Source organism: Undibacterium sp. TJN25, assembly GCF_049339885.1.
Taxonomy (GTDB): domain Bacteria; phylum Pseudomonadota; class Gammaproteobacteria; order Burkholderiales; family Burkholderiaceae_D; genus Undibacterium.
The window spans coordinates 336,101-447,534 of record NZ_JBMPPM010000006.1; the positions used below are offsets into that span (position 1 = coordinate 336,101).

At 58.8% G+C, this 111,434-nt stretch carries 108 protein-coding genes and 4 tRNA genes (2 of these 112 running past the window's edge); 45 read left to right on the top strand and 67 right to left on the bottom strand.

What is annotated here, in order from left to right; genetic code table 11:
- Positions 1-761, top strand: the end of a protein-coding gene (locus ACO0LO_RS17200) for an ATP-binding protein (protein WP_422965624.1). Its footprint begins 1,234 nt before the window's first position; only the last 761 of its 1,995 coding nucleotides appear in the window; its start codon lies beyond the left edge, outside the window; its stop codon occupies positions 759-761.
- A gap of 9 nt (positions 762-770) precedes the next feature.
- Here ACO0LO_RS17200 and ACO0LO_RS17205 read toward each other — a convergent pair whose 3' ends face one another.
- Complete coding sequence (locus ACO0LO_RS17205; protein WP_422965626.1) at positions 771-1,286, bottom strand: RNA polymerase sigma factor; 516 nt, start codon at positions 1,284-1,286, stop codon at positions 771-773.
- Positions 1,286-1,498, bottom strand: coding sequence for a YgaP family membrane protein (locus ACO0LO_RS17210; RefSeq protein WP_422965628.1), 213 nt, complete (start codon positions 1,496-1,498; stop codon positions 1,286-1,288). The genes ACO0LO_RS17205 and ACO0LO_RS17210 overlap by 1 nt, the downstream gene beginning before the upstream one ends.
- Positions 1,499-1,700: 202 nt before the next feature.
- Here ACO0LO_RS17210 and ACO0LO_RS17215 point away from each other — a divergent pair, with 202 nt between their 5' ends.
- The 3 genes from ACO0LO_RS17215 to ACO0LO_RS17225 all read left to right on the top strand — a co-directional run bounded on the left by ACO0LO_RS17215 (position 1,701) and on the right by ACO0LO_RS17225 (position 3,964).
- The gene (locus ACO0LO_RS17215) at positions 1,701-2,420 is read left to right on the top strand and encodes a pseudouridine synthase (RefSeq protein WP_422965629.1); all 720 of its coding nucleotides are present in this window, start codon (positions 1,701-1,703) and stop codon (positions 2,418-2,420) included.
- 209 nt (positions 2,421-2,629) lie between these two features.
- Entirely contained in the window at positions 2,630-3,241 is a 612-nt protein-coding gene (locus tag ACO0LO_RS17220) for a ParA family protein (protein ID WP_422965631.1), read from the top strand.
- A 117-nt stretch (positions 3,242-3,358) separates the two neighbouring features.
- Positions 3,359-3,964, top strand: a complete 606-nt coding sequence (locus ACO0LO_RS17225) for a lysophospholipid acyltransferase family protein (protein ID WP_422965633.1) — start codon at positions 3,359-3,361, stop codon at positions 3,962-3,964.
- Between the two features lie 64 nt (positions 3,965-4,028).
- Here the strand turns inward: ACO0LO_RS17225 and pstS (ACO0LO_RS17230) are convergent, their stop codons facing one another.
- On the bottom strand, positions 4,029-5,087 hold the full coding sequence (gene pstS / locus ACO0LO_RS17230) for a phosphate ABC transporter substrate-binding protein PstS (protein WP_422965635.1): 1,059 nt from the start codon (positions 5,085-5,087) through the stop codon (positions 4,029-4,031).
- A 527-nt stretch (positions 5,088-5,614) separates the two neighbouring features.
- On the opposite strand from pstS (ACO0LO_RS17230), the gene ACO0LO_RS17235 reads away from it, so the two are divergent.
- From ACO0LO_RS17235 to ACO0LO_RS17245, 3 genes are all read left to right on the top strand, one after another.
- Entirely contained in the window at positions 5,615-6,145 is a 531-nt protein-coding gene (locus ACO0LO_RS17235) for a hypothetical protein (protein WP_422965637.1), read from the top strand.
- A gap of 160 nt (positions 6,146-6,305) precedes the next feature.
- Positions 6,306-7,073: a GNAT family N-acetyltransferase gene (locus tag ACO0LO_RS17240; protein WP_422965639.1), complete on the top strand. Its 768-nt coding sequence runs from the start codon at positions 6,306-6,308 to the stop codon at positions 7,071-7,073.
- Complete coding sequence (locus tag ACO0LO_RS17245) at positions 7,070-7,924, top strand: UDP-2,3-diacylglucosamine diphosphatase (RefSeq protein WP_422965641.1); 855 nt, start codon at positions 7,070-7,072, stop codon at positions 7,922-7,924. The genes ACO0LO_RS17240 and ACO0LO_RS17245 overlap by 4 nt, the downstream gene beginning before the upstream one ends.
- Positions 7,925-8,000: 76 nt before the next feature.
- On the opposite strand, the gene ACO0LO_RS17250 is transcribed toward ACO0LO_RS17245, so the two are convergent.
- Entirely contained in the window at positions 8,001-8,459 is a 459-nt protein-coding gene (locus ACO0LO_RS17250; RefSeq protein WP_422965643.1) for a SixA phosphatase family protein, read from the bottom strand.
- The gene (gene ppk1 / locus ACO0LO_RS17255; protein WP_422965645.1) at positions 8,460-10,628 is read right to left on the bottom strand and encodes a polyphosphate kinase 1; all 2,169 of its coding nucleotides are present in this window, start codon (positions 10,626-10,628) and stop codon (positions 8,460-8,462) included.
- A gap of 233 nt (positions 10,629-10,861) precedes the next feature.
- Between ppk1 and pstS (ACO0LO_RS17260) the strand changes: the two genes are divergently transcribed.
- The 7 genes from pstS (ACO0LO_RS17260) (at position 10,862) to phoR (ending at position 17,729) form a co-directional block, all read left to right on the top strand.
- On the top strand, positions 10,862-11,905 hold the full coding sequence (gene pstS / locus ACO0LO_RS17260; RefSeq protein WP_422965647.1) for a phosphate ABC transporter substrate-binding protein PstS: 1,044 nt from the start codon (positions 10,862-10,864) through the stop codon (positions 11,903-11,905).
- 194 nt (positions 11,906-12,099) lie between these two features.
- Positions 12,100-13,044 carry a phosphate ABC transporter permease subunit PstC gene (gene pstC, locus ACO0LO_RS17265; RefSeq protein ID WP_422965901.1) on the top strand — a complete coding sequence of 315 codons (945 nt, stop codon included), beginning with the start codon at positions 12,100-12,102 and terminating at the stop codon, positions 13,042-13,044.
- Complete coding sequence (gene pstA / locus ACO0LO_RS17270) at positions 13,041-13,901, top strand: phosphate ABC transporter permease PstA (RefSeq protein WP_422965649.1); 861 nt, start codon at positions 13,041-13,043, stop codon at positions 13,899-13,901. The genes pstC and pstA overlap by 4 nt, the downstream gene beginning before the upstream one ends.
- A gap of 19 nt (positions 13,902-13,920) precedes the next feature.
- Positions 13,921-14,700, top strand: a complete 780-nt coding sequence (pstB, locus tag ACO0LO_RS17275; RefSeq protein ID WP_394781841.1) for a phosphate ABC transporter ATP-binding protein PstB — start codon at positions 13,921-13,923, stop codon at positions 14,698-14,700.
- Between the two features lie 56 nt (positions 14,701-14,756).
- Positions 14,757-15,467 (top strand): phosphate signaling complex protein PhoU, encoded by a 711-nt coding sequence (gene phoU / locus ACO0LO_RS17280; RefSeq protein ID WP_422965651.1) that lies wholly within the window; start codon positions 14,757-14,759, stop codon positions 15,465-15,467.
- Between the two features lie 63 nt (positions 15,468-15,530).
- Positions 15,531-16,220 carry a phosphate regulon transcriptional regulator PhoB gene (phoB, locus tag ACO0LO_RS17285; protein WP_422965653.1) on the top strand — a complete coding sequence of 230 codons (690 nt, stop codon included), beginning with the start codon at positions 15,531-15,533 and terminating at the stop codon, positions 16,218-16,220.
- A gap of 198 nt (positions 16,221-16,418) precedes the next feature.
- Complete coding sequence (phoR, locus tag ACO0LO_RS17290) at positions 16,419-17,729, top strand: phosphate regulon sensor histidine kinase PhoR (RefSeq protein WP_422965655.1); 1,311 nt, start codon at positions 16,419-16,421, stop codon at positions 17,727-17,729.
- 159 nt (positions 17,730-17,888) lie between these two features.
- Here phoR and ACO0LO_RS17295 read toward each other — a convergent pair whose 3' ends face one another.
- Both ACO0LO_RS17295 and metG read right to left on the bottom strand, forming a co-directional pair.
- The gene (locus ACO0LO_RS17295) at positions 17,889-19,724 is read right to left on the bottom strand and encodes an aminopeptidase P family protein (RefSeq protein WP_422965657.1); all 1,836 of its coding nucleotides are present in this window, start codon (positions 19,722-19,724) and stop codon (positions 17,889-17,891) included.
- Positions 19,725-20,045: 321 nt separating this feature from the next.
- Complete coding sequence (gene metG, locus ACO0LO_RS17300; protein WP_422965659.1) at positions 20,046-22,142, bottom strand: methionine--tRNA ligase; 2,097 nt, start codon at positions 22,140-22,142, stop codon at positions 20,046-20,048.
- Between the two features lie 241 nt (positions 22,143-22,383).
- Between metG and apbC the strand changes: the two genes are divergently transcribed.
- Positions 22,384-23,472 (top strand): iron-sulfur cluster carrier protein ApbC, encoded by a 1,089-nt coding sequence (apbC, locus tag ACO0LO_RS17305; RefSeq protein WP_422965661.1) that lies wholly within the window; start codon positions 22,384-22,386, stop codon positions 23,470-23,472.
- A gap of 109 nt (positions 23,473-23,581) precedes the next feature.
- On the opposite strand, the gene ACO0LO_RS17310 is transcribed toward apbC, so the two are convergent.
- From ACO0LO_RS17310 to ACO0LO_RS17320, 3 genes are all read right to left on the bottom strand, one after another.
- Positions 23,582-23,658: transfer RNA gene (locus ACO0LO_RS17310), tRNA-Pro, on the bottom strand.
- Positions 23,659-23,798: 140 nt separating this feature from the next.
- Positions 23,799-23,875: transfer RNA gene (locus ACO0LO_RS17315), tRNA-Pro, on the bottom strand.
- 62 nt (positions 23,876-23,937) lie between these two features.
- Positions 23,938-24,834 carry a pseudouridine synthase gene (locus tag ACO0LO_RS17320; protein WP_422965663.1) on the bottom strand — a complete coding sequence of 299 codons (897 nt, stop codon included), beginning with the start codon at positions 24,832-24,834 and terminating at the stop codon, positions 23,938-23,940.
- A gap of 153 nt (positions 24,835-24,987) precedes the next feature.
- On the opposite strand from ACO0LO_RS17320, the gene gltX reads away from it, so the two are divergent.
- The 4 genes from gltX (at position 24,988) to ACO0LO_RS17340 (ending at position 27,631) form a co-directional block, all read left to right on the top strand.
- Complete coding sequence (gene gltX, locus ACO0LO_RS17325; RefSeq protein WP_422965665.1) at positions 24,988-26,376, top strand: glutamate--tRNA ligase; 1,389 nt, start codon at positions 24,988-24,990, stop codon at positions 26,374-26,376.
- A gap of 63 nt (positions 26,377-26,439) precedes the next feature.
- Positions 26,440-26,515, top strand: a tRNA-Ala gene (locus ACO0LO_RS17330).
- A gap of 162 nt (positions 26,516-26,677) precedes the next feature.
- Positions 26,678-26,753, top strand: a tRNA-Glu gene (locus tag ACO0LO_RS17335).
- Between the two features lie 245 nt (positions 26,754-26,998).
- On the top strand, positions 26,999-27,631 hold the full coding sequence (locus tag ACO0LO_RS17340) for an ABC transporter ATP-binding protein (RefSeq protein WP_422965667.1): 633 nt from the start codon (positions 26,999-27,001) through the stop codon (positions 27,629-27,631).
- Between the two features lie 40 nt (positions 27,632-27,671).
- On the opposite strand, the gene ACO0LO_RS17345 is transcribed toward ACO0LO_RS17340, so the two are convergent.
- Positions 27,672-27,794 (bottom strand): hypothetical protein, encoded by a 123-nt coding sequence (locus ACO0LO_RS17345; RefSeq protein WP_422965669.1) that lies wholly within the window; start codon positions 27,792-27,794, stop codon positions 27,672-27,674.
- Positions 27,795-27,913: 119 nt separating this feature from the next.
- Between ACO0LO_RS17345 and ACO0LO_RS17350 the strand changes: the two genes are divergently transcribed.
- On the top strand, positions 27,914-30,082 hold the full coding sequence (locus ACO0LO_RS17350) for an ATP-binding protein (protein WP_422965671.1): 2,169 nt from the start codon (positions 27,914-27,916) through the stop codon (positions 30,080-30,082).
- A 50-nt stretch (positions 30,083-30,132) separates the two neighbouring features.
- Here ACO0LO_RS17350 and ACO0LO_RS17355 read toward each other — a convergent pair whose 3' ends face one another.
- The 6 genes from ACO0LO_RS17355 to ACO0LO_RS17380 form a co-directional block, all read right to left on the bottom strand.
- Positions 30,133-32,211: a 3-hydroxyacyl-CoA dehydrogenase NAD-binding domain-containing protein gene (locus ACO0LO_RS17355; RefSeq protein ID WP_422965673.1), complete on the bottom strand. Its 2,079-nt coding sequence runs from the start codon at positions 32,209-32,211 to the stop codon at positions 30,133-30,135.
- A gap of 100 nt (positions 32,212-32,311) precedes the next feature.
- The gene (locus tag ACO0LO_RS17360; protein ID WP_422965675.1) at positions 32,312-33,514 is read right to left on the bottom strand and encodes an acetyl-CoA C-acyltransferase; all 1,203 of its coding nucleotides are present in this window, start codon (positions 33,512-33,514) and stop codon (positions 32,312-32,314) included.
- An 89-nt stretch (positions 33,515-33,603) separates the two neighbouring features.
- Positions 33,604-35,355, bottom strand: a complete 1,752-nt coding sequence (locus ACO0LO_RS17365) for a long-chain-fatty-acid--CoA ligase (RefSeq protein ID WP_422965677.1) — start codon at positions 35,353-35,355, stop codon at positions 33,604-33,606.
- 53 nt (positions 35,356-35,408) lie between these two features.
- The gene (locus ACO0LO_RS17370) at positions 35,409-36,707 is read right to left on the bottom strand and encodes an MFS transporter (protein WP_422965678.1); all 1,299 of its coding nucleotides are present in this window, start codon (positions 36,705-36,707) and stop codon (positions 35,409-35,411) included.
- Positions 36,704-37,369 carry an alpha/beta fold hydrolase gene (locus tag ACO0LO_RS17375; RefSeq protein ID WP_422965680.1) on the bottom strand — a complete coding sequence of 222 codons (666 nt, stop codon included), beginning with the start codon at positions 37,367-37,369 and terminating at the stop codon, positions 36,704-36,706. The genes ACO0LO_RS17370 and ACO0LO_RS17375 overlap by 4 nt, the downstream gene beginning before the upstream one ends.
- Positions 37,366-38,370 (bottom strand): alpha/beta fold hydrolase, encoded by a 1,005-nt coding sequence (locus ACO0LO_RS17380; protein WP_422965682.1) that lies wholly within the window; start codon positions 38,368-38,370, stop codon positions 37,366-37,368. The genes ACO0LO_RS17375 and ACO0LO_RS17380 overlap by 4 nt, the downstream gene beginning before the upstream one ends.
- Positions 38,371-38,656: 286 nt before the next feature.
- Between ACO0LO_RS17380 and ACO0LO_RS17385 the strand changes: the two genes are divergently transcribed.
- Positions 38,657-39,901: a TetR/AcrR family transcriptional regulator gene (locus tag ACO0LO_RS17385; protein ID WP_422965684.1), complete on the top strand. Its 1,245-nt coding sequence runs from the start codon at positions 38,657-38,659 to the stop codon at positions 39,899-39,901.
- Positions 39,902-40,158: 257 nt separating this feature from the next.
- A complete protein-coding gene (locus ACO0LO_RS17390; protein WP_422965686.1) occupies positions 40,159-40,923 on the top strand; it encodes an SDR family oxidoreductase in 765 nt (254 codons plus the stop codon).
- A gap of 69 nt (positions 40,924-40,992) precedes the next feature.
- On the opposite strand, the gene ACO0LO_RS17395 is transcribed toward ACO0LO_RS17390, so the two are convergent.
- From ACO0LO_RS17395 to ACO0LO_RS17415, 5 genes are all read right to left on the bottom strand, one after another.
- A complete protein-coding gene (locus ACO0LO_RS17395) occupies positions 40,993-41,778 on the bottom strand; it encodes an SDR family NAD(P)-dependent oxidoreductase (RefSeq protein ID WP_422965687.1) in 786 nt (261 codons plus the stop codon).
- A gap of 103 nt (positions 41,779-41,881) precedes the next feature.
- Positions 41,882-43,543 carry a long-chain fatty acid--CoA ligase gene (locus ACO0LO_RS17400; protein WP_422965689.1) on the bottom strand — a complete coding sequence of 554 codons (1,662 nt, stop codon included), beginning with the start codon at positions 43,541-43,543 and terminating at the stop codon, positions 41,882-41,884.
- A gap of 99 nt (positions 43,544-43,642) precedes the next feature.
- Complete coding sequence (locus tag ACO0LO_RS17405) at positions 43,643-44,416, bottom strand: SDR family oxidoreductase (RefSeq protein ID WP_422965691.1); 774 nt, start codon at positions 44,414-44,416, stop codon at positions 43,643-43,645.
- Between the two features lie 377 nt (positions 44,417-44,793).
- On the bottom strand, positions 44,794-45,828 hold the full coding sequence (locus tag ACO0LO_RS17410) for an SDR family oxidoreductase (protein ID WP_422965693.1): 1,035 nt from the start codon (positions 45,826-45,828) through the stop codon (positions 44,794-44,796).
- Positions 45,829-45,910: 82 nt separating this feature from the next.
- A complete protein-coding gene (locus ACO0LO_RS17415) occupies positions 45,911-47,476 on the bottom strand; it encodes an MFS transporter (RefSeq protein ID WP_422965695.1) in 1,566 nt (521 codons plus the stop codon).
- Between the two features lie 112 nt (positions 47,477-47,588).
- On the opposite strand from ACO0LO_RS17415, the gene ACO0LO_RS17420 reads away from it, so the two are divergent.
- Positions 47,589-48,461: a LysR family transcriptional regulator gene (locus tag ACO0LO_RS17420; RefSeq protein WP_422965697.1), complete on the top strand. Its 873-nt coding sequence runs from the start codon at positions 47,589-47,591 to the stop codon at positions 48,459-48,461.
- Positions 48,462-48,472: 11 nt separating this feature from the next.
- Here ACO0LO_RS17420 and ACO0LO_RS17425 read toward each other — a convergent pair whose 3' ends face one another.
- The gene (locus ACO0LO_RS17425) at positions 48,473-49,402 is read right to left on the bottom strand and encodes a LysR family transcriptional regulator (protein WP_422965699.1); all 930 of its coding nucleotides are present in this window, start codon (positions 49,400-49,402) and stop codon (positions 48,473-48,475) included.
- 202 nt (positions 49,403-49,604) lie between these two features.
- Between ACO0LO_RS17425 and ACO0LO_RS17430 the strand changes: the two genes are divergently transcribed.
- The 5 genes from ACO0LO_RS17430 to maiA all read left to right on the top strand — a co-directional run bounded on the left by ACO0LO_RS17430 (position 49,605) and on the right by maiA (position 54,732).
- Positions 49,605-50,867, top strand: coding sequence for a flavin-dependent oxidoreductase (locus ACO0LO_RS17430; RefSeq protein ID WP_422965701.1), 1,263 nt, complete (start codon positions 49,605-49,607; stop codon positions 50,865-50,867).
- Positions 50,864-51,916, top strand: coding sequence for a gentisate 1,2-dioxygenase (gene gtdA, locus ACO0LO_RS17435; protein WP_422965703.1), 1,053 nt, complete (start codon positions 50,864-50,866; stop codon positions 51,914-51,916). The genes ACO0LO_RS17430 and gtdA overlap by 4 nt, the downstream gene beginning before the upstream one ends.
- Positions 51,917-51,961: 45 nt before the next feature.
- Positions 51,962-52,657 (top strand): fumarylacetoacetate hydrolase family protein, encoded by a 696-nt coding sequence (locus ACO0LO_RS17440; protein ID WP_422965705.1) that lies wholly within the window; start codon positions 51,962-51,964, stop codon positions 52,655-52,657.
- A gap of 84 nt (positions 52,658-52,741) precedes the next feature.
- Entirely contained in the window at positions 52,742-54,067 is a 1,326-nt protein-coding gene (locus ACO0LO_RS17445) for an MFS transporter (RefSeq protein ID WP_422965707.1), read from the top strand.
- Positions 54,068-54,078: 11 nt separating this feature from the next.
- Entirely contained in the window at positions 54,079-54,732 is a 654-nt protein-coding gene (gene maiA, locus ACO0LO_RS17450; protein ID WP_422965709.1) for a maleylacetoacetate isomerase, read from the top strand.
- A 103-nt stretch (positions 54,733-54,835) separates the two neighbouring features.
- Here the strand turns inward: maiA and ACO0LO_RS17455 are convergent, their stop codons facing one another.
- The 6 genes from ACO0LO_RS17455 to glk all read right to left on the bottom strand — a co-directional run bounded on the left by ACO0LO_RS17455 (position 54,836) and on the right by glk (position 61,402).
- Positions 54,836-55,297, bottom strand: a complete 462-nt coding sequence (locus tag ACO0LO_RS17455) for a MarR family winged helix-turn-helix transcriptional regulator (protein ID WP_422965711.1) — start codon at positions 55,295-55,297, stop codon at positions 54,836-54,838.
- 76 nt (positions 55,298-55,373) lie between these two features.
- Positions 55,374-56,933 carry a DHA2 family efflux MFS transporter permease subunit gene (locus tag ACO0LO_RS17460; RefSeq protein ID WP_422965713.1) on the bottom strand — a complete coding sequence of 520 codons (1,560 nt, stop codon included), beginning with the start codon at positions 56,931-56,933 and terminating at the stop codon, positions 55,374-55,376.
- A 76-nt stretch (positions 56,934-57,009) separates the two neighbouring features.
- Positions 57,010-58,227 carry an HlyD family efflux transporter periplasmic adaptor subunit gene (locus tag ACO0LO_RS17465; protein ID WP_422965715.1) on the bottom strand — a complete coding sequence of 406 codons (1,218 nt, stop codon included), beginning with the start codon at positions 58,225-58,227 and terminating at the stop codon, positions 57,010-57,012.
- Between the two features lie 33 nt (positions 58,228-58,260).
- Positions 58,261-59,772, bottom strand: a complete 1,512-nt coding sequence (locus tag ACO0LO_RS17470) for an efflux transporter outer membrane subunit (RefSeq protein ID WP_422965717.1) — start codon at positions 59,770-59,772, stop codon at positions 58,261-58,263.
- Between the two features lie 43 nt (positions 59,773-59,815).
- Positions 59,816-60,253, bottom strand: a complete 438-nt coding sequence (locus ACO0LO_RS17475) for a MarR family winged helix-turn-helix transcriptional regulator (RefSeq protein ID WP_422965719.1) — start codon at positions 60,251-60,253, stop codon at positions 59,816-59,818.
- A gap of 150 nt (positions 60,254-60,403) precedes the next feature.
- Positions 60,404-61,402 (bottom strand): glucokinase, encoded by a 999-nt coding sequence (gene glk, locus ACO0LO_RS17480; protein WP_422965721.1) that lies wholly within the window; start codon positions 61,400-61,402, stop codon positions 60,404-60,406.
- 392 nt (positions 61,403-61,794) lie between these two features.
- Here glk and ACO0LO_RS17485 point away from each other — a divergent pair, with 392 nt between their 5' ends.
- Positions 61,795-63,054, top strand: a complete 1,260-nt coding sequence (locus tag ACO0LO_RS17485; RefSeq protein ID WP_422965723.1) for an MFS transporter — start codon at positions 61,795-61,797, stop codon at positions 63,052-63,054.
- Positions 63,055-63,127: 73 nt separating this feature from the next.
- On the opposite strand, the gene ACO0LO_RS17490 is transcribed toward ACO0LO_RS17485, so the two are convergent.
- The 13 genes from ACO0LO_RS17490 to flgB form a co-directional block, all read right to left on the bottom strand.
- Positions 63,128-63,334 (bottom strand): heavy-metal-associated domain-containing protein, encoded by a 207-nt coding sequence (locus ACO0LO_RS17490; protein WP_422965724.1) that lies wholly within the window; start codon positions 63,332-63,334, stop codon positions 63,128-63,130.
- Between the two features lie 132 nt (positions 63,335-63,466).
- Positions 63,467-64,549 carry a hypothetical protein gene (locus ACO0LO_RS17495; RefSeq protein ID WP_422965726.1) on the bottom strand — a complete coding sequence of 361 codons (1,083 nt, stop codon included), beginning with the start codon at positions 64,547-64,549 and terminating at the stop codon, positions 63,467-63,469.
- A gap of 15 nt (positions 64,550-64,564) precedes the next feature.
- Positions 64,565-65,476, bottom strand: coding sequence for a flagellar hook-associated protein FlgL (gene flgL / locus ACO0LO_RS17500; protein ID WP_422965728.1), 912 nt, complete (start codon positions 65,474-65,476; stop codon positions 64,565-64,567).
- Positions 65,477-65,486: 10 nt separating this feature from the next.
- Positions 65,487-66,860, bottom strand: coding sequence for a flagellar hook-associated protein FlgK (flgK, locus tag ACO0LO_RS17505; protein ID WP_422965729.1), 1,374 nt, complete (start codon positions 66,858-66,860; stop codon positions 65,487-65,489).
- A gap of 141 nt (positions 66,861-67,001) precedes the next feature.
- The gene (locus ACO0LO_RS17510) at positions 67,002-67,463 is read right to left on the bottom strand and encodes a hypothetical protein (RefSeq protein WP_422965731.1); all 462 of its coding nucleotides are present in this window, start codon (positions 67,461-67,463) and stop codon (positions 67,002-67,004) included.
- Between the two features lie 17 nt (positions 67,464-67,480).
- Positions 67,481-68,566: a flagellar basal body P-ring protein FlgI gene (locus ACO0LO_RS17515; protein ID WP_422965903.1), complete on the bottom strand. Its 1,086-nt coding sequence runs from the start codon at positions 68,564-68,566 to the stop codon at positions 67,481-67,483.
- Between the two features lie 64 nt (positions 68,567-68,630).
- Positions 68,631-69,293: a flagellar basal body L-ring protein FlgH gene (gene flgH, locus ACO0LO_RS17520; protein ID WP_422965733.1), complete on the bottom strand. Its 663-nt coding sequence runs from the start codon at positions 69,291-69,293 to the stop codon at positions 68,631-68,633.
- A complete protein-coding gene (gene flgG, locus ACO0LO_RS17525; RefSeq protein WP_422965734.1) occupies positions 69,293-70,081 on the bottom strand; it encodes a flagellar basal-body rod protein FlgG in 789 nt (262 codons plus the stop codon). The genes flgH and flgG overlap by 1 nt, the downstream gene beginning before the upstream one ends.
- A 121-nt stretch (positions 70,082-70,202) precedes the next feature.
- Positions 70,203-70,931, bottom strand: a complete 729-nt coding sequence (locus ACO0LO_RS17530; RefSeq protein WP_422965736.1) for a flagellar basal body rod protein FlgF — start codon at positions 70,929-70,931, stop codon at positions 70,203-70,205.
- A gap of 18 nt (positions 70,932-70,949) precedes the next feature.
- Positions 70,950-72,140, bottom strand: a complete 1,191-nt coding sequence (locus ACO0LO_RS17535; RefSeq protein WP_422965738.1) for a flagellar hook protein FlgE — start codon at positions 72,138-72,140, stop codon at positions 70,950-70,952.
- 28 nt (positions 72,141-72,168) lie between these two features.
- The gene (locus ACO0LO_RS17540; RefSeq protein ID WP_422965740.1) at positions 72,169-72,843 is read right to left on the bottom strand and encodes a flagellar hook capping FlgD N-terminal domain-containing protein; all 675 of its coding nucleotides are present in this window, start codon (positions 72,841-72,843) and stop codon (positions 72,169-72,171) included.
- 2 nt (positions 72,844-72,845) lie between these two features.
- Positions 72,846-73,268, bottom strand: a complete 423-nt coding sequence (gene flgC, locus ACO0LO_RS17545) for a flagellar basal body rod protein FlgC (RefSeq protein ID WP_422965742.1) — start codon at positions 73,266-73,268, stop codon at positions 72,846-72,848.
- A gap of 2 nt (positions 73,269-73,270) precedes the next feature.
- Complete coding sequence (gene flgB / locus ACO0LO_RS17550; protein WP_422965743.1) at positions 73,271-73,654, bottom strand: flagellar basal body rod protein FlgB; 384 nt, start codon at positions 73,652-73,654, stop codon at positions 73,271-73,273.
- A 179-nt stretch (positions 73,655-73,833) separates the two neighbouring features.
- On the opposite strand from flgB, the gene flgA reads away from it, so the two are divergent.
- A complete protein-coding gene (flgA, locus tag ACO0LO_RS17555) occupies positions 73,834-74,553 on the top strand; it encodes a flagellar basal body P-ring formation chaperone FlgA (protein ID WP_422965745.1) in 720 nt (239 codons plus the stop codon).
- On the opposite strand, the gene flgJ is transcribed toward flgA, so the two are convergent.
- The 17 genes from flgJ to ACO0LO_RS17640 all read right to left on the bottom strand — a co-directional run bounded on the left by flgJ (position 74,538) and on the right by ACO0LO_RS17640 (position 88,479).
- On the bottom strand, positions 74,538-75,335 hold the full coding sequence (flgJ, locus tag ACO0LO_RS17560) for a flagellar assembly peptidoglycan hydrolase FlgJ (RefSeq protein WP_422965747.1): 798 nt from the start codon (positions 75,333-75,335) through the stop codon (positions 74,538-74,540). The two genes, flgA and flgJ, sit on opposite strands and share 16 nt — an antisense overlap.
- Complete coding sequence (gene flgN / locus ACO0LO_RS17565; protein WP_422965749.1) at positions 75,322-75,768, bottom strand: flagellar export chaperone FlgN; 447 nt, start codon at positions 75,766-75,768, stop codon at positions 75,322-75,324. Before flgN ends, flgJ begins: the two co-directional genes overlap by 14 nt.
- Entirely contained in the window at positions 75,765-76,067 is a 303-nt protein-coding gene (gene flgM / locus ACO0LO_RS17570) for a flagellar biosynthesis anti-sigma factor FlgM (RefSeq protein ID WP_422965750.1), read from the bottom strand. Before flgM ends, flgN begins: the two co-directional genes overlap by 4 nt.
- 88 nt (positions 76,068-76,155) lie before the next feature.
- A complete protein-coding gene (locus ACO0LO_RS17575) occupies positions 76,156-77,214 on the bottom strand; it encodes a flagellar motor protein MotB (RefSeq protein ID WP_422965752.1) in 1,059 nt (352 codons plus the stop codon).
- A complete protein-coding gene (motA, locus tag ACO0LO_RS17580) occupies positions 77,153-78,073 on the bottom strand; it encodes a flagellar motor stator protein MotA (RefSeq protein WP_422965754.1) in 921 nt (306 codons plus the stop codon). The genes ACO0LO_RS17575 and motA overlap by 62 nt, the downstream gene beginning before the upstream one ends.
- Positions 78,074-78,092: 19 nt before the next feature.
- Complete coding sequence (fliA, locus tag ACO0LO_RS17585) at positions 78,093-78,830, bottom strand: RNA polymerase sigma factor FliA (protein WP_422965756.1); 738 nt, start codon at positions 78,828-78,830, stop codon at positions 78,093-78,095.
- A gap of 51 nt (positions 78,831-78,881) precedes the next feature.
- The gene (locus ACO0LO_RS17590; protein WP_422965757.1) at positions 78,882-79,349 is read right to left on the bottom strand and encodes a flagellar basal body-associated FliL family protein; all 468 of its coding nucleotides are present in this window, start codon (positions 79,347-79,349) and stop codon (positions 78,882-78,884) included.
- Positions 79,350-79,355: 6 nt separating this feature from the next.
- Entirely contained in the window at positions 79,356-80,687 is a 1,332-nt protein-coding gene (locus ACO0LO_RS17595; RefSeq protein WP_422965759.1) for a flagellar hook-length control protein FliK, read from the bottom strand.
- Complete coding sequence (locus tag ACO0LO_RS17600) at positions 80,684-81,025, bottom strand: hypothetical protein (RefSeq protein ID WP_422965761.1); 342 nt, start codon at positions 81,023-81,025, stop codon at positions 80,684-80,686. Before ACO0LO_RS17600 ends, ACO0LO_RS17595 begins: the two co-directional genes overlap by 4 nt.
- The gene (gene fliS, locus ACO0LO_RS17605) at positions 81,018-81,407 is read right to left on the bottom strand and encodes a flagellar export chaperone FliS (protein ID WP_422965763.1); all 390 of its coding nucleotides are present in this window, start codon (positions 81,405-81,407) and stop codon (positions 81,018-81,020) included. Before fliS ends, ACO0LO_RS17600 begins: the two co-directional genes overlap by 8 nt.
- A 63-nt stretch (positions 81,408-81,470) precedes the next feature.
- Positions 81,471-82,865, bottom strand: coding sequence for a flagellar filament capping protein FliD (gene fliD / locus ACO0LO_RS17610; RefSeq protein WP_422965765.1), 1,395 nt, complete (start codon positions 82,863-82,865; stop codon positions 81,471-81,473).
- Between the two features lie 112 nt (positions 82,866-82,977).
- A complete protein-coding gene (locus ACO0LO_RS17615) occupies positions 82,978-83,415 on the bottom strand; it encodes a flagellar FliJ family protein (protein ID WP_422965767.1) in 438 nt (145 codons plus the stop codon).
- Complete coding sequence (fliI, locus tag ACO0LO_RS17620; protein WP_422965769.1) at positions 83,412-84,722, bottom strand: flagellar protein export ATPase FliI; 1,311 nt, start codon at positions 84,720-84,722, stop codon at positions 83,412-83,414. Before fliI ends, ACO0LO_RS17615 begins: the two co-directional genes overlap by 4 nt.
- Positions 84,719-85,402, bottom strand: coding sequence for a flagellar assembly protein FliH (gene fliH / locus ACO0LO_RS17625; protein WP_422965771.1), 684 nt, complete (start codon positions 85,400-85,402; stop codon positions 84,719-84,721). Before fliH ends, fliI begins: the two co-directional genes overlap by 4 nt.
- The gene (locus tag ACO0LO_RS17630) at positions 85,399-86,433 is read right to left on the bottom strand and encodes a flagellar motor switch protein FliG (RefSeq protein WP_422965772.1); all 1,035 of its coding nucleotides are present in this window, start codon (positions 86,431-86,433) and stop codon (positions 85,399-85,401) included. The genes fliH and ACO0LO_RS17630 overlap by 4 nt, the downstream gene beginning before the upstream one ends.
- Entirely contained in the window at positions 86,417-88,117 is a 1,701-nt protein-coding gene (gene fliF / locus ACO0LO_RS17635) for a flagellar basal-body MS-ring/collar protein FliF (protein ID WP_422965774.1), read from the bottom strand. The genes ACO0LO_RS17630 and fliF overlap by 17 nt, the downstream gene beginning before the upstream one ends.
- A 17-nt stretch (positions 88,118-88,134) precedes the next feature.
- A complete protein-coding gene (locus tag ACO0LO_RS17640; protein WP_422965776.1) occupies positions 88,135-88,479 on the bottom strand; it encodes a flagellar hook-basal body complex protein FliE in 345 nt (114 codons plus the stop codon).
- Between the two features lie 600 nt (positions 88,480-89,079).
- Between ACO0LO_RS17640 and ACO0LO_RS17645 the strand changes: the two genes are divergently transcribed.
- The 7 genes from ACO0LO_RS17645 to ACO0LO_RS17675 are packed head-to-tail and all read left to right on the top strand — an operon-like array spanning position 89,080 to position 95,472.
- Entirely contained in the window at positions 89,080-90,024 is a 945-nt protein-coding gene (locus ACO0LO_RS17645; protein WP_422965778.1) for a FliM/FliN family flagellar motor switch protein, read from the top strand.
- Between the two features lies 1 nt (position 90,025).
- Positions 90,026-90,388: a FliM/FliN family flagellar motor switch protein gene (locus tag ACO0LO_RS17650; protein ID WP_422965780.1), complete on the top strand. Its 363-nt coding sequence runs from the start codon at positions 90,026-90,028 to the stop codon at positions 90,386-90,388.
- The gene (gene fliP, locus ACO0LO_RS17655; protein ID WP_422965782.1) at positions 90,385-91,179 is read left to right on the top strand and encodes a flagellar type III secretion system pore protein FliP; all 795 of its coding nucleotides are present in this window, start codon (positions 90,385-90,387) and stop codon (positions 91,177-91,179) included. The genes ACO0LO_RS17650 and fliP overlap by 4 nt, the downstream gene beginning before the upstream one ends.
- The gene (locus tag ACO0LO_RS17660; protein ID WP_422965784.1) at positions 91,179-91,451 is read left to right on the top strand and encodes a flagellar biosynthetic protein FliQ; all 273 of its coding nucleotides are present in this window, start codon (positions 91,179-91,181) and stop codon (positions 91,449-91,451) included. The genes fliP and ACO0LO_RS17660 overlap by 1 nt, the downstream gene beginning before the upstream one ends.
- A gap of 22 nt (positions 91,452-91,473) precedes the next feature.
- Positions 91,474-92,256: a flagellar biosynthetic protein FliR gene (locus ACO0LO_RS17665; protein ID WP_422965786.1), complete on the top strand. Its 783-nt coding sequence runs from the start codon at positions 91,474-91,476 to the stop codon at positions 92,254-92,256.
- Positions 92,249-93,388, top strand: coding sequence for an EscU/YscU/HrcU family type III secretion system export apparatus switch protein (locus ACO0LO_RS17670; protein WP_422965788.1), 1,140 nt, complete (start codon positions 92,249-92,251; stop codon positions 93,386-93,388). Before ACO0LO_RS17665 ends, ACO0LO_RS17670 begins: the two co-directional genes overlap by 8 nt.
- Entirely contained in the window at positions 93,385-95,472 is a 2,088-nt protein-coding gene (locus ACO0LO_RS17675; protein ID WP_422965790.1) for a flagellar biosynthesis protein FlhA, read from the top strand. Before ACO0LO_RS17670 ends, ACO0LO_RS17675 begins: the two co-directional genes overlap by 4 nt.
- A 45-nt stretch (positions 95,473-95,517) precedes the next feature.
- On the opposite strand, the gene ACO0LO_RS17680 is transcribed toward ACO0LO_RS17675, so the two are convergent.
- From ACO0LO_RS17680 to ACO0LO_RS17690, 3 genes are all read right to left on the bottom strand, one after another.
- Entirely contained in the window at positions 95,518-96,522 is a 1,005-nt protein-coding gene (locus ACO0LO_RS17680) for a hypothetical protein (protein WP_422965791.1), read from the bottom strand.
- A 121-nt stretch (positions 96,523-96,643) separates the two neighbouring features.
- A complete protein-coding gene (locus ACO0LO_RS17685) occupies positions 96,644-97,522 on the bottom strand; it encodes a flagellin (protein ID WP_422965793.1) in 879 nt (292 codons plus the stop codon).
- 151 nt (positions 97,523-97,673) lie between these two features.
- Positions 97,674-98,606 carry a LysR family transcriptional regulator gene (locus ACO0LO_RS17690; RefSeq protein WP_422965795.1) on the bottom strand — a complete coding sequence of 311 codons (933 nt, stop codon included), beginning with the start codon at positions 98,604-98,606 and terminating at the stop codon, positions 97,674-97,676.
- A gap of 196 nt (positions 98,607-98,802) precedes the next feature.
- Here ACO0LO_RS17690 and ACO0LO_RS17695 point away from each other — a divergent pair, with 196 nt between their 5' ends.
- Together ACO0LO_RS17695 and ACO0LO_RS17700 are read left to right on the top strand one after the other, a co-directional pair.
- Complete coding sequence (locus ACO0LO_RS17695) at positions 98,803-99,657, top strand: oxidoreductase (RefSeq protein ID WP_422965797.1); 855 nt, start codon at positions 98,803-98,805, stop codon at positions 99,655-99,657.
- Between the two features lie 105 nt (positions 99,658-99,762).
- Positions 99,763-100,593 carry an oxidoreductase gene (locus ACO0LO_RS17700; RefSeq protein WP_422965799.1) on the top strand — a complete coding sequence of 277 codons (831 nt, stop codon included), beginning with the start codon at positions 99,763-99,765 and terminating at the stop codon, positions 100,591-100,593.
- A 15-nt stretch (positions 100,594-100,608) separates the two neighbouring features.
- On the opposite strand, the gene ACO0LO_RS17705 is transcribed toward ACO0LO_RS17700, so the two are convergent.
- Genes ACO0LO_RS17705 through ACO0LO_RS17720 form a run of 4 tightly spaced genes read right to left on the bottom strand, consistent with a single transcriptional unit; the run spans position 100,609 to position 105,468 of the window.
- Positions 100,609-101,496: a biotin/lipoyl-binding protein gene (locus tag ACO0LO_RS17705; protein WP_422965905.1), complete on the bottom strand. Its 888-nt coding sequence runs from the start codon at positions 101,494-101,496 to the stop codon at positions 100,609-100,611.
- Positions 101,497-101,526: 30 nt separating this feature from the next.
- Positions 101,527-101,730, bottom strand: a complete 204-nt coding sequence (locus ACO0LO_RS17710; protein WP_422965801.1) for a DUF1656 domain-containing protein — start codon at positions 101,728-101,730, stop codon at positions 101,527-101,529.
- Positions 101,723-103,957 (bottom strand): FUSC family protein, encoded by a 2,235-nt coding sequence (locus ACO0LO_RS17715; protein WP_422965803.1) that lies wholly within the window; start codon positions 103,955-103,957, stop codon positions 101,723-101,725. The genes ACO0LO_RS17710 and ACO0LO_RS17715 overlap by 8 nt, the downstream gene beginning before the upstream one ends.
- Positions 103,954-105,468: a TolC family protein gene (locus ACO0LO_RS17720; protein WP_422965805.1), complete on the bottom strand. Its 1,515-nt coding sequence runs from the start codon at positions 105,466-105,468 to the stop codon at positions 103,954-103,956. The genes ACO0LO_RS17715 and ACO0LO_RS17720 overlap by 4 nt, the downstream gene beginning before the upstream one ends.
- Before the next feature lie 299 nt (positions 105,469-105,767).
- On the opposite strand from ACO0LO_RS17720, the gene ACO0LO_RS17725 reads away from it, so the two are divergent.
- Complete coding sequence (locus tag ACO0LO_RS17725; protein WP_422965807.1) at positions 105,768-106,682, top strand: LysR family transcriptional regulator; 915 nt, start codon at positions 105,768-105,770, stop codon at positions 106,680-106,682.
- A 51-nt stretch (positions 106,683-106,733) separates the two neighbouring features.
- On the opposite strand, the gene ACO0LO_RS17730 is transcribed toward ACO0LO_RS17725, so the two are convergent.
- Positions 106,734-107,033 carry a hypothetical protein gene (locus ACO0LO_RS17730; protein ID WP_422965808.1) on the bottom strand — a complete coding sequence of 100 codons (300 nt, stop codon included), beginning with the start codon at positions 107,031-107,033 and terminating at the stop codon, positions 106,734-106,736.
- A gap of 99 nt (positions 107,034-107,132) precedes the next feature.
- On the opposite strand from ACO0LO_RS17730, the gene ACO0LO_RS17735 reads away from it, so the two are divergent.
- From ACO0LO_RS17735 to ACO0LO_RS17755, 5 genes are all read left to right on the top strand, one after another.
- Positions 107,133-107,480, top strand: coding sequence for a hypothetical protein (locus ACO0LO_RS17735; RefSeq protein ID WP_422965810.1), 348 nt, complete (start codon positions 107,133-107,135; stop codon positions 107,478-107,480).
- A gap of 522 nt (positions 107,481-108,002) precedes the next feature.
- Positions 108,003-108,923 (top strand): serine O-acetyltransferase EpsC, encoded by a 921-nt coding sequence (epsC, locus tag ACO0LO_RS17740; RefSeq protein WP_422965812.1) that lies wholly within the window; start codon positions 108,003-108,005, stop codon positions 108,921-108,923.
- A 425-nt stretch (positions 108,924-109,348) separates the two neighbouring features.
- Positions 109,349-109,663: a hypothetical protein gene (locus ACO0LO_RS17745; RefSeq protein ID WP_422965814.1), complete on the top strand. Its 315-nt coding sequence runs from the start codon at positions 109,349-109,351 to the stop codon at positions 109,661-109,663.
- A 178-nt stretch (positions 109,664-109,841) separates the two neighbouring features.
- A complete protein-coding gene (locus ACO0LO_RS17750; protein ID WP_422965816.1) occupies positions 109,842-110,648 on the top strand; it encodes a cystine ABC transporter substrate-binding protein in 807 nt (268 codons plus the stop codon).
- A gap of 144 nt (positions 110,649-110,792) precedes the next feature.
- Positions 110,793-111,434: the 5' portion of an amino acid ABC transporter permease gene (locus tag ACO0LO_RS17755; protein WP_422965818.1), read on the top strand. It continues 18 nt past the right edge of the window; the window shows 642 of its 660 coding nt (coding positions 1-642); it begins with the start codon at positions 110,793-110,795; the stop codon falls past the right edge of the window.

Below are 111,434 nucleotides of genomic sequence, written 5' to 3' on the forward strand. Positions count from 1 at the left end.
AGATGGCGGCGCTGGGTTCGCTGGTGGCCGGCATTGCCCATGAGCTGAATACGCCGATAGGCACCAGCGTGACCGTCACCAGCACGCTGCAGCAACATACCGACGATATTATCCTGGAAATGAGCCAGGGTCTGCGGCGCTCGCAGCTGGAAACCTATTTCCAGAACACCCGCACCGGCACCGACATCCTGATGCGCAACCTGAGCAAGGCTTCCGAACTGGTCACCAGTTTCAAGCAGGTGGCGGTGGACCAGACCAGCGCCAACCGCCGCGTCTTTGCGCTGGATGAGATGGTGGCCGAGATTGTGCTGACGATGAGCCCGACCATACGCAAAACCCGGCACGACGTGGAATCCAATGTGCCGCCAAAGCTGGTGCTGGACAGCTACCCTGGTCCTTTAGGGCAAGTGCTTACCAACCTGATCAACAATGCCTTCATCCACGGCTTTGACGGCGATTATCGCGGCAAGGTCACGATCAGCGGCCGCAACGCCGGCGAAGACCTGGTGGAAATTACCATCAGCGATGACGGCAAGGGCATACCTGAACAAAACCTGGGACGGATTTTCGATCCTTTCTTTACCACCAAGCTGGGACAGGGCGGCAGCGGCCTGGGTCTGAATATCGTCTACAACCTGGTGACCGGCGTCTTGGGTGGGAATATCGTGGTGGACAGCGAACCCGGCAAGGGCGCGCGCTTCACCATCACTTTGCCGCAGGTGGCGTCGCAAGGGCGGCGCCGTTCCAGCGACCTGCTCTGACAATAAAGTTCAGGCCAGGATATATTCGTGCGTCAGTTCACGGGCGCGGTGCAGGCGGCTCTTGGCCGCAGCCGGCGTCAGACCGAGGCTTGCCGCAATTTCCTTGATGGACAATTCTTCAAAATCCCGCAGCAGGATAATGTCCCGATAGTGCTCCGGCAGCGATTCCAGCGCGCTGACCAGATCCAGCCGTATTGCATCTGTCGGCCTGGCGCTTAGCCATTGTTCCACCTTTTCTTCATCGTAGGGGTCGTAGTTGATGGTGACTCGCCCCAGTTTGCGGCATTCGCGCTGCACCAGCTTGATCAGCCAGCCGGAAAATGCCGCCGCCACGCGCAGGCTGTGCACCTTGCGCGACAGGATCAGCAAGGTTTCCTGCACTGCGTCGTCCACGTCGCTGAGCAGGCAGCGCCTTTGCGCATAGCGCCGGATATCCGGCTGGCAGACGCGCAGCAGGCTGTCCAGCGCCTGGGTATCCCCCAGGCGTGCCGACTCCAATAGTGGCAGGTGCTGTTGCGAAAACATTATTTTCCCTTGGCCTTGTCAAGGCGACGGCCCACCATCACACACATCGGACAAAAGCCGAATATGCCGGATAGTGTAATGCCGGCAGCGGAGGCGGCAACGATCCAGGCAACGACACCGTTCAGGCTCAGCAGAGCCCAGGTAATCACGGCGAAGCTGACGATGAGCCGGACTACGCGTTCCCAGTTTGGCAGGTTTTTGATATAAAACATGATATTTCCTTTGTAATAGACAACGAGGTAGTGAGACAACTCGTGAGTAAATTTTCCATTCAGGACACCAGGCCCTCACTTAACAAGAGGGGCCGGAATGCCGTTTGGATTCGGGCCTATTCATATTTTTTTGAAATATTTTTTTAATGGCCAGAAAGGCAAGCGCTGGCAAACTCTGGCCTGCTTCTGGTACAGTCCCGCCATGAGCAAATTATCTTTAGACCGTATCCTGCAGTCGCAGGGATTCGGCACCCGCAAATACTGCCGTGAACTGATAGACGATGGCGAATTCAGCATCGCCGGCGAAGTGATGACTGACTACAAGGCAACCCTGGAAACGGAAGGCCTGAGCTTCAGCATTTTTGACGAGGAATGGCAATACCGCGAGCACGTCTATATCGCACTCAACAAGCCTGCCAATTTTGAATGTTCGCGCAAGCCCAGCCACCATCCCGGCGTGCTGACGCTGCTGCCTGAGCAGTTCAGCTGGCGCGATGTGCAGCCGGTGGGACGGCTGGACCATGACACTACCGGCATGCTGCTGATGTCGGATGACGGCCCCTTTATCCACGCCCAGTCCTCGCCCAAACGGCATATCCCCAAGGTATACGTCGCCACCACGGCAGAACCGGTGGATGAAGTGCTGATCCAAAAATTGTTGTCGGGCGTGCAATTGCATGACGAACCTGCGCCTTTGGCGGCGCAGCTATGCCGCCAGCTTGGCGATGACGAGTTGGAAATTGTGCTGGAGCAGGGCAAATACCATCAGGTGAAACGCATGCTGGCCGCCGCCGGCAACCACTGCGCCGCGCTGCGACGCACGGCCATAGGGCAGCTGGCGCTGGAAGCGCTGGGCCTGGAAGAAGGTGAATGGTGTTACCTGGACGCGCAACAGATGGCATTGCTCGTGCCAAGCGAGTAGTCAGCACTAATTTCCTTATTCACTGCGAGACGGAACAGAGAATCTGGCGCTAAAATGCGCCGGATTCTCAGTTCCGTCGTATTTCGCTCAAATTTGCATTAGAATCATTGCCATATTTGCCAATGGCAACATCCTTCCGCCATAATCGGCAATTAATTCCTTTAGAACTGCGCACCTTCCCGAATTTCCATTGAGAATAAGGAGCAAGCATGCAAGTTATCGTGATCGCCAATCCCAAGGGCGGTGTCGGCAAGAGCACCTTTGCCACCAATCTGGCGGGCTATTTTGCTTCCCGCGGCCATAACGTGATGTTGGGCGATATCGATGTGCAGCAATCGTCGCGCACCTGGCTGTCGCTGCGTCCGGCCAACCTGCCGGTGATTCAGCCCTGGGAAATAGAGGACGGCCACATCGCCAAACCGCCCAAGGGTACGACGCACATGGTGCTGGATACGCCGGCCGGCCTGAAGGGCGCCCGGCTGGATGCGGCGCTTAAAATCGCGACCAAGGTCGTCGTGCCGCTGCAGCCTTCGATCTTCGATATTCTCGCTACCGAGGAATTCCTGAATAAATTGCTGAAGCGCGAGGCTGGTTTCGAGGCTGGTGTCCTCGGCATGCGCGTCAACAGCCGCAGCCGCGCGGCAGACCAGTTGAGCCATTACGTGGAGCAGCGCGGCCTGCCGGTATTGGGATATCTGCGTGACACGCAGAATTACATACAGTTGGCCGCACATGGCGCCACGTTGTGGGACGTTGCGCCGTCCAAGGTGGAAAAAGACCTGGAACAGTGGCAGCAGATACTGCAATGGATAGAAAAATAGCGGGAAACGCAGACTGTTGACGCCGAACGCCGGAATTTATTTCCATCCGGTATCCAAATCACTATAATGCTGCCTGCCACGGGGGAATTTTCCTTCGTGTTATCAAAGGCTTAGCTTATGCACCATACGATTTTCGATACCCCTGTCGTCAATGCTGTCATGTACTGGTTTTCCATCAGCATGCTGCGGCTGCTGGGCTGGAAGGTTGACGGTACGGCGCCGGCGGAGCCTAAATATGTAATGATTGCCGCACCCCATACCAGCAACTGGGATTTCCCGGTAACGCTGATGGTGGCATTTGCAATGCGGCTGAAGCTGTATTGGATGGGCAAGCAAAGCCTTTTTCCACCAGTGCTGGGCGCCGTCATGCGCTGGCTGGGCGGCATCGCCGTCAATCGCATCAAGACCGGCAATATGGTGCAGGGTACCGTCGATGCTTTCAATGCCGCGCCGCAACTGGCAGTGCTGGTGCCGCCGGAAGGCACGCGCGGCAAGGTCACGCACTGGAGAACAGGGTTTTACTATATCGCGCTGGGTGCGAAGGTGCCGATTGCGCTGGGCTACCTGGACTTTAAGCGCAAGGTCGGCGGCATAGGCAAGATGTTTTATCCTACTGGCGACCTGGAGGCTGACATGGCCGAGATACAGAAATTTTACGCCGGCATTACCGGCAAGAACCCGCAGCATTTCAGCGCTGACAATATTCAGGCCCGGGGTGATTGAATTCCCGCAGTATTGACAGTGAAAGAAGAGCCGATACAGGCTCTTTTTTTATTTCGGCGATCGTTTATTGAGGCGTCCATTGCAAGGGCTTGCCGGCCGTATCAGTGACCGACATCATTTCCTTGAAGACGCGCGCCTGTATGCTGTCCGGCAGGCGCACCAGATCCACACTGTTGACCAAATGGTCGCCGTTCATGAAACACCAGGTGAAGAACTTCAGCGCCGCGATGGCTTTTTCGGGGTTGGCCGCTGCCTGCGGCATCATGACAAAGGTGCCCATCGAAATCGGCCATGTGGTCGCGCCCGGTTTGTCTGTCAGCATTTCCTCAAAGCTGCCGCGGGTTTTCCAGCCGCTGTTGTTCAGCGCTGCCTCAAAGGCTGCTGCTGACGGGGCCAGGAATTTACCTTCGCGGTTTTTCAGTGCCGCGTAATCCAGTTTATCTTGCAGTACGTAGTTATAGTCGATGTAGCTGATTGTGTACGGTGTTTTCCGCACGGCGGCGGAGATCGCGCTGCTGCCCTTGATCTGCGTCAGTTCTTCTTGCCACTTGATCGTGAAGTTTTTGCCGTAGGCGGCTTGCCAGCCGGCGTTGACCTTGCTCAGGTAGTCGGTGAAGTTGTAGGTCGTGCCGGAGCCGTCCTGGCGCACGATGACGGCAATCGGCTTGTGCGGCAGACGCAACGTGGGATTGAGGGCAGCGATGGCGGCGTCATCCCAGGAACTGATTTTGCGCGCAAAGATATCGGCCAGCAACTCACCGGTCAGCTTCAATTCTCCCGTCTTCACGCCGGGCAGGTTCAGTACCGGCACCACGCCGGAGATTGCTGAAGGAAACTGGATCAGTTTGTCCTGCTTCAGGTCTGCCGTTGTCATGGCCACGTCGCTGGCGCCGAAGTCCACGCTTTTTGCCTTGATCTGCTTGATGCCCGCGGAAGAACCAACCGGCTGGTATTCCAGCGACGCTCCAGCCTTTTTGCCATAGGTTTCAGCCCATTTGTTATACAGCGGCGCAGCGGCAGAAGAGCCGGCGCCGGTGATGGTTGCTGCTCCAGCAGACAGAGCGGAAGTGGAGACGGTAGCAGCAAGTGCAGCGGAAAGGGCGAGGGAAAGAAATCGGGGCATGGGGAATTTCAGGGGAAGGAGCGGGTTTTAATTGATTGCTTCATTGCAACGAATTTGAATTGGCCGAATTATAGCCTTGAATCGGGACGTCGGCACTACGCTGCTTGCAAAGGGTAGTGCCGCTGCCTTAGCCCTGCACGAAAATATGGGAAAGCTGCCTGGCGAGGGAGGCTGAATACCGCAAGGCACCTGCTTGAAGTTGGGTAAGAATAGGCAAGCACGAGCGGGGCAGGGGCAGGAAAAAATAGACACAGCAGATACAGGCTGATACAAGAAAGTTCATGCTGGTGCCAGTCCGCGAAAGCGGCGAGGCACGCGGCGAGAGTCTTCGCGGGATTTTTGTTTCAACGCTTGAACGTTCTCGTAATGGGCATGTCACATCAAGACTTTAATCTACGGACAAATTGCGGATTCGGTCAAATTTTTTATCCGATATGCATCGAATGGTTAAAGCAGGTGGAATGAAGCCTTGCTTAATTGGAATAAATTGTTTATATTATTTATGTATTTCATCATAGGAGAATCATATGGCAACTACGCCAGTGAAAAAAATCGCAGCAAAAACCAAGGCTCCGGTTGTTCCAGCGAAGAAGATCGTCGCTGCCGCCGCCAAGGCGCCTGCTGCCAAGGCAGCTACTAATACGAGCACCAGCGTTGCCAAGCCGGCCCCCGCCGCGGGCAAGGCCGTAAAAGCAGTGAAAAAACCTGTTGTTGCAGCCAAGCCTATCGCAGCCAAGCCTGTTATCGCCAAGCCGGTAGCCGCGAAGCCGGCAGCGGGCAAGTCTGCAGCGCCAGCGGTGTCCGCCGCTGCTGCCGCAGGCAAGGAAAAAGCCAAAAAAGCCAAGCTGGTCCGCGATAGCTTCACCATGCCGGAATCGGAATACGAAGTGCTGAGCCAGGTCAAGAAAGCCTGCATCAGTGCTGGCGTGGAAGTGAAAAAGAGCCAGTTGCTGCGCATAGGCCTGGTGTTGCTGAAAAAGACGGATGTCGCCGCTTTGAAAAACCTGATCGCCGGTCTGGAGCCGCTGAAAGCAGGCCGTCCGAAGAAGGAAAAGTGATCCCGTAACAGGGTTTGCCGCATCGATAACAGCCTGCTTTTTGCAGGCTGTTGTTTTTTGTGGATGTCATCAAACCGACATGGAATTGTCATATTGCCGAAGTAATCAATAGTTAATCTTCGTCCGTGAACATAAGGCACATAGACTTAGAGGACTACGAATGAGATTACTCACCATCCCCGCTGATGCTAACCCCAGTTTTTCCAAACTCAGTCTCAGCCTTGCCAGCACGGCCAAGGAAGTCAAGGAAGTGCAGCGCTTGCGCTACAAGGTGTTTATAGAATCCATGGGCCTGTCTGCTCTGACCAATCCGGATGGCCTGGACAAGGACGAGTTTGACGAGCACTGCGACCACCTGATCGTGCGCGACACCAAGAGTCTGAAAGTGGTCGGCACTTACCGTATCCTGAGCCCGAACGGCGCCCGCCAGGTAGGCCGTTATTATTCCGAAACAGAATTCGACCTGTCCCGCCTGGAAAATATCCGCGGCAGCATTGCGGAAGCGGGACGCGCCTGCATCCACCCGGATTATCGCAGCGGCGCCGTCATCATGCTGCTGTGGGCCGGCCTGGCCGCCTATATGCAGCGCGAGCGCTGCACCTACCTGATCGGCTGCGCCAGCATCAGCCTGGCCGACGGCGGACATAATGCGGCAGCGATCTACCGCAACTTCAAGGAAAACGATTTCTCGCCTTTGGAATACAGGGTCAAGCCGCATCTGCCTTTCCCTATCGACGACATGGAGACCGGCGTGGAAGCACGTGTTCCGCCGCTGCTCAGGGGTTACCTGCGCGCCGGCGCCTGGGTGTGCGGCGAACCGGCCTGGGATCCTGATTTCCATAGCGCGGATCTGTTTGTAATGCTGCCCTTGGCAAATCTGGACAACCGATACGCGAAACACTATGGTACCGAGGAGAAGCCTCAGTGAAACCAGCCGACCAGTTCCTTGACAAGAAATTCCTGAAGACCAGCAAGAAAGACATCGTACGTTTCCGCACCATCTGGATATCGGATGTGCATCTGGGAACGACAGGCTGTCAGGCAGCGCGCCTGCTGGAATTTCTGCAAGCAACTGAGTCGGATACGTTATACCTGGTCGGCGACATCGTCGACGGCTGGCAGCTGAAACGGCGCTGGTACTGGGACCAGGTGCATAACAACGTTGTGCAGACAGTATTGAAGAAGGCCAAGAAGGGCACTGAGGTCATTTTCGTGCCGGGCAATCATGACGAAGCGATACGCCAGTTCATCGACCTGGATTTCGGCGGCATCAAGATCCGCGACGAGCTGGTGCATACCACCGCACAGGGCAAGCGTATGCTGGTGCTGCATGGAGACCGCTTCGATGGCGTGATCGCCTGCGCCAAGTGGTTGGCCTATGTCGGCGACAGCCTGTACACGATGATCCTGAAGTTCAACCAGGTCTTCAATAACTGGCGCGCGCGCGCCGGACTGCCTTACTGGTCCCTGTCGCAATACCTGAAGCTCAAGGTCAAGAATGCAGTGAGCTATATCACTTCATTTGAAGATGCGCTGGCCGATGAGGCGCGCAAAAAGGGCCTGGACGGCGTGATTTGCGGCCATATCCACAAACCCGAAATCCGCGACATCGGCGGCGTCATGTATTGCAATGACGGTGACTGGGTGGAAAGCCTGTCTGCCTTGGTGGAGGAGGCCAGTGGCGAATTGCGCCTGGTGACCTGGCAGGACATCATGCAACGCAGCCATTCGGTGGCGGTTGCCGAAGAAAACGTGCTGGAGCCTGTGCTGCACGCTTGAGGCCACTTATTGCCTGGTAACATACAGCAGCCCGCACAGGGCGCATCACAGTAGCAAAAGCCTTACTTAAGCTGCTTTACTTCACCACCAAATCCGGTGACATGATTGCCTTCAGGTACGTCTGCAATTCATTCTCGCGCAGCTTTTGCGTAATCCACCACACATTGCCTTTGCGTACCGCGCATTCCTGCTGCGGCGTACCCAGCACCTGTGCGGCCACGAGGCCGAGGTAAGGCTGGTGGCCGACGATCAACACGGGCTCTCGGCTATTGGGCCAGTTGGCGGCGCTTAAGACATCTTCTATGCTGGCATCGATGCCGAGCTCTGTCACAGTCTTGAATTTTCTTTGCAGGTAGGCTGCCGTTTCCTGTGTCCGCACTGCCGGGCTGACCAGGATGCGGCAAGTCTCCGGCAGGTTGCTATCCAGCCAGCGCGCCATCTTGGCGGCTTGTTTCTGGCCCTTGCTGGTCAGCTTGCGGCCGGCGTCCGGTTCGCCTTCTTCCGCTTCCGCGTGGCGCCACAGTATCAGTTCCAATTACGAATCCTCCGACAGCGAGCCCAGCGTCTGCATCAGGTACTGCTGTGCGCAGAAGCTTTGCTGCTTGCTCCTGACTTTTTTGCGGTGGTATTCGCCGGCAGAATCCAGCACCCAGGCGTTGACGTTGTCCTTCAGGTAGGGCTCCAGCCCTTCGCTGATCACACGTTTTTTCTGCGCTTTTTCCAGCACGGGGAAGGCTACCTCGATGCGGCGGAACAGATTGCGGTTCATCCAGTCTGCGCTGGCAAGGTAGACGTCGTGCTGCAGGTCGTTGCGGAAATAGTAGATGCGGCTATGTTCCAGAAAGCGCCCGATGATGGAGCGCACGCGGATATTTTCAGACAGGCCGGGCACGCCGGGACGCAGCGCGCAGGCGCCGCGGATGATCAGGTCGATCTTTACGCCGTCGGCAGAGGCTGCATACAGGGCGCGGATCACCGATTCGTCCAGCAGCGCATTCATCTTGGCGATGATGCGGCCGGGCCGGCCCGATTTGGCGATTTTGGCTTCATTGCGTATTGCCTTGATGATCTGCGGCTGCAGCGCAAAAGGCGCCAGCCATAGGTAGTCAAGCTTTTTCGGCTTGGTCAGGCCGGTCAGGTGGATGAAGATTTCGTTCACTTCCGCCGCCAGTTCCGGATGCGCGGTCAGCAAGCCGAAGTCGGTGTAGAACTTGGTCGTGGACGGATGGTAGTTGCCTGTGCCCAGATGCGCATAGTGCCGCAGCACGCCGCCTTCTTCGCGGCGGATGACCAGCGCCAGCTTGGCATGGGTCTTCAGGCCGACTACGCCATAAACGACTTGAGCGCCGGCCCTTTGCAGCTTGTCGGCCCAGTTGATATTGGCTTCTTCGTCAAAACGCGCCATCAGTTCGACGATGACGGTCACTTCCTTGCCCTGCCGGGCGGCGACGATCAGCGCCTCCATCAGGTCGGAATTCATGCCGGTACGGTAGATGGTCTGCTTGATGGCGACGACGCAGGGATCGACCGAAGCCGAGCGGATGAAGTCGATGACGGTCTGGAAAGGCTGGAAAGGGTGGTGCAGCAGGATGTCCTGCTTACCCAATAGCGTAAAGATGTCGGAATGCGCGTACTTGCCATTGGCCTTGGCCGTGAACGGGGGGAAACGCAGGTTGGGCTGCTTGACGTGGTCCACCAGTTCCGACAGGCGGACCATATTGACGGGGCCATCGACCGGATACAGCCTGTCTTTATCCAGCGAAAACTGCTCCAGCAGGAAATCGGACAGGTTTTCCGGGCAGTTCTTCGCCACCTCCAGGCGCACCGCCACGCCGAATTGGCGGCTTTGCAATTCGCCCTGCAAGGCCTGGCGCAGATTCTTGACTTCCTCTTCATCTACCCACAGGTCGCTGTCGCGCGTGACGCGGAATTGCGAATAGGACAGCACATCACGGCCATTGAACAGGTCGGCGATATGGGCGTGGATGATGGAGGACAGCAGGCATAGTGCAATCCCGCCATCGGACAAATGGTCGGGCAGGCGTATCACGCGCGGCAACACCCGTGGCGCCTTGACGATGGCGATTGCGGTGCCGCGGCCGAAAGCATCCTTGCCGGCCAGCGAAACGATGAAATTCAAACTCTTGTTGACCACCTGCGGGAAGGGATGCGCCGGATCGAGGCCGATCGGCGTCAGCAATGGCCGCACTTCGCGCTCGAAATACGCTTTGACCCACGCCCTTTGGGCTTCGTTGCGGTCATTGTGGCGCAGCAGGTGGATGCCGTTTTCCGACAACTGCGGCAGGATTTCCTGGTTCAGGACGGCATACTGGCGCGCGACCAGTTCGTGGCAGTCCTTGCCAATGCGATCCAGCGTCGCCAGGAAGGCAGGGTGTTCGGCCAGTTCCCCGTCGATGGTGTTTTGCGCCAGCAGGCTGGCGACCCTGACTTCAAAAAATTCATCCAGATTGCTACCGACGATGCACAGGTAGCGCAGGCGCTCCAGCAAGGGCACATTCTTGTCTTCCGCCTGGGCCAGCACGCGCCAGTTGAAGGCGATCTGCGACATTTCGCGGTCCAGAAAAATGACGGAGCGCGATAATTCACTGGGTGCGGAAATTGTGACAAGGCCGGCTTTCGCAGGATTTTCCTGTTTTTCTGCTTCCGCTTCCAACGGCATTTTGTCTACATCTTCTTGTTGCATAGGTGCTCACATGTCATAAAGGCGCTTGATTCATATCATCCGGCAAATCCACGGACCTACTATATATAGCAGAAAGCATTGTAAGGATGATCTATGACAAGTATGTGACATTAAAAATTATCAATAAACCAATTATTTCACAGATCTGCGATATGCGTCATAATCCTGTCATATTAGTTTTGTACAGTTCGCTTCGTGTTACTGATGTCATATTATTTAACCCTGAGGTGAATATGCAATTCAATCAAGTTATGAAATCGCTGGTTATCGCCATCGGTGCAGCAGTCTCCTTCTCCGCCGCACACGCTGCCGACATTACTGGCGCGGGCGCTACTTTCCCGTATCCTATCTACGCCAAATGGGCTGAAGCTTACAAAAAAGCAACCGGCAATGGCTTGAACTACCAGTCTATCGGTTCTGGCGGCGGCATCAAGCAGATCAAAGCCAAAACAGTGGATTTCGGTGCTTCCGACATGCCATTGAAAGCAGAAGAACTGGACGCTGAAGGCCTGGCGCAGTTCCCAGCCATCATCGGCGGCGTGGTTCCTGTCGTGAATATCGACGGTGTTGAAGCCGGCAAAATGAAGCTGACCGGTGATCTGCTGGCTGGCATCTACATGGGCAAAATCACCAAATGGAATGCGCCTGAAATCGCAGCTGTCAACGCCGGCCTGAAACTGCCAGCGGAAGACATCACTGTCGTGCATCGTTCCGATGGTTCCGGCACAACATTCGTATGGACCGACTACCTGAGCAAAGTCAATGGCGAATTCAAAGCAGCCGTTGGTTCCAGCACAGCCGTTAAATGGCCAGTCGGCCTGGGCGGTAAAGGTAACGAAGGCGTTGCAGCCAACGTACAGCGTATCAAAAATTCCATCGGCTACGTTGAGTACGCTTATGTGAAGAAAAACAAAATGACTTACACCCTGGTAAAAAACCTGGATGGCAATTTCGCAGTACCTGACGACGAAAACTTCAAATCCGCAGCTGCCGGTGCTGAATGGGCAAAAACTCCAGGCATGGGCGTCATCCTGACAAACCAGCCAGGCAAGGCTACATGGCCTATCTCCAGCGCTTCCTTCATCCTGATGCACAAATCCCAGGCGGATGCCGCCAAGGGCAAGGAAGTATTGAAGTTCTTCGACTGGTCCTTCAAAAATGGCGGCGCAATGGCTGCTGAACTGGATTACGTTGCTCTGCCGCCAGCAGTAACAAAAATGATCGAAGACGGCTGGAAAGCACAGATCAAGGATTCGTCTGCCAAGGCAATCTGGTAATCGCGTTTTTCCCTTCGTAATATGATCGACAGCGACCCTGCACCGTTAGTTGCAGGGTCGCCTCTTTTGTTGGATATCTGTCCATGAATGCTCAACAACCGTCAACAACTATGTCAGCTTCCCAGCCAACTCAAACAAATCAAGATTCTTCGCTCGACAAGCAGTCGAATGCGGCGAGAGAGTCCCAGGTGGATATGGCTGCGGTCATGCGCAAGCAGCAATTCCAGGACTGGATCTTCCATAAGCTGACATTCTTTTTTGCCTTGAGTGTTTTGCTGGTGTTGGTCGGTATCATCATTTCCCTGTTTATCGGCGCCATTCCCGCGATGCGTGAATTCGGCCCCGCGTTTATCTGGACCATAGAATGGGATCCGGTCAACGACAAATTCGGCGGCCTGATCGCGATCTTCGGCACTCTGGCGACATCGCTGGTGGCGCTGGTCATTGCCTTCCCGGTCAGCTTCGGTATTGCACTGTTCTTGACTGAAATCTGCCCCCCATGGCTGAAACGTCCGCTGGGAACTGCCATTGAATTATTGGCCGGTGTGCCCAGCATCATCTACGGCATGTGGGGCCTGTTTGTTTTTGCACCGCTGTTTGCTACGTATGTACAGCCTGCATTGGCCGCCACGCTGGGCAACGTGCCTGTGCTGGGCGCGCTGTTTTCCGGTCCGAAGATCGGCATCGGCATCCTGGCGGCAGGCATCATCCTGGCCATCATGATCATCCCGTTCATCGCATCGGTAATGCGCGACGTGTTTGAGGTAGTGCCTGCGGTACTGAAAGAATCTGCCTACGGCCTGGGTTGTACCCGGTGGGAAGTGGTCCGCAAGATCGTATTGCCTTACACCAAGGTCGGCGTGGTCGGCGGCGTCATGCTCGGACTGGGACGCGCGCTCGGCGAGACGATGGCCGTCACCTTCATGATCGGTAATGCGCACGCCATCTCGTGGTCCCTGTTCGCGGCAGGCAATAGTATCGCATCGACACTGGCCAATGAGTTTGCGGAAGCAGAATCGACGCTGCATGTGTCTTCGCTGTTCCTGCTGGGCCTGATCCTGTTTGTTATCACATTTATCGTCTTGTCCGCCGCCAAGCTGCTGTTGCTGGGCCTGAGTAAAAAAGAAGGTGCAAAATGAACGAATCCGCGAATAATCCCGTCTATAAAAGGCGCCTGCTGCAGCATAAGCTGGGCATTGCGCTGTCGTCGATCGCCATGGCATTGGGCGTGTTTTTCCTGATGTGGATCCTGTTCACATTGCTGATCAAGGGTTTCGGCGCAGTCAACCTGGCGATGTTTACCGATACCACGCCGGCTCCCGGCAGCGACGGCGGCGGCCTGATGAATGCGATTGTCGGCAGCTTGCTGATCGTTGTCAGTGCCACCGTCATCAGCACGCCTATCGGCATCCTGGCCGGCATCTACCTGGCTGAATACGGCGAATCCAACCGCTTCAGCGATGTAACGCGTTTCGTTACCGACATCATGCTGTCGGCGCCATCCATCGTCATCGGCCTGTTCGTGTATGCGCTGTATGTGGCGCAGGTCAAGCATTTCTCCGGCTGGGCCGGCAGCCTGGCAATTTCGCTGATTGCCGTGCCTGTCGTGGTGCGCACGACCGACAATATGCTGGCGCTGGTGCCAACCAGCCTGCGCGAAGCTGCCTTTGCACTTGGGGCGCCGCGCTGGAAGGTCGCTTTGCTGATACGCATACGCGCCGTCAAGGCTGGTATCGTCACCGGCGTACTGCTGGCGGTTGCCCGTATCTCCGGCGAGACTGCACCTTTGCTGTACACCGCGCTGAACAACCAGTTCTTCAGTGCCGACATGAACAAACCCATGGCCAACCTGCCGAACGTGATCTTCCAGTTCGCGATGAGCCCTTACGACAACTGGCGCTCGCTGGCCTGGGGTGGCGCTCTGCTGATTACCTTCAGCGTGCTCGGCCTGAACATCCTGTCGCGCACCTTATTTAGCCAAAAAGTTCAAAATTAATTTCCTGGAAAAACACGATATGTCTACTCCAAATACTACGCAGAACAAGATGTCCATCGAAATTTCAGGATTGAATTTTTTCTATGGTGCCACACGCAGCCTGAAGGACATCAATCTCAATATCCACGACAAGAAGGTAACCGCTTTTATCGGCCCTTCCGGTTGCGGCAAATCGACGCTGTTGCGCACGCTGAACCGCATGTACGATCTGTACCCCGGCCAGCGCGCCGAAGGCAAGATCATGTACAACGGTCGCAATATCCTCGATCCAGGCCAGGACATCAACCTGCTGCGCGCCAAGGTCGGCATGGTGTTCCAGAAACCGACGCCGTTCCCGATGTCGGTGTACGACAACATCGCTTTCGGCGTGCGCCTGTATGAAAATCTGCCGAAAGGCGAGATGGATGAGCGCGTTGAATGGGCGCTGAAAAAAGCGGCGCTGTGGACGGAGGTCAAGGACAAGCTGAACAAGAGCGGCCTGTCGTTGTCCGGCGGCCAGCAACAGCGCCTGTGCATCGCCCGCGGCGTGTCTGTCAAGCCCGAAGTGCTGCTGCTGGATGAGCCGACTTCGGCGCTGGATCCTATCTCCACCGTCAAGATCGAAGAACTGATCACCGAGCTGAAAGAAGATTACACGATTGCCATCGTGACGCACAATATGCAACAGGCGGCTCGCTGCTCCGACTACACCGCCTACATGTATCTTGGCGAACTGGTCGAATTCGGCGAGACTGACCACATCTTCATGAATCCGATGAAGAAAGAAACCCAGGATTACATTACCGGTCGCTTTGGTTGATCCGGACTCAGCGGTAAACCGACGTACAACTGACTACACAAAATTAGGAGAACCCTGTGACTGGCGAACATTCTTCAAAGCAGTATGACATGGACCTGGAAACAATACGTTCCAAGGCCTTATTGATGGGCGGCCTGGTGGAAAGCCATTTTCATGATGCCATGTCCTGCTTCAGGACAGGCAACGTGGCCCAGGCGGAAACGGTGATCAAATCGGACGAGGAAGTCAATCGCCTGGAAGTATCGCTGGACGACATGTGCAGCCACCTGATCGTCAAGCGCCAGCCTGCCGCCAACGACCTGCGCACTGTGATGGCAACCGGCAAGGTGATCACCGACCTGGAACGCATAGGCGATGAATCGACGAAGATCGCGCGTATTGCCAGGGATGCCCAGGCCAACCGCAAAAGCGTGGCGCTGTTCAACGGCTATGATACTGTGCGCGCCTTGGCCGGCAGCGTAGGCGAGATGCTGCACCAGGCGCTGGATGCGTTTGCACGGCTCGATGAAAAACAGGCGATCAAGCTGATCGCGCATGACGCACAGATCGACAACGATTTCCGCTCCATCATGCGCAACCTGATCACTTTCATGATGGAAGATCCAAGCACGATTTCAACATCGCTGGATACCTTGTGGATTGCCAAGGCAATAGAACGCATCGGCGACCACTCCAAAAACATCGCGGAGCAAGTGATCTACATCGTCGAAGGCAAGGATATCCGCCACTCCGACTATGTCGCCACGAAGCAGGAACAGATCAATTAATTCTACGAAAGCCTTTTAGCATTGCGAACGGCTGAATGCACGCTTTGGTAAAGGTCGAAAATAATGGCAGCTGACAAAACTACTATCCTGATTGTTGAAGATGAGCCGGCGATTGTCGAGCTCGTCACTTTTAGTTTGCGGGCGGCAGGCTGGAATACGTTCGCTGTCAACAATACCGCGGAGGCCTGGGAGTTCATCCAGCGGCGCACGCCGCAGCTGATCCTGCTGGACTGGATGCTGCCTGACCAGAGCGGTTTGCGCCTGCTGTCCAAGATCCGCTCGGACCGTCAGTTCAATGAAATGCCGGTCATCATGCTGACGGCCAAGAGCATGGAAGAAGACAAGATCGCCGGCCTGGACCACGGTGCCGACGATTATGTCACCAAGCCGTTCTCACCCCGTGAGCTGACGGCGCGTATCAAGGCGCTGTTGCGCCGCAAGAGCCCGGAGCATGCACAGACTGCGCTGACGGCGGGTGCGGTGATCCTTGATCCGGTCAGCTGTACGGTCAAGATCGATGAACAGAAAGTGGATATCGGCCATGCCGAATACAAGCTGCTGAAGTTCTTCATGGCGCATCCCGAACGCGTGTTTTCCCGCAGCCAGCTGCTGGACAAGGTGTGGGGAGACCATGTGGTGATAGAAGAACGTACTGTCGACGTGCATGTCCTGCGCCTGCGCAAGGTATTGAAAAATGCCGAGTCGCTGATCAAGACCGTCCGCAGCGTAGGCTATATGCTGTCTGAGAAATAAACCGTTTTCCTGTATCTCCGGGCTGCCCGGAACAGCGGTGCGTGGCAATTCAGCATCGCTGCCATCGCCAGGAAGGCCCGGCAAGAGTAGGATGGCAGTGTAGTACTCCGGCCCTTTCCCTTAATCCGTTCCGTTCCCGACAGCGCGATAGCAATAGCCTGATTTCAGGCCAAGTTTGAAGTTTCAAGGTATTTATTCATGCATCCTCACCTCCTGTTTTGGGTTCCCGCCATTGTCCGCATGATCGTCGTGCTGATAGGCGGTGCCCTGGTCTGGTTTTTTGTCGGCCCCGTGTGGGGCCTGTCGGCAGCACTGGTAGGCATGATAGGCCTGATCGTGGTGCAGCTGTCTTATCTGCTGCGCCTGGCAGACTGGCTCGACAACCCCAGCAGCGTCCGGCTGCCGGATGGCTGGGGCGCCTGGACCGAGATATTCTCGCGTCTCTACCGCCTGCGCCGCGGCGACGAAAAGAACCAGGCTGAACTGGCCGAGTGGCTGGCCCGTTTTCGCCAGGCGATGACGCTGCTGCCGGATGGCGTGGTGATCATGGACGACGTCCTGTTCCTGGAGTGGTGCAACCCGGCGGCCGAAAAGCATCTGGGCCTGAGCCTGACCAAGGACAAGGGCATGCGTGTGACCAACCTGGTGCGCAGCCCGGAATTCATGGACTACATCATTCTGGGCCGCTATGAGACGCCGCTGACGCTGGCTTTCCGCGACCGCAAGCTGATCGTCCACATCATCCCGTTTGAAAATCGCAGGCAGATCCTGGTGACGCACGACATCACCGAATCCGAACGCATAGACATGATGCGGCGCGATTTCATCGCCAATGCATCGCATGAGCTGCGCACGCCGCTGACAGTGATCAACGGCTTCCTGGAGATCGCATCGATGGAGCCTAACCTGGATGCCCAGATCCGCCTGTCGCACCTGAAGCTGATGACGGAGCAGGGAGAACGCATGCAGCGGCTGGTGGAAGATATGCTGACGCTGACCCGGCTGGAGTCGATGGACCATCCGGTGCGGCCTGAAGCCGTCAACATGCAGGTGCTGCTGGAAAAAATCCTGCAGGAAGCACATGCCTTGTCTGCCGGCCGCCACGACATCACGCTGGAATGCGAAGGCCCGGACATACTTGGCAGCACCGATGAAATCCGCAGCGCACTGATCAACCTGGTGACCAACGCAATACGCTACACGCCGGAGAAGGGTGCGATCAAGCTGATCTGGAAGAATTCCGCACAGGGTCCCAAGTTCATTGTGCAGGATAACGGCATCGGTATCAGCGCCGAGCATATATCAAGGCTGACCGAACGCTTCTACCGCGTGGACAAGAGCCGCTCGCGCGAGACCCAGGGTACAGGTCTGGGCTTGGCCATCGTCAAGCATGTTCTGTTGCGGCACAAGGCCAACCTGTCGGTGGAATCCACGCCGGATGTCGGCAGCAAGTTCTGTGTGCAGTTTCCGGTGAGCGCGGTTGCTCCGGTGGAGATGCTGGCAGGGTAGCAGGACAAACAGGGGATGGCAGCCTGGATGCGACGTAGCGCAATCCGGGAACAGACTACATGTCCGCCAAATTTTGGTACCTGGATTCAACAAAAAACAGCTTCATAAAAAAACGCCACATGCAAAAAGCAATGTGGCGTTTTCATTGGGCCGGCTTGATTACCTGCCGATGGCCTTGGTGCGCTCCACCAGCCAGGCTTTCGCATCGCCGCTGACGCGTGGCGACAGGCGCTCCAGCACCGTGGCATGGTATTCGTTGACCCATGCAATCTCATCCTCGCGCAGCAGCGCCAGATCCATGCAGCGGGTGTCGATAGGACATAGGGTCAGGGTTTCGAATTTCAGGTATTCGCCAAATTCGGTGGTCTGCGCCGGCACGGCCAGCAGCAGGTTTTCTATACGCACCCCCCATTTTCCAGGACGGTAGATGCCGGGTTCGTTGGAGGTAATCATGCCGGGCTCCATCGCCGTATGCGGTTCGGGCATGGCATAGCTGGAGATGGATTGAGGGCCTTCGTGCACGTTGAGGAAATAACCTACGCCATGGCCGGTGCCGTGGCCGTAGTTGACGCCGTCGGCCCAGATCGGTGCGCGGGCGATGGTGTCCAGCATAGGCGATAAGGTACCGCGCGGGAATTGCATGCGGGTCAGCGCAATCATGCCTTTCAATACCAGCGTAAAGTCGCGTTTCTGTTCTGCTGATACTGTGCCTATCGGCAGTACGCGTGTGATGTCGGTGGTGCCGTTCAGGTACTGGCCGCCGGAGTCGATCAGCAGCAATCCGTTGCCTTCGATAACGGAATGCGATTCCGGCGTGGCGCGGTAGTGCGGCATCGCGCCGTTGGGGTTGAAGCCGGCGATGGTGTTGAAGCTGAGCGACACGAAGTGCGGCTGGCGCGCGCGGGCAGCGGTCAGCTTTTCATCCACTGTCAGTTCGGTGATGCGTTCCTTGCCGATGGCCTGCTCAAACCATGCGAAGAATTCGCTCAGCGCAGCGCCGTCCTGTTCCATTGCTTCGCGCACGAACTGCGCTTCCTTGTCATTCTTGCGCGACTTGGCAAAAACGGATGGATTGATTGCTTCAATGACCTTGACGGTCTGCGGCACTGCCTGCCGGAAACCGTAAGTGATGCGGCGCGGATCTATCAGCAGCTTTGCCGTGTCTGGCAGTGCAGACAGGCTGGCCAGGCTGGCGGCAGCATTTTCATAGGCGGAAATACGCACGTCATCCCGCGCCAGCGCGGCGGTCAGTTCGGCAGACAGTTTGTTCGGCGATACAAACAGTGTTGCATCGTGTAGCCCGATCAGCGCGTGGCCGACAAACACCGGGTTGTAGCTGACGTCGGCACCACGCAGGTTGAAGACCCAGGCCAGGTCGTCCACGGTGGAGATAAAATGCCAGTCTGCGCCTTTGGCCCGCATCTGCTCGCGCACCAGTTGCAGTTTGTCTTTGCGGCTGACGACGGCGTACGGCGCAGCATGTTCATAGATTGCGGCTTCCGGTACCGCGGGCCTGTCGGTCCAGATATCCTGCAGCAGGTCGTGGCTGGTGGTTAGCCTGATTCCTTTCGGTTCCAGCGCCTGTTCCAGCGCCCTCGCAGTCGCCAGGCCCAGCACTGCGCCATCCACGCCGACGACCTGTCCGGTTTCCATGTTGGCGGCCAGCCAGTCTATGTGCATCGTCGCAGCGGCAGAGGGTATTTTCATCATCTGTATGCCGGTAGGGGCGAGTTCTTTTTCTGCCTGTTCCCAGTAACGGCTATCGACCCACAGTCCGGCAAAGCTTGTCGTGACGATCAGCGTGCCGACCGAGCCGTTAAAGCCGGAATAGCGCGCACGCCCTTGCCAGCGATCCGGCAGGTATTCGGAAAGATGGGGATCGGCGGAAGGGATGATATAGGCATCCAGGCCTTTTTCACGCATCGCATTGCGCAACTGTACGATGAGGGCGGGAACGGGGGACGTCACGGCGTTGGGGCTGATAGGGCTGTTCATGGCTCGGCTGGAGTAGGGTGGTTCTGGGGGCGGCTGCACGGGTATCGTCAGCGCGGTCCCGGGTGTCTGGGCGGTAAATCGATCTAAAAGTATAAAGTAAATAGTTTTAAAAAGCCGTAAACGCTGGAATTCGTGATTTTGTTTTGCATTTTTCTGCTTTCACAGGCAAAACCATCCATGCGTTTAAAAAACGGCGCATGACATTCGGTAGGCGGGATGGCGATCGTGCGGGGGAGGGGCTTGTGCCAAAGCTGTACGGCAAGAAAAAAGGGATGCATAGCAACGCATCCCTTATACAAATCCTGCGAGCAGTGTTACAGATTACCTGACACGCATGCCCGGCGTTGCGCCCGGCCATGGCTCCAGCACATACAGGCCGGGGTTGGCTTTTTCATCCGCGGCAGACGCGGCCAGCACCATGCCTTCGGACATGCCGAACTTCATCTTGCGTGGCGCCAGGTTGGCCACCATCACGGTGAACTTGCCGATCAGCTGTTCCGGCTGGTAAGCCGACTTGATGCCGGAAAACACATTGCGGGTGCGGCCTTCGCCGACATCGAGCGTCAGGCGCAATAATTTGTCGGAGCCTTCCACCTGTTCGCAATTGACGATCTTGGCGATACGCAGGTCGATTTTTGCAAAATCGTCGATCTTGATTTCCGGCGCCAGTTCTTCGATGTCGCCGGCGGCGGCATCTGCTGCTTCAGGCGTTGCAGCTGCAGTGCCGGCTGCTGTGCCGGCGGCAGTTTCGGCAGCCGCTGGCACAGGGGCATCAAACAGCGAATCGAAAATCTTGATGTCGACGCGCTGCATCAGGTGGCTGTACGCATTGACGACATGGCCGTTTGGCAGCGGCGTGTCGACGTGCGCCCATTGCAGCGGTGCGATGTTCAGCAAGGCTTCCACCTGTACTGCAACTTGCGGCAATACCGGTTTCAGATAGATCGTCAGGATGCGGAAGGCTTCCAGCAGGCGGCTGCATACCTCTTGCAGCATCGCATCTTTGGCGGGATCCTTGGCCAGTTCCCAGGGCTTGTTCGCATCAACGTATGCGTTGACGGCGTCCGCCTGCTCCATGACGGCGCGCAGCGCCTTGCCGTATTCGCGGCTTTCATACAGCGCCTGTATTTCTGCGGATGCCTTGCGCAGGCTGGACAGGAACGCGTCGTCAGCCGTTGCCCACGCTGTTGACACTGCGCCGTTGAAACGCTTGGCGATAAAGCCTGCGGCACGGCTGGCGATATTGACGTACTTGCCGATCAGGTCGGCATTGACGCGTGCGACGAAATCGTCAGGGTTCAAGTCCAGGTCTTCCACCTTGGCATTCAGCTTGGCGGCGAAGTAGTAACGCAGCCATTCCGGGTTCATGCCGATTTCCAGGTAGCGCAGCGGCGAAATGCCGGTGCCGCGCGACTTCGACATCTTTTCGCCGGAGACGGTGACAAAGCCATGCGCGAACACATTGTCCGGCGTCTTGTAACCGGAGAATTTCAGCATTGCCGGCCAGAACAGCGTGTGAAAATAGGTGATGTCCTTGCCGATGAAATGTATCTGCTCCGTGCGTGGGTCCGCCATGAAGGCGTCGTAGTCGCGGCCGGTCTTGCCGAAATAATTTTTCAGCGAGGCCAGATAGCCGACCGGCGCGTCCAGCCATACATAGAAGTACTTGCCCGGCTCATCCGGGATTTCTATGCCGAAATAAGGCGCATCGCGGCTGATGTCCCAGTCGCCCAGGCCGTTGTCGCCTTCCAGCCATTCCTTGCACTTGTTCGCCACTTCGGATTGCAGGCGCTTGCTGTTCAGTGCCCACTCGCGCAGGAATTCCACACATTTGGCGTCAGACAATTTAAAGAAGAAATGCTCCGACGATTTCATCACCGGCGTGGCGCCGGTCAGCACCGAATACGGATTTTTCAGCTCTATCGGCGAGTACACCGAGCTGCATACTTCGCAGGAATCGCCGTACTGGTCCTTGGCGCCGCATTTAGGGCATTCGCCCTTGATGTAGCGGTCCGGCAGGAACATGTTTTTTACCGGATCATAGAATTGTTCTATGGTCTTGCTGGTGATGAAGCCGGCGGCTTTCAGCTTGCGGTAGATATCCTGCGACAGCGCATGGTTTTCAGGGCCGTCGGTAGAGTGCCAGTTGTCGAAGGAGATATGGAAGCCGTCCAGGTACTGTTTGCGGCCGGCGGCGATCTGCGCAACGAATTCCTGCGGCGTGAGGCCGGCTTTTTCTGCCGCGATCATGATAGGCGCGCCGTGCGCGTCATCGGCACCGACAAACGACACGTCGTTACCCAGCATTCGCTGATGGCGTACCCAGATATCGGCCTGCACATACTCCATGATGTGGCCGAGGTGGAAGGGCGCGTTAGCGTAGGGCAGGGCGGTGGTAACGAACAGCTGGCGGGTCATGTCAATGCACTTATCTGATAGGGTAGGAAAAGGATGAAACAAGGGCATTATTCTAACAGCGAAACGGCGCTTTCATTCAGTATGGTGTATTTCATATCGAATGACAGGGGTGGGCCGACAGTGTATCTATTTGCTTAAATGATAAGCAATGATGCCCATGATTTCCTTTGGAGCCACAGGGCTTTGCCATCGGCGACGCTATTTTGCGCTAGACTGGCAGCCTAGCTACGGAGAGATACGCATGAGCATTACAGCAGAAGAGATTAAAACCGCCCTGTCCGGCGTGATAGACCCAAACACGGGCAAAGATCTGGTCAGTTCCAAAACGGTTAAAAACATCAAGATAGAAGGCGCGGACATCAGCCTGGATGTGGAGTTGGGCTATCCGGCAAAAAGCCAGTGGGATAGCATAGGCGCTGCTGCTGCCGAGGCAATCGGCAAGCTTGCCGGCGCAGGCAAGGTCAGTGTCAATGTCTATTCCAAAATTGTTGCGCATGCAGTGCAGCGCGGCATCAAGCTGATGCCCAACGTCAAGAACATCATTGCGGTTGCTTCCGGCAAAGGCGGCGTCGGCAAATCGACGACGGCCGTCAACCTGGCGCTGGCGCTGGCTGCGGAAGGCGCTTCAGTGGGCATACTGGATGCCGACATCTACGGCCCTTCGCAGCCGATGATGATGGGCATTTCCGGCAAGCCGGAAACCAAGGACGGCAAAACCATGGAGCCGTTGGAAAACCACGGCCTGCAGGTATCCAGTATCGGCTTCATGATCAATCCGGATGAGCCGATGGTATGGCGCGGCCCGATCGTCACGCAGGCCTTGCAGCAGTTGTTGGAGCAGACCAACTGGCGCGACCTGGATTACCTGGTGGTGGATATGCCGCCCGGTACCGGCGACGTGCAACTGACGCTGTCGCAAAAAGTGCCGGTAACCGGCGCCGTGATCGTGACGACGCCGCAAGACATTGCGCTGCTGGATGCACGCAAAGGGCTGAAGATGTTTGAAAAAGTCGGCATTCCTATCCTGGGCATCGTGGAAAACATGAGCATCCATGTCTGCAGCAACTGCGGCCATGCCGAGCATATTTTTGGCGAAGGCGGCGGACAGAAAATGTGTGCCGAATACGGCGTCGATTTCCTCGGCGGCCTGCCGCTGACAATGTCCATCCGTGAGCAGGCTGATTCCGGCACGCCGACCGTGGTGGCTGATCCGGAAGGCAAGATTGCGCAGATCTATAAGGAAATCGCGCGTAAGCTGGCGATCAAGGTGGCAGAAAAAGCCAAGGATATGAGTAGCAAGTTCCCGACGATTACCGTGCAGAATACCTGAGGCGGCTGCCGGCGCGCTGCATGTATGCAGCACGCCGGCCCTGGCTGATGCCGGTGAGAAGTTGCTGCGGAAAAGAAAAAAGGATCGTCAAAGACGATCCTTTTTAAATTGGTCGGAGTACAAGGATTCGAACCTTGGACCCCCTGGTCCCAAACCAGGTGCGCTACCGGACTGCGCCACACTCCGAAACTTGCTTTGCATTTACTTCATGAATAAACGCTTGATTCTTAACTTTACCGACGCATAAAAATGCATCTGAAACCCTGCATACTTCTCATTGCTTCCTATTTAAAGGAAAAGGATCGTCAATGACGATCCTTTAAATTTGGTCGGAGTACAAGGATTCGAACCTTGGACCCCCTGGTCCCAAACCAGGTGCGCTACCGGACTGCGCCACACTCCGAGGAAAAGAATTATATTGCCTGGCTACAGAACTGTCAAGTTTTTCTAAACGCGGGAACACTGTTACAAGCTGCGTTCGCTACGGAATTCGCGGGGTTGTGCGCTAATGGGGTCGGTAAATGCGATCGCCCGAGCCAGCAATTTTAATGGCGCGGAGAAATCGTCACCCTTGCACTGCAGGGTTTCAGGATAAAAAATATCGTTGATTATCGGTATCTCCAGCCCGGCCATGTGCACGCGCAACTGGTGTTTGCGGCCGGTGACAGGCTGTAGCGTATACAGGCTGATATCGCCCCGGCGTTCCAGCACGTCAATATGCGTTTCTGAATTCGGTTCGCCAGGTGCTTCTTTCATCACGAAAAAATGGCTGCCTTCTACCATGCGGCTACGGCGGGTCAGCGGGAATTCCAAGTCTGCCCGGTGCGCAGCCAGCGCTTCGTAGGTCTTGGCGATGCTGCGGTGCTGGAACATCGCCTGATAGGCGCCGCGGCTTGCCGGGTTATGCGACAGCAGCATCACTCCGGCGGTTTCCCTGTCCAGCCGATGGATGGGCGTGAGTTCATGCAGGCCGGTTTTCTGCTTCAACCGCACCAGCAGCGTTTCTCGCAAAAAACGGCCGGTCGGTATCACCGGCAGGAAATGCGGCTTGTCCACCACCAGCAGGTGTTCGTCCCGGTAGAGGATATGCTCTTCGAACGGTATCGGCGTCTCGTCTTCCAGTTCGCGGTAATAATATATACAGATGCCGCGCCGGAACGCGCTGCCTGCCTGCAACACATCGCCGTGCTGGTTCCTGACTTCGCCTTTCGCCATGCGCGCCAGCCACGTGGCTTCGGCAACATCGGGGTAACGGTCGAGCAAAAAACTCAGCAGGTCCGGCCAGCTGCCTTCCGGTAGCCACAGGTAGCTGGGCGCGACGCCGTCTCGTATCGGCAGGGGCGGCTTGGTAGGTTGCTGCATGCTGGCTGGTTTTTCTATGGTCGGTGCAATGCTCGCATGATACCCGTACCGGCGCAGGCATTGCTACTTATGCTCTGGCGGGCATGGCCTTACTCTATAATGCTGGTTTTAACTTTACCGCGTTGCAGTGTTGACATTGTAACCAGCCATACCATGACTGTCCGTACCCGTTTTGCCCCCAGCCCTACAGGCTATCTTCACGTAGGCGGCGCCCGCACCGCCCTGTTTTGCTGGGCATTTGCCCGCAATACCGGTGGTACTTTTGTGCTGCGCATAGAAGATACCGACCTGGAGCGGTCCACGCCGGAGGCAGTGCAGGCTATCCTGGACGGCATGAACTGGCTCGGCCTGCAGCATGACGAAGGCCCGTTCTACCAGATGCAGCGCATGGACCGCTATCGTGAAGTGCTGGGACAAATGCTGGCAAAAGGCACGGCCTATCATTGCTATTCATCCCCGGAAGAAGTGGAAGCCATGCGCGAACGCCAGCGCGCCGCCGGCGAGAAGCCGCGCTATGACGGCACCTGGCGCCCGGAGCCGGGCAAGACCTTGGCGGCTGTCCCTGCTGACCGCAAGCCTGTCATCCGCTTCAAAAATCCGCTGGATGGCGAAGTCAGCTGGAACGATGTGGTCAAGGGCAGCATCACTATCGGCAACCGAGAGCTGGACGACCTTGTCATTGCGCGTCCCGACGGCACGCCTACTTATAATTTCTGTGTTGCAGTGGATGACTGGGACATGCAGATCACGCACGTGATACGCGGCGACGACCATGTCAACAATACGCCGCGCCAGATCAATATCCTGCATGCGCTGGGCGCGAGCCTGCCGCTGTATGGCCATGTGCCGATGATACTGGGCACCGATGGTCAGAAGCTGTCCAAGCGTCGCAACGACGTCAGCGTCATGGATTATCTGGCCAAAGGCTATCTGCCGGAAGCGATGCTGAACTACCTCGCGCGCCTGGGCTGGAGCCACGGGGATGATGAAGTATTTTCGATGGAGCAGATGTGCAGCTGGTTTGACCTCAGCCATCTGTCGATCTCGCCTGCGCAGTTCAATCCGGAGAAGCTGGACTGGGTCAACAACCACTACATCAAGGCAGCCGACAACGAGAGGCTGGCCGGCCTCGTGCGTGACGGCATGCTGAAGGACGGCGCGCAATTCGACAATGCGCCTGCGCTGCCCGCAGTGATTGCGCTGATGAAGGAGCGCACCAACACGACGGTGGAATTGGGCCAGGCGGCAATGCTGTTCTACAGGCAGCCCGCAGCAGAAGCCGCTTTGCTGAAGCAGCACATCACCGATGCGGTTGCGCCGGCGCTGGCGAACTATGCCGAACAGATCAAGACGGTGGAGTGGAGCAAGGCAGCCCTGTCGGCAATGATGAAAGAAACGCTGGCAACATTCTCGCTGAAGATGCCGCAACTGGCGATGCCGCTGCGCCTGTTGTTGACGGGCCAGTTGCAAACGCCGTCCATCGATGCGGTCGTGGAATTGTTCGGACGCGACGTCGTTTTGGCGCGCCTGAAAAATTATTAATATTGATCGCTTAAAGCTATTTACATGGCAGAAATAAGTTTGCTATAATCTCGCTTCTGCACCGGGGGTATAGCTCAGCTGGGAGAGCGCTTGCATGGCATGCAAGAGGTCAGCGGTTCGATCCCGCTTACCTCCACCAGCAGCACATAGCAGTAGATTGAAGTTTAAAAATCTATTGCCAAGTAAAGAAAAGGAATATATAATCTTTGTCTTGCTTGAATGTGAAGAAGTAAAAAGCAGTGCAAACACGGTCGGTAAATGTGCTTGCGCAAGCAAAGGTCAGTAGTACGGACAGCTTATTGTCCCCATCGTCTAGAGGCCTAGGACATCACCCTTTCACGGTGAGTACAGGGGTTCGAATCCCCTTGGGGACGCCAAATTAAAAAGGCTCTGAGAAATCAGGGCCTTTTTTGTTTTTCCGATCCGCTTTTTATTGCATCATCTTTGTGCGCATGTTGGCAGCCGCGCTGATGCCGTATATTCACATAGTGATGGCAGGGCGGTACCGCGTACAATCTGTGAAAACCGGTCGGCCTGCAATGGCGGGCGCCTGCCTTTGCTGCCCGTGCTTGCTGTCTGTTTGCGGCCTGTTCGCCGATACAAATAAATTTAAACCTATCCCATGAAATCTGCCCCCAGCGCTGTGTTGCAAATCCGCGATCTCACTTTTCATTATCCCGGACGAGCGCTGTTCAATCATTGGTCCGCCGATATTCCCTCCGGTATAACAGTCGTTCGCGGCGGCGACGGTTGCGGCAAGAGCAGCCTGTTGCAACTGATGGCGGGCGTCCTGCCGGCGCAGGCGGGACAGTTCCGGATCCAGGGCGTGTTATTGAGCGAACAGCCTGACGAGTATCGCCGGAAAATTTTCTGGATTGACCCGCGCACCGATGCGTTCGATCAGATGACCGCCATCGAGTATTTTGCGTCCTTGCGTGCTGCGTATCCGGCATTTGACGATACGCTTCTGCCTGGGCTGACCGAGGGTCTGTCGCTCACGCCGCATGTCCACAAGCAGTTATACATGCTGTCCACCGGCAGCAAGCGGAAGGTGTGGCTGGCCGCAGCCTTTGCCGCAAACGCCAGCCTTAATCTGCTGGACGATCCGTATGCAGGGCTGGACAGGGCATCCATCAACTTTGTCGAAAAAACGCTGAGCCAGATTGGCGGCGATCCCGCCCGGGCTTGGATACTTGCGTTATATGAAACGCCGCCCAGCCTGCCGCTTCCTTTCGTGGTGGACCTTGGCGATTGATGTTTGCGGTTTTGTTTAACGCCATTTACCAGGGCGCGGTTTATCCGGCTTGAAACAGGCGAATTGCAATCGTGACTGCATACTTTTCTTGCCGCCGATAAAAAAACAACATCACACAGCAGGCATTCCATGCTTGCAGCGCCATAACGGTTTGTTTTTCCATAGATAACATTTGCCGGCAGCAAAAAATACTACACTATGCAAGCCGGCCATGATCTGGGGATAAATGGGGAGCCGGCGCAGACATCGTGCCAAGCGAACAATAAAAATCCGAGGAAGAGAATGCCTGGAATATCCTCATTGCGCATCCCGGCCCTGTTGACCAGCCTTAAATCGCGGATCACCGTCTTTGTGGTGCTGATCGTGCTCGCCGCCACGGTGGCGATCATTGCGGTATCGCAGCAGGTACTGAGACAAAGAATGCGCGATACGATAGGCGTCGAGCAGTTTGCCCGTCTAAGCGGCATTGCCAGCGGCATCGACCAGAAGTTCGAGAGCCGGGCGATGCTGCTGCAAATGCTGGCGCAACAGATTGCCGCCAGCGACGCTGGCGAACCCGCGCGCATGCAGGCGCATCTGGCGCGCTTCCCCGTATTGCGGCAAGTGTTTCGTCACATCGAGGTGCTGGACTTGGACGGCGGCCTGATCGCCAATTACAACAGTACGGCGGTAATCGGCCGCGTCAACGTCAAGGACAGGCAATATTTCATCGATACGGTCGCTGGAAACAGGGCAGTCATTTCCAAGCCCATCCTGAACCGCGTCAACAAGCAGCCGGAAGTCATCATGACGCAGCCGGTGCGCGATGCCGACGGTGCGATCGCTTATGTCATCTCCGCCGGCATCAGCCTGCATGAACCCGCATTCCTGGGCGAGTTCGCCAACATGAAGTTCGGTGAAACCGGTTACATGTTCATCGTCAATACCGATGGCACTGTGGTGGACCATCCGAACAAGGCGCGGCTGCTGCAGAAGGAAAATTCCGACGGCGTGCGCAATTCGGCGACGGCGCAAGCCCTGGCCGGATTTGAAGGCAGCACCGAGGCGCGCAACCGCTACGGCGTGGACGGTTTGTATTCCTTCAAGCGCATCAAATCCACCGACTGGATCATCGGCTCCATCTACCCGAAGCAGGAGGCCTTCGCGACGGTCAGGATGGTGCAGGCAAAAGCGCTGGTGGCATCGGTAGTGCTGGCGCTCGCCGCCGGTGTGCTGGTCTGGCTGGCGACACGGTCGCAGCTGGTGCCGCTGCTGAAGCTGCATGGCCACATGAAAAAGGTGCGCGAATCCCATTTGTATGTGCCGCTGCAGCTCAAGCACAAACATGATGAAATCGGAGACCTCGGTGTTGCGTTTGACGATCTGATGCAGGACCGCAATGCAGCGGAAGCGAGGCAGGCGGAATCCGAGCAGAGGCTGCGCACGATTACAGACAATTTACCTGCGCAGATCGCCTATCTCGACCTGGAAGGGCGCTACCTGTTTGCCAATGCCTTTCTCGCAGCGGTTGCCGGCGTGCCGGTGGCCGAGCTGCTCGGCCGCACTATGCGCGAGGTCCGCGGGTACGCGGTGCACGCAGCAGTGGCGCCGTATATCGCGCGCGCACTGGCCGGTGAGACCGTGACCTTTCAGGCGGAGGGGCAATGGCAGGGGAACATCTATATTTACGAATCCATCTATGTTCCTGCCAAAGGGCAGGACGGCGCCGTATGCGGTTTGTATGCGATGACTTTCGATATCACCGATCGCAAGAAGGTGGAAAGGATCAAGAATGAATTCGTCTCCACTGTCAGCCACGAGTTGCGTACGCCGCTGACGTCCATCAACGGTTCGCTTGGACTGGTGCTGGCAGGCGTGGTGGGTGAGGTGTCGCCGAAGATCCGGGAGCTGATGGAGGTCGCGCACCGCAATGTAGAGCGCCTGATCCGCATGATCAATGAAATGCTGGATCTGGAAAAAATAGAATCTGGCAGCATGACTTTTGATATCCGCCTGCGGGACCTGGTGCGGCTTGTTGAGCAGGCCGTCGATTCCAGCCGGGCTTATGCGCTGCAGTATGGGGTCAGCATCCGCTTCGATGTAAAGCCGGCGCAGGTGCAATCCTATGTAGACCAGGACCGCTTTACGCAGGTGATGATCAATTTATTGTCGAACGCGGTGAAATTTTCTGACGCGGGCAGTGCGGTGGATGTCAGCCTGGCGGTGAAAGCCGGCGTCATCCGCATCGAGATAGTGGACAGCGGCTGCGGAATACCCGTGGAGTTTTACGGAAAAATATTTAACAAGTTCTCTCAGGCGGATGGATCCAACATCCGCAAGAAAGGCGGCTCCGGGCTTGGCCTCAGCATCTGCAAGCCGCTCATCGAAAAGATGGGCGGCTCCATAGGGTTCACGTCGCAGCTCGAAGTCGGCTCGACATTTTATATCGAACTGGCGGCAGCGGCCGCTTAGCTTGCTTTTGCCGCCGGCCCGCCAGGGAAGGCCGGAGCAAAGGGCCTGCCTTACAGATCACTGAATTTCCTGCCCCGCGCCACCATGTCCACCAGCAATTTGGCCGGTTTGAAATCATCGCCGTAGTCTGCCTGGAATTCCTGCATCTTTGCCAGCACCTTGTCCAGGCCGATACTGTCTGCATAAAAGGTCGGGCCGCCACGGTATACCGGCCAGCCGTAACCGTTGACCCAGACTACGTCGATATCCGATGCGCGAATCGCGATGCCTTCTTCGAGGATTTTTGCCGCCTCGTTGATCATGGGGTAAATGCAGCGCTGCAAGATTTCTTCATCCGATACGGGACGCGCCGACTTGCCTTTCTTTTGTGCAAAATCGCGTATCAGCTGTTCGCTGACCGGAGACGGCCTGGCTTGCCGTTTTTCATCGTAATCGTAATAGCCGGCACCGGTTTTCTGGCCGCGCCTGTCCAATTCGCACAGGATTTCACGCAGCGTTGAACTGCTGGATTTCTCCTTGATCCAGCCCAGATCCAGGCCCGCCAGGTCGCTCATGGCGAAGGGGCCCATGGGGAAACCAAAATCGAACAGTACACGGTCCACATCCCAGGGCATAGGGCCTTCCAGCACCAGTTTGTTGGCCTCGCGCTGGCGCTGCGCCAGCATGCGGTTGCCGACAAAGCCGGGGCAGACGCCAACCAGCACGGCGATTTTGCCGATCTTTGCCGCCAGCTGCATGGCGGTGGCGATGACACTGTGTGAGGTTTTTTCGCCGCGCACGACTTCCAGCAGTTTCATGACATTGGCTGGCGAGAAGAAGTGCAGGCCAACGACGGCTTCCGGCCTGGTTGTGGCAGCGGCGATTTCATTCAGGTCCAGCGCGGAGGTATTCGATGCCAGGATCGCACCTTGTCTGACTATTTTGTCCAGCTTGCCGAATACCTCCTTCTTCACGCCCATGTTTTCAAAAATCGCTTCGATGACGAGGTCGGAATCAGCCAGGTCTTCCAGCACCAGGGATCCTTTCAGCAATGCCATGTACCTTTCAACGTCTGCCGTACTCAGCCGGCCTTTTTTCGCGGTGTTGTCATAGTTGGCGCGTATTGTCTTCAAACTGCGATCCAGTGCATCCTGCCTTGTCTCGACGATGGTGACGGGGATGCCGGCGCTCAGGAAATTCATCGCAATGCCGCCGCCCATGGTGCCGGCGCCGATGATGCCGACCTTTTTCACCGGAATCAGCGGTGTATCTGCCGGCACGTCCGGGATGTTCTTTACCTGGCGCGACGCAAAGAAATAGTGCCGTTGCGCGGCGGACTGTACTCCGTTCATCAGTTCGGTAAACAATGCGCGCTCGAATTGCAGCGCTTCATCAAAGGGCAGGTTGACTGCCGCCTCTATGCAGCGGATGTTATATTCCGGCGCCAGGAAACCGCGGAATTTGCGCGCGTTGGCTTTGCGAAATTCGACAAACAGATCAGGCTTGTTGCGCGCTGCTTCGACTTTGCTGTTCTGGTCGCGCACTTTGATGAGCGGGCGTTTTTCGGCGATGACTTTACGCGCGAAGGCGATTGCAGCCGATCGCAGCTGGCCTTCCTCGGCCAGTTCATCCAGCAAGCCCATCTCCAGCGCTTCCCTGGCCTTTATGTGTACGCCGGAAGTGACCATATCCAGTGCTTTCGCTACACCGACGATGCGCGGCAGGCGCTGCGTTCCGCCGGCACCCGGCAGCAGGCCGAGGTTAACTTCGGGCAGGCCGCATCTGGCGGATGGCACGGCAATACGGTAATGGCAGACCAGTGCGGTTTCCAGTCCGCCGCCGAGCGCGGTGCCGTGGATGGCGGCAATCACGGGCTTGGGCGAATTTTCTATCGTGTCCTGCAGTTCGCGTAGCGATACGCCGGACGGCGGCTTGCCGAATTCGGTGATGTCGGCGCCGGCGATGAAGGTCTTGCCGTCGCAGATCAGCACGATGCTATCCACGGCAGGGTTGCCGATGGCGAGGCTGATGCCTTCGTGGATGGATTTTCTTACCAGTGCGGACAGCGCATTGACCGGCGGGGAATTCAGGGTAAGGATTGCAACATTGCCTTCGACGCTAAGGTCGGCAACGGAACTGATGAGTGCCATGGATGTCTCCAAAAATACGGGCGCCGCACCGGATTCTCTGCCGGTGCTGCGTGAATGAGCTATTCAGGTTGGGTAGGGGCGCTGGGCCGGATATTCAATATTAATAAATCTCGAACAAGCCGGCCGCGCCCATGCCGCCGCCTATGCACATCGTGACCACGCCGTATTTGGCGCCGCGACGCTTGCCTTCGACCAGCACATGGCCGGCCATGCGCGCACCGGACATGCCGTAAGGGTGGCCTATCGATATCGCCCCGCCCGACACGTTCAGCAATTCACTCGGTATGCCGATCTTGTCGCGGCAATACAGCACCTGGCTGGCGAAGGCTTCATTCAATTCCCAGATGCCGATATCGTCTACGCTGAGGCCATGCTGCTTCAGCAGTTTTGGAATCGCAAACACGGGCCCTATGCCCATTTCGTCAGGATCGCAGCCGGCCACGGCCATACCGCGGTAAACGCCCAGCGGCGCCAGGCCGCGGCGTTCCGCCTCCTTTGCTTCCATCAGGACCATTGCCGATGCACCGTCCGACAGTTGCGACGCGTTGCCGGCAGTGATGAAACGGCCTTCCTTGACGCGTTGGCCACCCTTGAATACAGGCTGCAATGCGTGCAGGTCGGCCAGTGTGGTGCTTGGGCGGTTGCCTTCATCCAGGCTCAGCGTCACGGACTTTTCGCTGACCGCGCCGGTGGCCTTGTCGGTCACCAGCATCGTCGCCGTGAAGGGGGCTATTTCAGTGGCGAAGCGGCCTTCCTGCTGCGCCCTGGCGGTGCGCTGCTGCGACTGCAACGCGTAGTCATCCTGTGCCGCGCGGCTGATACCGTAGCGCTCGGCGACGATCTCCGCGGTTTCCAGCATGGTCATGTAGATCTGCGGCAGCGCCTGGACCAGATGCGGGTCACGCGCACGGTAGGTATTTACCTTGTCGTTCTGCACCAGCGATATCGACTCCAGCCCGCCGCCGATAGTGACCTGCATGCCGTCCACGATGATCTGCTTGGCAGCGGTGGCGATTGCCATCAGGCCTGAAGAGCACTGGCGGTCTATTGTCATGCCCGGCACTGTGATCGGCAGGCCCGCGCGCAGCAGCGACTGGCGCGCGGTGTTGCCGCCGCTGGTACCCTGCTGCATCGCACAGCCCATGATGACGTCTTCCACCAGCATCGGATCAATGCCGGTGCGCGCCACTGCGTGCGAAATGGCATGGCCGCCCAGCTCCTGGGCCTGGGTATTGTTGTAGGCGCCGCGATGAGCCTTGCCTATCGGTGTGCGGGCGGTGGAAACGATGACTGCTTCACGCATGGTGTTCTCCTGGTGTAATGAAATGTTATTGAGTTTGCTGTGTCGGGTTTGCGGTATGTTGATTGTCTGTGTTGGCGTAAGCTTTCGCGTCAATGATGGTGCGACATATCCTTGGCCATCGCGAGGAAGCGGCCCAGCTGTTCGCGCACTGCTTTTTTGTTGAATTTGCCGACACTGGTTTTGGGAATATCGGAGGTGATGGCTACCAGCTTCGGCAGCATCCACCGGGTAATCTTGCCGGTATCCACACCGTGCCCGATCAGGAAGGCAATGACATCCTCCTCGCTGGCCTGGTAGCCGGGCCGCATGCTGACCAGGGCCATCGGCTTCTCGCCCCATACTTCGTCGGGCACGCCGACCACGGCTGCCTCCAGCACAAAATCGGCCATCGAAATCAGGTTTTCCAGCAGCAGCGTGGGCACCATTTCGGCGCCGCTGCGTATCAGGTCTTTCAGGCGGTCTGCGATGACGATATAGCCTTCGCGGTCTATCTTGGCGATATCGCCGGTGTGGAACCAGCCGTCGTACCAGACTTCTGCGGTGCGCTCCGGCGCGCGGAAATAGCCTTCGGTAACCCAGGGGCCGCGGATGACGATTTCGCCGACGGTGCGGTCGTCATGCGGTACCGGCTTGCCGGATTCGTCCACGACTTCCACTTCCAGTCCCAGCAGCGGCAGGCCGGTCTTGACCATGACTTCGTCGATCTGCTCCTTGTTCCAGCCCACCATGTGTTTCTTGACAAAGGAGGCCACCGTCGTCGGCGCCGTTTCGGTCATGCCGTAGCCGGAGCTGACGCGGAAATTCGGCATCATCTTTTCCAGCTTGGTCTTCAGCCCCAGCGGCAGTGCGCCGCCGCCGACGCCAATGCGCACCAGGCTGCTGAGGTCGTATTTGCCAAAATCCTTATACTCCAGCAGCATGGCCGCAATGGTGGGGACGATGCCCACCGATGTGACTTTTTCACGCTCCACCAATTCACAAAAGCCCTGCACGGTAAAGGTGCCGGCCAGCACGATCTTCTGTGCGCAGAATACAGTGGTGAAAGGCGCACCCCAGCCGTGGATGTGGAACATGGGCGTATTCAGCAGCGGCACGGCGTTTTCGCCCAGGCGCGGGCCCAGGCCGCCATCGTTGTCATAGTCCGGTGTGTTGATGACGCTTTGCATCGCCATCACGTGCAGCGTGATCAGGTACAACTGGCGGTGCGTGAAGGTCGCGCCCTTGGGCTGGCCGGTAGTGCCGGTGGTGTAGCACAGCGTGGCATTGGTATCTTCATGCAGGTAGGGCCAATCGTACTGGTCCGGCTGCTCATCCAGCAAGCTTTCATAGGAAAGGAGGGGAATGCGGCTTTCCGGCAGGACTGGCGTGTCCGACATGTAGACAAAGGTGTGTACCGTGTCCTTGATGTAGTCGTAGATGCCTTCCAGCAGCGGCAGCACCGTGTCGTCCACGAAGATGACCTTGTCCTGCGCATGTTTGATCGTATAGATCACATGCTCGGGCGACAGGCGCACGTTGATCGGGTGCAGCGTTGCGCCGGTACAGGGCGCCGCGTAATACAGTTCCAGGTGGCGGTGCGTATTGAGCGCCATGGTGCCGACACGGTCGCCCGGTTCGCCAGGCTTACCGGGCAGGATGCCCAATTTCCGTTGCAGCACGTTGGCCAGCCGGCAGGTGCGGCGATACCATTGCATCCACGTAAAGCGCGTGTATTCTCCGCTGATATGGTTACGGTAGACCACGCCGGTCTGGTCAGGATACAGGCTGACAGGCCGCTTCATCAGCGTCGTCAGCAACAGCGGATAGTGGGTGCTGAATTCCGGGTAGGTCCTGTATTCCACGATGTCTCCTCGTCGGCGTCATTTTTCTCTTTTAATTCTTATTCTTATTGTTGTTATTCATTTTCCTGATTCTGTTGCAGCGCATGGCGCGGCTCCTGCACTCGCAGGATCGCCAGCATCGACAGCGCCATGACAAAGATGGCGATGGCGAACATCGTGCCGAAGTCGAATTGCTGGGCCACAAAGCCGCCCAGCAGCGGGCCACCTGCCATCATCAGATGCGAAGCCGTATCCGAGACCGCAATCAGCATCGGCCTGTCGTGCGGCTTGCCGAACTCCAGCACAAAATTCTGCGAAGCGACCTGGTAGCCGCCGAAGCCCGCGCCCAGCCCGCAAAACGCCAGCAGGATGGATGGCACGCCGCCAGCTACGACCAGCGCTGCGGTGGACGCCGTCCATAACCCCATGCTGATGATGAACACCCTGCGGTAGCCATGGCGGTCCGCTATCGGCCCCCAGGCCAGGTTGCTCACCGTCTGCGACAACAGGAAGGCCAGCGACAGGTAGGCCAGCATTGCGCCGGAGAGATGCACGGACTTGCCCGCATAAATTGCATAAAACGGCACGGCGGTCGTGCCCAGCGCTCCCAGCGCGCGGGCAAAAAAGAAACGCCGGTAGTGCTCGTCCGCGCGCAGCATTGCCGGCACTTCGCGCAGCCTGCCGAGCAGGCCGGACTGCAGGCGCACGGCCAGCGATTCCGGCTCGCGCACGAAATTGAGCGCGGTGATGCCCAGGCTGGTGAATACAAACGCCGCCAGAAAGGTGGTGGCGTAGCCGTTGCCGAAGGTATTGGCAGCGACCAGGTATTTGCCGCCGAGATAGGCGACGCCGGAGGCGATCAGCCCGCCGAGGAAATTGCGCATGCCGGTCAGCTGCCCGCGCCGGTTGACCGGGATGACCTTGGACATCATGAAGCTGAAGCTGACATTCTGCATGCCGCTGAAAAAGCCGAACAGCCCGAGGAAGATGCACGCCGCCGTGAGCGCCGCGTGGCCTTCCAGAAAATAGCCGGACAGCGCCAGGCCCAGTATCTGCAGGCGCATCAGCCAGCCGACCGAATAGACGACCGGCATCACCTTGCGCCGGTGCTCGATCAGCGTCGCACCCCAGATCGACGACAGGGCCATGCCGATGAACTGGGCGGACAGCGCGACACCCACTGCCATCCGGGAGGCGGATAGCAGAAAGATGTAGGCGGGCACAAAGGTGGGTGCTGTCACCAGCCGGAAGCCGGTCATGCCCAGCATGCCGTGTGCCAGCACACCCGCGTAGTTGCGCTGCAGGTCGGCCTGCACCTGTTCGTGGTAGGCCGCCTCGGCCGGCTCCAGCATCTGCTGTTCCGCGAGGCTCATGCCGGCAACTGCCCGGGTACGGTAGCGTAGTCTTTCAGCGCCTCGTCAAAGCTGCTCTGTTCCAGCGCCAGCAAGTCCATGACGGCAGTCAGCCAGTCGGGCAGTTCCCGTGTGCAGACGGAAATCGGCCGCTCCAGATTGGAGTGCTGCAAGGCCAGCATGGCGTAATTACCTGCATACGCGGGCGGCCGTGCATCGGTGGAGAGATCGGCAATGGCGTAGGGATCGGGCGGGGCCGGCTGCTGCATGTCGACGATGGGCATATACGGGCTTTTGGTGCCGGCGCCGCCACCAGCGAGGCCGGGGCCGTCGCGCAGAATGAGACCGCGCACCTGCAGTGGCCTGCCGCCGGCCAGCAGCAGGCCGACATAGGCGCCCAGTCCGCGTCCGATAATGGCGGCGCTCCCCAGATGCTGGAGTGCGGCATCGGCGTCCGCCATCAGGAATTCGCAGCTGTAACCGCCGCCGCGCGGCACATCGGATGCACCGTGGCCGGTGAAGTCCAGCGCGTGTACCGGCCCGGGCCAGTTCGCGTATTCAGGCGGTAGCTGCGCCGGCGAGCGTTCGCCCAGTCCGTGCAGTAGCAATAGCGCCAGCCCGGCGCCGTCTTTCAACTTGTGCAGGGCGAGCCTGACGCGGTTGTGGAATATGGTTTCCATCATGTCTTCAGAAAGTCGCAGACCAGCGCGGCAGTCTGCTGCGGCCGTTCAATGTGGATGAAGTGGCCGGTATCCTGCACCACCTCCACCTGTGTGCTGGGCGCGAAGTAGGGCATCAGGTCGGCCGGTTTGACATCCCATCCCATCGGTTCGCGCACAGTACCGAATAGAGCCAGCATGGGGATGGGGAAGCCGGGTAGCCGGTCCGTCATCCAGCGCGAGCGATGCGTGCCGAAGCCGCCGGGGCGCAAGGCCGGGTCTATCTTCCAGCGCCAGCCGTCGACGTCCTGGCGCGCACCCTGGCTGGCCAGATAGCATAGCCATTCGTGGCTAAGGCGCGGGTTCATGCGGGCGCGGCGCTGTGCCAGCTCTTCCAGCGAGCCTGGCTTGCGTGCCAGGCTGCCGGTCGCGCGGCGATGATCCAGCCAGCCGGTGATGACGTCGGCCGTCATTGATTTACGCTCGCGCAAGGTGGCATCGGAATGCGGGCTGCGAAAAGGCAGGCCGTCGATGGCGACAAAGCGGCTGAAACGGTGCGGCAGCGCCTGGATGGAATGCGCCAGCATGGAGCCGCCCTTGCTGTGGCCGATGGCGATGAAGGGGGGGCGGCTGATGGAGTCGGCCACTGCCAGCATGTCCCGTTCATCAGCAGTCCAGCTATACAGCGCGGCGTGTTCGGAATCCCCATGGCCGCGATGGTCGTAAGAGACTACCCGATAGCCGGCATCCGCCAGCAGCGGGGCAAAAACGTCGAAGGTGCGCGCAAAATCGAGTGCTCCATGCACCAGCAGCAACGGCGGCGCATCGGCATCGCCCCATTCGTATACCGCCAATGCCAGGCCGCCGCTGTTCACGCTGCGCTGCCTGTCAGGCGGGCGGGCGCCGGGAAACTGGTGAAAATGTGCTTCCTCCACCCGCGGCATGCCGCTTCCAGCCGCCATGATTTCCTGCTTGTCCGGATTGTTTGCTGCGCCGCTTACGCGGGTTTCGTTGTTGTCCTGCACAAGGTTTATCTCTATTTTTAGTGAGTATGGTATGTTTCCTGTATTGATATTAGCATGCGATTATTTGTGCAGGCAAAGGGAAATCTCTAGTTTTTAGAAAAGTGGGGCTGGTTTATTTGATTTTTGTAAAAATCGGCGCATGGAATGCAAGAGCCGGCTGTTGCCCGGTAGCGGCTTGGCGGCGGTCAAGTTCCGGCATGCGGAATCTGGCTGTGGCTGCGAGCAACGGAGATATAATCGGCCGCACAATCAATCAGCTTAATCAATTCGTCTAATCAGGTCTCTCATGGATCAGCAAACTCAGGCAAGCCCCGACCTCAATCGTGTCACGCAACGCTACGTGAAGAAGCGTGAAGCGATCCTGCATGCGGCGGCGCAGCTGTTCAACCAGCATGGCGTCAAGGGCGCCACGCTGTCCGACGTTGCGGGCATGGTAGAGCTGAGCACCAACAGCATCACCTACTACTACAAAAAAAAGGAAGACCTGGTGGTGGCCTGCCTGCTGCGCTCCACCGAAGTCATCAACGACATCATCCTGCTGGCGGCGGAAGCGGATAGCGCAGAACAGCGCGTGCGTTCGTTCATCCGCCTGTTCTTTGTCCGCCTGGCAAAAATCCAGGGTAATGAGGCGCCCGAGCTGATGACCTTCCGCGACACGCAGGTGCTGGGCAGCCCGCATGCCGAAGTTGTTTTTGCGGCCTATACCGACATGTTCCGCCGCGTGCGGCGCCTGCTCGCCGGCGATGCCGTGACCAGCGGCAACCGCCTGTCGCTGAACGCGCGCAGCCATCTGCTGTTGACGCTGACACTGGGTGCAATGAGCTGGAGCTCGCGTTACGACCCGGAAGACTATGAGACGGTTGCCAGCCGCATGAGCGATATCCTGATCGGCGGCATTGCATCGGAAACCGCGCAGTGGGGCCACGCCCGGCTGGACAATGCGCTGGCGCATGCGCCTGGCGATGGCGACAGCACCTATGACGGCTTCCTGCGCGCGGCGACCGCGCTGATCAACGAGCAGGGTTACCGCGGCGCATCGGTGGACCGCATCTCGGCGCGGCTGAATGTCACCAAAGGCTCTTTCTACCACCATATCTCCAATAAGGAAGACCTGATCTCGGAATGTTTCGAGCGTACCTTTTCGGTCATGCGGCGCATGCAGACACTGGCGCAGGCCGGCGAAGGCTCCGGCTGGGACAAGGTGTGCGCGGTATCGCGCGAGCTGGTGCGCTACCAGTTTTCCGAGCATGGCCCCTTGCTGCGCATGTCGGCCTGGAGCGAACTGCCGGACGAACTCCGCGACAGCAAATTCAAGACCATCAACCGTCTCGGCCAGCGTTTTGTCGGCTTCCTCGTGGATGGCATGAAGGACGGCTCGGTGCGCCCCATGGACCAGACGATAGCTGCGTCGCTGATTACTGGCATGATCAACGCCTCGGTGGTGCTGGACCGCTGGGTGCCGGATGTCACGGCCGACAATGCGGCCGAGCTGTTTGTGCGCCCACTGTTCTTCGGCATACTCGAAGCCTGATTTTTTGATTTCCTGGCTTCGTGATTCTCCGATAGCGATTTCTTGCCGGGCCGCATTCAATGCGGATATCTTCCGCTGCCTGAAAATTTTTCATGCGCCATTTTCATTTTTAGTGAATGCGGTATTGACACTGCGCGGCGTAGAGCGCTATACATTGCTTGTTCAGGTTTACATGTTTCAGTTTATTTGCTGCTGTCGGAAAAACGGATTATTTGTCGCGCAGCCATAGGCGGCGCTTACCTTGATAAGGAATGCCAATGTCATTATTCGATCTGAGTGGAAAAGTTGCCGTTATTACCGGTTCATCGCGCGGCATAGGGCGGGCGATTGCCGAGCGCATGGCGGAGCAGGGCGCAAAGGTGGTGATCTCTTCACGCAAGGCGCCGGCCTGTGAGGAGGTGGCAGCTGCCATCAATGCGGCGCATGGCGCAGGCAGCGCGATTGCCGTGCCCGCGAATATTTCATCGAAGGAAGACCTGAAGCAGCTGGTTGAAGCTGCCACTACGGCTTTTGGCAAGATCGATATCCTCGTATGCAATGCCGCATCGAATCCCTACTACGGCCCCATGGCCGGCATTGAAGATGACCAGTTCCGCAAAATCCTGGAAAACAATGTCATTGCGAACCATTGGCTGATCCAGTTTGCTGCGCCGCAAATGGTGGAGCGCAATGGCGGCTCCATCATCATCGTATCGTCCATCGGCGGCCTGCGCGGTTCGCCGGTGATCGGTGCATACAATGTGTCCAAGGCGGCAGACTTCCAGCTGGCGCGCAACCTGGCAGTGGAATACGGCCCGCATAATGTGCGTGTGAACTGTATCGCGCCGGGCCTGATCAAGACCGACTTCGCCCGCGCGCTGTGGGAAAATCCGGATACGTTAAAGCGCGCGACGTCCACCACGCCGCTGCGCCGTATCGGCGAGCCGGATGAAATTGCTGGCGCTGCCGTGTTCCTGGCCTCGGATGCCGGCAGCTTTGTCACCGGGCAGGCGATCGTCGTTGACGGCGGCGCAACCATCTGAAGAGTGGCAAATAACAAAGCAGTTTCCGCAGCAGGGCTCCGTTAGGGGCGCTGCTGCGGAATCATGCCGTCAGACTTTCATGCCCGGCAGGTTGAGCGATGCGGTATTGCCGCCATCCACCGGCAAGGCCTGGCCGGTGACATAGCTGGCGTCGTCGCTGGCCAGGAAGCAGATGACGGCGGCCACTTCCTGCGGCCGGCCGTAACGGCGCAATTCGCAGCGTGATCCCAGTTTTTCCTCTTTCTGCACCGCGCGTGCGCGGGCGAATACCGGCGCGGTCATGCCGGTTTCGATCAGGCCGGGGCAGACCGCATTGACCCGTACATTCCATTCGCCGAGATCACACGCAGTCGTCATCGTGAAATTGATGACGGCAGCTTTTGATGCGCTGTATGCATTGCCGCCCGCGCCGGAGCGCACACCGGCTACCGACGCTGTATTGACGACGGCGCCGCTGCGTTGCTCGCGCATGCTGCGCGCCGCATATTTGGTGAAATGCACCGCCCCCATGACATTGACGGCCATAATGTTTTGCCACACCGCAGTGTCGGTTTCAGTGATCTGCGAATAATCGCCGCCGGCGATGCCGGCGTTGTTACACAGGATGTCGATGCGGCCGAAGGCTGCCAGCACATCGGCCACGCATTGTTCCACTTCTGCTTCGCGTGAGATATCGAGTGCGCGCAGCCATACCCTGGACTGGTCCGGCAAGCCGGCCGCCGTTGCCTGCAGCCCCTCCTGGTTGCGGTCTATCAGCGCGACGCGTGCGCCTTCGGCAGCCAGGCGCTCTGCTACGGCACGGCCTATGCCGCTGGCGGCGCCGGTGATGATGGCTACTTTATTTTCAAATCGCATGCCTGTCTCCTTGAATGTATTTTTATGTTTTCCATGTTGCCGGCCGCGCCTGGTGCCCGCATTCAAATCTCAAATCTCAAATCTCAAATCTCAGATGCCAGGTTCAGGCGCGGCTTCTTTCTCGCTCCTGCAATTCCCTCCACTGCAGCTTGCCGGTGGAAGATTTCGGCAGTGCATTGACGAACTCGATGATGCGCGGACTCTTGTACGCGGCCATATTGTCGTGCGCCCAGGCGATGATGTCCTGTTCGCTGACGGTGCCGCGATAAGCCTCCCTTAATACGACGACGGCTTTCACCGTCTCGCCCCGCTTGGCGTCCAGCGCGCCGATGACGCAGGCTTCCTGGATGGCGGGGTGCCGGTACAGCAGCGTTTCCACCTCCGCCGGCCATACCTTGTAGCCGGAGGCGTTGATCATGCGTTTCAGGCGGTCCATCATGAAGTAGTAGCCGTCTTCGTCTATCATCGCCAGGTCGCCAGTACGCAGGAAGCGTTTGCCGCCGATGTCGATGAAGGCTTCGCGCGTGGCATCGGGATTGTTCCAGTAACCCGACATCAGGTTGGGCGCGCTGATGACCACTTCGCCGACTTCGCCCGCCGGCAGTTCATGGAAATCGGCAGGGTCCACTACCAGCGACTCCACGCCGTAGATAGGGATGCCCAGGCATTGCTTCTTGGGCCGCGCTACCGGATTGATATGGGTCGCCGCCATCGTTTCCGACATGCCGTAGCCTTCGATATAGGCAACGCCGACTACGTCCTTGAGCTTTTGTGCAACGGCCTCCGGCATTGCCGCGCCGCCGCCGCGTATCACGCGCAGGCTGGACAGGTCATAGTCTGCTATGCCGGGATGCGCGAGCAGGTCCACCACCATCGTGGAGATCAGCTGCATGCTGCCTACCTTGTAGCGCTGTATGCATTCTGCCGCCGCCTCCCGGTCCCAGCGCGGCAGCAGCACGATGGTGCCGCCCTGGTACAGCGGCCCGCTCATGCTGCCCTGCATGCCGGTGACATGGAAGAAGGGCAGCACCGATAGCGATACCGTATCCTGGTTCACATTGAACCACTGCATGCTGCCGGCGATGCCGGCCATCACGCTACGGTGGGTGTGCATGCAGCCTTTCGGGTTGCCTGTGGTGCCGGAGGTGTAGGGCATCACGCACAGGTCGTCCGGGCCGGCCGTCAGCGGGCCGGGGCGCAAGGCGCTCTCCAGCATATCGCTCCACAGGCGTACGCCCTTGCCGCTGATCTGCCTGCGTGGCGCCTGGACGAATTCCGGCACCCGCAGATCGGTAGGGCGTTTCAGGTAATCCGAGTAGGCGGCGACCAGTATATTCTCCAGGCCTTCTTCCAGCAAAGGCTGCATCTGCGGATACAGGTCCTGGGCGATGATGGCTGCCGTTGCACCGGTGTCCTTGACGTAGTGGCGCAGCTCTTCCGTCAGGTTCATCGGGTTGACCGGCACTACCACCGCATTGGCGCGCAGGATGCCGTAATAGGCCAGCACGAATTGCGGGCTGTTCTGCATGTACAGCAGCACGCGGTCGCCGCGCTTGACCTTGCATTCCTGTTCCAGGTAGCCGGCGATGCGTTCGGCCTCGTCGCGGAACTCGGCAAAGCTTACCGGCGTGTCGTAGAACAGGATGTAGGGTTTATCGGGAAAGCGGGTGGCGGATACTTCCACGTTGTAAAACAGATTCGTCTGAGGCACGGTAATGTGCTGCGAATGGTTGACGGGCCAGTAAGCAAAATGACGGTTTGACATGGGTGAAAATCCATTACGTGTGTGCGTGAGGCGCATCCGCCGGAAATCTCCGGCGGCCGAACAATATCATACCAATATCATACCAATATAATGCCAATATCATACCGCGCTGATGCCGCCGTCCACTGCCAGCGCCTGGCCGGTGATGTGGCGCGATGCTTCCGAGGCCAGGAACACGACGGCGCCTTTCAGGTCCTCATCGCCGCCGATGCGGTGTAGCGGTGCGCGCGCGATAACGCCTTCGGCTACTTTTTCCAGCAGGCCTGCAGACATCCTGGATGGAAAAAATCCCGGGCATATCGCATTGACGTTGATATTGTACTTGCCCCATTCCGAGGCCAGCGCACGCGTGAAATTCACGGCCGCGCCCTTGGACGTGTGATAGGCGATGGTGCTGATATTGGTGGCGCTGCCGCGCAGGCCGGCGACCGAGGCGATGTTGATGATCTTGCCGGCATTTTTCGGGATCATGCAGCGGCGCGCCACTTCGCGCGACAGGAAAAAGACGGAGTCTACGTTCAAGCCCAGCACCTTGCGCCACGCTTCGTCGGGATAATCCTCTGCGGGTGCGCCCCAGGTGGCTCCGGCGTTATTGACCAGGATGTCGATGGTGCCGAAGGCCTGCACCACTTGTTCCACCAGGCCGGGTATCTGTTCGGATTTTGCCAGGTCGCAGGCAATGGTCAGGACTTCATAACCCAATTGTTCCAGATGGGCCTTGGCGGTAGCCAGCTCGTCTGCCTTGCGCGCCGTCAGCGCCAGCTTGCAGCCCATCTCGCCCAGCGCCTCGGCCATCTGCAGGCCCAGCCCGCGCGAACCGCCGGTTACCAGGGCAACGCGCCCCTCCAGGCTGAATAATTCTTTGACACCCATGACACCCTCCGCAATGCAGTGAACAGCAGGATCCGGGCTGGCCTTGGCTGCATCGTGTCGCGGCCCTCTGCTTGGGGAAGAGGGCGTCTGCACGCAAGGCGGGATGCCGGAGCGGCGATGATGCAGTTCTGCATGGTGAAATATATTTCCATCGTTCGCCGTCAATCTTAGCAGGATGGGCGTGCCGGTGTAAAGCAGGGAGGGCACGGTTTAGATAAGATGGTTTGCCTATCCACCTAGAAGAAAAAGGAAATTTTAGTGGTATGGGAATGCTGATGCGTAAAATTTGCAGGGATTCGAATCCCCTTGGGGACGCCAAAACCGGAAGGCGCCGATTTTCTGCGCCATTCCGTGAGGGGGGTTATGACACCAGGTTTCTATGTGCTGTTTTTTACCAGTCCCAGCTGCATCAGGCTTTCGGCGGTAGCGATAAGGGCTTGCTCATTGGTGCGTGGCGACCAGCCCAGCATGCGACGGGCTTTGTCATTGCTGGCGTTCTTGTTCTTGCCGAGTTCGGGCACGATCTGTTTGGCCATAGGGTCTAACAGTGCAACGACGCGCACCAGCCAGTTGGGCAATTCCCTAACTGGCACTTTGCGCCCGGCTGCACCCAGGCGTTGCCTGAGCAGCCGGGCAATCTCGGCTACCGACATGTTGTTGCCGGCAACGGCGAGAAAGCGTTCACCGCTGGCGGCGGGGTCGGTCATTGCGCGGATATGCAGGTCCACCACGTCGCGCACGTCCACTATGCCGAAGTAAAGCTGCGGGCAGCCGGGCATGGCGCCGTCCATCAGGCGTTGTATCAGCAGGATGGACGTGGAATAATCCGGCCCCAGTGCCGGACCGAATACGCCCACCGGGTTGATGACTGCAAGCTCCAGGCCGCGACCTTCGGCGGCGATGAAATTCCATGCGGCGCGCTCCGCCAGCGTCTTCGATTTCACATAAGGCGGCAGATTCAGGCTGTCCAGATTGGTCCAGTGCGTTTCGTCGAAAGGGGTAGTCTGCGGTGCGTGGCCGTAGCCGATGGCAGCGAATGAGGAGGTCAGCACAACGCGCCTGACACCGGCATCGCGGGCGGCACGCAGCACGCGCAATGCGCCTTCCCGAGCCGGCACGATCAGCTCGTCTTCGTGCCTGGGTACGCCGGCGGGAAAGGGCGACGCCACATGCAGCACATAATCGCAGCCTGCTGCGGCCTCCGTCCAGCCTGCATCCTGTTCCAGGTCGGCGACGACGAAGCTCAGGCGCTGCCCGACTTCCACGCCGCCCTGCTTCAGCATGGCGCGTACATCGCTCTCGCGTTTCAGGCTGCGCACGCTGGTGCGCACCGTATGGCCCGCATTCAGCAGTTGGAGGATAGCGTGGCTACCGATGAAGCCGGACCCGCCGGTGACCAGGATTATGCTCATATTCGGCCCCTTGGCTAGAAAATGCCTATTCTAGCCACATATCCAGCCATGCTGTCCGTGATAGATGCCCAGGGCGTGCCGCTCAGGGATTTACGCCGTCCTGCGCGGTTGGTCGCAAGGCGTAATTTGCCGAATCGGAACTGCGCATCAGGATGAAGACCAGCACGCCGCTGACGGCCGCTATCAATGCTGCCAGGCCCATCAGCACAGAGAACGCCTGAGCGAAGCTCTGCTGGGCCAGCGCCAGCGCGGCTTTGCTGTGTCCCAGAGCCTGCGAGGCGGCTTCCGCATCTCCCGCCATGATTCTTTGCACGGTATCGGTGAAGGCGGCGGGTAATTGCAGCCCTGCGTCGCTCAATGATTGCTGCAGATAGCTGCCGGTGCGCTCGGTCAATACTGCGCCCAGGCAGGCAATGGCAAGCACGATGCCGGCAAAGCGTGTCGTCGTGCTGATGCCGGATGCCATGCCGGCACGCTCGCGCGGCACGCAGCTCATGATGCCTTTTTGCGTGTTGCCGTTCAGCAGGCCTGCGCCGCTGCCGGCAACCAGCATGCCCAGCGTGACGAGGATATATGAAGAAACATGTGCGGCGATGGCGATCAGCAGGTTGCCAGCGCACACCAGCCCCATGCCCAGCGCCATGACGTCATGCAGCGGCATATAGCGCGCCAGCACGGCGCCGACACGAGGGAACAGCATCATCGCCACGGCAAAAGGCAACATCGCCAGTCCTGCAGCAATGGCGGAGAATGCAAACGCGTTTTGCAGGTACAAAGGAAGGAAAGTCATCATCACCTGCGCCGATGTCGCATAACCGAACATCGCCAGCACCGCACCGACAAAGCGCGGCGCGCGGAACAGGCGCAGGTCGATCATCGGCCGTTTTTGCAGCAGCTCCACCGGTACGAACAGGGCCAGCAGCAACACGCCGCCCAGGCAGCCCAGCAGCGTAGTCCGGCTGCCCCAGCCTGCAGCGCTGGCGTTGATCAGCGTCCAGATCAGGCAGCACAGGCCGCCGCTCAGCAGCAGGCTGCCCCAGGGATCGATGCGGGCTGCGCCCGGATCGCGGGATTCACTGACGTGTCGGAAGACCATCGCCGCCAACAGCACGCACACCGGCAGGTTGAGCAAAAAGATCCAGCGCCAGCCAAATAGCTGGGTAATGAAGCCACCGAGCAATGGCGCGACCGTCATCGATACGCCCATGCAGGCACCCCATACGGCCCAGGCTTTGGTGCGTTCTTCTTCCGTATGAAAGGCATGGCCTATCACTGCCAGCGCGGACGTCAGCAGCAAAGCCGCCCCCACGCCCTTTAGTGCGCGCGCCAGTTGCAATACGTCCGCAGACCAGGCCAGGCCGCATAGTAGCGAGGCGGTGCCGAAAATGGACAGCCCGGTCAGCATCACCCGTTTGCGGCCGTAGCGGTCTGCCAGGCTGCCCGCGGGCAGCAGCAGCGACGCGAATGCGAGCATATAAGCGCTGACTATCCATTCAATATCGCGGAAGCCGGCATGCAGCGAACGCGCCACCGAAGGCAGTGAGACCGCCACGATATTGGTGTCCAGCACGATCAGTGCGCACACGCTGGAACAGGTCAGCAGTACCAGCCGGCTGGCGCTCTTGTCGGCGGCTTGCTCAATGGCCATATCTTTTCCTTGGGATCAAAATGGGACGTATTCTAATCCTGGCTATAATTATCCCTATTACACATTAATCGTGTTTTAATTTCTCTGCAGTTAATAATCAAGGGGTGTGACTTTGGAGCTTCGGCATTTTCGCTGCTTCGCCGCAGTAGCAGAAAACCTGCATTTCAGCCGCGCGGCTGAACAGCTGGGTATTTCGCCGCCGGCGTTGACCAAGCAGATACAGGAGATTGAACGCGTGCTGGAAGTGCGTCTGTTCCTGCGCACCAAGCGTTCCGTCAGCCTGACGTCCGCCGGCGAGGTTTTCTGGGAAGAGGTGCGGCGTACGCTGGAGCAGGCGGCACACGCCGAGGATGTCGCCCGGCGGGCAGGGCGTGGAGAAATCGGCCGCATCGAAATCGGTTATGTAGCATCCGCCTCTTACTCCGGGCTGCTGCAGGCCGAAGTTGCTCGCTTCCGCAAAGCGTATCCGCAAGTCAGCATCAATCTGGCCGAAGCCGCAATGGATACTTTGCCGCTGATGGTCAGCAATGGCAATCTGGACCTGGCCTTTGTCCGTCCGCCGATCGCCATACCTGCCGACGCCGTCATGTCCACTTTGCTGCATGAGAAATTTGTCGCGGCATTGCCCGAGCTGTCGCCGCTGGCGCGTTTGCCGTCATTGCGTCCGGCCGACATGGCAGGGCAACTGTTCGTGCTGCCTGAACAGGCATCCGGCACGATCGAGGTAGGCCGGCGCGGGCGCTTTTCCCCGCGCACGCATCAAAACGCAGGCGGGCTGGTGGCAGTCATTACACTGGTGTCGCTGGGACAGGGCGTGGCCATCGTGCCGGCCTCTGTCGTGGACCGCATCCGTATGCCCGGCGTGGTATTCCGGGAAATTGCGGGCAAAGAAATCCCGTCCGAAATTGCCATCGTCAGCCGGCGGCATGAGAAGTCTCCGGTGGTGCGCGCTTTCATACGCCAGACGAAGCCGGCGAAGCAGTAGGGGGAAACCAATTATGTCTTGGCATCCCGGCCGACAGCTTCTCCCATCAGGCTGGACATCGTGGACATCAGCGTATCGGTAAATTCTGCCATGGCGGGGCTTTTGCTGCGGCCCCGCTTGGTAATGCGGTACAGGCCCAGCGATACGGCCGGTTCGGTGAGAAGGTCGCAGCGCACCTGATGCCGACGGCTGGCCAGCAAGGCGAACGAAGGGACGATGGCCACCCCCATGCCGGCCGCCACCATTGCAATCAGCGTCTCAAAATAGTTGAAGGTCAGCTTGTCTTCATTGCCGCGGCCTATCGCTGCCAGGTGGCTTTCCACCAGCTGCTGTATCGGATTATCGGCGGGCAGGCTGATCAGCGTGTCGTCCTTTAACATCGGCCAGCGGACTGTGCCGACTTTGCCTGCCTTCGCGCCATCGGCGGGTTTGACCCGCATCAGTTGGAACGAATGTAGCAGGCTGCGTTCTATGCCTCTTGCCGCCTTGAAAAAAAAGCCTATTCCCATATCCGCCTCGCCACTATCCACCAGTGCCTGCACCTGCTTCAGATCGCAGTCGACCAGATGAATCGCCACTTCAGGATGCAGCAGGCGAAAACGCTGGCAGATGGCCGGCAGCAGGTTGGACGCTACCAGCGGCGTGGCGGCAATGCGCAGCGTGTGCCGGGCCTGCTCTCCTATTTCACCTATCTGGACGGCTGCGGCTTCTATCGCTTCCAGCGCCCGCATTGCCGCCGGCAGGAATTTTTCTCCGGCCCCCGTCAGCGTCACGGTGCGGGTGGTGCGGTCAAACAGCCTGGCGTCCAGCTGGGCTTCCAATTCACGCATCATCACACTCAAGCCGGCTTGAGTCAGGTGCATTTTTTCTGCCGCGCGGGTGAAATTACCCAGCCTTGCGGTCAGCAGAAAGGCTTTCAATTGCCGGGACGAGATATTCATAGCGGCCTACTCATAAACATTAATTGTTAATTCATATCATATTCAAATTTCCATAATAGCAGAATCGGGTGTGTAATGACGGCTCTTCGCGCCGGACTGTAAAGCAGGCGGGATAAAGCAGGTGGATCAAGCAGGCGATATAAACCAAGACCATGGCCCACATCGGTGGAAGAGGCAGGGGCGAGAATTGAAAGGAAACGAGATGCAAAAAGAGTGTGAGGTAGCGATTATCGGCGCAGGGGTGGGTGGACTGACGCTGGCGCTTTGTTTGCACCAGGCCGGCATTTCCTGCCGCGTCTATGAAGCGGCGGAGCAGATCAGGCCGCTGGGCGTGGGCATCAATGTGCTGCCGCATGCCGTACGCGAGCTGGAGCGTTTGGGCCTGCTGGACAAGCTGGCGGCAGTGGCTGTTACGACGAAGGAGTCGGCATTCTTCAACAGCCACGGCCAGTTTGTGTACAGCGAACCCGCAGGCCGCCTGGCAGGCTACCACTGGCCGCAGTTTTCCATCCATCGCGGCGACCTGCAGATGGTGCTGCTTGAAGCAGTGCGCGAGCGCATGGGGCACGACGCTGTGCTGGAAGGCCATCGCTGCCTGCGCTATGAGCAGGATGCCGAAGGCGTTACCGCCTATTTTGACGACGGCAAGGGCGGCCCTCGTGCAGAAGTGCGCAGCACGGTGCTGATTGCCTGCGATGGCATTCATTCCGTGGTGCGCAAGAGCCTGTATCCGGAGGAAGGGGCACCGCGCTATTCCGGTGTCAACATGTGGCGCGGCTCGGTTGCCTGGAAGCCTTTCCTGAGCGGCGCCAGCATGGTGCGCGCAGGGTGGCTGACAACAGGGAAAATGGTGATCTATCCGATCCGCGATGCCATTGATGCCGATGGCAACCAGCTGGTCAACTGGGTGGCTGAAATAGAGGCGCCGCAGCCGGCCAGGCGCGACTGGAACAATAAAGGACGCCTGGAAGACTTTTTCCCTGCCTTTGCAGACTGGTCGTTCGACTGGCTGGACGTGGCGGCAATGATCAAGGCGACCGATCTTATCCTGGAGTATCCGATGGTGGATCAGGACCCGTTGCCGCGCTGGAGTTTCGATCGTGTCAGCCTGCTGGGCGACGCTGCCCACCCGATGGTGCCGCGCGGTTCCAACGGCGCCGGCCAGGCCATCCTTGATGGACCTTGCCTGGTGGAGCAGTTCAAGCTGCACGGCATTAATCCGCAGGCATTGAGCGCTTATGACGAGATTCGCCGCACGGCGACCGCAGAGGTGGTGCTGATGAACCGCAAGGCGCCGCCGGATGCCATCTTGCAGGAAGTGCATGAACGTACCGGCGGCAAGGCTTTCGGCAGCATCGACGATGTCATCAGCCAGCAGGCGCTGAGCGATATTTCAAACCGGTATAAAAATGTTGCGGGACTGAACCTTGACATTCTGAACCAGAGAGGAACGGTGGCGCCATGAACCAGCGCGAGGCTTTTTACCAAGAGATATCCGGCCTGCACATGACGCCGCTGTGGGAATCACTGCATGCGCTGGTGCCGAAAGAGCCAAGCACGCCTTGCGTACCGCAGTTGTGGAATTATGCGCAGCTGCGGCCTTACCTGAAACGGTCCGGCGAACTGATTACTGCAGAAGAGGCAGTAAGGCGTGTGCTGATCCTGGAAAATCCTGCACTGCCGGGACAGTCCAGCATCACGCAAAGCCTGTATGCCGGCCTGCAATTGATACTGCCGGGTGAAGTCGCGCCCAGCCACCGGCACACGCAAAGCGCACTGCGTTTCATCGTGGAAGGTTCCAGCGCCTACACGGCGGTGGACGGCGAACGCACGGCGATGCATCCCGGCGATTTCATCATCACGCCGTCATGGACTTTCCATGACCACGGCAACCTGCCGCAACAGGATGGCGGAGAAGCTGTCGTGTGGCTGGATGGCCTGGATATTCCCATGCTGCGTTTCTTCGATGCCGGCTTCGCCGAAAACTACCCCGAAGCAGTGCAGCCGGTACTTCGCCCGGAAGGCCATAGCTTTGCGCGTTTTGGCGCCAATATGCTGCCGGTGAAATACGATGCGCCGTACGGCGCGACTTCGCCGGTGTTCAACTATCCGTACGAGCGCAGCCGGAGCGCGCTGCAAAAGCTGGCCGACGACGGCCCGCTGGACGCATGGCATGGCGCCAAGCTGCGCTACGTGAATCCTGCGACAGGCGGCTGGCCGATGCCCAGCATAGGCGCTTTCATGCAGCTGCTGCCCGCCGGCTTCAGTGGCAAGCCTTATCGCAGTACGGACGGCACAGTATTTTCCGTTGTCGAAGGCAGGGGCAGGGCGACCATTTCACGCGGCGAGCAATCGTGGTCGTATGAGTTCGGCCCGCGCGACCACTTCGTGCTGCCTTCGTGGCACACGATAGAACTGGCAGCCGATGCCGACACCGTGCTGTTCAGCTTCTCCGACCGTCCGGTGCAGCAGGCGCTGGGCATCCTGAGGGAAGAGCAACTGGCATCCCGATAATTTTCCAGAATATTTTTTTTGATACTGTTAAGAATAGAAACCATCATGAGCTATGTTTTTGAACCCGCCGCCATCACCGCCGTGCCCGTTGCCGGCAGCGACAGCCTGTTTCCAGTCCGCCGCATCTACTGCGTCGGCCGCAACTATGCTGAACACGCACAGGAGATGGGCTTTACCGGCCGCGAGCCCCCATTTTTTTTCGCCAAGCCGACAGATTCCATCGTCGTTGTAAAGCCGGGCGAAACCGTTGCCATTCCCTATCCATCACAAACCGCCAATTTGCATCACGAGATTGAGCTGGTGGTCGCGATCGGACGACAGGGCTCCGATATTGCCGAGGCCGATGCGGCGCAGTACATCTTTGGCTACGCCGTCGGCCTGGACATGACCCGGCGCGACCTGCAGATGGATCTGCGCAAGGCCGGCCGCCCCTGGGAGCTAGGCAAGGCCTACGACCAGTCTGCGCCGATAGGACCGATTACACCGCTGGCAGCGAGCGGAGAGGTTAACGCCGGCCGCATCTGGCTGGATGTCAACGGCGCCAAAAGGCAGGACAGCGACGTGCGCAAGCTGATCTGGAACGTCAATGAAACGATAGCCTATCTTTCCCGATATTTCGAACTCTACCCGGGCGACCTGATCTATACCGGCACACCGGAGGGAGTGGGCGCCGTGCAGAGCGGCGACGTGATGACGGGCGGCGTGGAAGGCCTGGGGCAATTGAGCGTTGCTATACGCTGAGGGGCTGACAGGTTATTAAGCTGCTGCCGTACCCCTGCCAAAAAAAATAGATCATAAAAACATATAACGGAGACGCCGATGGATATGGCTCATACAATTAACGTTCGCAGTTTCATCGATGAGCGCAAGTTCGGGAAATTCCAGTTTCTCGTGGCGGCGATGTGCGCACTCGTGGTTTTTCTTGATGGATTCGATACACAGGCAATAGGCTATGTGGCGCCTGCCATCATCAAATCCTTCCAGGTCAGCAGGGCATCGCTGAGCCCGGTATTTTCGGCCAGCCTGGTCGGGCTGATGCTGGGCGCCTTGCTGGGCGGACCGGTGTCCGACCGTTTCGGCAGGCGTCCTGTGCTGCTGGCCGGCCTGATGTTCTTCGGGGTGATGTCGCTGCTGACTGCGGCCGCAACGTCGATCAATAGTTTGCTGGTGCTGCGCCTGCTGACCGGGCTGGGGCTGGGCTGCGTGATGCCGAATGCGATTGCACTGACCAGCGAATTCTCGCCGGAACGGACGCGCTCCACCGCCGTGATGGTGATGTTCTGCGGCTTCTCGCTGGGCGCCGCGCTGGGCGGGTTGGTGGCCGCCGTCCTGATCAAGGATTTCGGCTGGCAGTCGGTATTCGTGGTCGGCGGCGTGCTGCCTTGCCTGGCGGCAGTGCTGCTATGGTTTTGTCTGCCTGAATCGGTCAGCTTCCTGGTGGTGAGCGGTAAGCGCGACGCAAAAATTTTCAGCATCCTCAGCAAGCTCGATCCGGCTTTTGTGGATGGCGCTGCCATTCGTTTCGTCGCTGATGGAAAACAGTCTGAAAAATTCCCTGTCAGCCAGCTGTTTTCTGACAAGCGCGCCTTGCTGACTTTGTTGTTGTGGGTGGTCTTTTTCATGAGCCTGATGGACCTGTACTTCCTGTCCAACTGGTTGCCCACCATCGTCAACGACGCCGGCATTGCGGTCGGCCCCGCCGTGCTCATCACGGCCATGCTGCAGGTGGGCGGCACGCTGGGCACGCTGGTGCTGGGACGGGTATTCGACAAGGTATCGCCGTTCCGCGCGTTGGCAGTGATTTATTTTCTGGCGGCCGGCTTCATTGTGCTGGTTGGCACAGTAGGTAATTCCGTTCCCATGCTGGTCATCACCATTTTCGGCGCCGGGTTTTGCGTGGTCGGCGGCCAGATCGGCGCCAACGCACTGGCCGCAAAATCCTATCCGACCGCAATCCGCGCCACCGGTGTGGGCTGGTCGCTGGGAATAGGCCGCATAGGCTCCATCATCGGCCCCATTGCCGGCGGCTTGCTGCTGTCCCTGCAATGGGAAACGCATGAGGTCTTCCTGATCGGTGCGATTCCCGTCTTCATCGCCGGTATCTGTGCATTCATTATCAGCCGCTTTCCGGCGGCAAAACCTTCTTTGTAGAAAGAGCCACAATGACTCCTGTTTTGTACAATTATTTCCGCAGTTCCTCGTCCTACCGCGTGCGCATCGCGATGAATTTGAAAGGGCTGGACTACCGCTATGTGGCGGTACACCTGAACCGCAATGGCGGTGAACAGTTTGCCGACAGTTTCAAGGAATTGAATCCCCAGGCGATGGTGCCGGTGTTGTCGGACAATGACGTGCAGGTCGGCCAGTCACTGGCGATAATGGAATATCTTGAGGAACGCTACCCCGGCACGGCGTCGCTGCTGCCCGGGTCTATTGGAGACCGCGCCTATGTGCGCCAGCTGTCGCTGGAAATGGCATGTGAAATCCACCCGCTGAACAACCTGCGGGTATTAAAATTTCTGACCGGCCCGCTGGCTTTGCCGGAGGAAGCAAAAATGCAATGGATCCGCCATTGGACCGAAGCCGGCCTGGCTGCGCTGGAAAAAGAAGTAAGCCGCTCGCCGAAACGCGGCCGCTTCTGTTTCGGCGATAGCCCGACTATGGCGGACTGCTGTCTGGTGCCCCAGCTGTTCAATGCAAGGCGTTTCAATACTGACCTGGCCGCCTATCCGACCCTTGTAGAGATAGACCGTCATTGCGCCGAAGTGGAGGCAATTGCGCGGGCGCATCCGGATGCGCAGCCTGACTCGGAATAAGTCCCTTGGGCGCGTGAGTTTCCCCCGCAAATAAAAAGGCCCTGAAAAATCAGGACCTTTCTTTTATTCCACCCCGGACCGGCAGGCTGTGCAGACAAGGCCCTCATTGCTTTGTATTGTTGATCAGCTTGAGCAGGAAAAAGCGGAACTGCGCTATCTCCAGGTTGGAAAATTCGGCCAGCAGATGGGCGTTGACACTGGCGACTGCATCCGTGATGTAGGGATACAGTTGCCGGCCTTGCTCGGTCAGTTCCAGCACCATGGAGCGCCGGTCTTGCTGGCTACGCGCGCGCTGGATGATGCCCTTGCTCTCTACACGGTCCAGCAGGCGTTTCATTGCGCCTGCATCGTGCCCCATGTAGCTTGAAAACTCCGTCAGCGTATGCGCCCATCCCTGGACGATGCCGACCACAACGAAAATCTGCGCCGCGGTAATATTATGCGGCGCCAGTTCTTTTTCCAGCAGACTGATGAAGCCATGGTGTGCCTGCTGTAGCAAGTCCTTGAAATCTGTCGGGTTTCCGCTCAGCACCTGCTGGCGGCGTAGCATGCTTTCTGGTTTCATATCGGTTCTCCTGCGGCGCCGTATTTTTATCATGCGGTGCCTGTTCTTTGTCGTTTCTTTGCTGCTTCTTAGCTGTTTAGTGTGCAGCCACGCTTGCTGCGTCGGCACTGCCTTTGACGGGTTTGGTGAACCAGATCAGCGGAATGATGACAATGAAGATCACACCGGAAATCCAGAAGATGTCGTTCAGGCCCAGCATTGCCGCCTGCGTATTCAACGTTGCTTCAAACCTGGCGTAAGCCTGTTGCAGCGGCAAGCCCAGTGTGGATTGCAGCGAGCCTATGCTTTCTACAAAATTGGGGTTGTTGATGCTGGTCTGTTCGATCAGCCGGGCATGGTGCAATATCGAGCGGTTGTTCCATGCGGTGCTGGCGATGGCGGTGCCTGCTGCGCCGGTAAAAACCCGGATGAAGTTGGACAGTCCTGCTGCGGCGGGAATCTTGTCGGGCGACAGGCCGGACAATACGATCGCAGTCAACGGCACAAAGAACAATGCGGTCGGTATGCCTTGCAGCAGCGTGGGCAATACCAGTGTCCAGGTATCCACTCCGGTGGTGTACACGGAGCGCATGAAGAATACCCCCGCAAATCCGATAAAGGCCATCGTTGCCAGTACCCGTGTATCTGACTTCGGCATCAGCTTGCCCATGACCGGCGCCAGCAACACGGCGAAAATACCCAGCGGTGCGGTTGCCATGCCGGCGTCCACTGAACGGTAGCCGAGGTATTGCTGCATCCATTGCGGCAACAGCACGAGGTTCGCAAAAAAGACGCCGTACGCTACCGAGATGGCGACCGTGCCGCCGAGGAAATTGCGGCCCTTGAACAGCCTGAGATCGACGATAGGGTGGTCCTCGCTCAATTCCCAGATGATGAAGAAGATAAAGCTGACCAGTGAAAACACGGCAAGGCCGATGATGACGGGAGACTGGAACCAGTCCAGGTCCTTGCCTTTGTCCAGCATGATCTGCAGCGATGCAACCCAGGCGATCAGCGATGCCAGGCCGACCTTGTCGATAGGGATGACCTTGGTGGCAGAGTCGCGTGTCTTGAAGATGGCCCAGGTAACGGCGGCAGCAAAAATGCCGACGGGGATATTGATGTAGAAAATCCATGACCACGAATAACGGTCTGTCATCCAGCCGCCCAGCGCGGGGCCGGCGATAGGGCCGACAGTGGCAGTCATCGCCCACAGCGACAGCGCGAGGCCGCTTTTTGCTTTCGGGTAGGAACTAAGCAGGATGGCCTGCGACAGCGGGATCAGCGGACCGGCAACAGCGCCTTGCAGGATGCGCGCGGCCAGCAGGATGGGCAATGTCGGCGCGATGCCGCACAGCCACGAAGAAAAAGTGAACAGCAGGATGGCAATCACAAACAGCTTGATCTGGCCTACGCGCTGCGTGAGCCAGCCGGTCAATGGGATCGATATTGCGTTTGCTGCGGCGAACAGGGTGATCACCCAGGTACCCTCATCCACCGAGACGCCCAGGTTGCCGGAGATCGTGGGGATCGCCACATTGGCGATGGAGGAGTCCAGCACGTTCATGAAGGTGGCGAGCGCTACGGCGAGCGTTGCCAGTACCAGCTTGCCGCCGGTCAGCGGAGGCAGCTCCGCAGGTTTTTTTGTAGTATCCATGGCAATCTCAAAGTAGTCAGGATGGGAAGAGGGTGGCCGCCGGCATGTTTTCAGGCGGCGGCCTGCCGGTGTGGGTTCAGTCGCTCAACTGGCTTTTGGCGATGATGCGGTCGATCTCGGCATCCGCTTCTTTTGCATACTGGTCAAAGACATGGGTCTGGAATGCGACTTCCGGCGCTGCGCCGAGCTGGGTGCCGTTCTGGTCATGGATATCCACTTCCACCTGCATCGAGAGGCCTATACGCAGAGGGTGCGCGCGCAGTTCGGCCGGGTCCAGCTGGACACGTACCGGCAGGCGCTGCACGACCTTGATCCAGTTGCCGGTAGCGTTCTGCGCGGGCAGCACCGAGAACGCACTGCCGGTGCCGGCTGAGAAGCCGATGACCTTGCCGTGATAGGTGATGTCGGAACCGTACAGGTCGGCGGTCAGTTTGACAGGCTGGCCTATGCGTACTTCCTTGAGATCGCTTTCCTTGAAGTTGGCATCGACCCAGACGCCGTCCAATGGAACGATTGCCATCAGCGGCGTGCCGGCGGCCACGCGCTGGCCCAGCTGCACCGAGCGCTTGGCGACGTAGCCAGTGACAGGGGCGGGTAAGGTGTTACGGGCATAGGCCAGATAGGATTCTCTGACTTTGGCCGCGGCCGCCAGGACGTTCGGATGTTCAGCGATTGTGGTCTTGCCGGTCTGCGCGCGGTTGGACGCCAGTTGTTCTTCCGCTGTCTGCAAGGCTGCCTTCTGTGCCTTTACGGCATCGCGTGCATGGGCAATGTCTTCGGCGGAAACGGCGCCGGTCTGTTCCACCGACACGCGGCGGCGCAGGTCGTCCTCGGCACGCGCCAGATCCACCTGGCGTTGCGAGATTTGCGCTTTCAGCACACGGTTGTTCACATAAATCGTACTGACCTGTTGCACGGTCTGCGCCAGCGCCGCCTCCGACCTGGCGAGGTCGATCTTGGTGTCGGCCGGATCCAGGCTGACGATGCTGCTGCCTGCCTTGACGACTTGCGTATCGTCTGCGTTGATGGCGATGACGGTGCCGGGAATCTGTGCATTGAGCTGTACCAGGTTACCGGTCACATAAGCATCGTCGGTGCCTTCGTAATAGCGGGCGTAGGTCAAGTAGTAGGCGCCGTAGGCTGCCGCCGCGAGCAGCGTGCCGCCGCCCAGCAGTGCCAGCATGGCCTTGCGTTTGCCGTTCTGCGGTTTTGCCTGGCCCGGGTTGCCTGCGTTGCTGGGGTTGTTGGCATTATTAGTATTGTTTGCGTTTGCTGCGTTGTTATTGTCATTCATGATTGCACCTGTGAGAGGGAGAGAGCGTTTGGTTTATTGGGCTGCGACAGCGGGGCGACGCGCGGCCTGGCTGGCGGTTGCGTTGTTGGAAACGGAGCCGGAGGTATCCACAAAGCCGCCGCCGAGTGCTGCCGACAGTGCGATCTGCTGGTCGCGGCGGTTCATGCGCAGGTTGGTGACGTTCTGCTCGCTGGCCAGCGCGCTGATCCGGGTCTGGTATACGTTCAGCAGCGTTGTCAGGCCTGCTTTGTACTGGATGCCGGCCAGCTGGTAAGTACGGCTGGCAGCGTCGCTGGCGGCCTGCGCATCTGCCAGCTGTGCATCGGTGGAGCGCACGTTTGCCAGCTGTACGGCTACTTCCGACAAGGCCGAGACCAGTGTCTGGTTATAGCTGGCGACGGCGTAGTCAAAATCCGCATAGCGTCCTTTGAGCTGGGCGCGCAATGCGCCGCCATCGAAGATGGGCAGGTGGACTGCGGGCGCGGCAGACACCGTGCGGCTGGCGGCATTCAGGAAACGGCCGAAACCGAAGGCATCCAGGCCGATGGCGGCAGTCAGGTTGATGTCGGGGTAAAAATCTGCCTTGGCCACCTTGATGTCGTTGGTAGTAGCGTCCACGTTCCAGCGCGCGACGACGATATCCGGGCGGCGCGATACCAGGTCGGCAGGCAGGTTGTCGGGCAGGGCGACGGTATCGCCGGCGCCCATGGCGGGGCGGGTGATCTTCAGTCCACGGTCCGGGCCGGCGCCAAGCAGTGCCGCCAGCTGATAGCGCACATCGAGGATCTGGCCGTCCAGCGCAGTGATCGATGCCTTGCTGCCGGCGAGATTTTTACGCGTGCCTTGCTGCTCCACCTCGGTATCCAGGCCGGAGGCGGCGCGCTTGTCGGTAAGCTGGCGCAGCTGCTGCCTTTGTTCCAGTTCGGTGCCGGCCAGGTCGCGCAGTGCATACAGGCGTGCCAGTTCGTTGTAGCTGCGCGCAATGGCGGCGCTCAGCGTCAGTTTGACTTTTTCCTGCTCTGCTTCGCTGGCCCGCAATTTGGAAACCGACGATTGCAGTGCGCTGCTGTTCTTGCCCCACACATCCAGCTCATACGAGGCACTGACAACCGCCTTGTTCTCAGTCTGCCAGGAACCTGCATAAGGGGGCGGGACCAGCGCGCTGGACGAATATTGCTGGCGGCTCATTGTGTAGTCGGCGCCGACCTTGGCTTGCGTATTGGAGCGTGCCGTTTCAGTGAAAGCCGATGCGGCGGCGACGCGAGCGCGGGCCTGGCCCAGCGTTGGGCTTTGCTGCAGTGCTTCGGCAATCAGCGCGCTCAACTGGGTATCGCCGAACTGCGCAGCCCAATCCGCTGCGGGCCAGTGCCCGTGTTCGGACGGCAGGCTAGTGGCATCCTGCGTGCTGTGTGTCGCGGCAATATGCTGGTTGCTGCCGAGATCGGCAAAGCTGGCACATCCCGGCAGCGCCGCCGCAACTGCCAGCGATAACAGCAGTTTACCTACATGAAACTGCCTGTGATTGGGTTTTATCTGATTATTCATAATCTGACTTGTCAGTTAATTGTTTAAAAAAAAGGACACGCACTTATGCCCTAAGAAACTTCGTCAGCAGCCGGCGGAATTCGAGAAACTCCTCGTTGCTGAAATTTTCCAGCCTTTTGTTCAATACTTCCGGCGCGCGCTTAGGAATTTCCGTTGCGATGTGCCGTCCTTTTTCAGTCAATTGCAGGTTGACCATGCGCCGGTCTTCCACGCTGCGGGTCCTGGCCAGGATGTCCTGTTGCTCCAGCTTGTCCAGCATGCGCGTCATCAAACCCGTATCTATTTCCAGCAACTTGCTCAGTTCGAAAGGTGTGCTGGCTACATTGCGCGCCATGGAAAGGATGATGCCCATCTGCTGGCCGCTGATGTCCAGATCCTTCATGACCAGATCCATCTCAGCGAGAATCACATTCCTTGCCTTGCTGAGGGCAAAACCGACGCTGGTTGTCGGATCGTAATTGTCTTTCGTATAGAACTTCATCAGAACCTCCGTGTGATTTCAATATAGCTGACTAGTCAGAAAGTGTCAAGTCAGATTTTGACGATATTTAGCAAAATACCGGACAGGGGCAAGAATTGTTTTAAGGTAATTAGGTAGTGAGAAAGCAGAAAGCTGGCTTTTTTGCTGCTATTACATGTGTTCCTGTTCCAGCGCCACGGCCGCACCTGTCAGCGCCGCCAGCGTGTCGGTAATCAGGGCGGTTGGAATTTCTTCCATATAGCTGCGCAGGCGTCCCTTTGCCTCAAAGCACTCACGGAAACGGGACGCGAAGAAATAGTCCCCCAGTCTAGGCACGATGCCGCCGCCGATATAGACGCCACCGCGCGCGCCGAGGATCAGCGCCAGGTTGCCGGCCACGGTGCCTAGCAGTGCGCAGAATACATCCAGGGTCCGGCGGCATACTGCATCGCTGCCGGCGAGGCCGTACTCGACGATGTGTTCTGTGCTCATGGGGACTGCACCCACAGTGCCGGCGACGGCTGCCACTGCTTCATACAGCAGCGGCAAACCTATGCCGGACAGCAAGCGTTCGCCGGACACATGCGCATACCTGTCCCGCACGTAGGCAAGCAACTCTGCTTCAAAATCGTCGGCAGCCGCCAGCGTTGCGTGGCCGCCTTCGGCCGGGATCGCCACCCAGCCGTTACGGGTCTGGACCACGCTGGCCACACCCAGGCCGGTGCCGGGGCCGACGACGGCCAGCACGCCATGGGGGCGCGGCAGCGTGCCGTGCGCTTTCAGTTGCGAGGCTTGCAAGCGCGGCAGAGACAGCGCCAATGCTTCGAAGTCATTCAGCACCAGCAAAGAATCGAGCTGCAACTGTGCCTGTACCGCCGCGCGCGAAAATCCCCAGGGGCTGTTGGTCATTTCCACATGGTCGCCGGTGATCGGTGTGGCCACTGCAAATGCGGCGCGGCAGGGCGGCTGGAATTGCTGGCCCAGCAAGGTGGCAAGCTCCGCCAGGTATGCCTTGACGGCCTCGGCCAGGCCAGGGTAGTCGTGCACGGCAAGCGTGCGGATATGCTGTATTTCCGCGCCTTTTCCGGCCGACATGCCAAAGCGTGCATTGCTGCCGCCTATGTCGGCTACCAGCCACGGTCCATGCCTGGCCGGCGTCTGTGGGTCCATCACTGCGCTCTTTATTGGATCAGATTTGCTGGATGTCATTTTTTCATCTGTAAGTGGGGCCATGCCGGTGATCGAAGCCGCGTTAGCGGCACCGCCGGCTTTATCATAGTTTAGCTTGCGCAAGCGCCTGTAACGTAAGGTAGTCGCCAGGTAGACATCTAGTCGTCATCAACTAGACATCAAGTAGACGCAGTAGGTAATCTCAGCGCAAAAACCGAGATTACCGCACAAAAAGTACCGTTTATACTAATTTGTTGATGAAATCACCATTTTAAAGAGCCTTGCAGCGGAAAATGTCAGTCTAAAGATAAAATTTGTCCTGATCGTATTGTCCCAATAAGAAATAATAGCGGCTATATCAGAATTATCTGTTCCGCTTGAAAGGCAAGCCCATGCAAACTGCAGACCAAACCACAATCGGCATTCCGGTTCCGGACGCTGTTCCGGCGCCGAAATCCAGCGCAGGCACCGGTGCGACGGCAAAAGCCGGCGTCACTATTTTCCCCGTGCTGGGCGCCATCAGCGTGTCGCACATGCTGAACGACATGATGCAATCGCTGATCCTGGCGATTTATCCGATGCTGAAAGAAAACTTCAGCCTCAGTTTTGGACAGATTGGCCTGATCACGCTGACCTATCAGGTCACCGCCTCGCTGCTGCAACCCATCATCGGCAATTACACGGACAAGCACCCCAAGCCGTTTTCCCTCGCGGTGGGCATGGGCTTTACATTGTGCGGGCTGTTGCTGATGTCGGTGGCGTCCAGCTTTCCGATGCTGCTGGTGGCGGCCTCGCTGGTCGGCTGCGGTTCTTCGATCTTCCATCCGGAAGCATCGCGCGTTGCCCGCATGGCTTCCGGCGGACGCCACGGACTGGCGCAGTCACTGTTCCAGGTGGGTGGCAATTTCGGTTCTTCGCTGGGGCCTTTGCTTGCCGCATGGCTGATTATTCCGCACGGCCAGCATAGCCTGTCATGGGTGTCGGTCGCTGCATTGGTGGCGATGTTCATCCTGTTCCAGATCGGCCGCTGGTACCGGGATCATCCTGCCGTCAAGAAATCGCATGCAGCCGGATTGCAGGCAGCGCTGCCGCGCAAAAAAGTGATTACCGCCGTCAGCCTGCTGATGCTGCTGGTGTTTTCCAAATACTTCTACCTGACCAGCATCAACAGCTACCTCACCTTTTACCTGATCAGCAAATTCCAGTTGTCGGTGCAGGATGCACAGGTACAGTTGTTCATCTTCCTGGCTGCGGTGGCGGCGGGTACGGTAATCGGCGGCCCTGTAGGCGACAAGATAGGCCGCCGCGCCGTTATCTGGGTTTCCATCCTGGGCGCTGCGCCATTTACGCTGGCCTTGCCGTATGCGAACCTGTTCTGGAGCACGGTCCTGCTGGTGATCATCGGCGTCATCATCGCGTCGGCGTTTTCAGCCATCCTGGTGTATGCACAGGAACTGATACCCGGCAAGGTCGGCATGGTGTCTGGACTGTTCTTCGGTTTTGCGTTCGGCATGGGCGGCATAGGCGCCGCGGTGCTTGGCATGCTGGCTGACACGACCAATATCAGTTTTGTGTACCAGATATGTGCGTTCCTGCCTTTATTGGGTATCGTTGCGGCTTTCCTGCCCGACCCCAAGGCGGTGCAGCACTGATGCAATAATTCCGTGCTGCTGTCCGGATGCAAAAAGCCCCGTGAACTTAGCTCACGGGGCTTTTTTATCCCGGTCACACGACTTCACTGCTGCTGACAGGGTAGCCGGCTTCGTTGATGGCCTCGGCAATCTCAGCGGCATCGGCCTGCGATTCCACTTTCACCTGCTTGCCTGCGAGGTCCACATTGACTCGCGCAGCACTGTCCACGCCGAGTACGGCCTTGGTCACCACGCCGACGCAATGCGCACAGCTCATTTCTTCCACTTGAAGTACCACCATGATTTACTCCTGAAACGTTAAAGATCCCAGCATAAACCTTGCTATGGAGGGAAGGTCAAGAGTTTTTTTGGATGAATACGCACTGGGAAACTGCAGGGGGAATAGATGCGCCCACGTGCACGCGCGGGCGTGCTAGCGTAGGCTGAGCAGCGACAGCACGCGGTCGCGGCTGATGCCGAGCAGCGCCGCGGTCATGGAAGAAAAGGAATCGTAGCCGGGTTGGGCGGCGCTGCTGGCGAATTTTTCCGCCAGGCTGGCCAGTGTCGCGGCATCGACCGCAGGTGCCGCCTGGTTGACACGGCTGTTGGCCGCCGCCAGCGCGCGGCTGACCGCTTCGCGCGCATGCAGCACGCGGTTCAGCGCCTGCACCACCTGCTGCAGCGTCTGGCGCATGTTTTCCACGTCCGAAGTCTGCCAACCGGCGGGCTGGATCGCGGCCGGCTCTGCATCTGCCTTGACGCGGTTCAACTGCCCGGTCGGATAGCGTATGCCGTCGCCTTTGATGGACAGGGTATCGCGGACGGAGGCCCAGTTGGCTTCGCTGGTGCTGAAGACCAGCGTTCCACTGTCGTCCGCGCTGACGCGGATATTTACTGGTGCCAGCGCCTGGTCGAAACGCTGGACGATTTCTTCGTCGGACAAGCCTGGGGCGATGCTGACGGAGCGCAGGGGCTGTCCCGTGCCGCCTATGGAGAAAGACAGCGTCTCCTTGGGGCCGGATTGCAATGCCTTCAGGTTCAGGCCGCGAATACTGAAGCGCTGGGCGGCTGGCGCAGGAGTGCTGTAGGCCAGTTGCGCGTTCAGGCTGCCGCCCGAACGGGTCTGGCGTTGGTCCCAGGTGGCGCTGAACTGCCGCAGTTTGGTATCCAGCTGGCTGGACTGGGACGGTTCGGAAAGCGAGGCATTGCGTGCCTGCTGGCCGGCAAGTCTGGAACTCAGTTCGGCTTTCAGGCTTTGCAACTGGCTGGCGCTCTGGTCGAGGAAATCCAGTGCCTGCTGTGCGTCGGCTAGTTCACCGTTCAGACCCTGATCCCAGTGGCTGAGGCCGCTGCGCAGGCTGCGTGCCGAAACTGCCGTGCCGGCCGCAGGCGCTTGCATGTCGCCGGTATTTCCCACACTGCCGGCGGCGGCGATGCCCAGGCTGTCGGTGAGGCCGGTGCTGCGTGCCTTACCGGTCGCCATGCCAGGAGGGGAGTTCGACGGGACGATTTGCATGCCGTTCAGTATGGATCAGAGCGCGTTGAACAATGAGAGGCCGCTGACCTTGGCATACGCCTTCTGCGTGGCCTGCAGTGCCAGCGTATAGCCGTTCAGGTCGATAGCCGCGGCGCTGTAGTCAAGCTCGCCCAGGTCCAGCAGCGCAGTCTTGTTGGACAGGCTGACGTTGCTGTGGTTGGTGTCCAGTGTCGACAGGATATTCTGTGTGCCGCCGAAAGTGGCGATCTTGATGCTGACCGAGCCCATTGCCGTGTCCATGCCGTCAAGGTTGGCGGCCAGCACCGCGCGCACTGCCGGGTCGTTGGGAGTGACGCCGGGTACCTGCAGCGTAGTGATGGTCGCATCCATCTGGTTCAGCAATGTTTCCAGCCCCTGCACATTGGTGTTGGCGGTCTGTGTGATACCGTTACCCACGGCCACATCCTGCTGGCCGCTGTTGCCGGTGTAGGTGTAGCGCGAGCCCACAGGCGCAGCGGGGTCGTAGCTCAGCGCGGGCTGGTTCGTCGCGGTGCCGGAGAACACATAGTTGCCTTCGGTATCCCGGCTGTTTGCCGTGTAGAAGATACTGTCTTTCAGTGACTGCATGGAGTTGACCATCGAGGTCAGATCGGCCGAGGCATTGCCGCCGTCCGATGCCCATACCAGCAGGTCGCGCGCTTCCTGCATGTCGTTGGTCATGCCGGTCAGGTAAGCCTCACCCTGCTGCAGGCGGATTTTCAGCGAACCGATATTGTCGCGGTATTGCGATACGGCGGCTTCTTCGCGCGTCAGGCGCGACAGGCGCACGCTGGTGATAGGATCGTCTGACGGCAGCATGATTTTCTGGCCCGAGGCCATCTGCGCAGTCAGTGAGGAGGTTTTACCCTGGTTCAGCTGCAGGGAACGCAGCATTGTTGATTCATACTGGGAACTGGCGATACGCATAATATTTTCCTTATCCCATCATCGCCAGGGTGGCGTCGAATAGCGTGTTGGCGACGGAGATGACCTTCATGTTGGCCTGGTACATCCTTTGATACTCAACCAGGTTGACAGCTTCTTCGTCTGAGTTGACGCCGCTGGTAGAGTTCCAGTCGTCTACGGCCTGGTTGCGCACGGTGGTGGCGGTGGCCAGCAGCGCCTGGTTTTGCTGGCTGTCGACGCCGAGTTTGCCCACCAGCTGGGTATCGGCATCACCCAGGATGACCGAGCCGATGGAAGCGATAGTGATGGGCTGGTTTTTCAGATCGATGATTTTTTGCAGGTTGGCGCTGTTGCCGGGCGTGCCATCGGCGGAAAAACCGAGATTGGCCGCCGTGGCAGCGCCGGAGATCTTCAGCATGCCGCTGCTGCTTGTGGCATCAAATACAAACAGCGGTGTACCTGCCGTGCCGTCCATCGCGAAACCCAGTGCCAGCTGCGCATTGACGTTGGCCGCCATCTGGCCGGCGATATCGGAGACGGATTGCTGCAAAGGCAGCAGTATATTACTTTCAAAGTCGTTCAGGCCGCCCAACTGCCCGCCGACGTTGACACCGTCAAGGCTGAAGGACTGGTTGCCGAATTTCAGGCTCAGTGTCTGGCCGCCGCTGGCATTGCCCTGTATCGTCATCGTCGATGATGAGCCGCCCACGACCAGCGGCTGGCCGGTGCGTAGCGATACGTCGCGCGCGCCGTTAGGCTGGTCCACCGTCTGCAGCGATACCAGGCCGGCCAGAGTATCAATGGCCTGGTCGCGCGCATCCATCAGCGCCGAGGTATTGGTGCCGCCGGATTGTGCGGAGGCGATCTGCTGGTTCAGGTCGGCGATATTCTTGGTCAGCACATTCACCTGCGGTACGGTGGCGGTGCGCTGCTGCTGTATCGACAGGCGCTGGTTGCTCATGACGTCGTTGATGCTGTTGATGCGCTGCGCCATCGAATTGGCGGTTGTAATGACGGCCTGCCTCAACGGTGTCGATGTGGGATCGACGCTGACGGCATTCAGTGCCTTGAAAAAATCGTCCATGCCGCTGCTGATGCTGGACGCATCATCGCCCATCACCTGTTCCAGCTGCGTAAAATAGGTCTGCGGTTCCGTGTGCTGGCCGAGTTCGGACGCGGCGCGCCACATTTGCTGGCTCTTGTAACTGTCGCTAAAGCGTAGCAGCGAAGAGACGGCGACACCATTTCCGGCCGACATCGGGCCGATGCCAGGCGGCAGCGCGGACAGCAGTATGCCCTGGCGCGTGTAGCCTGGCGTTTTCACGTTGGCGACGTTCTGGCTGGTGGTATTCAATGCCAGCTGGGCGGCAAGTGCACCAGACAGTGCATTATTCATAATACTCATGGAGCCGGGTCTTTCCTGGTAAAGACTGCAGGTGCTGCGGAGTAAGCTGGCCGCCGGGATGAGGGCAGCGATTCAGCCTTGATGTAAAGAGGCGACCGGTTATTGAAGCGGATTAAATGAAATTCGGCGGTGGCTGTTAATTTATTCCGTGGCACGCGGAATTGCCGTCGCTGCGGTTGTTTCCATGCCTGTGTCTGCGCCCGCACCAATATTTTCATTATTGATAATGGTTTCCGGTTTTCCTACGGGCGGCAATAGCTGGCGCAGGATGGCATCGGCGATACCGAAGGCGCGCTGGCCGGCCATTTTTTCGGCAACCAGCGTGTCCGCCATATCCAGCATGTCGCCGTTGGCCTTGTCCTTGAAAACGCTGTCCTGGCCGGCGAGCTCACGTGTGCCGGAGCGCATCTTGTGCAGCATGTTTGCGATGAAGAAGCCTTCAAACTTGATGGCGGCATCGGTTGCCTTGGCCCGGTAGTCGGCATCGGCACCGCTGCCAGCGCTGGCCGTTGGGTTCAGTGCGATGGCCGGTTTGTCCTCCGCCACTGCATTGATGGGGGCGGCCGGGCTGCCGAGAGGGAGTGGAAATGGGGTAGGGTTCATAAAGTACCTGTAAGTCCTCAGATGACGACCAGTTCGCCTTCGATGGCGCCGGCCTGATCCAGCGCCTGCAGAATCGCCATGATGTCGTCCGGGCTGGCGCCTATGCTGTTGATGACATCAATGATCACTTGCAGCTTGGCGCCGGCGGGCCATTTGAACATGTGGCCGTTGCCCTGATCCACGGCGATCCGCGACTGCGGCGTGACGGCGGTCTGGCCTTTGCCAAAAGGTGCCGGCTGGCTGACTGCTGAACTTTCTGAAATGACCACTTTGAGCGAGCCGTGCGAGACCGCCGCCGGGCGCACTGTCACGCCTTCTGCGATGACGACCGTGCCGGTGCGGGAATTGAAGATCACCTTAGGAACATCGGTGCCGACATCGACGCTCAGCGCTTCCAGCTTGGCCACGAAAGCGACCCGCTGCGTAGGATTGCCGGGCGCGATGACGTCGATGCTGGTGGCATCGCGGGTGCTGGCGATGTCGCCGAAACGGCGGTTGATTACGTCCACAATATTGGTCGCGGTCTGGAAATGCGGATGCCGCAGGCTCAGCCTGACTGTCGGACGGGTATCGAAATCGGTTTCAATTTCCCGTTCTATATTGGCGCCGTTAGGAATGCGGCCCGAGGTCGGGGTATTGACGGTAACGCTGGAACCGCTCTTGCCTTGCGCACTCAGGCCGCCGACGACCAGGTTGCCCTGTGCCAGTGCATAGACTTCGTTGTCCGCCGCGCGTAGCTGTGTGAGCAGCAGCGTGCCGCCGCGTAGGCTCTTGGCATCGCCCAGCGAGGATACCGTCACGTCTATGCTTTGCCCCTTGCGATAACCCGGCGGAAATACGGCGCTGACCATGACGGTAGCGACGTTCTTGCTTTTGGTGTCGGTGCCGTCCGGCATCTTGATGCCGAACTGCTTCAGCATATTCGATACTGACTGGCTGGCAAACTTGAGCTGCGTGCTGTCGCCGCTGCCGTTCAGGCCGACGACGATGCCGTAGCCGATCAGCGGATTTTCACGCACGCCTTCGACGCTGACGAGATTGCGCAAGGTCTGTGCCGATGCTGCCAGCGCCTGGCCACCGGCGCCGGACAGCAGTGCCAGCATCAGGCAGTTCAAGAAAAGAGTGGGGCGGAATAGCTTCAGCGTCATGGTCGTAATCTCAACAATCTCAGAAAGGCATCCAGGGGCCGGTAAAAAAACGCGTCAGCCAGCCGGGCGAGTTGGCGTCGGCCAGTACCCCAGTGCCGGAATAGGCGATACGGGCATTGGCGATGCGCTGCGAAGACACGCGGTTATCGGCATCGATATCGGCGGAGCGCACATAGCCGCGCAACCTGACAAATTCCTCACCCTGGTTCAGGTACAGGCTTTTTTCACCGTTGACGCGTAGCAGGCCGTTGGGCAGCACTTCCTGCACGATCACGGTGATTGCGCCCTGCAAGGTATTTTGCTGGGTGCTGGACGATGTGCCGGCAAAGTCGCGCTGCACGCCAGCGCCCAGATCGGTCTTCAAGGTCTTGCCCCCGAAGCCGACAACGGGTTTGACCGCAACATTGCCGGATTTGTCGAAACTGGTGTCGGCCTTCTTGCTGGCCTGTGTCGTTTCTTCCAGTACGACGGTCACTACGTCGCCGGTGCGGAAGGCGCGGCTGTCCGACGTCAGTGACCAGGAGGCATCCTGCACAAAGACGCCGCCCGCCTGCCCCTTGCGCTGCATCGACTGTATCGTCGGAGGCGGATCGTCGCTGGGGCCGGGGATGACAGGGGGCTGCGATGGCGCGGCGCAGGCGCCCAGCAGCAATGCCGCCAGGGCGGTGAACAGGGCTTTCATTACCGTACTGCCTGCGAAAGGGTTTGCAGCATATTGTCGGCTGCGCTCAGCACCTTGGTATTCATTTCATAGGTGCGCTGCGCAGCGATCATATCGACCATTTCCTCGACGACCTGCACATTGGAGCCTTCCAGCGCGCCCTGTTTCAACTTGCCTAATGCACCTTCGCCGGGTTTGCCGTCGGTTGGCGTGCCGCTGGCCGCGGTTTCCTGGAACAGGTTTTCACCCAGCGCCTGCAGGCCGGCTGGATTGACGAAGCTGGTCAGTGTCAGCTGGCCGACTTCAGTAGGAATGGCGCTGGTGCCCACTGTCACCGATACCACGCCGTTTTCACCGATGGTGATGCCGGTGGTATTGGCGGGCAGGGTAATTTCCGGCACCACGGGCAGACCCTGGGCGTTGGTCAGGCGGCCGTTCTGGTCGGGCTGCAACTGGCCGGCGCGTGTGTACGCCGGGTCGCCATTGGGGCGGCGCACCTGCAGGAAACCGTTGCCGGTAATGGCGACATCCAGCGGCTGGCTGGTCGTCTGCAGGCTACCGGTGGTGAACACCTTTTGCGTGCCCACCATGTGGGTGCCGTTGCCCAGCTGTACGCCGGACGGCGACAGCGTATTATCCGCGCGCTGCGCGCCGGGCTGCTGGTCAATCTGGTAGAACATGTCTTCAAATACGACGCGGTCGCGCTTGAAGCCCACAGTGTTGACGTTGGCCAGATTGTTGGCGATAGCCTGCAGCTTGGCGTCTTGCGCCTGCACACCGGTTTTGCTGATCCACATTGCTGGATTCATGGTCTACTCCTCAATTTCATTTGTGCCGCCTGCGGCGCAGGGCAAGCAAACTGCGAACTGCTGCTTATCGAGCTTAATGGGCTTATTGGGCCTATCGGGTTATATCGGGTCGTTGGTCAGGCTAGGCGCTGATCAGGCGGTTGCCTGTCTGCGTCATGGAATCTGCGGCCTGATACAATTTCATCTGTACCTCAAAGCTGCGGTTCAGGTTCATCGTCGCCACCATTTCTTCCACTGCCGATACATTGCTGCCTTCCAGATGGCCGCCGCGCACCAGTACGCTTGGGTCGGTATTCAGCGTATCGCCATTACGGCTGACGATCAGGCCGGTTTCGTTTTTAGTGATGTCGGCGGCATCGGCCTTCACCAGCTTGAGCTTGTCTACCGGCTGCATGTCGGCCTGGCCGACGGTCTGCACCGAGATCGTGCCGTCCTGGCCTATCGATACACTGGTGAATTCAGGCAGCACGATAGGGCCGCCGTCGCCCAGCACCGGATAACCGTTGATGCTCAGTGCGCCGCTGGCATCCAGCGTCAGCGCACCGGCTCGTGTATAGGCTTCTGCGCCGTCAGGCCCCTGCACGGCGAGGTAACCGTCGCCGTCGATTGCCACGTCGAGGTCGCGCCCGGTTTCCTTCACCGTGCCCTGGCGGGTGACCACGGTGTTGGATTGCATCTGCCCCATGTGCCGGTCGTCGTAGCCGTAGCCGGGCACGGCCTGGCTGGTGGCCAGTTCCAGATTGGCGCGGAAACCGCCGGTTTCCATATTGGCGAGATTGTTTGCGTGCACCTGCTGGGCATGCAGGGCCTTTTCGGCCCCGCTCATTGCGGTATAGATCAGCGCGTCCATAGTCGTGGCCTGTTCCGGTTATATCGCTTGCATCAGCGATTGCATCATGGCGCTCTCGGTCGAGATCACCTTGGAGTTGGCCTGGTAGTTGCGCTGCGAAGTCATCAGGCCTACCAGTTCCGAGGTGACGTCCACGTTCGACTGTTCCAGCTGGCCGGTGGACAGGCTGGCTGCCATGCCGGTGCCGGGAGCGGAATACAGTGCCGTGCCTGAACCGGTGGAACTGGTCCAGCTGGTGTCGCTGACGGCCGTCAGTGCGCCTTCATCCGGGAAGGTGGCCAGCGCGACGACGCCTACTGTCTGCTTGGCGCCGTTGCTGTACTGCGCAATCAATGAGCCATCCTTGGCCAATGCGACGTCGATGAAAGTGCCTGAGGCGTTGCCGTCTGCCTTGTTGGTCGTGGTGGTGGAATCGCCGGCGAACTGCGTGGTGCCGGTGTAATCCACGCTCACGGTCAGCGCGGCGGCGGCGCCGGCTGCTGTCAGCGGCAATGTCCCCGGCACCAGCGGCGAGGTGAGTTGGCCGCTGGTATTGAATGTCAGCGTTGTGGTCGGTGTCAGCGGGGCGCCTCCATCCACTGTGTAATGGATATCGATACCGCCGGTTCCGTTCTTGACGAAGTACTGTGTCACGCTATGCTGGGTACCCAGCGAATCGTAGGCAACGGTCAGCGCGGACATGTTATACGACTGCGTGTCGCCCGGTGTGAAAGTAGGGTTCAGCGGCGGGGCCCAGTCTGCCGACAGATTGCCGACATAATTCATCTTGGTGCTGGCCACGGCAGGAACCTGGCCGGTAGGGATGGTCAGGTCCCCCATCGGGCCCAGCGTGGTAGTGCCCGGAACAACCGCATAGCCTTGCACGACGCGGCCGGAGCTGTCCACCAGCGTGCCGTCCTTGTCCTTGGAGAAAATACCTACGCGGCTGTACAGCATCGCGCCGCTGGAATCGCGGCTGACGAAAAAGCCGCGGCCGTTGATCAGCGCATCCAGCGGACGGCCGGTATTGAGCACGCCGCCGTTGAGTTCTATGCTCTGCGTTACTGAGCCGATTTCCGTGCCTGTCGGCTGCGTGCCGGCATACATCGACGAAAAATTGGCGCGCCCGGATTTAAAGCCATAGGTGCTGGAGTTGGCAATGTTGTTACTGATCGTGTCCAGTTGGTTGTTAATGGCCTGGATGCCTGACAAAGCGATATCGAAACTCATGGTGAATTCCTTTCAGTGAAAGAGTGAATTAATGGGATGCCTGGGCGGCATCAGGGCGTCCGTTGAAACCGGTGACGGCTGCAGGATCGATGTCGCCTATATTGCTGACGTTGAGCACGACACTGCCGCTGCTGGACAGGCGCACACCGTTAAGTTTCCCGGCAACGTCAATGGCCGGTTTTTCTCCGCTGTCGGTCTGCACTTCCATCGTGTAGTTTCCGGCGGGCAGTCCCAGTGCTGCGGGATTGACGGTGAAAGGCACGGAACCCGGCGCCTGCGTGCCGAGTTCAACATTGTGTTTCTTGCCGTCGCTGCCGGTCAGCACCAGCGTGGTCTTGGACGAAGCGCTGGCCAGCGTGATGGCGCCGCTGACACTGTCCGTACCGAGGTTGATGCTGTTGGTGCTGACGGTGACGCTGGAGCCTACCTGCCCGCCGAGCGCCAGCACCTGCATGCTTTGCAGCACGCTGGTGCTGGCGCTGGTCAGGCCGGCCAGGTTTTGCAAGGATTCCGTCTGGCTCAGCTGGGCCAGCTGGTTGACGAACTGGCTGGGGTCCGTCGGCGAGAGCGGATCCTGGTTCTTGATCTGCGCCACCAGCAGTTTGGTGAACATGTCGGAAACGTCGTTGCCGTTGCCGGCGGGCGGTTGTGCTGCACTACTGCCGGAGGCACCGCTGTTATTGTTCAAGAGACCGGTTTGCATGATCAAGATTCTCCTAGTTTGAGGAGGGACTGCTGCATGGCCTTCACGCGGCCGAGCACCTCGACATTAGTTTCAAAAGCGCGGGAAGCCGACATCATGTCGGTCATCTCCGCCACCTGGTTGACATTGGGATAGAACACCATCCCCTCTTCATTCGCCATGGGATTCCCAGGCTCATACGTTTTGCGCAAGGGTTCCGCGCTTTGAACCACATCCAGCACCTGTACACGGCCGCCTGCCTGGGGCGTGCTGCCGGAACCGGCATCCATGACGGCCGCGAACACGGGCTTGCGGGCGCGGTAGGTGCCGGCTTCGCTGCCGGCAACGGAGTCGGCATTGGCCAGATTACTGGCAATGGTATTGAGCCGCACTGTCTGGGCGGCCATGGCGGAACCGGCGATGTCTGCAATATTTCTGAATGTCATGGTTATTGCCCGGCAATTGCTTTTGCCAGTCCCTTGAGTTGCATATTGACGAAAGTGAGGCTGGTCTGGAAATCGGACGCGTTTTGAGAAAAGGCTGCCTGCTCGACGCCTATTTCCACGGTATTGCCGTCGCGGGTAGGGTGGTAGGGCACGCGGTACAGCGGATCGCCGCTTACACCATCGGTGTCCAGGCCCAGGCCGTTGCTGAAGCCGCTGCCGTCGCTGTCCATGACCTGCTGCAGCGTGGCATTGAAATCCATATCCTGCGCTTCATAGCCGGGTGTGTTTTCGTTCGCGATGTTCGACGCCAGTATCCTGGTTCGCTCCGCACGCAGCTTGAGGGCGTCCGGGTGCACACCCAGCGCATCCTTGAAATTAATACTCATGCTTCACCTTCCGTGGTTGAACTGCCGATGTAAAATGCCTGACATCCGAATTGCACTGAATGAAAGTCCCGCGTTGAAAGTCCTGTAATGAAAGCCCCGTATTGAAAGCCTTATCTATGCCTTCCGCTCCAGATGCTTTTTTGTTCCCTTGTCTTGCCGTGCGGCGTACAGCCGAACTCTTGTCGCTCACGCTGCTGCTTGCGCCGGGTCTTGCCGGAGCAGTGGCCGGCGCCGGCGGAACGAGCGACAAACTGCTGGCACAGATCCAGGACACTGCCCGTCGGCATTTGCTCAGGCAGGCGGAAAACGCGGGTTTGCGCGAGCCGCTATTTGATGTGGAGGTCATCAGGAGCGCCAAGCCGGTGCCTGCCTGCGGCGAACCCGTGCAGGTGGAGGGCATCGATACCCGCACGCCCAGCCGCATGCGGTTCGCAGCGGCATGCCGTACGGATACGCCATGGAGAATCGAATTCGTCGTGCGCGCCCATGTATCTGCCAGCGTGGCGGTTGCCGTTGCGGCGCTGCCGGCCGGCAAGCCGTATGCCGCAGCCGACCTGACGCTGGAAAGGCGGGATGTCACGGCAACGCCGGATCCCGTCTCTGACCTGGAGCGCGCCGTCGGTATGACGGGCCGGCGGGCACTGCGCGCCGGCGATGTATTGCGGGAGAGCTTGCTGGCTGCGCCGCTGCTGGTGCGGCGGGGAGAGGCGGTAAGCATCGTGGTGCGTAGGGAACAGATAGAAATCAGCGTCGCAGGCGAGGCAATGGAAGCCGGCGCGCGCGATGCACAGGTACGGGTACGCAATGTATCCACCGGCAATATCATCCGCGCCCGTGTAGTCGGACCGGCGATGGTGGAGCCTGTTGGCACGTCCTTGTCCACTCAATCCCCCGAATGACCGTTTGAAGGCGTTGATGCGCCGCGGCCGGCCTGGATGCGGTTTGCCACGCGGGCCAGCTTGTCGGCATAGGCGGGATCAGTGGCATAGCCGCCGCGCGCCAGACCCTGGGCAAATGCATGGGCATCGCTGCCGGTGTTGAGCGCGGCGCGATAGCGCGGATTATTCAGCAGCATCTGCGCATAGTCCTTGAAGGCGCTGGCCTGGTCGGGATAGCTGCGGAATGCCTCGGTTTTCTTGACGGCGCTGCCGTTCTCATATTCCGTTGTCAGCGAGTTGGCCACGTCGCCGCGCCAGCTGCCGCCCGCTTTCAGCGCGAACAGGTTGTTGCTGTCGCCACCGCCAGACTGCCTCAACGGCCGCTGGCCCCAGCCGGATTCGAGCGCGGCATGCGCGGCGACCAGGTCGGCCGACACGCCCAGGCGCTGGCCGGCTTCTTGCGCCCACGGCGCAATTGATTCCAGGAAATCCTGTTGCCCTTCGGGGATATCCGCGCCGGTGCTGCTATCTGCCTGCATGCCGGATTGCAGGCGCGCACGGTGGGCCTGCCCTTCGGCGCTGAGTATCGACATCGCGGAAGAGTCCGATGCCGCAGAACCGTGCTCGATGAAGTCGCTGACATCCCTGCGAACATCGCCGAACAGCGCGGCAAAACTGTTGCTGCCGGAGGCCGGCATCGCCGGCGAACCCGTTGCCATTGCCGTCGCAATTGCCGGAGCTGTAGCCGGCAGCCTTTGCTGCAGGCCCGGTGTCGGCGCGGTATGAAAGTCAGCCTGGCGCATAGATCTGTTCCTCGCCATGCAATGCTGCTTGCATGATGCTTTGCTGGTTCATCATCAGGCTGCAATTGCGCGTGTTGCGCTGCTTGCAGTCAATCGCCAGTTCTTCCAGCAATTGCCAGCCGGATTTCAGCGCGTCGCGCGGCGCACCGGTCAATATGCCTATCGCTACTGCCATGGTGCCGTCTGCTCCAAGCAGATTTTCAATCAGGAATACGCGCTGCTGGCGCCTTTGTTCCATCATGTCCACCAAGCCGGTGATCTGAGCGGCAAGTTCGTTCAGCTGCGCCGCCTGGTAGCGCAAGGCGGCATTGAACTGATCGTCCAGCAGTAACTGCAGCGAACGGTAAGCCTTGACGTCTTCGGCCACGCCCTTCATCAGCAGGCTCAACTGCTGCGGATGCGTGGGATTGCTGCCGGGAAGCAGTGCTTTCATTTGTCGCTTCCGTGGAAACGCTGGATCAACCCCGCCAGCTTGGCGGGGTTGAAGGTGATTTCTCCCTTGGCCAGGGCGTCGCGCAGCGCCGCCACCTTGGCCTGGTCTATTTCCGGCATGTCGCGCATTGCTGCCAGCGCAGGCTGCAATACGGAGGACTGCAAGGCCGGCGCCTCGCCCGCGGTGCTGGTGGCACTGGTGGATACAACGTCGCCGGCTGCAGTCTCGGCAACGCGGCTGACTGCGGACGTCTCGGCGGCGGCTGTGTTTGCGGGGCCGGTCCCGGTTGAAATTCTCATACGATTGCCTCTTGGTCTGGTTTGCATGTCATGTTGGCACCGGTTGTGCGGCAAGAGTGATTCACCGCCGAAGCAGCGCATTTCCCGCCTAGTTTCCGTTCGCAGTGCGTCCTTTCACTGGAAGAAGTTTGTCGCGCAGCCGTTTCAGCAAGTCGCGGTCCGGCAGTTCCGTATCCACATCCTTGCTGATCGGTTGCGTATCGCCCGGCATGCCGAACATCGCGGCGATGTTTTGCGCCTGGCCGCTGGTCAGCACCAGGATTTCAATGCGGCGGTTGACGCCTGCATCGGCGTTTTTGGTATCCAGCGGCGCCCGGTCCGCCATGCCTACCACCTGCAGTACGCTCTGTGCAGGCATGCCGCCGGCCAGCAGCTGCGAACGGGCCGACATCGCGCGGTTACTGGACAGAGTCCAGTTGGAGTAGGCCGCATAGCTGGTATCGGCGTATTGCAGCGAGTCGGTATGGCCGACGATCAGCATCTGGTTCTCCATCCGTGAAAACAGCGGCCCCATCTTGCGCAGCAGATTCTTGAAACGGTCCGTCGGCACCGCGCTGCCGCGCACAAACATGCCCTGTTTATCGGTGTCGTGCAGCATCACGCGCAGGCCGTACGGCGTGATGATGGACTGCAGGTTGCTGCTGAGCCCTGCGTCGGCGCTCATGCTGGCCAGCGCTCTCGACAAGGCAGCCAGCTCGCTGGCCGATTCATATCGGATCTTGCTGTCGCGGGCTTTCTCTGCAGGATCGGCCGGATGGGTATCGCCCACGGTCAGCTGCCTGCCTGCCGTTTCTGAATCGCCGGTGCGCGACAAAGGATTGCGTTCTATCATGCTGCCGCGCGGACCGCCCATCGATTCCGCCATGACACCCTGGCCTTCGTCCAGCTTGCCGCCGTGCGAATCGTTCATGACTTCCTGTATGCTTTCCTGCTGGCGCGCAGCCATGACCCATAGCACCAGGAACAGGCACATCAGCGCCAGACAAAAATCGGCGAAGGCGACTTTCCAGGCGCCGCCGTGGCCGTCATCATCATGCTTGCGCGCGGCTCGCTTGATGACGGCTTCGCCGTGTTTGTCATGCTTGTTAGGCTGCACGCTGTCTGTCTCCGTTGCGGCGTTGCGGCGTATCCTGCTCTTCGCCGTCATTGCCTTCCATGGCGTTGATCCAGCTTTCCAGTTGCGCAAAACTGGGCTTGATGTTCAGTTGCACCAGGCGGCGTCCGGCGTCAATCGCCAGCAGCGCAGGTTTCCCCGCCACATGGGTGACCAGCACGACTTTGACGCATTCCATCGTCGATGCCTCCTGGTTGACCAGCTGCTTCATCATGTTGCTGAGCGGATCCAGCACGCCGTAGCAAAAAAAGATGCCGATAAAGGTGCCTACCATCGCCGCCGCCACCCGCTCGGAAATTTCTGCGGCATTGGCGCCTTCCCCGACGGTGTTCATCGCCATGACGATACCCAGTACGGCAGCCAGGATCCCGAATCCCGGCATGGCTTCGGCGATCTTGTGCAGCGATTTGGACGGTTGTGAAAGTTCGTCATGGATGGCTTCCAGTTCTTGCTCCAGGACGCCTTCGAGTTCATGCGAGCTGATCTTTCCCATCGCCATCAGGCGGAAGTTGTCGACGATGAAAGCCAGCAGCTTGGGTTCTTCCAGGATTAGCGGGTAGCGCTTGAACAGCTCGCTTTCGCGCGGGGCTTCCACGTGCGCGTCCAGCGCCTTCAGGCCGCCGGCTGCCGTTTGCAGTAATTCATACATCAGCAACAGCAGCTGGCGCTGGAATTCCGAATCGTGCTTGCGTTTCATCACGATCTTGCGCAGCTGCCCCAGCATTTCCGACAGCACATAGCGCGGATTGCCGAGCACCAGCGCACCCAGCGCCGCGCCGGCGATAATGATCAGTTCCACCGGCTGCCAGATGGCGCTGGCGGTGCCGCCCATGAAGCCGAAGCCGCCGAAGACGCACGCCACTACGATGAGGATGCCGACTAGTTGTTGCATGCTGATTTCCTGTTCTGCATCATGGTTTGACTCCGGGGTTCCTGCGGCCGTTTTCCAGAAAATCCTGCATCTTCCTTAGCGCGCCCTTGTTCAGTTGGCACACGCGGGCGTCGGTCAGATCCAGAACGGCGGCGATTTCCTTGTAGCTCAGTTCGTATTCGTAATACATCTGTATGACTCGCTGCTCGCGCTCATCCAGATTCATCAGGGCCTGTTCCAGGCTGCGCTTGTTCATCAGCTGTTCTTCCGGGCTGGGAACGTCGGCGTGCATGCCTCCCATTTCCAGCAGCAGTTCGTCGAAGCTGGCGATCGATTCCGCGTTTTCGTCCATCTGGTGCTCGCGGTAAGCTTCGCTGGTGATTCCCAATGCCTTGACGATTTCGTTCTCGGTCGGCTCATGCCCGACCTGCCTGGTCAGTTCGCGGATGCCGTCGCGCAGCTTGTGGCTTTGCTGGCGCACCGCGCGCGGGCGCCAATCCTGGCGGCGCAATTCATCCAGGATGGCGCCGCGGATGCGCAGGCTGGCATAACCTCCGAACCCGGCATCCGGTTCGCCATAGCGCCGCAATGCTTCCAGCAGGCCCATCAGGCCTATCTGTTCCATGTCGTCGCGGTCGATTGCGCCGGCCACCTGCGAGTTCAACTGGCGCACGATGCGCTTCACCAGCGGCACGTACGCCAGCAGATGTTTTTGCTCATCCGCGCTGTGCTGCAACAGGGCAGCGCCGGCTTCGGCGTACTCCTCTACATAGGCCACATCACACTCCACGTAAGCTCCTGCTATATATCGAATGTTTCATTCGGCGCATCATTCAATGATGAGCTTGCCTATCATGACTTCGGCAAACGGTTTTTCGTGATGGTCGCGGGCGTAATTTTCCGTAAACGCGCGGTTGATCTCCGTAGCAAACTGGTCCACCGTCATGTACTCCGCTTTTTCCATGGGAAAGGAAGACAGCGATTTCACTGCGATGCTGCGCAGCAGCGGCAGGTGTTCCTTGGTTATCTTTTCCTTGTCCTCTGCGACCTTGATCACCAGGTCAGTGGACATATAGTGGGTGACTGTTTCGCCCGGACTGCGGCGCAGCATGACGACCACTTTTTCCAGGCTCAGGTATTTGTAGACCTTGGTATCGGCGGCAAGCTTGGCCGCAGCGGCAGCAGGACTTGCCGCTGCGGGCTTGGGCATGCTCCACCACATCGCCGCCGCGGCGCCACCGCCGGCGAGCAAGCCCACCGCAACGAAAGCCAGTATCAGTTTGAGGTTGTTCTTCATGTCCGCTTAACCCTTGTCTGCCGGTGCTGCAAAACTGCCAGCCTCTTGCTCGGCGTCGGCCAGTGCACGGCCGGGCTGGTTTTCTTCCCTTTCCCTGGCTGCCTGCTGCTGGCGGCCTTCTGCATCTGCACTGCCGTTGCCTGCATTACCGCCGGCATTGCTACGGGACGGTGCAGACACCGTTACCGCTACGTCGCTGTACTGGCGATGGCTCTGGCTCAGGTCCTGTCTCAGGCTGTCGCCGATGCTGTGGAGCTGGCGCAGCACTTCATTGTTGGTGGCGCTCATGTTGACTTGTAGCGCACCAGCCTCGTGGCGTATGGAAATTTCTATGCGGCCCAGCATCGGCGGGTCCAGCCGTATGACTGCCTGCTCGCTGTTTTTGCCCAGCTGCATTTGCAGGCGGTCTCCCAGCGCTTCCCTCAGCGGCTGTTGCCACTGTGTGGGCGATCCAGCCAGCTTGACTGTATCTGCCGGCATTGCGGTCGGATTGCCGAGGCCGGCTGCGGACCACACACCAGTGCTATTGCCGGCCGGAGGCAACGTAGCGCCGCCGGCCTGGCTGCGGTCGGCACTACTGTCGCTGCCAAAGAACGGTAGATCACGCGTAGCGCCTGCCGTCGCCTTTGTGTCTGCTGCCGGCGGAATTTCTGCAGGCATGCGCAGATTGCCTGGCTGTTGGGGCTGCGTTGCTTGGCCTGCCGTATCGGGCAGGCTGGAAAAATTTGCCTGGCCGGACTCCGTAGCCATCGCCTGCGTTCCAGAAACATCGATAAGGGCGGTAGCCGTGGATTGGCGCATATCCGGTGCAGCGGCTGCGTTGGCTGCTTCGGCTGCTTCGGCTGCGCCGGATATTGCCGCGGTTTCTGCATCCCCCGACGTGCCGTCGGTAGGCTGCCCGCCGACGGCAGGGGACAGCGTTAGGGCTGTCGGGGCAAGTGCCGGCGCCATGGGGAAATTCAGGATCACCGGCATCAGCGACAGCGCCATCGCCGGCAGGCCGGCATCCTTTTGCGCATCGCTGTCGGCCTCGCCGTGTGCCTGGGTTTTAGCGGGAGTTTCCGTATCTTCTTTTTCGTCCGCTTTCGCTTCGGCGCCTGTTGTCCTCGCGGAACCGAAAATGCGTGAAAACTGGGACCAGACGTCGTTGGGCAAGCCACTGTTGACGGCCGGTGGCTGACCCGCCTGGCTAGAAGATGCTGCCGGAGCCGGTACAGGCGCTGCATTCGCCGAAGTGGACGGAGATGCGGCGGCAATGGCGGGACTGACAGGATTGACGGCGCCGGCGGACGGCAGGTCGCGGGTGGATGGTGCGTTGCTGTTCAGTGCGATGCTCATGCTTCAGTTCCATTCAAGTCGTTTGCGCCATTCAGTGCGTAGGCCATCCAGCCTTCCTTATTGGCTTGCATCGTGGCCAGATGTTTGTTCAGTCGCTCGGACTCCATTGCACAATGCTGGTAAGCCTCGCTGTGCGTGGCACGCAGGCTCAACAGGCCGGCGCGTTCCTCGCGGCTCCACGCGCCTGCGGCCGCCAGGCGCTGCAGGCTGGCGCCCAGTTCCCTGTCGGCTTGTTCCAGCGCCGGCCAGTTTTTTGTTTCAGCGGCTTCCTTGAGCCGCGCTGCCATGGCGAGCAACTGCTGTTGCCGGCTCGTTTGACTGTCGATGTGCCTATTCATGTTTAGCCTGCACGCCTTGCCATCCTTGCCTGATGGTTGTCAGCAAGGTGGCGACTTCATCGACCATCGCCGGCTCCAGCTCCACGCCGGCCTTGTAAAGTCGCCACGCGCAGTAGTCGTACAACTTACCCAGGTTGGCAACCACTTCGCCGCCGGTATCGAAATCCAGCGCGCTGGACAAGCCGTTCAATATTTCCACGCACTTGTCCAGGCTGCCGGCCTTCAGCTCATAGCGGCGGGCAGCGATATGTGCGCGCGCGCGGGCCAGCTCCTCCAGCAAACCGTCCATCAGCACCAGCACCAGTTGCACCGGCGTGGCCCTGGCCGTCTGTGCATCGAGATTGACTGCGTGGTAACTGCTATAAGCTTCGTAATTCAACATCGTTATCTCACTGGTTGGATGGCCGGAGGGCTGCTCGTTACTATGGGTTGCCGTTAATTGCTGTTAGTTGCTGTTACTGAACAGGGCATCGAAAATATTCGTGGTCTGGTCCATCTGCGCCTGCAGCGTCTGTAGCTGGGTAAATTGCTGCAGATAGCGGTTGTAGGCACTGTTGTACTGGTCATCCAGCGAAGTCTGGCGGTCGGCCAGCGAGGATTGCAGATTAGTCACCGAATTCTGCCTCTGCGTAATCTGACCGGTGGCGCTGTTGGTCCAGAGTTCCAGATACTTGTTCATATCGCCGAGGATGCCGGATTGTGAACCCAGCGTTGTGGTACCCAGCAGCTTGTCCAGCCCTTCCGGATCGGTCGCCAGCTTTTTGGTCAGCTGGGTCTGGTCCAGCGACAAGGTGCCGTCGCGGTTTGCGGTAACGCCATAGCTGGCCAGGCTCAGGCCGTTCAGGCTTTCGCGTATTGCGCTGCCCATGCGGCTGTTGAGCACGCCCAGGCCGGTGTCATTGGCAAACGTGCCGGCGGCGATATTTTTTGAAGGGTTGCCTACGGTGGTCAGGCCGCTGAGCACGCCTTGCAAAGCGTTATATGCGTCTACGAAAGACTGCATGTTTGCAGCCGTGCCCGCCGTGTCGGACGCGATGGTCAAGCCTACAGGCGGATCGCCTGCCGACATGGCCTTGGTGAAGGTCATGCTGACGCCGTCGATGGCCTTGAAGGTATTGGATGCCTGCTGCAGCCTGATGCCGGTATTCTGGTCGCCCAGCCAGACGACGGCGTCTTGCGCCGGCACCAGTTCGCTACCGCCATCCAGCGCTGTTTTCAGCGGGCCGGAAGCAACCTGGCTGGTGTCCAGCGTGATCTTGCCGTCGAGGCCGGTAGCATTTGATTGCAGCACCAGTTGCGATTGTCCGCCCACGGTAACGGTGGAGGCGGTAACGGTGGAGTTATTGCCGGTCGCGGTATTGATTGCCGCGGCGATTTCCTTCGCTGTCAGGCCGTCGCCGTTGGTATCGGCTGCCGCCAGGTTGACATTGAAGGTGGTGCCGCCGGCCAGCGTGACTTTCAAGGTATCGCCACCGGTGACGCTGGCATTGGTCAGCCCGCTATAGACCACCTGGTTGGCACTTGCCAGTTTTTCAACGAAAAAGGAATAGCTGCCCGGAACGGCGGAGGCATTGGCGGTTGCCGTGCCGACGGCGCTGTTGCTGAACGTGGCGGTCTGCGCGAGCACGCCGTTTTTGTTCGACAGGCCGTCGAGCGCGGATTCAAAGGTGGTCAGCGCAGATTGCAGTTTCGTCAATCCATCCGCCGCGCTTTTTGCTGCGTTGGTCTGGTTGGTCAGCATGGTCTGCCGGTCTGCCGTATAGGCAGTCGCAAGCTGCTTGGCGGTGGTGTCCGGATCGTATTTTGGGGTCGAACCGCTGGTGCTGGATGTGCTGGTCATGTCAGTTTCCTTTCTGAAAAGGGGGAGGTGGTGGCCTGGTTTCCTGTTTTGGTATTATTACCAAGGTACAAGGCGACCGTTTTTGCTCCCGGCTGAAATCGATGTGCGGATGTCATGGCTGCCTTCCACGGTGCCACGCCTGGATGGCCAGCTCATCCTGCTGCTTGCGATCATGCTTTTGTTGTTCATTGCTTAAGTCGTTACGTTTTTGCTCCAGCACCTGGCCCAATACCTCGCGCTTGCGCCACGCGCTGTTGAGCGCCTGCTGGGTGACTGCCATGTCCGCTTCGTGCAGGTCCAGGTCGTTGCGGTGTGTGTCCGCTATCTGCATGACGGCCTGCTTGTAGTTGGCGCAATTGATCGATAGTACGAGCGGTAGCGCGCCGCTGGCGCCGCTGTCGGCGCACAGGCCGGCCAGGCGCTCCAGGTTGGCGCGGTAGCGGTCCCGCACGCCGGCCTTGCCGGACAAATCGGCCTGCAGCCGGTCCACGTCGCGGCTGCGCAGCGTGACCAGGGTATCCAGACTATCTATCGTCGAGCGTTTGCTCATGCCATCAACTCCTCAAGCTGGGTGACGCACGGCCCCATTGGCGCGGCCTCATGCGTGCCCTGGCACAAAAATTCTTCGATACGCGGATTCAGGTTGACCGCGCGGTCGGTAACGGGGTCTGCCCCCGGCACATAAGCGCCCAGGGGAATCAGATCACGCACCCTGTCATGGCGGGCCAGCATGCTTTTCAGGTCGCGGGCTGCATGCAGCTGCTGCTTGCCGACTACCTGCGCCATGCAGCGGCTGATCGATGCGCCGATGTCGATCGCAGGGTAGTGGCCGCGTTCGGCCAGTTCCCGCGTCAGCACGATGTGGCCGTCCAGGATCGCGCGTGCGGCGTCCACCACAGGATCCTGCTGGTCGTCGCCCTCGGCGAGCACGGTATAGATGGCGCTCATGCTGCCTTGTTCGTTTTCACCGTTGCCAGCGCTCTCCACGAGTTGAGGCAAGGCGGAAAATACCGATGGCGGATAGCCTTTGGTCGCAGGCGGTTCGCCCAGCGCCAGCGCTACTTCGCGGCGCGCCATCGCATAGCGTGTCAGCGAATCCACCAGCAGCAGTACGTTTTTGCCCTGGTCGCGGAAATGCGCGGCAATCGAATGGCAGAGCTCGGTGGCCATCATCCGCATCAGCGGCGACTCATCCGCCGGAGCGATGACCAGCACCGCCTTGCTCAAGCCTTCCTTGCCGAGCGATAGTTCGACAAATTCGCGTACCTCGCGGCTGCGTTCGCCGATCAGGCCGACCACGACCACGTCCGCCACCGTCTGCCGCGTGATCAGGCCCAGCAGCACGCTCTTGCCCACGCCGCTGCCCGCCATCAGGCCGACGCGCTGGCCCTTGCCCAGGGTGAGCATGCTGTTGATGGCGCGTACGCCCACGTCCAGCGGCTCGCTGACCGGTTTTTTCCTCAAGGGGTGTACTTTGGGCGGATGGGATTCCAGCACGTGTTCTCCGCCCAGCCTGCCCAGGTCGTCTATCGGTTCGCCCAGGCCGTTGACCATCCTGCCCAGCCATGAAGGGCCGATCTGCAGGCTGGCTTTTTCCGGGCTGGGCAGCACGCGGGCGCCGGTCGTCAGCCCCGCCGCTTTCTTGAACGGCATCAGGTAGGATAATTTTTCACGGAAACCCACTACCTGTGCATCCAGCCATTCGCCGGACACGGTTTCGATCTGGCAGCGCTGGCCGGTGTACAAAGGGCAGCCCGCGCTTTCCAGCAGCAGGCCGGATGCGCCCACCAGCCTGCCGGTGGGCGTGGCGACCGGCACGGCGCCGAGTTCGAGTTTGCGCAGCGCAGCGGAGATCATGACGCTGCCTCCTCGTCCGGAGTATCCGCTGCGTTCTGTAGTTGTTCGCTGACTTGCTCCAGGCAGGCAGCCAGGCGCTGCTGGCAGCCTGCATCGGCTTCGTGGTCGCCGGCCTTGACCCGGCATTCGCCCAGGTCCAGCCGGGAATCGGGTATCAGCGTCCAGCGTGCCGCACGCTTTGGGTCCAGTTCCTTGATGCGCTGCAGCTCTTCGGGGTTCAGGAATACTTCAATCTCATCGCGCGTAGGCGGCATCGAAGCCAGGGTTTCGTCGACCAGGGCCAGCAACTGCACGGGCTGCAGTGCCAGCTCTGCCCGAATCACCTGGCGCGCAACCTTGGCCACCAGGTCCACCACTTCCTTGCGTTGCGCTTCGCGGTAGTCGCTGCCGATTTTTTCCAGGCCGGCCAGCATCGCATCCAGCGGACGGGCCAGTGTGTCGAACGACACCAGGGTTTCGCGCCGTCCTTCGTCGCGGCCCTGTTGCGTGCCTTGCCGCAGGCCGGCCTCGTAGCCGTCCTGACGGCCGCGCTCCAGCCCCAGATCGTACCCGTCCTTCTGCCCCTGCTGGAACCCCTCGGACACGGCAATCTGCCATTGGTCTTCGGTGCCTGCGGAACGCTCGTTGGCAGCCTTGAACTGTGCCAGCGGCGGGAAGCGGTAAGGACGGAACTGCTTCATTCAACCACCGCTTCAGCGAACAGCTGGATTTCTATTTCGCCCGCATCGGCCAGCGCTTTTACCTGCGCCATGATTTCCCGGCGTGTCTGTTCTATGCGGCTCAGGGGAATAGGGCCGGCGCGCCGCATCATGTCTTCGAAGTTCTGCGCCTGGCGGCGTGGCATGGTTTTCAGGATCGCGTCGCGCACCGCCGGCTCCGCGCCCTTGAGCGCGATGGCCCATTGTTCCAGCGGCACTTCCTCGATGATGCGCATGATCGCCACTTCGGGCTGGCGCGACAGGATGAAGAAATCGTACATGCTGAATTCGATTTCGGAGACCACTTCGGGGTCGTGGGCGCGCAGCAGTTCCACCAGCTGCTGGCGGTCTCCGGTCACGCGATTCAGTATTTCGGCTACCTGGCGCACGCCTTCTATGCTGGTGCTTTGCATGTCCAGGCTGTTCAGGCAGCGGCCAACCAGCTCGTCCAGCTCCAGCAGCAGGTCCTTGTCGATCTCGTCCAGACGGGCAACGTTCAGCAGCACCAGGTCGCGCCCTTCCAGCGGTAGCGCGTCGATGATGCTACCGGCCAGTGTGGGCGGCAGGAAAGCCAGAAACACTGCCTGCATGCGCACATGCTCATTGGCGATATAGTCGGCCAGCCATTTGGGCGATACCCACTGCAACCTTGCCATTTTCGGGCGGATGGCATCGCCGTAAATGCTATTGAGCACGGTGTTGGCGATGTCGCCGCCCAGTGCCAGGTCCAGCGAACGTTTCAGGTAAGAGCGCGACGCGCCGTGCACGCCGCTCTGCTGACGGTAGTCGTCAAAGAAGTTTTGCATTGCCGTCTTGACGGTTTCTACCTTCAACCCGCTCATGCGCGACATCACCTGTGTCACTTCCAGCAGTTCTTCGCGAGACAGGCAACGCAGCACTGCTGCGGCTGGCTCTTCGCCTATGCTCAGCAGCACGATGGCGGCCTGCTCCACCGGGCTGAGCGCGACTGCGGCCGGCAGCGCCGGGTCGGAAGGGTTATTGAGTTCGGCCATTTTTTTGCATCCATTGTTTGACGACTTCAGCCACGCGTTCCGGCTCCTTGCCTGCCAGCACCTTCAGGTGGTCCACCATCACGTCCACAGCGGAACCGGCGGGGGGCAAGTCGTAGTTCTCCAGCAGCGGCACTACCGGCATGGCGCCGGCGAGCTTGGGTTCTGATTGCGTCCTGCCTTCCGCGCTGGAAGCGGAAAGGGCCTGCGCAGCAGAAGCACTGTTGTTGAGGTGAACGTCGGCGGAGCGCAACATCGGTGGGGCCAGTTTTTGCGTCGCCAGCCGCATCATCGGACGCACTATCAGGAAGAAGCCCAGCACCGCCGCCAGCGCATAGCTGGCCCAGGAGCCCATGTCGACGACGTTGTCGCGCTCCTGCCACCATGCAACAGGTGCTTGCTTCGGAGGAAAGGGCAGCGCCGATACCGCCAGATTGTCTCCGCGTTGCGCGTTGATGCCCAGTCCGTTGCGCAATATCTTGTCTATGCCTGACAGCTCTGCCGGAGTCCAGCCTGTCTTGGGAACCGGTGCCGCATTGTTGTTCAGCACTACCGCTACGCTGAGTTTATCCAGCCGTCCGCGGCTATGCTTGATCTGCGTGATGCTGCGGTCGTAAGCATACTGGCGCGTGGTCGCATTTTTGCGCGCGCTGCCCTGGTCTGCCGTCTTGTCCTTGTCGCCATCCGCAGCTTTTTCCGTATCCGCAACCGAAGAAGGAGGGCGGTTGCTGAGCGAACCGGGGATGCCGAGCGCCATGCGGTTGCGGTCCTGCTCATCGCGCATTGCTTCGTTCGTTACCTTTGGGTTGTCGCCGTATTTTTCCTGTGTTTCTTCCACCCTGTCGTTGTTGACCGCGGCGGTAACGCTGACCTTGAAATTGTCTTCACCGAGGACCGGCCCCAGCAGGTCGCGGATATTACGGCGGGTTTCGTCCTGAAAGCGCTTGGCGCTTTCATCGCCGTTATTGCCGGCGTCGAAGCCTTCGCTCAGGTCCACGTGCGAAGAAAGCAGGTTGCCGGCCTGGTCCACCAGGCTGACGCGCTGCGGCGCCAGCGAAGCCACGCTGCCTGCCACCAGGTTGATGATGGCAGCGATCTGCTCGGGCGCCATGGTTCGGCCCTGCTTCAATGCCACCACTACCGAAGCCGAGGATTTTTCGCCATCGCTTGCGACGAAGGAGCTTGATTTGGCAATTGACAGGTGGACGCGCGCGGAAGAGATCGCATCCAGGCTCATGATGCTCTGCGCCAGTTCGCCTTCCAGGCCGCGCCGGAAGCGGACGTCCTGTACAAACTGGCTGACGCCCAACGGGTCATTCTTGTCCATCAGTTCCAGGCCGGCCGGCAATTGCGCCGTGACTCCCTTGGAGGCCAGCATCATGCGTACTTTGCCGAGCATGCTTTCCGCCACCAGCACCTGGCCGCTGTCCGGATGCACCCTGTATGGAATATGTTCTGCGTCCAGCGCAGTCATCATGTCGGACACAGCGATTTTTTCGCGGCCTCCGAAGACCGGTTTGTAAGCAGACTGGTCGCGCCAGAAATACATCATTGCCAGCGCGGTCAGGCCGATCGCGAGCACGACGATGGGGATCAGGTTTTTGAGTACGGCGGAAGAAGCGGCGGGCAGGGCGGCGGGAGTATGGGATCGCAAGCGCGCCAGGCCGGACTTGAGGGTGGTAATCACTGGGATATCCGGTCGGGTTAGAGAGGAAGCTTGATCAGGTCGTCAACCGCGCCCATGACCTTGTTGCGGACCTGCATCAGCATGGAAAACGACAGGCTCGCTTCCTGGCTGGCGAGCATCGCTCCCACCAGATCATCGCTGCGGCCGCTGTCGACGTCCGCCATCTTGTCGGAGGCAAGCTGTTCTTTGCCGTCCACCTTGCCGATGGCGTCCTTCATGCTCTGAGCGAAAGACGCTTCCTGCTGGAAGCCTGCGTCGCCTATCTGCATGGCCGGTGCGACCTCGTTGTCTTTCAGATTCAGCGCGTCATTTTTTAATGAAGCCAAATCTGCACGGATCAAGCTCGTCATTTCGTGTGCCATTTATCCATCCTTGTTTGTTTGAGGTGCAAACCTCAATCCAGGGCGCTGGGCGCTTAAAACAGGTCCAGATCCGACTGCATACCTGCAGCAATATGGTTTCCGGTTTTCGCCAATAGTGCCTACAAAATATGTCAGCAATATTACAAAAAAATGTAAGACTAAATACTATTTAAACGAAAATTACGAATGAAAATTAAATGTTTTTATTTACTTTTGCTTACGAAATTTATTTAGTACCTTACGGTAACTATTTATTCTTAACATTTCTATTTCATTGATTTTACAAAGAAAAATTAGCATTGTCGCTCTGTGAAAATCTTGCTGCGATGCGATAAATTTCTTGGTTATCTGCATTTATATTACCGTACGGTAATTTAGATGTAAAGAATTGTTTCGTATATGAATATTTATGTGTGGCAATGTTTCATGTATTGCGATATTATTGAATACAGAGGTAGTCCTACTTATTGTTTTTCCGGCCTACAAATTGCAGTGCACAGTGAAGTAGTCATGGCATTTGATTCCTACATCAAGATACGGTCACAAATACGTATTGGGCCGGTAGGGACTTCGCCGCATCCAACTATCAGGTTTGCCTTTATGAGCAAGACAAAACAGACAGATCGACTGCTGCAGCATCAGGTTCTGGACCCCTGTCTCCTGGGGCGGCCCATCCATCTGCTGCACACCTTCACATCGCAACTGCGTGAAGATTTCACCGGCGCTTTCAAAACTGCTCCAAACCGTCGCTACTGGGCGTCGTTCCAGATAGAGGGCGTGACCATGGGACGCAACGACGAAGCGACCGAGGAGCGCTGGATCGCCTATACCGCGCCTGGCGGCAGCATCTCCTTTTCGCTGGAACGCGCCGTGTTGCTGAGCGTGCTGAATTACCGTTACGGCCGGCGCAACGATAAATCGCCGGGCAGCCTGCATGCACAGGACGGGCAGACGCAAGGCGCTGTGGCTGCATCGCACATGCCTGTTAGGATCACCGCGACCGAAGAGCGCCTGGCGGTGACGCTAGGCCAGCAATTGTCGGGCTTGCTGGCAGCACGGATAGAGGCAAACCTGTCTGCGGCAGCTATGGCTGCGGCAGGCGCCGAGGGCAGTACGGCGAAGTTGCAAGCCCTGCAGCTCCCGTCGCCGCTAAAGGCCGCTCTTACTGCTGCGCCGGCCAAGGGAAGCTGGGTGGTTGCCGTGACGGTGCTGGATATCTCCACCGGCGAAACGGGTCTGCTGCATTTCGGGCTCGACCATGCGCTGATGTCCAGCGTGTTGCGCGGGCTGGCAAGCACCGCGAAATCAAAATCAATGCCGCAGAACAGCGGACCGCTGGCCTCACGCCTGCAACTGAAGCTGACCGGCAGGCTGGTCAATCAGCAGGTGGCGCTCGGCGAACTGCTGAACATCCGCGTCGGCGACGTGATCCCCGTCAACCTGGGCAAGGCAGATGTACTGCTGGAAGATTCCCGGCTGTTCACCGCAGCAGTGACGGAGCACAAAGGAAACCTGTGTCTAACCTCTTTTGAAGGTGCTGAATGATATGAACCTTACCGAAAAAACTTCAGTGGAAACGCTGCTGGACGACATGGCGGAAGATGTGGTCGTGAACCAGCCTTCGGCGGATGCCGCCAACACGGGCCTGCGCCGCAATATTCCTGAAATGATGCGCAAGATCCCGGTAACGCTGACGCTGGAAGTCGGTTCCGCGCGCGTGTCCTTGCAGGAGCTGATGTCGATCGCCCCCGACAGCGTGCTGGAGCTGGACAGGCTGGCAGGCGAGCCGCTGGTGATCAAGGTTAACGGCACGCCGATAGGGCGGGCCGAAGTGGTTGTCGCAGGTGAGAACTACGGCTTGAAAGTCATTGATCTCGATGGCCTCAACCTGGATCTGATGGCGCCATGATCTCCCTGCAGTCAGGCAGCAGGCCGCGGCGCCGGATGGCGCCTAGCGCACCGTTGGCATTGTTGCTCGTGCTGGCTCTGGCGCTGTTGTTTGCATGCCGGCCGTCCTGGGCGGGAACGGTTGAATTGCTGGGTTCTTCGGTCAACGGCGCAAAAGCCGAATATACCGTCAAGACCCAGATACTGATCATCATGTCCCTGCTCGGGCTGCTGCCCGTGATGATGATGATGATGACCAGCTTCACCCGCTTCGTGATTGTATTGTCTTTGCTGCGGCAGGCGCTAGGCTTGCAGCAGGGTTTGCCCAACCGCATCGTTACCGGTATTGCGCTGATCCTGACGCTGCTGGTCATGCGCCCGATAGGTGAGCAGATCTGGACGCAAGCCTTCCTGCCCTACGACCAGGACCAGATAGGCCTGGAGCAGGCATTGAAAATTGCCGAGGCGCCGCTGTCGCGCTTCATGCTGGCGCAGACCAGCAAGGCAGCGCTGACACAGATATCGGCACTGGCCGGCGAGGGTGCTGTCAGCAAGCCGCAGGATCACGGCTTCATCGTCAAGCTGGCGGCCTTTGTGCTTAGCGAACTGAAGACGGCGTTTCAGATAGGCTGCATGCTTTTCATTCCCTTCCTGATTATCGATCTGGTCGTTTCCTCGGTGCTGATGGCAATGGGCATGATGATGCTGTCTCCGCTGGTCATTTCCCTGCCGCTGAAGCTGCTGCTGTTCGTGCTCGTGGACGGCTGGACTTTGACCGTCAATACCCTTGTTACCAGCGTGCAGGCCTACTGATGATAACGCCCGAAATTGCTGCCGACCTCATCAACGAAAGCCTGCATATTGTCATGCTGCTGGTTGTGGTGCTGGTCGTGCCGGGCCTCATTGTGGGCTTGCTGGTGGCGCTGGTGCAGGCCGCGACGCAGATCAATGAACAGACACTGAGTTTTCTGCCCAGGCTACTTGTGACCCTGCTCGCGGTCACACTAATGGGACGCTGGATGGTCGGCTACCTGATGGATTTCTGCGTTTCCATCTTCCACCGGGCGGCAACGCTGGTCGGATAACCGGCCAGCACGCAAGGATGCCATGGAACCTGTCTTCAGCCAGCTCATCCCCTTACTCAGCGCCTTATGGTGGCCATTCTGCCGCATCCTTGCGATGCTGAGCGCCGCCCCCATCATCGGCGACGGCATGGTGCCGGTGCCGGTGCGTATCCTGCTGTCTCTGGTGCTGGCGGTCGTGATGCTGCCGATTTCACACCAGGCGGTCGCGATAGACCCGATTTCGATGCAGGGCGTGGCAGCAGCGGTGGAGCAGGCGGTGATAGGCGGCGTGCTCGGGCTGGCTTTCCAGTTCAGCATGTCCGTCATCCTGATGCTGGGTTTTCTGGTGTCGAGCCAGATGGGCCTGTCCATGGCAGTCATGAACGACCCTATGAATGGCACCTCATCCGACGTCGTTTCCAGCATGCTGTCCATCATGTGCATCATCGTTTTCTTTTCTATCGACGGCCATCTGGTGCTGACCGGCGTGATCGGCGCCAGCCTGAAGGCCTGGCCGATCGGAGGCGGTTTCGGTTTGATCAGCTTGCAGGCCATTGCCTACAATGTTTCCTGGATCTTCGCCGCCGCGTTGCTGCTGACGGTGCCGATTGCATTTTCGTCCATCGTGGTGCAGCTGGGTTTCGGCTTCCTGAACCGGGTCGCGCCTTCGCTGAATCTTTTCTCGCTGGGTTTTTCGGTGATCACAATGTTTGGGCTGTTCATGCTGGCGCAACTGGCGCGTTTCGTGCCTGACCACTATATTCGCATGACGGGCAGGGTGCTGGACATGCTGCAGCAGCAGATGCAGGGAGCAGCCCATGGCTGATACCGGGCAAGGAGATAAAAGCGAAAAGGCCTCGCAGCAGAAACTGAAGAAGTCCCGCGAAGAAGGCCAGGTAGTCCGCTCGCGCGACCTTTCCACCGCACTGGGTATCCTGGTCAGCCTGAAACTGTTCGTATGGCTGCTGCCATCCTACGTACAGGATTTCCGCTCGCTGTTCCGTCAGAGTTTTTTGCCACTGGGAAGCGAGGGCGCGCTGGATAACGGCATGTCCGTCATCTTCGATACCGCCATGGGGCTGCTGGTCAAGATGGTGGCGCCCTTGTTCGTAGTGCCGCTATGCGTGGTGCTCGGCTCGCTGATTCCCGGCGGCTGGATCATCAGCACCAGCCACTGGATGCCTAAAATGGAAAGACTGAGTCCGGCCAAGAACCTGGGGCGGCTGCTCAGTCCCAAGCACGGTTTCGAACTGCTGGTGTCCATGCTGAAAGCCGGCATGCTGGGCGCGGTGCTGTTCCACGTCAGCCGTGCCGGTGCGGACAGCTATATACGGCTGCAAAACCAGCCGCTGGAGCAAGCTTTGTCCGAAGGCGGCGGGCTGATGCTGGATGGCGTAATGGCCTTATGTTCGGTCTTCATCCTGTTCGCGATTATCGACGTTCCCGCTCAGGCCTTTTTCTTCATGCGCAGCCAGCGCATGAGCAAGCAGGAAGTCAAGGAAGAGCACAAGTCCAACGAGGGCCGGCCGGAGCTGAAGCAACGCATACGCCAGCTGCAGCACCAGATTGCCCGCCGCAGCGTGCGCAAGACAGTGCCCACGGCCGATGTCGTGATCGTCAACCCGGAACATTATGCAGTAGCCCTCAAGTATGACGAAGACCGCGCCGAAGCGCCCTTTGTCGTCGCCAAGGGTGTGGACGAAATGGCCTTGTATATCCGTCAGGTGGCCGCCGAGAATGGCATTGAGACATTGTCGCTGCCGCCACTGGCACGGGCGATCTATAACACCAGCCAAGTGAATCAGCAGATTCCCGTGCCGCTCTACAAGGCGGTATCGCAGGTATTGAATTATGTGCTGCAATTACAGGCTTTCCGCAATGGCCGACGTACGGCCCAGCCGCACTTCCCGAATGAAATGTTTGTACCGACTCATCTGAGCGAGGTTATTCCCTCATGAACTTCCTGAACCGCATTGTCGCTGAATTGCGGCGCCACAAATTCGCCACGCCGCTGTTCCTGCTGGTGATACTGGCCATGATCATCCTGCCGCTGCCGCCGATATTGCTGGATGTGCTGTTCACGTTCAATATCGTGCTGGCGCTGATCGTCATCCTGGTCAGCGTATCGGCCAAGCGGCCTTTGGATTTCTCTGTATTCCCGACGGTGATCCTGGCGACCACGATGCTGAGGCTGACGCTGAACGTGGCATCCACCCGCGTGGTGTTGCTGCACGGCCACCAAGGTACGCATGCGGCGGGGCAGGTGATCGAGGCCTTCGGCAATGTGGTCATCGGCGGCAACTTCGTCGTCGGCCTGGTGGTGTTCGTGATCTTGATGATCATCAATTTTGCGGTGGTGACCAAGGGCGCTGAACGTATCTCGGAGGTGTCCGCGCGCTTCACACTGGACGCGCTGCCGGGCAAGCAGATGGCCATCGACGCCGACCTGAATGCCGGCCTCATCAACCAGGAAAAAGCCCAGGCGCGCCGCCGCGATGTCGCCGCCGAAGCCGACTTCTATGGCGCGATGGACGGCGCGTCCAAGTTCGTGCGCGGCGATGCGATTGCCAGTATCCTGATCCTGATCATCAACATGGTCGGCGGTGTGGCGATCGGTGCGCTGATGCACGACCTGTCCTTTGGCGATGCTTTCCGCCAATATGCACTGCTGACTATCGGCGACGGCCTTGTAGCGCAGATACCGGCGCTGCTGCTGTCCGCCGCCGCGGCGATCCTGGTGACGCGCATCAGCGACTCAGGCGATTTCGAGCAGCAGGTCAGCGACCAGGTGCTGGCCTCACCGGCCGTGCTGTACAGCGCCGCGGGCATCATGGTGGCGTTGGCGGTAACGCCGGGCATGCCTTGGCCGATGTTTCTGCCATTCGCAGGCGTGCTGGCTTATGTTGCATGGAAGCTTGGTAAAAGGGTGGCCAAGCCGGACTCTTCCAGCATGGCGGCTATTGAAGCGGCCCTGCTGGAAGAGCGGGTGGCGGAGCTGGACTGGCAAAGCCTGCCGGTCGTGGAGCAGCTTTCCGTGGCGGTGGGCTACAAGCTGGTGAGCCTGATCGACAAGGCGCAGGGCGCGCCCTTGGTCAAGCGCATCAAGGGAGTGCGGCAGAGCCTCAGCGAGAGCCTGGGCCTGCTGCTACCGCCGATAGGTGTGCGCGACGACCTGGGTTTGAAGCCTTCGCAGTATTCAGTAATACTGAGCGGCAGTGTCGTGGCGCAGGCGGAGGTATTTCCCGACCGCCTGATGGCGATACCTTCGCCTAATGTCTATGGCCAGATAGACGGCATCCCCGGTGTGGAACCGGCCTACGGCATGCCCGTGACATGGATCACGCTGGAAGACAAGGCGCATGCGCTGGGCATGGGTTTCCAGGTCGTGGAAGCCCCGAGTGTCATTGCGACCCACGTTGCCAAGCTGGTGCGCGAGCATCTGTCCGAAATACTGCGGCATGAGGACGTGCCCGCGCTGCTGGAGAGGCTGACGATGCTGGCGCCCAAGCTGTCCGCCGCGCTGGAAAAGGCGCTGACCCATACGCAGCTGCTACGGGTATTCCGCGTACTGCTGGCGGAAAATGTCTCGCTGAAAGATATCGTGCCCATCGCAACTACCTTGCTGGACAGCTCGGAAACCACCAAGGACCCGATCCTGCTGGCAGCGGAAGTGCGCTGCACGCTGCGGCGCCAGATTGTCTCCGGCATATTCGGCCAGAAGCCCGAAATGAAAGCCTTCAACCTGGGCGGCGACCTGGAAAACATGCTGCTCGGCTCGCTGAACCAGGCCAGGCAGAACGGCAAGGTGCCGCTGGATAATTATCCTATCGATCCGCATCTGCTGTCGCAGCTGCAGGTCAATATGCCGGTCGCACGGGAGCAGATGAAACAGCAGGCGACGCCGCCGCTGCTATTGGTGATGCCGCAGATAAGGCCTCTGCTGGCGCGGTATGCGCGCCTGTTCTCGCCGGGCCTGAATGTGCTGTCGTATAACGAAATTCCCGAAAACCGCGAGGTCAGCATCATCGGTACGGTGGGCTGATATCGAAAGAGGGCGCTGCTCACTATCGCTGGCTCGCTTGCTGCCTCAAGCCCCCGGCTGGATCAGAAACCCGATTACTTCCGCCATTGCCCTGAATAGTTCCGGGCGCATCTCTTCCATGCCTGCTTCTGCGCGCATGCTGTTTAGCGGACTGATCGGCGGCAAGCTGCGCAACAGCCTGCAGCGTACGATGCTGAGGCCGGAACGGGCAATCGCACTGGCCAGGCCGCGTAGCGCTTCGCGCAGATGCTGCATGGTGTCCATCTGCTCGGCGGCCAGGTCCAGCATGACGCCGCCGGCAGCCAGTTCCATCTGCACGCTGACTTGGCCTACGCCCGGCAACAGTAACTCCACCCTCAGGGCAATCTTGCCGCGCCGGCCCTTTCTGTAGGAGGCTTCATCTTCGTCGGTACCCAGCACCCTCAGCATCAATTTCTGGCCGTTCCATGTATAGGCGGCAAACAGCCAGGATTCGGCGTCGATACTGGCGGGTATCCTGGAGTTGTCGCGCAGCGCGCTGGCCGAAGGGTCTGCCATTAGCAGGTTGCCCGGTACGTGCAGCCCGCGCGCCTGTTCGCGCAGTGCGTTCTGCTGCTGAAAAAAAGACAGCACCATCACCCGCCAGGAGGTCGCCAGTGTTGCGGCATCCGGCGCCCGCCAATTGACTTGGCGCGATAGCACTGCCTGGTCCAGCTGCATGGCAGCGGCATTCGTACCGTTGCTGCTTTCAGGGCTTGCTCCCGCGCTTGAAGAACCGCGCTCTTCCGGGCTGAACACGGCCAGTTCCAGTTGCGGGCTGGTAGCCAGAACACGCAACTGCAGTATGTCGCCGGGCGAAAGGCTTCCGGCCAGATGTTCCAGTCCGGCCAGCCCGGTCAGCCTGAACGGCAAGCCGTCCGCGCTCCGGGCCAGCAATTCGCTGGCGGCGGCATCTCCCAACGTAACCTGTATGGTTTCGCCTACGCTGAACTGAGTCCCGGGCCCGTTGGCGCCTGGCTGGTTTCTGGCGGTTTGCGGCAATATGACTGCTGTTACTCTTCCTACCGCCATGGCTGTTCCCGATATGTAAAAAAAAACCAACCGCCGTAACGGTTGGCTCCCTGTGCGCCGGGCGGCTGCTTCGTCGAAATGAAGAACGAAGCAGCCGTCCGGGCCCGGTATTTCCGGAGAATTACTGCAGCAAGGACATGACCAGGGAGGACATGCTGTTGCTTTGTTTCAGCATTGCTGTACCTGCTTGCATCAACATCTGTTGCGATGTCATGTTGGATGTTTCGGAAGCGTAGTCTACGTCCATGATGCGGCCGGTCGCAGCTTGTGTGTTGGTGCTGATGTTGGACAAGTTATTGTACACGTGGTCCAGGCGGTTGGACGCTGCGCCCAGTGCGGAACGCACTGTGCCGACATCGTCGATTGCCGTGGACAGCAAGTCGATAGTGGCAGATGCGGCGCCTGTCAGTTCAGCGCCGGCTGTTGTCGATGCGGTACCGGTGGAGGAATATTCCGCGCTCGCAGCCAGCAGGCTGCCGTGCAGTGTGGCGATGGAGCCGCTGACGTCGAATGTCATGGTTTCAGCTGTGCTGGCGCCGATCTGGAAGTTGACGCCGCCAGCTGTGGACAAAGTACCGGAAGTATCTTTCAGCAGTGCGGAACCACCGAAGGATGTATTGCCCATGACGTTGCTCAGTTCGTTGGTCAGCGCGTCGAACTCGGATTGCATCGCTGTCTTGTCGGCGGTCGTGGAGGATGCATCGGCAGCTTGTGTCGCCAGATCCTTCATGCGGACCAGCATGTTGGTGACTTCATCAAACGCGCCTTCGGCGGTTTGCATCATGGAGATACTGTTTTGTGTGTTGCGCATCGCCATGGCCATGCCGCTGGTTTGTGCTTTCAGCCGGGTTGCAATTTGCAGGCCTGCAGCGTCATCCATGGCGGAATTGATGCGGAAACCGGTGCTCAGGCGCGTCATCGAAGTGGACAGCCTGGATTGTGTGGCGCCGATGGAATTCTGTGCGGACAATGCTGCTGCGTTGGTGTGTAAACTAAGCATGGAATAACTCCTCTTGGGTATGGTTCAATTCGGGCAGCAATGCAGCTAGCCTCAACAACACAAGACGACCGTGGTTTCCTGCCGATTAAATGCTTTATGTAAATATTTAAGGAAGAAGGCGCAATATGTTTATTTTTGCAACATTCCGACGTCAGGCAGGGGTTGCTTCCTCAAGCGAGAAATAAAATTCCTTGTTACCGATGAGCCTCGCTGCCACAAAATCGATAAAGGTGCGTACCTTGAGCGTCATGTTGGCGCGGTTACTGTAATACACATGCAATGACATCCTTTCGGTAATATACTCGGTCAGCAGCGGCACCAGATGCCCGCTGCGTATCAGCGGCACGGCGGTGAAACTGCCGAGCTGGCCTATCCCGAGGCCGGCCAGCACCGCATCGGCTTCCGCCTGCGTGTCATTGGAGTAAATGGTAGCGGGGATGTCCCGGTAATGGATTTCACTGCCTACCTGGAATTCCCACGGCATCTGCTTGCCGGTATTGGGTAGCCGGAATCCCGTGCACCGGTGCCGCATCAGGTCGGCAATATTCAACGGCGTACCGTATTTTTCCAGATAGGCCGGTGTGGCGCAGATGATGTGCTGGATGGGCATCAGGCGCCGGGCGATCATGCGGCCGTCCGGCACGGCACCGGCACGAAAGCCGACGTCGATGCGATCCGGCACCAGGTCGGAAAAACGGTCGTCCAGCTGGATGTCCAGCCGTATATCCGGATACTGTTCCGCAAATTGCAAGAATTGCGGCATCAGCACTTGCAGTCCCAGCGAGCGCGGGCCGCTGATCCTGAGACTGCCTTCCATTTCTTCGGTGGCCTGCTTTACCTGCCGCACCGCCTCATTCAGCGTATCCAGCCCCGGGCGCGCTGACTCCAGGAACTGCAGGCCCTGTTCCGTCAGGCTCAGCTTGCGGGTAGTGCGGTGGAATAAGCGCACGCCCAATTCCTTTTCCAGCTGCATCACCGCCTTGCTAGCCGCTTGCGGCGTGATGCCTTGGTCAATGGCCGCCTGGCGAAAACTGCCCAGAGTTGCCGTTTTGATAAAGGTGGTGATCGCGCGCATTTCGTCCATGGGATGACCTCTTTTCAGCACTAAGTGAAATCTATTAACAACTTTTCGTTGCTTATTAATCAGTTGATTATGGGCTAGTTCAACACATCGTGCCACCCTATAGTGCAGTCATGCTTGCAAGCGCCTGAAGACCGCCACACAAAGGGGTCAAACCTGTTTCTTTCATTTTTAAGATATCTACTTTACGGAGTCAGTCATGGAAATCAATATTGCTAGCCAGCGCGTCTGGATGATCACCGGTGCTTCCCGCGGTTTCGGCGCAAAAATTGTTGCGGCAGCATTGGCGGCAGGCGATGCAGTCGTCGCTACGGCACGCAATCCTCAATCGTTGGCAGAGGAATTCGGCGGCCACGCCAACCTGCTGGCGGTAGCGCTGGATGTCACCGATGGGCAGCAGGCGATTACTGCGGCGCAGGCAGCGGTAGACCGCTTCGGCCGCATCGACATCCTGGTCAACAACGCCGGCTACGGCTTGCTGGGCGCAGTGGAAGAAGCCAGCAACGAAGAGGTCAAACACCAGTTCGACACCAACGTATTCGGCGTGCTGAACGTCACCCGCGCCGTGCTGCCATACATGCGTGCCCGTCGTGCAGGCCACATCATCAATATTTCATCGATAGGCGGTTACTACGCTTATGCAGGATGGGGCGTGTATGGCGCCACTAAGTTTGCAGTGGAGGGTCTGACCGAAGGCCTGGCGCAGGAACTGGCGCCGCTGGGTATTTATGCAACCGTCGTTGAACCCGGCTTCTTCCGCACCGATTTCCTGGAAGGCAATTCGCTGGTGGAAACCAAAAACCGCATCGGAGATTATGCCGCCACCGTCGGCGAAATGCGCAGTTTTGCCAGCAAGGTCAACGGCCAGCAACCTGGCGATCCCGACAAGCTGGCTACCGCCTTCATCAAGCTTGGCCATACGGCCAAACCGCCGGTACGCCTGCCGCTGGGCACCGACACGATCAGCCGCATCGCCGAAAAGCATGCCTATGTCAATGAAGAGTTACAGCAATGGAAGACGGTTGCTGCTTCAACGGATTTTTCAGCGGCCTGAACTGCGCGTCAGACTGGAATTGAGCGAAATTCGATTGAAATTAAATGCATAACCTTGAGTCTGCGGCCAGAAGCTGCAGACCCTGGCAAACAATAGGAGAATAATATGAATACATGGTTCATTACCGGCGTCAGCAGCGGCTTCGGCCGCGCGCTCGCCATTGCCTTGCTGGCGCAAGGCAAGCAGGTTGCCGGCACTGTCAGGACGCAGCAGGCAAAAACAGATTTCGAACAGCTGGCGCCGGGTAAGGCGACGGCATTCATCGCCGACATGACCGACCACGCCGCCGTGCATCGTGCTGTCGCCGCAGCGGAACAGGCCGGCGGCGGCATCGATGTGCTGGTCAACAACGCCGGCTACGGTTACGAATCCATCGTCGAAGAAGCTGGGTTCGACGATATCCGCCGCCAGTTCGAAGTGAATGTCTTCGGCCCTGTCGCGGTGCTGCAAGCCGTGCTGCCTTACATGCGCGCGCGCCGCCGTGGCCGTATCTTCAATATCACGTCCATGGGCGGGCACGTGACCTTTCCCGGCCTGGGCATCTATCACGGCAGCAAGTTCGCGCTGGAAGCCATTTCAGAAACGTTGTCCAAGGAAGTGAAGCAATTGGGCATCCATGTCACGGCAGTGGCCCCGGGCGGATTTCGCACCGAATGGGCGGGCGGCTCAATGACGCGCAGCGAAAGGAAGATAAGCGATTACGACGCCATGTTCGAACCCTTGCGCCAGGCACGCCTGGAAAGGAGTGGGAAACAGCCGGGCGATCCGGCCCGGGCGGCGCAGGCCATCATGCTGGCTGCTGCCTCGGAGAATCCACCGGTACACCTGCTGCTGGGGGCGGACGCACTGTCCGTCGTGCGCGGCAAGCTGGAATCGCTGGATACGGAACTCCGCGAGTGGGAAGAAGTCACCCTCAGCACCGGCTTTCCGCAATAGGCGTGCCGCCGGCGGTCAGGACTTGGCTTTGGCGACCGCCTGGCCTGGTTTGGCGATAATGGTGCAGGTCATCCCTGCGGCTAGCGTGATGCCGTCGGGGATGTGGTCGATGTTGATGCGCACGGGCACGCGCTGCGCCAGCCGTACCCAGTTGAAGCTGGGGTTCACATTGGCCAGCAGGCCGCCGCCGGTGGGGTTGTCGCGGTCGGTGATGCCGCGCGAAATGCTGTCGATATGTCCCTGCAGCAGCTGTGTGCTGCCCAGCAGGCGGATATCGACGCTGTCGCCTTCCTTCAGCAGCGGCAGCTTGGTTTCTTCAAAATACCCGTATACCCAGAAAGACTGCGCATCAATGACCGCCATCTTGGCCACGCCTGCCTGTGCATAGTCGCCGGCATGTACATTCAGGTTGGACACCCAGCCGTCCACGTGCGCGCGCACTTCGGTGCGTTCCAGGTTGAGTCTGGCGGAGTCGCGCATGACTACCGCTTCCTGATAGGCGGCCTTGGCGGCGCTGGCGGTGGAACTGGAATTTTCCTTGTTTTCGCTGGAGATCACGTCGCCGTCCAGTTTGGCGCGCCGTTCTGCATCGTGCAGCCTGAGGTCGTAGTTGATCTTGCGCTGCGAGATCAGCGTCTCGGCCTGCGCCAGCGCCAGCTGGTAGCGGGCCGGATCTATCTTCATCAGCAGGTCGCCCTTGTGCACGAAACTATTGTCGTGCACCGGTACTTCCACCACTTGCCCCGACACGTCGGCCGCGACGCTGATGACATCTGCCCGCACGCGGCCGTCGCGCGTCCATGGTGAATTCATGTAGTGGTTCCATAGGGCGTCGCCGATAAAATAGGCGGCGGCAACCATGGCCAGCGTAATCAATATGCTCAACAGGGTTTTGAGCGAGATCGTGATTTTCATTTTTTTCTCGGACTAATTTCAGGCTACATTCAGGAGCAGCGCCAGGCCGCCAAATACGCACACAAACAGGGCTACGCGGAACAGGCCGGCATGCCATACATACCGGTACACGCCAAGGTAGGCGAAGATGCGGTCCAGCACGACCTGCAACAGCATGGCGGCAACAAACACCAGCAGCAGCGTTGGCACCAGCGCATCGAACAGGGCTATTTCTCTAGGCATGGGGTTCTACTTTCTCTGTCGGCTGCAGGATAGGTTGCGGCAGAGGCTGAGCAGGCGGCGCCGATGCGGGCGGGACAGCCGATATCAGCGGTGGCGCATAGTTTGCCAGCACGGATTTTTCGTCCAGCAGCGACGCGCGTATTAGGTGCAGGTGTGCCAGCAGGCTTGCATGCGCGTTGCACAGTGCAAGTGCCTGCAATACCGCATCGACGGCAGCCTGGCGCCTGGCCTGGTCGGGGCTGCCGAACAGTTCCGAGATGGCTGCGATACAGCGTTGTACCGCAGCCAGCTCTTCTGCGGGTAGATCAGGTTGCCTGTCCAGGTCTTGCCGCAAATGAATGACAGCGCGGCCAATTTCCAGCACCGACAGCAGCCATGCCAGCACCTCGCGGTCGTCTTCATTTTCCATCACGTGAACCGCGATAAAACGCTGCAGCAGATCGCGGGTTGCGCTTTCAAATAGCGGCAGCAGGCCTGGCAGCGGCCGGTTGCAGGCACCGACCACTTTCAACCTCAGCGCGCGGGCCAGCCTTTGCCGGACCCAGCGGCTGTCCACAGGGTCGATGATCATGTACATCAGGCTGGCAACGCCCACGCCTATCAGTCCGCCGATGACGCTATTGAGCATGACCAGGAAGTCGAACACATACTCGCTGTCTATCGCCGCATAGGACAGGAAAAAGATCAGCATGCCGGCGCCGACCCCGCCGTATTTGGGATGGTTGGAGAGCCATGCGCCTATCATCAGGAACGGCGCAATGGCCAGGCACAGCATGGAAAAATTTTCCGCGTAGGGCTGCAGGTAGTAGGCGCACACGAATGCCGCCAGTGCGCCGCTGAGCGCCCCCACGACGAATTGCCTGACTGCCCTGGAGGGCGAGGGCGCGGCGGAAAACAGTCCGCCGAATACAGTACCTAGCACCACCGCTTCCACGCCGGATGCCCAGCCGGAAAGGATCCAGAAAGCGCTGGTCACGATAAATACCGCCGCACTGCGCAAACCGGCAAAAACAACGACCAGCGGATCGGTCGCGGCGACATAGTCGATGGCGGCATCCAGTTCTTTTTCCGGAAGATAGCCGCCGCTGAGCACGGAAGCCTGGATGCGCGCATAGTTTTGCAGTTCGCCGGCAAAGCGCAGCAGTAGTTCAATCGCAGAATCGAAATCGATCAGCGCGGTTTTATTCACGTCTGCGCCGACTACTTCCAATACCTGCGCGCGGGCCTGAGCCAGCTGTGCCGGGAGCGTCTGGCGCAAGGCCGCCAGCCGTTCTTCGGCAACGGCAGGTTCCGCCTTCAGCAGGGAAATGATCATGCAATACTTTTCCTGCAGGGCGTCCAGCGCCGGTTTCCTGCCGGCGCGCTGCAGGCGTAACATCAGCAAGTCCAGCGTATGAAAAGTGGTGGAGACCGTCATGAAGGCGGTGTTCAGTAGGCTCAACTGCGTGCCGTGCGAAGGGTGCGATGTGTTTTCAAAAATGGATGCCGAGCGCAGCGATTCAAATGAGATCACTTCCCCTATAAAACGCAGCATCGTGCGTTCGGAAGCGGCAGGGTCGGTATTTTCCCTGCCGATATAGTCGGCAAAATTGGTGAAGCGCTGGCGCACCATCGCCAGCAGGGTTTCCGTTACCCGTTGCGGGAAGATCAGGTCGCTGACCACGCCTGCGCAGAGTATGCCCAGCATGACCTCGGTCAGGCGTATCACGGCAATGTCGAAAGCCTGATCGGGTTGCAGTGCCGCCGGCAGGCCTACGATAACCAGCGTATAGCCTGCCAGCACAAAAGCATAAGACTGGAAGTTGCGGAAAATGGCCGATCCGGCGGTGCACAAGGCCAGCCAGCAGGCGCCGGCTGCAATGAACAGCACCGCTTCCTGCGAAAACAAGGCGGCCAGCACGATAGAGACGATGACGCCCGCGATCGTGCCCAAGAAGCGGTAAAAACTCTTGGCCAGCACCAGCCCGCTACGCTGGTGCATGACGATGACGACAGTCAGCATCGCCGTGGTTGGCTTGGCCAGGTCCAGCCGCAGCGTCACCCCCATGGCCAGCAGTACCGCCACCGTCAGTTTGATCATGTGTACGATTACCGGCGCCTGCAAGGCGATCCAGGCGCTGGTTTCCGCCAGCAGCCTGCGTGCTCCGCCGGTGACGGAGGATAGTGCAGCCGAGGCTGGGGAAGAGGGTGCCGCCGGTGCAGAGTCGGGGCTGGATGGTGCATTCATGGCCTGCTATCCGCAATGGCCGGTGCCGCCTGTTCTTCCAGGCCGCCGCCGAGCGCCTGCATCAGCTGTGCCCATGCGTCCAGGTAGGCGGCATCCACCTGCTCCATTCTTTGCTGCTGCTGTAGCAGCACGGTTTGTGTGTTCAGCACGGTCAGGTATTCGCTGATGCCGGAATGGAAGCCGCGTTGCGCAATGTCATACGACCTCTGAGCCAGCACCAGCGCCTGGGCGATCTGGGCTTTCTGCTTCTCGCTGGACTTGAGCCGCACAATCTGGTCCGCCACCGATTGCAGTGCCGTCACCAGCGTGCCGTTGTAGCTTTCCACCGCGGCATCGTAGCTGGCGGTTTCCGCGCCCAGCCGGCTGCGCAGGCGGCCGCCTTCAAAGATAGGCAGCGATATGGCGGGAGCGATGCCGCGCACCATGGAATTGCCGCTCAGCAGACCGGCAAAGCCCAGCGACTGGAACCCCAGGAAGGCGCTAATGTTGATATCGGGATAAAAGCCGGCCTTGGCGACCTCGATATTTTTGCCCGCCGCCTCCACGCGCCAGCGCTGGGCCACGACGTCCGGACGGCGGCCCACGAGGTTGGCCGGCACATAGTCCGGCAGGCTGATCGGCAATTGGCTGGATGACGCGGCAGTTGCCGGCGTAGTGCTTGTGGCCGCTGTGGCCGTTGTGGTCGTTGGCGGAGCTCCCGACAGGCCAATCGGCAGGCGCGGCCGCTGCACGGCATCGCCCGCGCCGGGACCCTGGCCTGTCAGCGCGGCAATCTGGTTGCGCAACAGGCTGATGGATTCGTCCAGCTGTTCTATATTGGATTGCGCAACCGGCAGCGACGTTTCTGCCTGGCTTACTTCCAGCTGCGTGCCCAGGCCGGCACGCTGGCGGCGGCGCGCGATATTGGCGATCGATTCCTGTTGCTGCAGGCTGGCCAGGGCAACATCCTTCAAGCGGTACTGCAAGGCCAGTTGCAGATAGCTGCGCACCAGCGTGGTTTCCAGCTGCAGCTGTGCGCCGCGTACTTCGGCGGCGCTGGCGTGTACGGTGTCCAGCGCTGCTTTTAAGGCATTGCTGTCTTTCTCCCACAGGTCGAGGTCATAACCGGCTTTTACAGTGATCTCGTTGTACCAGTCCCAGTTGCCTGCCAAAGGAGGAGGCACCAGGCCCTGGCCGGTGAACAGTTCGCGCGTGGTTTCTGCCTTGGCGCCTACCTGCGGCAGCGTGTTTGCGCGGGCAATACCCGCCAGCGAGCCAGCCAGCTCCACGCGTGCCCGAGCGATCTTCAGCGTGGGGCTGCCACTGATGGCTTGCTGCACAAGGCTGTTCAGTTGGGGATCGCCATAGGCTTGCCACCAGGCCGCCTTGGGCCAGTTGGCGTCGATATTGGCGCTGTTGATGGCTGCTCCTGCAGCCAAGGTGTTGCTATCCGTCATTTTCGCTTGTGGCGAGATGCCCTTCATGTCGGCGCAGCCGGCGAGCGCCACGGCCAGGATCGCGAGCAATAGCATCCCACACCGCTTGAGTCCAGGCAGGGTTTGCGTATGCAATGGGAGCAACGGATTCAACGGGATTCTGCCGGCGGAGGTTTTCATGAGCTTTCTGTGACGAACGCGTAAGTGAGGAATGAGCGAGCTCAATATCTCCAGAAATGTCATAAGCTGTGGCTTCAAAAGCTTAAACCACTAAATCATTGCTGCAAGAGGGAAGGCCCGTTAATGCTGCACAGTGTATCTGTTGTATCATCTGAAAAAAATAGGCTATGCTGCAATGCACTATTTCAGTTATTGAAACGAAGGGGCGAGGGGCGATGGACAGATTGCAATCAATGCGCGTATTCCTGCAGGTCGTGGAGCAGGGCAGCTTTGCGCGTGCTGCGCAAGCGCTGGATTTATCCAATGCGGCGGTGACCCGCTATGTGGCCGAACTGGAAAATCATCTGGGTACGCGTCTGCTGAACCGCAGCACGCGCAAGCTGTCGCTGACCGAAATCGGCCAGGCCTATCTGGAACGGGTGCAAAGGATATTGCCGGAGATCGATGATGCAGACGCCATCGCCACGTCGCAATCCAAGGAACCGCGCGGTCTGCTGAGGCTGTATTCGCATCAGAGTTTTGCCCAGTTCCAGCTGGCAAACCTGCTGTATGAATATTCGGAGCGTTTCCCGGCCGTGACCCTGGACGTGACGGTGTCCGGCCGCGGCGTGGATTTGGTGCAGGACCGCTTTGATGTCGGCATCATGATGGACCTGCAAAAAATCGAAGGCAATATGATCGTGCGCCAGCTGGGCAAGGCCGATGTCTTCCTGTGCGCGTCACCTGAGTACCTGCGCCGTCATGGGGAACCCAAATCGCCGAAGGATCTGGCGCATCATGCCTGCCTCAACTTTGATTACAAGCAGCTACGCAACTCATGGTCTATCCAGGGGCCGGACGGCGATATTGATGTTCCCATCAACAGCAAGATCATCTGCAACAGCGGCGACCTGCTCAGCAACTGTGCGATTGCCGGCATGGGTCTGATGCTGCGCGCGTCGTATGCACTGGCCGAAGCGCTGAAAAGCGGCAAGCTGATACGTTTGCTGCCGAAGACGCGCTTCAACCAGATTGCAGTGTCGCTGGTGTATCCGAACCGGCATCTGATGCCAGCCACGGCGCGCAGCTTTGTCGATTTCATGACAGAGAAATTTCCGCAGCCCGAGATCGACCCCTGGGAAATCGTTTAAGCACAATACGCCGCTGATGCGGTTTGCCATGGTCGGCGGGTAGTACCGGCGTTATTTGGTGTAGTCGAAATCCGCTGCCGGAAGAGTGTCTTCAATCGAGTGCCGGTCGCGGGCAACAGGATTGCCATGCACATTATTCCTGTCCTTGCGCGCATACGGTGTATCTGCAACGCCCTCAAAAACCTGCTGTTCTTCCTGCGCATGCGGCAGGCTGTTCTCTGCGGACTCTTCATGTAAGAGCTCCGATTCCGTCCTCGTACCGTTCAGGCTGTCGTCGCCGCTGCCGACATGCAGCGGCAGCGAGGCTGCGTTTCCTGCCTGATCAGCGATACCTTTGTCTGATTTTTTCATGCTGGCTTCCCCTTGATGCTGTTGAACGCCGCTAGTGCGTGCAGCCATAGTACTGCTGTTTTTTTGAAACGTCTGTAAGGCAGCTAACAGACTGCAAGGATGGAGCAAGCCGGCGTTTATTGCATCAGCCTATTCTTACAAGCTTGCCTCTTTCCGGCCTATGTGCAGCACGGATTTTTTTCCGATGGCAGGACCGGCATTCTTTGCTACATTGAAGTCAGCACTGAAGACAACGTAAATCAAACGCAGAAAACCGCATATTCACCATCGCAGGAGCCTATCATGGACGATAAAAAACCAAGCAAGGAACAGGTGAGGGAGTGGCTGAAACGGGAAGTCGCAGCCAATCGTCCTCCTCCTAATCCAGAAGAAATCCGTCGTGCGCTGGGACGCACGCTGATGGATGCCGCGCGGGTCGCAATGTCGAATAAAAAATTCATAATGTGAAGTAACGCACAGATGCAGGTGTCCGGTTTCATTACTATGGGTTTACCGTGAAAGACCTATGCTGTGGACGCTCAATGTGTGTGGGGCGCTGTACACCTTACCCCATGCTTGGCGTAGATCCGTAGCGGTTCCTGAGCTTTATCCCGTGCTTGAGCCGTACGGGATCTTTTTTCCCGACTCTCCCCGTAACGCCGGGCACCTGCAAACGCTGGGATAAGGCGTTACATTTTCCCCGATCTACATGGTCGGGGATTTTTGTCTGTGCTTCCCTTTCTCGTGCCTCTTCCCTATGCTGAGCTGTAGGAGCCATGGAGAGCTAATCTGAACTGCAGCTGCCCATGTTGCTTCAATGGCCTTTACTCCTTGATCCCGTTTCTCCATTAGAATCGCATATGTAACCAGAACCGGCGTGGGTGCATCAGGCTGTGTTCTTACGATTGATCATTTCGGACAGAGCGATCCTGCGGTATTTTCCAGACCGCGGCATTCCAGGTTCTGTCCGGAGCTCCCTATGGACAAATCATGCAACATCAAGAAAAACACCAGCACTACTGGGATCTCGGCAACGTCACTGCGCAGTTGCGGGCCTCCAGGGAGGTCGCGCACAAGGTGAGACACCAGGGATATATCCGCGAACTGCCTTCGCGTGCCGCACTGGAGGAAATCCTCGACGGATTGCGCTCCGCGCTGTTCCCCACGCATTATGGGCGGCCCAGCCTGACCGACGAAAGCATCGATTACTTCGTTGGCAATACGCTCAATACCAGCCTGAATGTGCTGGCGGAGCAGGTGCGCAGGGCGCTGCTGTTTGTCGGCGGCCAGGTTGAGCTGAGCGAAACTGAATTGCACGAACGCGCCACCCAGATTACTCGCGATTTCGCGGCCCAATTGCCTGCCATACGCGCCGTGCTGGTCAGCGATTTGCAGGCCGCTTTCCAGGGCGACCCTGCCGCTTCCAGCGTGTCGGAAGTTTTGCTGTGCTATCCGGGGACCACCGCCATTATTTATTACCGGCTGGCGCATGCTTTATTTACACTCGGCGCGCCGCTGCTGGCGCGCATGATTTCCGAGATTGCGCATTCCTCCACCGGCATCGACATCCACCCCGGCGCGCAGATAGGCTCCAGTTTCTTCATCGACCACGGTACCGGCGTGGTCATCGGTGAAACTGCAATCATCGGCCAGCGCGTGCGTCTGTACCAGGCGGTAACGCTCGGTGCGAAGCGCTTTCCCGCCGATGAAAACGGCGCGCTCATCAAGGGCAATCCACGCCATCCCATTCTGGAAGACGACGTTATCATCTATGCCGGTGCCACGATACTGGGTCGTATCACGATAGGGCACGGATCAACGATAGGCGGCAACGTTTGGCTGACGCAGAGCGTGCCGGCAGACAGCAATGTGACGCAGGCCCAGATGCAGACCCGCAATAACGAAGGCTGATTGCACGGCATTCGCATGCGCCCCGGAGATGCAAGGGAGGATTGCAAGCAGCGGCTTTCCATGCGTGTTTCCGGGGTGTATGGCATGGAAACCCGCATGGCCGCAGGGATATAAATTTTTCGGTTAAACTATCGGTGCCGACCTACAAACCCCACGCTTCTTTCATGTTAGGATGCGCCTAAATTCCCAATCTGAAAGGAATTCGCATGCATCGCCCTGACCCTATCCCACCGGCCGATACACCGCCGCTTGATCCTACCCCGGTCCAACGGCCGGTGCCAGACCCCAGGCCGAGCTGCGAGCATTGGCTTCCCTCGTCCTGCGGTTCTTTGGCCTGAAATCCATTCATAGAGCAGAAGCACCGGTAACCGGACTACGCCAGATTTTCTTCCATAACCTACTGTCATTTGATCAGGAGATATACCATGGCACTTTTCTTTATTGAAGCGGTGAGATTTGACGATAGCGGGGAGCGTGTTGAAAAAGTGCGCTGGGGCAAGAGTAAGGGCGGAGAAGTCACGCCACCGGCAATTATTGCCGATCCGGAAGAAGTCGATATTCCCGCCGTCGTAGACACCATCAAAAACGGCGATGAAGTCATTACCAAGTTCAGCATCAATGGTTCCATCACGATGGGTCCACTGGTAAAGTCCATCACCAATGACGACGGCACTGCCGGCATCACCACCGAGGCGTATGAACAGCCTGGTTTTGAGCTGCGCGACCTGCCGCGGTTTTAAACCGCACCAATCTATATCAAGAGACTTGTCTTACGGCCCGTTCGTGGAGCAGAATGGGCAGAAGGACAGCGCTACATACCTGTAATCGTATAAACAAATGTAAATTACTTCGTTGTAACTATAGCCTATGGCTATATATCATTGGTCTATAAGAAATTAATCACCTAAAAGGGTCCACATGAGTCATACACGCAAGTCTATCGTTACCAAATTGTTTGCCAGCCTGTTGCTGGCCAGCCTGTCGCTCGGTGCTGTTGCAGCCGATCTGCTGGACACGGTCAAATCACGGGGCACATTGAAGATTGCGCTGGAAGGCACGTATCCTCCGTTTAACTTCAAGGATCAGAAAACCGGCCAGCTTGACGGCTTCGATGTGGACGTCGCTAAACTGCTGGCTGCCAAGCTCGGTGTCAAGCCGGAGTTTGTCACTTCCGAATGGAGTGGCATCCTGGCGGGCCTGTCCGCCGGCAAGTACGATGTCATTGTCAACCAGGTGGGCATTACCGCCAAGCGCCAGGAGACCTTCGATTTCTCCGATCCTTATACCATTTCGGCCGCCCAGCTGGTCATACGGAAAAACGAAACGCGCAACTTCACAAGCCTGGATGATCTGAAGGGCAAAAAACTCGGTGTAGGCCAGGGCAGCAATTACGAAGAGAAGGCAAAAAGCGTTGCCGGCGTGGAAGTAAAAAGCTATCCAGGCGCGCCCGAATATCTGCAAGACCTGGCAGCAGGCCGCGTAGATGCAGCCTTGAACGACAGCCTCATGGTTGCCTACCTCGTCAAGACATCGGCTTTGCCGATCAAGGCAGGCGCACCTATCGGTGAACTGGCTAAAAACGGTATCCCTTTCCAGAAGGGCAATCCTAAATTCCAGGCAGCGCTGAACGAAGCTCTGGCTGCGATCATCAAGGACGGCAGCTTCGGCAAAGTCTCGGTCAAGTGGTTCGGCCGCGACGTGAGCAAGCCGCCTACGGCACAGTAGTCACGATGATACGTGCGTTGGTTTGTCTGGCGGGAGTGTAATTGCTCCGCAGCGATAGCGCTGACGTGTCCAGATGATGTATGCTAATGCATCGGTCTTCTCATCCCCGCATCTATTGCGGGGATGTTTTTTTATGGGAATGCAATGGAACTCCTGGACTTGTTACAGCTTGCCGCGCCGGTGATGCTCAAAGGCGTGGCGTATACCCTGCTGTTTGCCGTCGCCTCCATGATAGGCGGCCTGGCTTTGGGTTTTTTGATTGCGGTCGCACGCATCGTGCCCTGGCCCTGGCTTAACCGGCCGGCGGTTACGTACGTCAGCCTGATACGCGGCACGCCGTTGCTGGTGCAGATTTTCGTCATCTACTACGGCCTGCCCAGCATAGGCGTGGAATTTTCCGCGACGTCGGCCGGCATACTGGCGCTGAGCCTGAATGCCGGCGCTTATTTGTCGGAGAGTATCCGGGGAGCTATCCAGGGGGTAAGCCGTGGGCAGTGGTCGGCCAGTTTCAGCCTCGGCCTGACCTACGCACAGACCTTGAGATTTGTCGTCATCCCGCAAGCCTTGCGGGTGGCGGTGCCGTCGATGAGCAACACCTTGATCAGCCTGATCAAGGATACCTCGCTGGTGTCGGTCATCACGGTGACCGAACTGATGCTGGCTACCAAGGAAGTAATCGCCACCACGTTCCGGCCATTGCCTTTGTATATCGCGGCGGCGCTGGTGTACTGGGGCTTGAGTCTTTGCTTCGAAGCAGTGCAGATGCGGATGGAGAAAAAATTACAG

What these genes read in the sequence shown, in the direction of transcription:
- ACO0LO_RS17205 (WP_422965626.1), bottom strand. Translation starts at nt 1,286, where the DNA reads ATGTTTTCGCAACAGCACCTGCCACTATTGGAGTCGGCACGCCTGGGG.
- ACO0LO_RS17210 (WP_422965628.1), bottom strand. Translation starts at nt 1,498, where the DNA reads ATGTTTTATATCAAAAACCTGCCAAACTGGGAACGCGTAGTCCGGCTC.
- ACO0LO_RS17215 (WP_422965629.1), top strand. Translation starts at nt 1,701, where the DNA reads ATGAGCAAATTATCTTTAGACCGTATCCTGCAGTCGCAGGGATTCGGC.
- ACO0LO_RS17220 (WP_422965631.1), top strand. Translation starts at nt 2,630, where the DNA reads ATGCAAGTTATCGTGATCGCCAATCCCAAGGGCGGTGTCGGCAAGAGC.
- ACO0LO_RS17225 (WP_422965633.1), top strand. Translation starts at nt 3,359, where the DNA reads ATGCACCATACGATTTTCGATACCCCTGTCGTCAATGCTGTCATGTAC.
- pstS (WP_422965635.1), bottom strand. Translation starts at nt 5,087, where the DNA reads ATGCCCCGATTTCTTTCCCTCGCCCTTTCCGCTGCACTTGCTGCTACC.
- ACO0LO_RS17235 (WP_422965637.1), top strand. Translation starts at nt 5,615, where the DNA reads ATGGCAACTACGCCAGTGAAAAAAATCGCAGCAAAAACCAAGGCTCCG.
- ACO0LO_RS17240 (WP_422965639.1), top strand. Translation starts at nt 6,306, where the DNA reads ATGAGATTACTCACCATCCCCGCTGATGCTAACCCCAGTTTTTCCAAA.
- ppk1 (WP_422965645.1), bottom strand. Translation starts at nt 10,628, where the DNA reads ATGCAACAAGAAGATGTAGACAAAATGCCGTTGGAAGCGGAAGCAGAA.
- pstS (WP_422965647.1), top strand. Translation starts at nt 10,862, where the DNA reads ATGCAATTCAATCAAGTTATGAAATCGCTGGTTATCGCCATCGGTGCA.
- pstC (WP_422965901.1), top strand. Translation starts at nt 12,100, where the DNA reads ATGGCTGCGGTCATGCGCAAGCAGCAATTCCAGGACTGGATCTTCCAT.
- pstA (WP_422965649.1), top strand. Translation starts at nt 13,041, where the DNA reads ATGAACGAATCCGCGAATAATCCCGTCTATAAAAGGCGCCTGCTGCAG.
- pstB (WP_394781841.1), top strand. Translation starts at nt 13,921, where the DNA reads ATGTCTACTCCAAATACTACGCAGAACAAGATGTCCATCGAAATTTCA.
- phoB (WP_422965653.1), top strand. Translation starts at nt 15,531, where the DNA reads ATGGCAGCTGACAAAACTACTATCCTGATTGTTGAAGATGAGCCGGCG.
- phoR (WP_422965655.1), top strand. Translation starts at nt 16,419, where the DNA reads ATGCATCCTCACCTCCTGTTTTGGGTTCCCGCCATTGTCCGCATGATC.
- ACO0LO_RS17295 (WP_422965657.1), bottom strand. Translation starts at nt 19,724, where the DNA reads ATGAACAGCCCTATCAGCCCCAACGCCGTGACGTCCCCCGTTCCCGCC.
- metG (WP_422965659.1), bottom strand. Translation starts at nt 22,142, where the DNA reads ATGACCCGCCAGCTGTTCGTTACCACCGCCCTGCCCTACGCTAACGCG.
- apbC (WP_422965661.1), top strand. Translation starts at nt 22,384, where the DNA reads ATGAGCATTACAGCAGAAGAGATTAAAACCGCCCTGTCCGGCGTGATA.
- ACO0LO_RS17320 (WP_422965663.1), bottom strand. Translation starts at nt 24,834, where the DNA reads ATGCAGCAACCTACCAAGCCGCCCCTGCCGATACGAGACGGCGTCGCG.
- gltX (WP_422965665.1), top strand. Translation starts at nt 24,988, where the DNA reads ATGACTGTCCGTACCCGTTTTGCCCCCAGCCCTACAGGCTATCTTCAC.
- ACO0LO_RS17340 (WP_422965667.1), top strand. Translation starts at nt 26,999, where the DNA reads ATGAAATCTGCCCCCAGCGCTGTGTTGCAAATCCGCGATCTCACTTTT.
- ACO0LO_RS17345 (WP_422965669.1), bottom strand. Translation starts at nt 27,794, where the DNA reads ATGGAAAAACAAACCGTTATGGCGCTGCAAGCATGGAATGCCTGCTGT.
- ACO0LO_RS17350 (WP_422965671.1), top strand. Translation starts at nt 27,914, where the DNA reads ATGCCTGGAATATCCTCATTGCGCATCCCGGCCCTGTTGACCAGCCTT.
- ACO0LO_RS17355 (WP_422965673.1), bottom strand. Translation starts at nt 32,211, where the DNA reads ATGGCACTCATCAGTTCCGTTGCCGACCTTAGCGTCGAAGGCAATGTT.
- ACO0LO_RS17360 (WP_422965675.1), bottom strand. Translation starts at nt 33,514, where the DNA reads ATGCGTGAAGCAGTCATCGTTTCCACCGCCCGCACACCGATAGGCAAG.
- ACO0LO_RS17370 (WP_422965678.1), bottom strand. Translation starts at nt 36,707, where the DNA reads ATGAGCCTCGCGGAACAGCAGATGCTGGAGCCGGCCGAGGCGGCCTAC.
- ACO0LO_RS17375 (WP_422965680.1), bottom strand. Translation starts at nt 37,369, where the DNA reads ATGATGGAAACCATATTCCACAACCGCGTCAGGCTCGCCCTGCACAAG.
- ACO0LO_RS17385 (WP_422965684.1), top strand. Translation starts at nt 38,657, where the DNA reads ATGGATCAGCAAACTCAGGCAAGCCCCGACCTCAATCGTGTCACGCAA.
- ACO0LO_RS17390 (WP_422965686.1), top strand. Translation starts at nt 40,159, where the DNA reads ATGTCATTATTCGATCTGAGTGGAAAAGTTGCCGTTATTACCGGTTCA.
- ACO0LO_RS17395 (WP_422965687.1), bottom strand. Translation starts at nt 41,778, where the DNA reads ATGCGATTTGAAAATAAAGTAGCCATCATCACCGGCGCCGCCAGCGGC.
- ACO0LO_RS17400 (WP_422965689.1), bottom strand. Translation starts at nt 43,543, where the DNA reads ATGTCAAACCGTCATTTTGCTTACTGGCCCGTCAACCATTCGCAGCAC.
- ACO0LO_RS17405 (WP_422965691.1), bottom strand. Translation starts at nt 44,416, where the DNA reads ATGGGTGTCAAAGAATTATTCAGCCTGGAGGGGCGCGTTGCCCTGGTA.
- ACO0LO_RS17410 (WP_422965693.1), bottom strand. Translation starts at nt 45,828, where the DNA reads ATGAGCATAATCCTGGTCACCGGCGGGTCCGGCTTCATCGGTAGCCAC.
- ACO0LO_RS17415 (WP_422965695.1), bottom strand. Translation starts at nt 47,476, where the DNA reads ATGGCCATTGAGCAAGCCGCCGACAAGAGCGCCAGCCGGCTGGTACTG.
- ACO0LO_RS17425 (WP_422965699.1), bottom strand. Translation starts at nt 49,402, where the DNA reads ATGAATATCTCGTCCCGGCAATTGAAAGCCTTTCTGCTGACCGCAAGG.
- ACO0LO_RS17430 (WP_422965701.1), top strand. Translation starts at nt 49,605, where the DNA reads ATGCAAAAAGAGTGTGAGGTAGCGATTATCGGCGCAGGGGTGGGTGGA.
- gtdA (WP_422965703.1), top strand. Translation starts at nt 50,864, where the DNA reads ATGAACCAGCGCGAGGCTTTTTACCAAGAGATATCCGGCCTGCACATG.
- ACO0LO_RS17440 (WP_422965705.1), top strand. Translation starts at nt 51,962, where the DNA reads ATGAGCTATGTTTTTGAACCCGCCGCCATCACCGCCGTGCCCGTTGCC.
- ACO0LO_RS17445 (WP_422965707.1), top strand. Translation starts at nt 52,742, where the DNA reads ATGGCTCATACAATTAACGTTCGCAGTTTCATCGATGAGCGCAAGTTC.
- maiA (WP_422965709.1), top strand. Translation starts at nt 54,079, where the DNA reads ATGACTCCTGTTTTGTACAATTATTTCCGCAGTTCCTCGTCCTACCGC.
- ACO0LO_RS17455 (WP_422965711.1), bottom strand. Translation starts at nt 55,297, where the DNA reads ATGAAACCAGAAAGCATGCTACGCCGCCAGCAGGTGCTGAGCGGAAAC.
- ACO0LO_RS17460 (WP_422965713.1), bottom strand. Translation starts at nt 56,933, where the DNA reads ATGGATACTACAAAAAAACCTGCGGAGCTGCCTCCGCTGACCGGCGGC.
- ACO0LO_RS17465 (WP_422965715.1), bottom strand. Translation starts at nt 58,227, where the DNA reads ATGAATGACAATAACAACGCAGCAAACGCAAACAATACTAATAATGCC.
- ACO0LO_RS17470 (WP_422965717.1), bottom strand. Translation starts at nt 59,772, where the DNA reads ATGAATAATCAGATAAAACCCAATCACAGGCAGTTTCATGTAGGTAAA.
- ACO0LO_RS17475 (WP_422965719.1), bottom strand. Translation starts at nt 60,253, where the DNA reads ATGAAGTTCTATACGAAAGACAATTACGATCCGACAACCAGCGTCGGT.
- glk (WP_422965721.1), bottom strand. Translation starts at nt 61,402, where the DNA reads ATGGACCCACAGACGCCGGCCAGGCATGGACCGTGGCTGGTAGCCGAC.
- ACO0LO_RS17485 (WP_422965723.1), top strand. Translation starts at nt 61,795, where the DNA reads ATGCAAACTGCAGACCAAACCACAATCGGCATTCCGGTTCCGGACGCT.
- ACO0LO_RS17490 (WP_422965724.1), bottom strand. Translation starts at nt 63,334, where the DNA reads ATGGTGGTACTTCAAGTGGAAGAAATGAGCTGTGCGCATTGCGTCGGC.
- ACO0LO_RS17495 (WP_422965726.1), bottom strand. Translation starts at nt 64,549, where the DNA reads ATGCAAATCGTCCCGTCGAACTCCCCTCCTGGCATGGCGACCGGTAAG.
- flgL (WP_422965728.1), bottom strand. Translation starts at nt 65,476, where the DNA reads ATGCGTATCGCCAGTTCCCAGTATGAATCAACAATGCTGCGTTCCCTG.
- flgK (WP_422965729.1), bottom strand. Translation starts at nt 66,860, where the DNA reads ATGAGTATTATGAATAATGCACTGTCTGGTGCACTTGCCGCCCAGCTG.
- ACO0LO_RS17510 (WP_422965731.1), bottom strand. Translation starts at nt 67,463, where the DNA reads ATGAACCCTACCCCATTTCCACTCCCTCTCGGCAGCCCGGCCGCCCCC.
- ACO0LO_RS17515 (WP_422965903.1), bottom strand. Translation starts at nt 68,566, where the DNA reads ATGCTGGCACTGCTGTCCGGCGCCGGTGGCCAGGCGCTGGCAGCATCG.
- flgH (WP_422965733.1), bottom strand. Translation starts at nt 69,293, where the DNA reads ATGAAAGCCCTGTTCACCGCCCTGGCGGCATTGCTGCTGGGCGCCTGC.
- flgG (WP_422965734.1), bottom strand. Translation starts at nt 70,081, where the DNA reads ATGAATCCAGCAATGTGGATCAGCAAAACCGGTGTGCAGGCGCAAGAC.
- ACO0LO_RS17530 (WP_422965736.1), bottom strand. Translation starts at nt 70,931, where the DNA reads ATGGACGCGCTGATCTATACCGCAATGAGCGGGGCCGAAAAGGCCCTG.
- ACO0LO_RS17535 (WP_422965738.1), bottom strand. Translation starts at nt 72,140, where the DNA reads ATGAGTTTCGATATCGCTTTGTCAGGCATCCAGGCCATTAACAACCAA.
- ACO0LO_RS17540 (WP_422965740.1), bottom strand. Translation starts at nt 72,843, where the DNA reads ATGCAAACCGGTCTCTTGAACAATAACAGCGGTGCCTCCGGCAGTAGT.
- flgC (WP_422965742.1), bottom strand. Translation starts at nt 73,268, where the DNA reads ATGACATTCAGAAATATTGCAGACATCGCCGGTTCCGCCATGGCCGCC.
- flgB (WP_422965743.1), bottom strand. Translation starts at nt 73,654, where the DNA reads ATGAGTATTAATTTCAAGGATGCGCTGGGTGTGCACCCGGACGCCCTC.
- flgJ (WP_422965747.1), bottom strand. Translation starts at nt 75,335, where the DNA reads ATGCGCCAGGCTGACTTTCATACCGCGCCGACACCGGGCCTGCAGCAA.
- flgN (WP_422965749.1), bottom strand. Translation starts at nt 75,768, where the DNA reads ATGAAAGCACTGCTTCCCGGCAGCAATCCCACGCATCCGCAGCAGTTG.
- flgM (WP_422965750.1), bottom strand. Translation starts at nt 76,067, where the DNA reads ATGAGAATTTCAACCGGGACCGGCCCCGCAAACACAGCCGCCGCCGAG.
- ACO0LO_RS17575 (WP_422965752.1), bottom strand. Translation starts at nt 77,214, where the DNA reads ATGACGGCGAAGAGCAGGATACGCCGCAACGCCGCAACGGAGACAGAC.
- motA (WP_422965754.1), bottom strand. Translation starts at nt 78,073, where the DNA reads ATGCAACAACTAGTCGGCATCCTCATCGTAGTGGCGTGCGTCTTCGGC.
- ACO0LO_RS17590 (WP_422965757.1), bottom strand. Translation starts at nt 79,349, where the DNA reads ATGAAGAACAACCTCAAACTGATACTGGCTTTCGTTGCGGTGGGCTTG.
- ACO0LO_RS17595 (WP_422965759.1), bottom strand. Translation starts at nt 80,687, where the DNA reads ATGAGCATCGCACTGAACAGCAACGCACCATCCACCCGCGACCTGCCG.
- ACO0LO_RS17600 (WP_422965761.1), bottom strand. Translation starts at nt 81,025, where the DNA reads ATGAATAGGCACATCGACAGTCAAACGAGCCGGCAACAGCAGTTGCTC.
- fliS (WP_422965763.1), bottom strand. Translation starts at nt 81,407, where the DNA reads ATGTTGAATTACGAAGCTTATAGCAGTTACCACGCAGTCAATCTCGAT.
- fliD (WP_422965765.1), bottom strand. Translation starts at nt 82,865, where the DNA reads ATGACCAGCACATCCAGCACCAGCGGTTCGACCCCAAAATACGATCCG.
- ACO0LO_RS17615 (WP_422965767.1), bottom strand. Translation starts at nt 83,415, where the DNA reads ATGAGCAAACGCTCGACGATAGATAGTCTGGATACCCTGGTCACGCTG.
- fliI (WP_422965769.1), bottom strand. Translation starts at nt 84,722, where the DNA reads ATGATCTCCGCTGCGCTGCGCAAACTCGAACTCGGCGCCGTGCCGGTC.
- fliH (WP_422965771.1), bottom strand. Translation starts at nt 85,402, where the DNA reads ATGAAGCAGTTCCGTCCTTACCGCTTCCCGCCGCTGGCACAGTTCAAG.
- ACO0LO_RS17630 (WP_422965772.1), bottom strand. Translation starts at nt 86,433, where the DNA reads ATGGCCGAACTCAATAACCCTTCCGACCCGGCGCTGCCGGCCGCAGTC.
- ACO0LO_RS17640 (WP_422965776.1), bottom strand. Translation starts at nt 88,479, where the DNA reads ATGGCACACGAAATGACGAGCTTGATCCGTGCAGATTTGGCTTCATTA.
- ACO0LO_RS17645 (WP_422965778.1), top strand. Translation starts at nt 89,080, where the DNA reads ATGAGCAAGACAAAACAGACAGATCGACTGCTGCAGCATCAGGTTCTG.
- ACO0LO_RS17650 (WP_422965780.1), top strand. Translation starts at nt 90,026, where the DNA reads ATGAACCTTACCGAAAAAACTTCAGTGGAAACGCTGCTGGACGACATG.
- fliP (WP_422965782.1), top strand. Translation starts at nt 90,385, where the DNA reads ATGATCTCCCTGCAGTCAGGCAGCAGGCCGCGGCGCCGGATGGCGCCT.
- ACO0LO_RS17660 (WP_422965784.1), top strand. Translation starts at nt 91,179, where the DNA reads ATGATAACGCCCGAAATTGCTGCCGACCTCATCAACGAAAGCCTGCAT.
- ACO0LO_RS17665 (WP_422965786.1), top strand. Translation starts at nt 91,474, where the DNA reads ATGGAACCTGTCTTCAGCCAGCTCATCCCCTTACTCAGCGCCTTATGG.
- ACO0LO_RS17670 (WP_422965788.1), top strand. Translation starts at nt 92,249, where the DNA reads ATGGCTGATACCGGGCAAGGAGATAAAAGCGAAAAGGCCTCGCAGCAG.
- ACO0LO_RS17675 (WP_422965790.1), top strand. Translation starts at nt 93,385, where the DNA reads ATGAACTTCCTGAACCGCATTGTCGCTGAATTGCGGCGCCACAAATTC.
- ACO0LO_RS17680 (WP_422965791.1), bottom strand. Translation starts at nt 96,522, where the DNA reads ATGGCGGTAGGAAGAGTAACAGCAGTCATATTGCCGCAAACCGCCAGA.
- ACO0LO_RS17685 (WP_422965793.1), bottom strand. Translation starts at nt 97,522, where the DNA reads ATGCTTAGTTTACACACCAACGCAGCAGCATTGTCCGCACAGAATTCC.
- ACO0LO_RS17690 (WP_422965795.1), bottom strand. Translation starts at nt 98,606, where the DNA reads ATGGACGAAATGCGCGCGATCACCACCTTTATCAAAACGGCAACTCTG.
- ACO0LO_RS17695 (WP_422965797.1), top strand. Translation starts at nt 98,803, where the DNA reads ATGGAAATCAATATTGCTAGCCAGCGCGTCTGGATGATCACCGGTGCT.
- ACO0LO_RS17700 (WP_422965799.1), top strand. Translation starts at nt 99,763, where the DNA reads ATGAATACATGGTTCATTACCGGCGTCAGCAGCGGCTTCGGCCGCGCG.
- ACO0LO_RS17710 (WP_422965801.1), bottom strand. Translation starts at nt 101,730, where the DNA reads ATGCCTAGAGAAATAGCCCTGTTCGATGCGCTGGTGCCAACGCTGCTG.
- ACO0LO_RS17715 (WP_422965803.1), bottom strand. Translation starts at nt 103,957, where the DNA reads ATGAATGCACCATCCAGCCCCGACTCTGCACCGGCGGCACCCTCTTCC.
- ACO0LO_RS17720 (WP_422965805.1), bottom strand. Translation starts at nt 105,468, where the DNA reads ATGCTATTGCTCGCGATCCTGGCCGTGGCGCTCGCCGGCTGCGCCGAC.
- ACO0LO_RS17725 (WP_422965807.1), top strand. Translation starts at nt 105,768, where the DNA reads ATGGACAGATTGCAATCAATGCGCGTATTCCTGCAGGTCGTGGAGCAG.
- ACO0LO_RS17730 (WP_422965808.1), bottom strand. Translation starts at nt 107,033, where the DNA reads ATGAAAAAATCAGACAAAGGTATCGCTGATCAGGCAGGAAACGCAGCC.
- ACO0LO_RS17735 (WP_422965810.1), top strand. Translation starts at nt 107,133, where the DNA reads ATGGAGCAAGCCGGCGTTTATTGCATCAGCCTATTCTTACAAGCTTGC.
- epsC (WP_422965812.1), top strand. Translation starts at nt 108,003, where the DNA reads ATGCAACATCAAGAAAAACACCAGCACTACTGGGATCTCGGCAACGTC.
- ACO0LO_RS17745 (WP_422965814.1), top strand. Translation starts at nt 109,349, where the DNA reads ATGGCACTTTTCTTTATTGAAGCGGTGAGATTTGACGATAGCGGGGAG.
- ACO0LO_RS17750 (WP_422965816.1), top strand. Translation starts at nt 109,842, where the DNA reads ATGAGTCATACACGCAAGTCTATCGTTACCAAATTGTTTGCCAGCCTG.